The following is a 108,925-nucleotide window of genomic DNA, read 5'->3' as shown; positions in this document are numbered from 1 at the left end:
TCAAAACCATCGCGATGGAAGATGGTCTGCGTTTCGCTATCCGTGAAGGCGGTCGTACCGTCGGCGCTGGCGTCGTAGCCAAAGTCATCGAGTAATCGGCGACTCATGAAAAAGCCCCCGCTTGCGGGGGCTTTTTTATTGGGTTGACACTCTGTGGGGCCGTCTATAGAATTGCGCCTCCTTTTAACGGGCGTATTGCGCCCGGTGGGAATAGCAGCCTGGAGTCTGAAATCCAATGCAAAATCAGCAAATCCGTATCAGGTTGAAGGCTTTCGACCATCGCCTGATCGACCAATCCACCCAGGAAATCGTGGAAACCGCGAAACGTACTGGTGCTCAAGTGCGTGGTCCTATTCCACTGCCTACCCGTAAAGAGCGGTTCACCGTTCTGGTCTCCCCGCACGTCAACAAAGACGCGCGTGACCAGTACGAGATCCGTACTCATAAGCGCGTTCTGGACATCGTCCAGCCAACGGATAAAACCGTTGATGCACTTATGAAGCTTGATCTTGCGGCAGGTGTGGAAGTGCAGATCAGCCTCGGCTAAGACTCGGTCTTAGTCGTGTAACGCTCTGAAATGGGCGGCCATAGCGGGTGAAAGCCCCGTACACTCATGAGGTTTACAACATGACTATTGGTGTAGTCGGTCGTAAATGCGGTATGACCCGTATTTTCACCGAAGAAGGTGTCTCCATTCCGGTCACGGTCATTGAGATCGAGCCGAATCGCGTCACCCAGTTCAAAACTGAAGAAACCGATGGCTATCGTGCAGTGCAAGTCACTGTAGGTGAGCGTCGTGCTTCGCGTGTGACTGCTGCTCAGGCAGGTCACTTCGCTAAAGCGAACGTTGCTGCCGGTCGTGGCGTTTGGGAATTCCGTCTTGAAGAAGGCGAGTACCAAGCTGGCGATCTGATCAATGCAGAAATCTTCGCAGCTGGCCAACTGGTAGATGTTACCGGTCAGTCGAAAGGTAAAGGCTTCGCCGGTACCATCAAGCGTTGGAATTTCCGCGGTCAAGATAACACCCACGGTAACTCCGTTTCCCACCGCGTCCCGGGCTCTATTGGCCAGTGCCAGACTCCTGGTCGTGTATTCAAGGGCAAAAAAATGTCCGGTCATATGGGCGCTGAGCGCGTGACCGTGCAGTCCCTGGAAGTAGTGCGCGTCGACGCTGAACGCAATCTGTTGTTGGTCAAGGGTGCTGTTCCTGGCGCTACTGGCGGCAACCTGGTTGTACGTCCGGCGGCCAAGGCTCGCGGTTAAGGGGAAGCTGACATGCAATTAAATGTAAATGACGCTCAAGCGATCGAAGTTTCCGAACTGACATTTGGCGGCGAATTCAACGAGACGCTGGTTCACCAAGCAGTCGTGGCCTACATGGCTGGCGGCCGTCAAGGTAGCAAGCAGCAAAAGACCCGTTCCGACGTTTCTGGTGGCGGCAAGCGCCCATGGCGTCAGAAAGGTACTGGCCGTGCTCGTGCCGGTACTATCCGTAGCCCAATCTGGCGTGGCGGCGGTACCACTTTCGCAGCTCGTCCACAGGATCACTCCCAGAAGCTGAACAAGAAGATGTATCGCGCAGCAATGCGTTCCATCCTTGCTGAGCTGGTGCGTACTGATCGTCTGGTCGTGGTTCAGGATTTCGCTGTTGAAACTCCGAAAACCAAAGATCTGCTGGGCAAGCTGAACAACATGAGTCTGACCGACGTTCTGATCGTGTCTGACGCTGTTGATCAGAACCTGTACCTGGCTGCTCGTAACCTGCCACACGTTGATGTACGTGACGTGCAAGGTTCCGATCCAGTTAGTCTGATCGCATACGACAAAGTGTTGATCACTGTGTCGGCCGTGAAGAAATTCGAGGAGCTGCTGGGATGAACCAGGAACGCGTATTTAAAGTTCTGCTTGGCCCGCACGTTTCCGAGAAGGCTACGGTTCTGGCAGACAAGAAAGGCCAGTTCGTTTTCAAGGTTGCTACTGACGCAACCAAGCTGGAAATCAAGAAGGCCGTCGAAAGCCTGTTCAGCGTGAAAGTGGAGCGCGTTACTACCCTGAATGTTCTGGGTAAGAGCAAGCGTACCGCTCGCGGTCTGGGCAAGCGTAATGACTGGAAGAAGGCAGTTATCTCCCTTCAGCCAGGCCAAGATCTCGATTTCAGCAGCAGTGCTGAGTAAGGAAGGGGTGCATCATGGCAATCGTTAAATGCAAACCGACTTCCCCTGGCCGCCGTTTTGTGGTCAAGGTGGTCAACCAGGAGCTGCATAAAGGCGCTCCTCACGCACCGCTGCTCGAGAAGAAGTCGAAGTCTGGTGGTCGTAACAACAATGGCCGCATTACCACTCGTCACGTTGGTGGCGGTCATAAGCAGCACTACCGTCTGGTCGACTTCCGTCGCAACGACAAAGATGGCATCGCTGCCACTGTCGAGCGTATCGAATACGATCCAAACCGTACTGCTCACATCGCTTTGCTGCTGTACGCAGACGGCGAGCGTCGCTACATCATCGCCCCTAAAGGCGTGAGCGCTGGCGACCAGCTGATCGCAGGTGCTCTGGCACCGATCAAGCCGGGCAACGCTCTGCAACTGCGTAACATTCCAGTTGGTAGCACCGTACACGGCATCGAACTGAAGCCAGGTAAAGGCGCACAAATCGCTCGTTCCGCTGGTGCTTCGGCTCAGCTGATCGCTCGTGAAGGTGTCTATGTGACCCTGCGTCTGCGTTCTGGTGAGATGCGTAAAGTCCTGGCTGAATGCCGTGCGACCCTGGGCGAAGTCTCGAACTCCGAGCACAGCCTGCGTTCGCTGGGTAAAGCTGGTGCCAAACGCTGGCGTGGCGTTCGCCCAACCGTTCGTGGTGTTGCCATGAACCCGGTTGACCACCCACATGGTGGTGGTGAAGGTCGTACCTCTGGTGGTCGTCATCCGGTATCGCCATGGGGCTTCCCGACTAAGGGCGCGAAGACTCGTGGTAATAAGCGTACCGACAAAATGATCGTCCGTCGTCGCAAGTAAATAGAGGGATACGACAGTGCCACGTTCTCTGAAAAAAGGTCCTTTTATTGATCTTCACCTACTGAAGAAGATCGAAGTGGCGGCGGAAAAGAACGATCGCAAACCAGTTAAGACCTGGTCGCGCCGTTCCATGATCCTGCCACAAATGGTCGGTCTGACCATTGCTGTGCATAACGGTCGTCAACATGTTCCAGTTCTCGTGAACGAAGACATGGTCGGCCACAAACTGGGCGAGTTCGCCGGTACCCGTACATATCGCGGGCACGTGGCTGACAAGAAAGCCAAGCGTTAAGGGGTAAGGAACGATGGAAGTAGCCGCTAAGTTGTCGGGCGCTCGAATCTCCGCCCAGAAAGCCCGCTTGGTCGCCGACCAGATCCGCGGGAAGAAGGTGGGCGAAGCGCTCAACCTGTTGGCTTTCAGCAGTAAGAAAGCCGCCGAGATCATGAAGAAAGTGCTGGAGTCGGCCGTAGCCAACGCCGAGCATAACGAAGGCGCAGACGTTGATGACCTGAAGGTCAGCACCGTTTTCGTCAACGAAGGGCGTTCGCTGAAGCGCATCATGCCACGTGCCAAAGGCCGTGCTGATCGCATCGTCAAGCGGTCTTGCCATATCACTGTCAAGGTTGCTGACAAGTAACGGAGTCGAAGAGATGGGTCAGAAAGTACATCCCATTGGCATTCGCCTGGGAATCGTCAAGGAGCACACCTCCGTCTGGTACGCAGACGGTCGGACTTATGCGGACTATTTGCTCGCAGATCTGAATGTGCGTGAGTACCTCCAAGACAAACTAAAAAGCGCGTCCGTAAGCCGTATCGATATCCATCGTCCGGCTCAAACTGCACGCATCACCATCCACACCGCTCGTCCCGGCATCGTGATCGGCAAGAAAGGTGAAGATGTTGAGAAACTGCGTCAGGACCTGACCAAGCAAATGGGTGTGCCTGTGCACATCAATATCGAAGAGATCCGCAAGCCGGAGCTCGACGGTATGCTGGTTGCCCAGAGCGTAGCTCAGCAGCTGGAGCGTCGTGTAATGTTCCGTCGCGCTATGAAGCGCGCAGTACAGAACGCCATGCGCATTGGTGCCAAAGGCATCAAAATCCAAGTGAGCGGTCGTCTCGGCGGTGCTGAAATCGCACGTACTGAATGGTATCGCGAAGGTCGTGTGCCACTGCACACCCTGCGTGCCGATATCGACTATGCCACCTACGAAGCTCACACCACTTACGGTGTGATCGGTGTGAAGGTTTGGATCTTCAAAGGCGAAGTAATTGGTGGTCGCCAAGAAGAGCTGAAGCCACAAGCACCTGCGCCTCGTAAAAAAGCTGCTAAGTAAGGGGTACGCCAAATGTTGCAACCAAAGCGTACGAAGTTCCGCAAGCAAATGACCGGCCACAACCGTGGTCTGGCATTGCGCGGTAGCAAAGTCAGCTTCGGCGAGTTCGCGCTGAAGTCTGTTGCTCGTGGTCGTCTCACCGCTCGTCAGATCGAGTCAGCGCGTCGTGCTCTGACCCGTCACGTAAAACGTGGTGGCAAGATCTGGATCCGTGTATTCCCGGACAAGCCTATTTCCAAGAAGCCACTCGAAGTTCGGATGGGTAAAGGTAAGGGTAACGTCGAATACTGGGTTGCCCAGATTCAGCCAGGCAAAGTCCTGTATGAAATCGAGGGTGTTTCTGAAGAGTTGGCGCGTGAGGCTTTCGCCCTGGCTGCTGCAAAGCTGCCGCTCGCCACCTCCTTTGTTAAGCGGACGGTGATGTGATGAAAGCGAATGAACTTCGTGAAAAATCCGCACAGCAGCTGAACGAGCAACTGCTCGGCCTGCTGCGCGACCAGTTCAATCTGCGTATGCAGAAGGCAACTGGCCAGTTGGGGCAGTCTCATCTGCTCTCGCAAGTTAAGCGTGACATCGCTCGCGTGAAGACTGTGCTCAACCAGCAGGCAGGTAAGTAATCATGGCTGAAGCCGAAAAAACTGTCCGTACGCTGACTGGCCGTGTTGTCAGCGACAAGATGGACAAGACCATCACCGTTCTGATCGAGCGTCGCGTTAAGCACCCTATCTACGGTAAATACGTTAAGCGTTCGACTAAGCTGCACGCGCACGACGAAACCAATCAGTGCCACATCGGCGACAAAGTCACTATTCGTGAAACTCGTCCGATGGCCAAGACCAAGTCTTGGGCTCTGGTTGATGTTCTCGAACGCGCTGTGGAAGTCTAAGGGCTAAGGGTCGGAGAAATTATATGATTCAGACTCAATCCATGCTCGATGTGGCCGATAACAGCGGCGCTCGCCGCGTTATGTGCATCAAGGTGCTGGGTGGCTCCCATCGTCGTTACGCTGGTATCGGTGACATCATCAAGGTTACCGTCAAGGAAGCAATTCCTCGCGGTAAGGTGAAGAAAGGCCAAGTGATGACTGCTGTTGTAGTTCGCACTCGCCACGGTGTCCGTCGTGCTGACGGCTCCATCATCCGCTTTGATGGCAACGCTGCTGTTCTGCTGAACAACAAGCAAGAGCCGATCGGCACCCGTATCTTTGGGCCAGTGACCCGTGAACTTCGTACTGAGAAGTTCATGAAGATCGTCTCGCTCGCCCCAGAAGTGCTGTAAGGAGATCCGACATGCAAAAGATTCGTCGTGACGACGAGATCATCGTGATCGCCGGCAAAGACAAGGGCAAGCGCGGTAAGGTGCTTAAGGTTCTCGCTGACAACCGTCTGGTTGTTGGTGGTCTGAACCTGGTTAAGCGTCATACCAAGCCTAACCCGATGTCGGGCGTACAGGGCGGTATCGTCGAGAAAGAAGCGCCACTGCACGCTTCCAACGTCGCCATTTTCAACGGCGAAACCAACAAGGCTGACCGCGTTGGTTTCAAAGTAGAAGACGGCAAGAAAATTCGTGTCTTCAAGTCGACCCAAAAAGCGGTTGATGCTTGAACACTGCTAGGTAGAAGACCATGGCACGACTACAAGAGATTTACCGGAAGGAAATCGCCCCGAAACTTAAGGATGAACTTAAGCTTTCGAACGTGATGGAAGTTCCGCGCGTTACCAAAATCACCCTGAACATGGGTCTGGGCGAAGCGATCGGCGACAAAAAAGTCATCGAGCACGCTGTTGCTGACCTGGAAAAGATCACCGGCCAGAAAGTCGTTGTGACTTACGCTCGGAAATCCATCGCTGGCTTTAAGGTCCGTGAAGGTTGGCCGATCGGCGTCAAAGTGACCCTGCGCCGTGAGCGTATGTATGAATTCCTGGATCGTCTGCTGTCGATCTCCCTGCCTCGGGTTCGCGACTTCCGCGGCCTGAATGCCAAGTCCTTCGATGGTCGTGGTAACTACAGCATGGGCGTGAAAGAGCAGATCATCTTCCCGGAAATCGACTACGACAAGATCGATGCTCTCCGCGGTCTGGACATTACCCTGACCACCACTGCCAAGAACGATGATGAAGGCCGCGCTCTGCTGCGTGCTTTCAAATTCCCGTTCCGCAACTGATTGGAGTAGGAAAATGGCCAAGAAGAGCATGAAAAACCGTGAGCTGAAGCGTCAGCTCACCGTTGCCAAGTACGCCACCAAGCGTGCAGCGCTGAAAGCTATCATCGTCGATCTGAACGCAAGTCCAGAAGCGCGTTGGGAAGCTACCGTAGCTCTGCAGAAGCAGCCGCGTGACGCAAGCGCTTCGCGCATGCGTAACCGCTGCCGCCTGACTGGTCGTCCGCACGGCGTTTACCGCAAGTTCGGCCTCGGCCGTAACAAGCTGCGTGAAGCTGCAATGCGTGGTGACGTACCAGGTCTGGTTAAAGCCAGCTGGTAATAGCTATCAAAGTCGCGGTGTTCAGGGTTGAAAGATCCTGACCGCCGGTGGCCTTGAAGTTGAATCAAGCCCCTTTTTGGGGCTTGATTCATTTCTGGGGTGTGTCTAGAATGACCGGCTCGCCTGAGCCCGTGTTTTTTGCCCGGAATTTCTCGGCGACAAGCTGTAGCCGCAAGGCTCATTTTTTTTGTATCAGGAGCGTCTAGCCCATGAGTATGCAGGACCCGTTAGCGGACATGCTAACTCGAATCCGTAATGCCCAGATGGCTGAAAAGTCCGTCGTAAGCATGCCGTCTTCCACGCTGAAGGTGGCTGTAGCAAAAGTCCTGAAGGACGAAGGTTACATCGCGGGTTATCAGATCAGCAGCGAAACCAAGCCACTGCTGTCCATCGAGCTGAAATACTTCGAAGGCCGTCCGGTCATCGAGGAAGTGAAGCGCGTTAGCCGTCCAGGCCTGCGTCAGTACAAGTCCGTTGAGGATCTGCCGAAAGTTCGTGGCGGTCTCGGCGTGTCTATCGTCTCCACCAACAAAGGTGTGATGACTGATCGTGCTGCGCGCGCTGCCGGTGTCGGCGGCGAAGTTCTTTGCACTGTGTTCTAAGGGGGGATAAGCATGTCTCGCGTCGCTAAGAACCCCGTTAAGCTGCCAGCTGGTGTTGAAGTTAAATTCGCCGGCCAACAGCTTTCGGTGAAGGGTGCCAAGGGCACTCTCGAACTGAACGTACACTCGTCCGTTGAAATTGTTCAGGAAGCTGGTGAGCTGCGTTTCGCTGCTCGCAACGGCGACCAACAAACTCGCGCAATGGCCGGTACCACTCGTGCGTTGGTAAACAACATGGTCCAAGGCGTAAGCCAAGGCTTCGAGCGCAAGCTCCAGCTGGTCGGTGTTGGTTACAAAGCGCAAGCAAAAGGCACAGTGCTGAACTTGGCCCTTGGCTTCTCGCATCCAGTGGACTACGAGCTGCCGGAAGGCATCACCGCTGAGACTCCTAGCCAGACCGATATCCTGATCAAGGGCATCGATAAGCAGCTGGTAGGTCAAGTGGCCGCTGAGATCCGCGACTTCCGTCCACCAGAGCCTTACAAAGGTAAAGGTGTGCGCTACGCGGACGAAGTCGTCCGTCGTAAAGAAGCCAAGAAGAAGTAGGGCATAGCAAATGACCGACAAAAAAGTTACTCGACTGCGTCGCGCTCGCAAAGCACGCCTGAAAATGCACGAACTCGAAGTCGTGCGTCTCTGCGTGTTCCGCTCTTCGCAGCACATCTACGCCCAGGTCATTTCGGCCGACGGCAACAAAGTCCTGGCGAGCGCCTCGACTTTGGATAAAGAACTGCGTGATGGCGCCACTGGCAACATCGACGCGGCCACTAAGGTTGGCCAGCTGGTCGCTACGCGTGCAAAAGCCGCTGGCGTCTCGCAGGTGGCTTTCGACCGCTCTGGCTTCAAGTACCACGGCCGCGTCAAGGCGCTGGCTGATGCTGCTCGTGAAGCTGGGCTGGAGTTCTAAGTTATGTCAAATAACGACCAAAAGCGCGACGAAGGCTACATCGAGAAGCTGGTTCAAGTTAACCGCGTAGCCAAAACCGTAAAAGGCGGCCGTATCTTCACTTTCACCGCGTTGACCGTGGTTGGTGATGGTAAAGGTCGCGTTGGCTTCGGCCGTGGCAAGTCGCGTGAAGTGCCTGCTGCGATCCAGAAGGCAATGGAAGCTGCTCGCCGCAACATGATCCAAGTTGATCTGAACGGCACCACTCTGCAGTACGCAATGAAGTCCGCTCACGGCGCTTCGAAGGTGTACATGCAGCCTGCTTCTGAAGGTACCGGTATCATCGCTGGCGGCGCTATGCGTGCTGTCCTCGAAGTTGCTGGCGTTCAGAACGTTCTGGCCAAGTGCTACGGCTCGACTAACCCAGTAAACGTGGTTCACGCCACTTTCAAGGGTTTGAAAGCAATGCAGTCCCCTGAATCCATTGCCGCCAAGCGTGGCAAAAGCGTCCAGGAGATCATCTGATCATGGCTACCGTTAAAGTAACGCTGATCAAAAGCATGACCGGCCGTATCCCTAACCACAAACTGTGCGTTAAGGGTCTGGGTCTGCGTCGCATCGGTCACACTGTAGAAGTCCAGGATACTCCCGAGAACCGCGGGATGATCAACAAGGCTTACTACATGCTGCGTGTCGAGGGTTAATCGATGAAACTCAATGATCTGAGTCCAGCGCCGGGTTCCCGTCGCGAAAAGCATCGTCCGGGCCGTGGTATCGGTAGTGGTTTGGGTAAGACTGGTGGCCGTGGTCACAAAGGTCAGACTTCCCGCTCCGGTGGCACCATTGCTCCAGGCTTTGAAGGCGGTCAACAGCCGCTGCATCGTCGCCTGCCAAAGTTCGGTTTCGTATCCCTGAAGGCCATGGACCGCGCAGAAGTGCGTCTGTCCGAGCTGGCTAAAGTGGAAGGCGACATCGTCACCGTGCAGTCCCTGAAAGATGCCAACGTGATTAACCAAAACGTACAGCGTGTAAAAATCATGCTGTCCGGCGAAGTTACTCGCGCTGTGACTATCAAGGGCATCGCAGCCACCAAAGGTGCGCGTGCGGCTATCGAAGCAGCTGGCGGCAAGTTCGAGGAATAAATGGCTAAGCAAGGTGCTCTCTCTGCGCTCGGCAAAGGCGGTATGTCTGAACTCTGGGCTCGTCTGCGTTTTCTGTTCTTGGCGATTATCGTCTACCGAATAGGCGCACACATCCCGGTTCCAGGTATCAACCCTGACCGACTCGCAGACCTGTTTCGACAGAATGAGGGGACCATTCTTAGCTTGTTCAACATGTTTTCCGGCGGCGCGCTGGAGCGGATGAGCATCTTTGCATTGGGGATCATGCCGTACATCTCGGCATCGATCATCATGCAACTGATGACAGCCGTCAGCCCGCAGCTGGAGCAGTTGAAGAAGGAAGGTGAAGCTGGCCGTCGCAAGATCAGCCAGTACACCCGCTACGGCACTGTCGTCCTAGCTCTTGTTCAGGCCATCGGCATGTCCGTTGGCCTGGCGGGGCAGGGCGTTGCGTTCACTGGTGACTTTGGCTTCCATTTCGTCGCGGTATCCACCTTTGTGGCTGGTGCGATGTTCATGATGTGGCTGGGTGAGCAGATTACTGAGCGTGGTGTTGGCAACGGTATCTCGATGTTGATTTTCGCAGGTATCGTCGCCGGTCTTCCGAGAGCGATCGGGCAGTCTTTCGAGTCTGCGCGTCAGGGTGATATCAACATTTTTGCCCTGGTTGCCATCGGTTTGCTGGCAGTAGCGATTATCGGTTTTGTGGTGTTCATTGAGCGTGGCCAGCGTCGTATTGCTGTTCACTATGCCAAGCGTCAGCAGGGCCGCAAGGTATTTGCTGCGCAGACTAGCCACTTGCCGCTGAAAGTGAATATGGCAGGCGTTATTCCTGCTATTTTCGCGAGCAGCATTTTGCTGTTCCCGGCTTCGTTGGGTGCCTGGTTCGGTCAGTCTGAAGGTATGGGCTGGTTGCAGGACATCTCGCAGTCGATCGCTCCTGGTCAGCCGTTGAATATTCTGCTGTTTAGTGCAGGGATTATTTTCTTCTGCTTCTTCTATACGGCGTTGATGTTCAATCCGAAAGACGTAGCGGAAAACCTGAAGAAGTCCGGTGCCTTTATTCCGGGCATCCGTCCAGGTGAGCAGTCCGCGCGCTACATTGATGGCGTTCTGACTCGCTTGACCATGTTCGGTGCTCTATATATGACGGCCGTCTGCCTGTTGCCCCAGTTCCTGGTGGTTGCAGCAAACGTTCCGTTCTACCTTGGCGGGACCTCGTTGCTGATCGTGGTCGTGGTTGTTATGGACTTTATGTCGCAAGTACAATCGCACCTCGTTTCGCACCAGTACGAATCCCTGATGAAGAAAGCCAACCTGAAGGGTTACGGCAGCGGCATGCTGCGCTGACCCATAAGGTTCGAGGAGTTGGTGATGAAAGTTCGTGCATCGGTGAAAAAGCTGTGCCGTAACTGCAAGATTATTCGCCGCGAAGGTGTTGTTCGAGTAATTTGCAGCGCGGAACCGCGTCACAAACAGCGCCAAGGCTGAGTGTGATTGTGCTTCAAGCCCAGCAGCTAGTGCGCTGCTGGGTTGATTATTTGTTATTACAGCGATATTATCTCGCGCCCTATTTCTTGGCTTCCGGGGCGTAGGTAGCTGTCAATTGGAGTCCCACTGAATGGCCCGTATTGCAGGCGTTAACATTCCAGATAACAAGCATACTGTTATCTCGCTGACCTACATCTATGGTGTTGGTCGCACGACTGCACAGAAAATCTGTGCAGAGACTGGGGTCAACCCAGCCGCAAAGATCAAGGATCTGAGCGACGAGCAAATTGAACAGCTGCGTGGCGAAGTGGCGAAGTTCACCACTGAAGGTGACCTGCGTCGCGAAATCAACATGAAAATCAAACGCTTGATGGATCTGGGCTGCTACCGCGGTCTGCGCCATCGTCGTGGTCTTCCAGTGCGCGGTCAGCGTACCAAGACCAACGCGCGTACTCGCAAAGGTCCGCGTAAGCCGATCCGCAAGTAATCGCACCAGCGAATCGACAGGAATTTAGTCATGGCAAAACCTGCTGCTCGTCCTCGTAAAAAGATTAAAAAGACAGTGGTTGATGGCATCGCCCACATCCACGCGTCTTTCAACAACACCATCGTGACCATCACCGACCGTCAAGGTAACGCTCTTTCCTGGGCAACCTCCGGTGGTTCGGGTTTCCGCGGTTCCCGCAAGTCCACCCCGTTCGCTGCTCAAGTAGCTGCTGAGCGTGCTGGTCAAGCTGCGCTGGAATATGGCCTGAAAAACCTCGACGTAAACGTCAAGGGCCCAGGTCCAGGTCGTGAATCCGCAGTCCGCGCTTTGAACGGCTGTGGCTACAAGATCGCCAGCATCACCGACGTGACGCCAATCCCGCATAACGGGTGCCGTCCGCCGAAGAAGCGCCGCGTGTAATCCAGGAGATTGTAAAGAATGGCTCGTTACATTGGTCCAAAATGCAAACTGGCTCGTCGCGAAGGCACCGATCTCTTCCTGAAGAGCGGCGTGCGCGCTATCGAATCCAAGTGCAACATCGAAGCAGCACCTGGTATCCACGGCCAGCGCCGCGGTCGCCAGTCCGACTACGGCACCCAACTGCGTGAAAAGCAGAAGGTCCGTCGTATCTACGGCGTTCTCGAGCGTCAATTCAGCGGCTACTACAAAGAAGCTGCTGGCAAGAAAGGTGCAACCGGTGAGAACCTGCTGCAACTGCTCGAATGCCGTCTGGACAACGTTGTATACCGTATGGGCTTCGGTTCGACTCGTGCCGAATCCCGTCAGCTGGTATCGCACAAGTCGATCAGCGTGAACGGTCAAACCGTTAACGTACCGTCCTACCAGGTTCGTGCTGGTGACGTGGTTGCTGTTCGCGAGAAAGCAAAAAACCAACTTCGCATTGTCCAAGCTCTCGATCTGTGTGCCCAACGTGGCCGCGTAGAATGGGTAGAAGTAGACACTGAGAAGAAGTCGGGCGTTTTCAAGAACGTTCCAGCTCGCAGTGATCTGTCCGCCGACATCAACGAAAGCCTGATTGTCGAGCTCTACTCCAAGTAAGGGCTAGAAAATAGGTGCATCCATGCAGATTTCGGTAAATGAGTTCCTGACACCCCGCCATATTGATGTGCAGGTTGTCAGTCCAACCCGCGCCAAGATCACCCTCGAGCCTCTCGAGCGTGGTTTTGGCCACACCCTGGGCAACGCGCTGCGCCGCATCCTGTTGTCCTCAATGCCCGGCTGTGCAGTAGTCGAGGCCGAGATTGACGGTGTGCTCCACGAGTACAGCGCCATCGAAGGTGTACAGGAAGACGTAATTGAAATCCTGTTGAACCTTAAAGGTCTGGCTATCAAGCTGCACGGCCGTGACGAAGTTACGCTGACCTTGTCGAAGAAGGGTTCGGGGGTGGTTACCGCTGCCGATATTCAGCTGGATCATGATGTCGAGATCGTTAACCCCGATCACGTAATCGCTAACCTGGCGTCTAACGGCGCCCTGAACATGAAGCTCGTAGTAGCTCGTGGTCGTGGTTATGAACCGGCAGACTCGCGTCAGAGCGATGAAGACGAAAGCCGCAGCATCGGTCGCTTGCAGCTTGACTCTTCGTTCAGCCCAGTTCGCCGTATCGCATACGTGGTGGAAAACGCCCGTGTCGAGCAGCGTACCAACCTGGACAAGCTGGTTATTGATCTGGAAACCAACGGTACTCTGGATCCTGAAGAGGCTATCCGCCGTGCTGCAACCATCCTGCAACAGCAGTTGGCTGCGTTCGTCGACCTCAAAGGTGACAGTGAGCCAGTGGTAATCGAGCAGGAAGACGAGATCGATCCGATCCTGCTTCGCCCGGTTGACGATCTGGAACTGACTGTACGTTCGGCTAACTGCCTTAAGGCGGAAAACATTTACTACATCGGCGACCTGATTCAGCGTACCGAAGTAGAACTGTTGAAGACTCCGAACCTTGGCAAGAAATCCTTGACCGAAATCAAGGACGTTCTGGCCTCCCGCGGTCTGTCCCTCGGCATGCGCCTCGACAACTGGCCGCCTGCAAGTCTTAAGAAGGACGACAAGGCGACTGCCTGATCGTCGTAATCACCGAACGTTGTGTTTGGTAAGGAATGAACCATGCGTCATCGTAAAAGTGGTCGTCACCTGAGCCGCACCAGCTCGCACCGCAAGGCCATGTTCCAAAACATGGCGGTGTCGCTGTTCGAGCACGAGCTGATCAAAACTACACTGCCGAAAGCTAAAGAACTGCGCCGCGTTGCTGAGCCGCTGATCACTTTGGCTAAGACAGACAGCCTGGCTAACCGCCGTCTGGCTTTCGACCGTACTCGTTCGAAAGCTATCGTTGGTAAGCTCTTCAACGACCTGGGCAAGCGTTACGCTACCCGTGAGGGTGGCTACCTGCGCATCCTCAAGTGCGGTTTCCGCGCTGGCGACAACGCGCCTATGGCGTACGTCGAGTTGGTTGATCGTGCTGTCGGCGGTGAAGCTGTATCCGCTGAGTAAGACGTCAAATACAAAGAACCGGGCCTAGTGCCCGGTTTTTTGTGCCTGCTTGATTAGAAAATATCTATCGATTGTAATTATTTAATGCATTTGATGCTGTCATCTTGATGGTCAATACTCCTCGTCAGCCGATTAGCCGGCAGTTCCAAGACTGACAGAGGAAGATTGAGCATGAGCCAAAACAAAACGCTTACCACCGCAAGTGGCGCTCCAGTCGCCGATAACCAGAATTCCCGCTCCGCCGGCCCACGCGGCCCGTTGCTGCTCGATGATTTTCACCTGATCGAGAAGCTTGCCCACTTCAACCGTGAAAACATTCCAGAGCGTCGCGTACACGCCAAGGGCTCGGGTGCTTACGGTACTTTTACCGTGACCCGGGATATCACCGAATACACCAGCGCCAAGCTTTTCGAGTCCGTGGGTAAGCAGACTCCTACCTTCCTGCGGTTCTCCACCGTAGGTGGCGAGCGTGGTTCGGCTGATACCGAACGCGACCCGCGCGGTTTCGCCCTGAAGTTCTATACCGAAGAAGGTAACTGGGACATCGTCGGCAACAACACGCCTGTGTTCTTCATTCGTGATCCGTTGAAGTTTCCCGACTTTATCCACACCCAGAAACGTCTGCCGCAGAGCAACCTGAAAAGCGCCCAGGCGATGTGGGACTTCTGGTCTCACTCTCCCGAGGCGCTGCATCAGGTCACCATTCTGTTTTCGGATCGCGGGATTCCCGACGGCTACCGGCATATGCACGGTTTCGGCAGCCACACCTACAGCTTGATCAACGCCAAGGGCGAGCGTCACTGGGTGAAGTGGCATTACAAGACCAAGCAAGGCATCAAGAACCTGGCACCGGCCGAGGCGGCGCGCCTGGCGGGTACAGATCCGGATTACGCCCAGCGTGACCTGTTCAACGCGATCGAGCGCGGCGACTTCCCGAAATGGAGCGTGTGCATTCAGATCATGACCGAGGCTGAGGCTGCCGCTCACTACGAGAACCCGTTCGACGTGACCAAGACCTGGTCGCAGAAGGAGTTCCCATTGATCGAGGTCGGCGAGCTGGAGTTGAACCGCAACCCGCTGAATTACTTTGCAGAGGTCGAGCAGGCTGCCTTTGGTCCTAGCAATATGGTTCCTGGTGTGGGCCTGTCGCCTGACCGCATGCTGCAAGGCCGCGTATTCGCGTACGCCGACGCTCATCGCTATCGTGTTGGCACCAACCACCAGCAACTGCCGGTCAATGCCCCACGAAGCCCGGTGAACAGCTACCAGCGCGACGGCTCCATGGCATTTGGCAGCAATGGTGGCGCGGCACCGAACTACGAGCCGAACAGCTACGCCGATGCGCCTAAGCAGGCTCCTCGCTACGCGGAACCGGCGCTGGCCCTCAGCGGTGCGGCGGATCGTTACGATCACCGTGAAGACACCGATTACTACAGCCATGCGGGCGCTCTGTTCCGCCTGATGAATGATCAGCAGCAAGCCCTGTTGATCAGCAACATCGCCGGCGCAATGACGGGTGTCAGTTCGGATGTGGTCCAGCGTCAGTTGCAGCATTTCTTCAAGGCTGACCCGGCTTATGGAGAAGGAATCGCAAAGGCGTTGGGCGTACAGCTTAACTAAGTCTAAACGAGAAGCAGAACCGCCCTCATTTGGGCGGTTTTTGCGTTTTTTCGGCTACTTTTCTCTGAAAATCTTCACTTTGTTAGCGTTTATCCAGTGACCTGCAAGTCAGCTTGGTTCAAAATACAGACTTTCAAGCAGGGAGATGTAGGGCGATGCAAGGTCACCCGGACGTAATCGATTACCTCAACACGTTGCTGACGGGCGAACTGGCAGCACGTGATCAATATTTCATCCACTCGCGTATGTACGAGGACTGGGGCTTCAGCAAGCTCTACGAGCGTATCAACCACGAAATGGAAGAAGAGGCTCAACACGCCGATGCGTTGATGCGCCGCATCCTGATGCTCGAAGGCACGCCGCGCATGCGTCCAGACGATCTGGACATCGGCACTACGGTTCCAGACATGTTCGCTGCCGACCTGCGCCTGGAATACAAGGTGCGTGCTGCGCTGTGCAAGGGCATTGAGCTTTGCGAGAAGCACAAGGACTACGTCAGTCGCGACATCCTGCGTGTGCAACTGGCTGATACCGAAGAAGACCATACCTACTGGCTGGAAAAGCAGTTGGGGCTGATCAAGTCGATCGGCCTGGAAAACTACCTGCAGTCGCAGTTCTGATACGTGAGTCGGGTCGCCGCTACCTATAGCGATCCGAGCGACACAAAAAAGCCCCTGCCATTGTGAATGGCAGGGGCTTTTTCGTTGGGCTCAGCCCCGGTCGCGGGTCAGCAATGGCTTGAGATAGTAGCCGGTATGGGACTGCGGCATTTCTGCCAACTGTTCCGGCGTACCCACGGCGATGATCTGCCCGCCCTTGGAGCCGCCTTCCGGCCCCAGGTCCACCAGCCAGTCGGCGGTCTTGATCACATCCAGGTTGTGCTCGATCACCACCACGGTGTTGCCGTGGTCACGCAGGCGATGCAAAACATCCAGCAATTGCTGGATATCGGCGAAGTGCAGGCCGGTGGTTGGCTCGTCGAGGATGTAGAGGGTCTTGCCGGTATCGCGCTTGGACAACTCGCGAGATAGCTTGACCCGCTGCGCCTCACCGCCGGACAAGGTCGTCGCCGACTGCCCCAGCTTGATATAGGACAGCCCCACGTCCATCAGCGTCTGCAGCTTGCGCGCCAGCGCCGGCACCGGGTCGAAGAACTCCCGCGCTTCCTCGATGGTCATTTCCAGGACCTCGTGGATGCTCTTGCCCTTGTATTTGATCTCAAGGGTTTCACGGTTGTAGCGCTTGCTCTTGCACACGTCGCACGGCACGTAGATGTCCGGCAGGAAGTGCATTTCCACCTTGATCAGGCCGTCGCCCTGGCAGGCTTCGCAGCGTCCGCCCTTGACATTGAAAGAGAAGCGGCCCGGGCCATAACCGCGTGAGCGCGATTCGGGTACCCCGGCAAACAGTTCGCGGATCGGCGTGAACAGCCCGGTATAGGTCGCCGGGTTGGAACGCGGTGTGCGACCGATCGGGCTTTGATCGATATCTACTACCTTGTCCAGGTGCTGCAGGCCGTTGATGCTATCGTGCGCAGCCGCTTCCAGCGTGGTGGCGCCATTCAAGGCCGTGGCGCTGAGGGGGAACAGGGTGTTGTTGATCAGCGTCGATTTGCCCGAACCCGAAACACCGGTTACGCAGGTCAGCAAGCCAATCGGGATGTCCAGGTCGACGTTGCGCAAGTTGTTGCCCCGTGCCCCCTTGAGGGACAGCGAGAGCTTCTTGTTGCGCGGTGTGCGCTTGGCCGGCACAGCAATCTTCACCCGACCGGAGAGGTACTTGCCGGTGAGTGAGTCGGGATGAGACATCACCTCTTCGGGACTGCCCTCGGCGACGATCTGCCCACCATGCACGCCGGCGCCAGGGCCGATGTCCACCACATAGTCGGCCAGGCGAATGGCATCCTCGTCGTGTTCGACCACGATCACCGTGTTGCCGATATCCCGCAGGTGCTTGAGGGTGCCCAGCAGGCGGTCATTGTCGCGTTGGTGCAGGCCGATGGAGGGTTCGTCGAGAATGTACATCACCCCCACCAGGCCGGCGCCGATCTGGCTGGCCAGACGAATACGCTGCGCCTCGCCGCCGGACAGGGTATCGGCGCTGCGATCCAGGGTCAGGTAGTCCAGGCCGACATTGACCAGGAACTGCAGGCGCTCGCGGATTTCCTTGAGGATCTTGTCGGCAATCTCGCCACGGCGCCCAGTCAGCGACAAAGTGCCGAAATAGTCGGTGGCATCGCCGATCGGCAGGCTGGTCACGGCCGGCAGGGTTTTCTCGCCGACCCACACGTGGCGGGCTTCGCGACGCAGGCGGGTGCCGCGGCAATCCGGGCACGGCTGGGTGCTGAGGAACTTGGCCAGCTCCTCGCGCACGGTGGCCGATTCGGTCTCGCGGTAGCGACGTTCCAGGTTCGGCACTATGCCTTCGAACGGGTGGGAGCGTTTGACGATATCGCCACGATCGTTGAGGTACTTGAAGTCGACGTTCTGCGTGCCGCTGCCGTTGAGAATGACCTTCTGCTGGTCGGCCGGCAGCTGGTTGAACGGCACTTCCAGGCTGAAGCCGTAATGCGAGGCCAGCGAGCCAAGCATCTGGAAGTAATAGACGTTACGCCTGTCCCAGCCGCGAATCGCCCCCTCGGCCAGGGTCAGCTCGCCATTGACCAGGCGCTTGATGTCGAAGAATTGCTTGACCCCCAGGCCATCGCAGGTCGGGCAGGCACCGGCCGGGTTGTTGAAGGAGAACAGCTTGGGTTCCAGTTCGCTGATGGCGTGGCCACAGATCGGGCAGGCGAAGCGCGCGGAAAAGATGATTTCTTCACCGGGTTCGTCGTCCATCGGCGCCACCAGGGCGATACCGTCGGCCAGCTTCAGCGCGGTCTCGAAGGACTCGGCCAGACGCTGCTGCAGGTCGGCGCGGACCTTGAAGCGGTCGACCACCACATCGATCGAGTGCTTCTTCTGTTTATCCAGCTTCGGCAGCTCATCCAGCTCGTAGAGCTTGCCGTTGACCCGGGCGCGGACGAAGCCCTGGGCGCGCAGTTCCTCGAAGACCGACAGGTGCTCGCCCTTGCGCTCGCGAATAACCGGCGCCAGCAGCATCAGCTTGCTGCCTTCCGGCTGGGCCAGCACCAGGTCGACCATCTGGCTGACGGTCTGGGCTTCCAGCGGGATGTCGTGATCCGGGCAGCGTGGCGTACCCACCCGCGCATACAGCAGACGCAGGTAGTCGTAGATCTCGGTGATGGTGCCCACGGTGGAGCGCGGGTTGTGCGAGGTGGATTTCTGCTCGATGGAAATGGCCGGCGACAAACCTTCGATGGTGTCGACGTCGGGTTTTTCCATCATCGACAGGAATTGCCGGGCATAGGCCGACAGCGACTCGACATAACGGCGCTGGCCTTCGGCGTACAGCGTGTCGAACGCCAGGGACGATTTGCCGGATCCGGACAGGCCGGTGATGACGATCAGTTTGTCCCGTGGCAGGGTCAGGTCGATATTCTTCAGGTTGTGGGTTCGGGCCCCACGAATCAGGATCTTGTCCAAAGTGGCCTCGCTCGGCGGGCGTCGAAAACGTAGGAGTATAAGGGTAAATACTGGATGGATGCACACTATCAAACGAGGTCTGCGCGGTCGTAGATGAAACCTGCGCGGCAAAGCGTCGCCATATACCCCGTCAATCGATCGGACTGGTAGAATCGCCGCCGGTTCACACGAGGTTTTTCCATGCATGATCCCCACAGCGAACGCATGAGTGGTGCTGAGACCCGCGCGGCAAGCGGTCTGGCCCTGGTGTTCGCCTTCCGTATGCTTGGCATGTTCATGGTGTTGCCGGTCCTGGCGACCTATGGGATGGACCTGGCGGGAGCGACCCCGGCCCTGATCGGGTTGGCGATTGGCGCTTACGGCCTGACCCAGGCGATTTTCCAGATCCCGTTCGGGATCATTTCCGACCGTATCGGCCGTCGTCCGGTGATTTACCTGGGGCTGATCGTCTTTGCCCTGGGCAGCGTGCTGGCGGCCAATGCCGACTCGATCTGGGGCGTGATCGCCGGGCGCATCCTGCAGGGCGCCGGGGCGATTTCCGCGGCGGTCATGGCACTGCTGTCGGACCTGACTCGCGAGCAACACCGCACCAAAGCCATGGCCATGATCGGCATGACCATCGGCCTGTCGTTTGCCGTGGCCATGGTGGTGGGGCCGTTGCTGACCCGTGGTTTCGGCTTGTCCGGCTTGTTTTTCGCTACCGGCGGCATGGCGCTGCTGGGCATTTTCATCGTCGCCTTCATGGTGCCGCGCTCGACCGGGCCCTTGCAGCACCGGGAGTCCGGCGTGGCACGCCAGGCATTGTTGCCGACGCTCAAGCATCCGGACCTGCTGCGCCTGGATCTTGGTATCTTCGTGTTGCACGCGATGCTGATGTCGAGCTTCGTGGCCTTGCCGCTGGCCCTGGTGGAAAAAGCCGGCCTGCCCAAGGAACAGCACTGGTGGGTCTACCTCACCGCGCTGTTGATCTCCTTCTTCGCCATGATCCCGTTCATCATCTACGGCGAGAAGCGACGCAAAATGAAACGAGTTCTGCTGGGCGCGGTCACTACGCTGCTGCTCACCGAGCTATTCTTCTGGGAGTTCGGCGACAGCCTGCGGGCCCTGGTGATTGGCACGGTGGTGTTCTTCACCGCGTTCAACCTGCTGGAAGCTTCGCTGCCGTCGTTGATCAGCAAGGTTTCGCCGGCGGGTGGCAAGGGCACGGCCATGGGGGTTTACTCCACCAGTCAGTTCCTCGGTTCGGCACTGGGCGGCATTCTCGGCGGCTGGCTGTTCCAGCATGGCGGTCTGTCGGTTGTGTTCCTGGGTTGTGCAGGACTTGCTGCACTGTGGTTGGCCTTTGCTGTTACCATGCGCGAACCCCCGTATGTGACGAGCCTGCGCTTGCCGTTATCGCCCGAAGCGATCCGCGAAGCCGGTCTGGTCGAGCGCCTGAAGGCCGTTGTTGGGGTAACAGATGCAGTGATGGTGGCCGAAGAGGCCGCCATTTACATCAAATTGGACACCGAATTATTGGATCGCGCGACCCTCGAGCAGCTGGTCAACCCAGCCCGATCGGCGTGCGAAGCTTAGGAGAACGTTATGGCCCGTGGGGTTAACAAAGTCATATTGGTCGGCACTTGCGGCCAGGATCCTGAAGTTCGCTACCTGCCTAACGGTAACGCCGTGACCAACCTGAGTCTGGCCACCAGCGAACAGTGGACCGACAAGCAGACCGGTCAGAAGGTCGAGAAGACCGAGTGGCACCGTGTATCGATGTTCGGCAAGGTCGCTGAAATCGCTGGCGAGTACCTGCGCAAAGGTTCGCAGGTCTACATCGAAGGCAAGCTGCAGACCCGCGAGTGGGAAAAAGACGGCATCAAGCGTTACACCACTGAAATCATCGTCGACATGCAGGGCACCATGCAGCTGCTGGGCGGCCGTCCACAGGGCGACCAGGGCCAGGGCATGGGCAACTCCGCTCCACGTCCACAGCAGTCGCGTCCACAGCCTTCGCAGGCACCACAACGCGAATCGCGTCCAGCGCCTCAGCAGTCTTCGCCGCAGCCGGCGCAGAACTTCGATGACAGCTTCGATGACGATATTCCGTTCTGATCCCTCGGAACGCAGGTCATGAGTGAAAAACGGAGCCCTTGATGGGCTCCGTTTTTTTTGGCCGCTTGAAACACCGGCATGGTGTCGCCGCTTTAGAGTTCGACTCGCCGCAACCTCCCGGTCAAGGGGGCGGGCGGGCCGTCGGGGGTGGGCAAGGGGCGGCCACTCAAGCCCATGCCTTCGCTGATCAGTACGGCCCCCGATACCAGGCACAGGTTGGACGGGGTATCCAGCCCCTGGGCGAGGATACTCACTTCTCTTGTCTGCAGGTTGCAGCACAGCAGGCGGCCGCTGAAGCGGGCGAAGCCGCCGTGCTGGCATTCGCCGTCCCAGTCCGTGAGCAGCGGTTGCATCAGACGGTCGCAGAGTTCCAGCACCAGCAGTTGTCCCGTCGGGGTCAGTGCCAGGCCGGTGGGCAGTTGTAGGCCTTCGATCAGGACTTCGCTGTGACCGCTTTCCGGCCAGGCCCGGATCACTTGGCCGGCTTGGTCGGCGAAGTCGATGCCCCGGCGGCTCGGGTCCTGGTGCAACTCGCCGGAGAACAGGCTGATCAACATGGCGCCGGTGCTCGGTTCGTAGACCAGGGTAACGGGCACCGCATCCTGACCCTGGCCCAGGTCGGGCAGCTCGAGCAGGACCCGCTCCTCGCCGGTGCCGCTGAACTCCACCAGTTGGTTGCTATCGGGTTTGACTGCCAGCCAGCGATGGCGCGTGGGGTGATAGCACAGGGCGTTGAGGTTGCCGCGGCTGTGAAACACAGGCTCGGGAGGGCTACAGGCCAGGTCCAGGACTTTCGAGCCTTCGACGTAGTCGGTCAGGCTGGCCAGGCAGCGCCCCGCGCCGCAGGCGATATCCGACAGCCCCAGGATTTCATCGCGCAGCATGCGTGCCTGCATGTTCATGGAGCGAAAGCCATGGGCCAGCGTTTCGGGCATCAGGTAGGCACCCGTCCGGCGTGGGTCGGGGCGCAGCCGGCTGATACGCCCACTGAACGGCTGGTCCGGCCGCCCGGAGCCGGCTTCGGCCAGCAGCAGGCTGCCATCGGCTTGCAGACAGAGGCCCCGGGGGTTGAGCAGGTTCTCGCGAATGACCGTGTGCGCACGCAAGTCTTCACGGGGCCGGGGGGGAATCCGTAGGGGAGCTGTCATCGGTTCTCTCCAGTTGGCGTTGGGTCGGTTCATAGCGGCGGCTGCCAGGGCGCGCCGGTGAGATAGGCCCTGAGTAGGGCGCGCCGGCTGGGCGACATCGAGCGCATCACGGGCATGAACAGCGTGGTGCCTTTGTCGCGGTTGCTGGGCGCAAGAGACGGACGTTCATGGCGGCACTCCTGTGAAGTACCGGGTGACGCTGTGTCACCCGGTGTTCCCGGTACGGGGTTCCTGTCAGCTGGGGGGAAAGTCCTTCATGCTCAGGGGCATCGGCGGGTAATTGTGCTTCACCAGGGCGTTGGCCCAAAGCTCCAGCACGGCCCGTCGGCTTTGCGACATGTCACGGGTGATGGGCATCGAGAGCGTGCTTTCTTCCTGGTACTCCTTGCTGATCAGCACGATCAACTGGTCGATGGCGCCTTCCACGCGCTGCTGGGAGTTGAGCGGCATGAACTTGTTCATGATCGGGTACAGGTAATAGAAGGGTTGCAGGATCTGCGGGTAGATGAAGTTGTTCCACATCAGCTGGCTGGCGTTCAGGTCCCGGTAGATGGTGTTCCAGTAGTCGATGAAGTCCTGCTGCAGCTTCGGCTCCAGCGGCAGCACCCGCAAAGGCGCGAGGCAGTCGGTGTAGGCCTCGGAGTAGTTGAAGCTGAAGGGCACGGCGGGCATCTTGCCGCCTTCGGGCAGGAAGAAACGCAGGGTAGGGAAACCCGGTGCCTCTGCCCTGATTCCCAGTCGGGCGACACCGCTGGCGTCGGTGCGGATCCTGGCGATGCTGTAGTTGATGTTGCTGGTAGCCGTTTCGTCGCGCAGGGTGCCGGTCTGGGCGATGGCACTGTCGAAAACCAGGCAGGGGCGCAGGTCGACGGTAATGGGTTGGTCGAGGAACTGCTGATAACCGACCGGTTCTCCCTCCGGCACGGTATTGGAGGTGACGACCGTGCGCCTGTCCGTGAGCCGCCGGCCGCTGCCAGTGGCCAGATAGCTGACAGCCACCGGCGTGTCGATGAACTGCGGCCGGTTGGAGCGGTTCAGCGTAGGTTCTTCCGGGTAATCGTAGAACAGGGTGAAGTCGGCTTCGTTGCTGAACGCCAGGTAATAGTCGCTGGTGGTCACCATATAGGCGTTGCCGTATTCGGCGACCAGCAGCTCGGTGCCCTCCGGCGCGGGCTTGCCGTCCTTCTGTACCATGATCGTCAGCGTCTTGTGGTCGCCTACGTCGATGAAGCCTCCACTCTCGACCACTTCGGCGGTCCACTCTCGCTGGGTGGCGGCGATCACCGGCGTGACGCCTGGCTGCTGTCTTTGCAGTTCCAGGGGGCCGCTCTCGAGCAGGTTCTTCTGCAGGTCGTTCAGGGGCAGGTCGAGAATGCCCGAGCGCTGGTTGAAAGCCGACTGCCGGTACTGGTTATAGTCGATGGTGATAACGGAGACGAACTGACCACTCTGGCGCGTTCCCAGGTGGAGGATGCCGGCATTGAATTTCTCGGCCACCGCGATGGGCGCGTCGGGATCGACCGGGTAGAACGGAAAACCGTTGGACAGGTCCAGCGACAGGGTGTCGTCGGTGATCTGGACAGGGATCACGCCCAGCGTGGCCTTGGTGTCTTGCATATCGCCAGGCGTGGTCTTGTAGACCGGCACCGGCTCCGCCGGGACCAGGCGCCGGCCAGCCGGGGCGGTGGGGAATTCGTCGTCGAACCACAGGCCCAGGGTGCCCGCCGTGCTGCTGTAGGCCGGGTTGTAGAAAATATCGGCGACGTTGTTCAGCCCCTGCTCATACATCCGCTGCACCCGGGCTGCGTCCACGGGGTCGCCGGAGTGAGTATTGACCGGAGGGAAGTCGTTGAACACGCCGTTCTTGTCGTAGTAGGTCAGGTAGGTGGAGAAGCGGAACATCAGCCCCTTGGCGCCTTGCTCGATCATCTGCTGCTGGAGCTGTTGCAGCAGGAGCGAATCGCCGACGACCCAGTCCAGGTTTTCCCTCGCAAAGCAGCTCTGCCAGGTGGTCGTCACATAGTTCAGGCCGCCGAAGGTGGAGGCCCAGTTGAAGTTCAGGAAGCGGTCGAGCATCCGGTACTGGCGGTTGAGGGTCAGGCCGCACTGGGCGTCGCCCAGCACCAGCTTGTCGAAATACAGCGCAGTGAAGGTGTTCTGCCAGGGGCTGATATCGACGAAGCGTGCGGGCGTGGGCGCCTTGCTGCCAAAGGGGTTGCCGAGCAACTGAAAGCTCTTGCTGACCAGCGGGTCCCGGTCGATGTAGGTATTGGCCTGGAACTCGCCACCAATGATCGTTGACTGGGTGTCCTTGTAGCTCACGGTACCGCAGGCATTGTCGCCGAACAGGTCCCATTCGGCGGGCATGAACGGATTGCGGAAGGCCCCGGCATTGGTCGGCACCTGCAATACATAGCGAGGTACCTGGGTGCTGGACAACGGCTGGATGGTCCAGGGCATCAGCGCTTCGGGGGCGTTCTGGGGATTGATGTCGTAGTACTTCAGGAACTGCCAGTTGAGGTCCATCCTGACCGCGTCATAGAGCGGCAGTGCATCGTTGTTGTTGGCCGTTGGCGGGTTCCAGAACATATGGCCGTTGAGGTAGATGCGGGGGAAGTTCAATACGCTCATGTCAGGCTCCTTAGCGTTGCCACTGGGCGCGTTTAAGCGACCAGACAAAGTCCAGTTTGTTGTAATCGGCGAAGTCCGAAGCCGGCAGCGGGGTGGTGGGGTAGACGATCCCGCCGTCCTCTTTCATCGCGAAATTGAAGTAACCCTTCTGTTTCGAGTAGGCCGCGGTACCGTGGCAGGCCAGGCACGATGAGGTGTCCTGGAAGGCCGACTCCAGTTGCGAATTGGCCAGCACCTGAGTCACGGGTTTGAATTCGACCCCGATCAACTCGTACTTCGAGAGGTCGGGGTAGTTGCCCTGGAAGCTGCTGTTGACTGGTATGGAGGGGGGCGTCGGCCCGGTGGTGTTGGTCATCGGGGTGGCCGGCACGGCGTTGGTCACGGTGTACTTGTGGTTGTTGACGTTCTCGAAGGTGGTCCAGATCCACTCGGGACTCAGCTTGTTGATCACATGCATGCCGCTGAGCGCGGCATAGCCGACCTGATACTGGTTCTGGTGAGGGTAGTAGGCCTGGATGACGTAGTAACCGTCGTTTTCCAGCTGTTGCTTGAACGTCGCATCGGTGCCGATCCAGATCCAGGAGGTTTTTACCTCCCAGGAGGTCTCGGGAAATTTCAGGTCGCTGGTCAGCGCGTACTGACCGTTCATGTTGTAGACCTGTTTTTGCACGATGTAGTCGAAGGTGCCCTGGCCCATTTGCAAGAGAAAACGCACCGGCTGGCCCCGTTGCGCTTCCGGTACCTGGCCGCCCATCAGCAGGGGCAGCCCGTCCACCTGTAGCGTGCTGTCCAGGTCATGGAAGGTCCGGTCGAGGTTCATCCCCAGTTGTCGGGCCTGTTCCAGGACTGCGTCGGGCGCGGGCTGCTCCGGCAGGTAGGGCTGGGGCGGGGCACCATTGGGCAGGAACACCTGACTCGAGGGCTTGAGCCCTTCCCAGACCCGGTTGGGGCTGCCCTGGGCGGTTGGCTGGTTGAGGCAGACGAACCAGTTCCAGGCCTGGGTCTCGGGACTGGCGTGGAAGTCGCTGCGGGTCTTCTCGACGCTGGTCCCGTAGGTGAGGAAATTGCTGCAGTCGTAAGGGCTGGCGCTCTGGGCCTGGGCCAAACCGGCCACGGCACTCAGAACTGTTATAGAGATGGCTCGCCGCATGGAAGCTCCTTGGCATTGGCCGGGTCGTGGTGGGGGCGCTCCAGGAAGTACTGCAGGAGCAGTTGCTTGACTGCCGTGGCCGGAAGCTGGTCCGGCAACGACAGACCGCAATTGGTGATCAGCAGCGGAGCGGTCGCGCGGCTGGCGGGCAAGCGTCCATGGCTGCCGCGGACCAGCCGGGTATCCAGGGGGATCAGGTCCATGTAGTAGCGAAAGCCGAGTTTTTTCTGCAGCAGGCGTCGCACCGCTCGCAGTTTCGGAAAGCGGATGGCCGGATCGATGAACAGTTCCAGCGGGTCGTAGCCCGGCTTGCGGTGGATGTCCACGGTGCGGGCGAAGTCGGGGGCCAGGCGGTCGTCGAGCCAGTAGCGGTAATCGAACCAGTAGCCGGCCGCGGCCACCGCCACCAGTTCGCCGCTGCGCTCGTGGTCCAGTTGCCAGTCCCGTTGCCCGGGCTTGTCCAGCACCTGCTCGATGCCCGGCTGGCGCTGCAACAGCGCCTTGACCCGGGCCACGTCCTCGGCGCGTTTCACGTAGACATGGGCGACCTGATGGTCCACCACGGCGAAGGCGGCGCTGGCGCCAGGGTCGAGCAACTCCCAGCTCAGCGACTGGCGGACCTGCAGCAATCCTTCACGGCGCAGCAGGCGGTTGATCGACACCGATTGCCGGACCGTCTCGATGCCGTATTCGGAGAGCAGCATCACCCTGGCGCCCTGGGCTTGGGCGAAGCTCAGCAGGCGCCCCACCTGCTGGTCGATGGCGCGGACCTCGTCGGCAATCGACGGGTCTTGGGGGCCTAGGCGTTGCAGGCTGTAATCCAGGTGCGGCAGGTAGATCAATTGCAGGTCGGGTCGGTTGAGCTGGAACTCGGCCATGGCGCAATCGACGATCCAACGGCTGGAGGCGATGCCCGCCGCGGGCCCCCAGAAACCGGGGAAGGGAAACTCGCCGATCTGCCGTTCGAGGGTCTGATGCAGGCTGGCGGGCGTCGAATAGAGCCCGAACACCTTGCGCCCATCGGCCGGGTAATGGGGGCGTGGAGTGATGGCCGCATCCACCTCTGCGTGCATGTTGAACCACCAGAACAACTGGCTGCAGCGAAAGTCGGGGCGCTGGCGCTTGAGGGTCTGCCAGACTTTTTCCCCCTGGACCAGGGCGTTGGATTGCAGCCAGAAGCGCACTTCGGCCTGGTCGCGAAAGTACCAGCCGTTGCCGACGATACCGTGTTCCGCGGGCGTCAGGCCGGTCAGCAGCGAGGCCTGCACGGTCGAGGTCACGGCCGGGAACACCGGTTGCAGGCTGGTCATCGCGGCGTTGCGCAGCAGGGCATTGATCCGTGGCGTGGCCTCGCCCAGCAGGCTCGGCGTCAACCCGACCACATTGATCAGCAACAGCGGTGGGCAGCTCGTTTCAGACACCATGGGGGCAGGCCTCCTGCGCGGGGGATGGTTCGCTCAGCAGTTGCCGCTCGCATAATTGCCCTTCGACCCAGCGCAACTCGGCAATGATGCCCTGGAGCAGCGCCTGTTCGGTCTGTGGCCGCAGCGGAGCGGGCAGCACATTCCAGCTGTAGGTCTCCACCTCCAGTACCGGGTGCACTTCCGGGTGCTCCGCCAGGTAATCGAAGGTCTGCAACAGCGCGCTCTGGCTGCCGCTGAGTTCGGGCAGCAACAACTGCTCGCTGAATAGCGGCACATGGAAATGGATGCGCAGCTCGGGGCAGGACGCCAGCTCCCCGGCCTGCAGCGCGGCGGGCAGGTCCGGCCAGGCCAGCAGGCGGCCCTGGTGGTCCCGGGCTTTGACCTGATGCAGGTAGGTGGCCTCGACAAAGTCCCCCAGGGCCGTCAGCACCTGCTGGCGCCGCAGCGGGCCCGCTTCCGGCAGGCGGCAGATCAGGGCATTGGAGAGCTGGATCTTGCCCACCGGCACACCGGCCTGGCGCAGCCGCTCCAGGGCGTCATGGCAATGCTCGAAGACCACGGCTTGATGGCAGACATCGAAGCACAGGGCCAGATGCTCATGATGGGGATCCGTGGCTTGCCAGCGGCGGAAGAATTCGATGGCCTGGTCGGTGTGCTCCAGCACGCAGTCGGGCTCCATTTCCAGGCAGAACAGGATCTGCTTGCCGGTCTCCCGGCGTAGCCTGGCCAGGGCCTGGGTCAGCTGGCGCAGCTGCTGCTCGGCCCGTTGCCGGTGGGCCCGGCTCCAGGTGGCGGCATACCCCAGCGGCACGCTGGAAATCACCCCTTTGGGGCAATCCTGCGGCAGGGCCGCGGCCAGGATCCGCGCCAGTTGCAGGCTGTACTCCAGGCGCTGCGGGTCGGCCCAGTTGGGCAGATAGACTTCGGCTTTCACCGCACCCTGGTGGAATTGGCCGTAGGGAAAACCATTGAGCGAAGTCAGGCGCAGCCCGCTGTGCCGCAATAGCCTGAGAAATCCCATGAGGGCCTGCGGCTGTTGCAGCTCGGCCGCGGCCTGGGCGCTGATCCACAACCCGCTGTCCTGTTCGGGCAGGCCGCGTTGCTGGCGCACGCCCTGGAAGTGCGTCTCGATCGAGGCGCACAGCGTGGTCAGGTCGGGGGCCGGGTGCACGTTGCTGCAATAGCCGATCCGGGCGGCGCTCCAGCCCCGACGAGCGCTCATTTGACCACCGGTTCCTGGCCGCGCAGGGCGGAGTTGTCCTGCCACTGACGACGCTGGTCGATGGGCAGCGGGGCACTTACCCACTGCTTGTCCAGCTGCCCGCTCTGGGCGAAGAAATCCACCGGGTTGTGGAACAGCACCTGTTCCACCTGGGCTTCGCTGAAGCCGGCGGCGAGCATGGCCTGTCCGGTCTTGGGCACCTTGAGCGGATCGCTGATGCCCCAGTCGGCGGCGCTGTTGACCACCATTTTCTCGGTGCCGTACTCCTTGAGCAGGGCCACCATGCGCTGCTCCGACATCTTGGTGTTGGGGTAGATGGAGTGCCCGCGCCAGCAGTCACTGTCGAGCACCAGGGGCAGGGTCAGTTCGTTGAGGTGATCGATGATCACCAGATGTTCGGCGATGCCCACTTCGCGGATCACCGCCAGGGTGCGCTTGGTGCCGCCGATCTTGTCGCGGTGCGGGGTGTGCACCAGCACCGGCAGGTTGAACTGCTTGGCCAGTTCCAGTTGCGCGGCGAGAAAGCGGTCTTCCTCCGGGGTGATGTCGTCGTAGCCGACTTCGCCTACCGCCACGACGCCGTCCTTGACCAGATAGCGCGGCAGGATCTCCAGCACCTCGTTGGCCAGCGACAGGTCATTGGCCTCCTTGGGGTTGAGGCCGATGGTGCAAAAGTGGTGGATGCCGAACATGCTGGCGCGAAAGCGTTCCCAGCCCAGCAGGGTATCGAAGTAGTCGATGAAGCTGCCGACGCTGGTGCGCGCCTGGCCTTGCCAGAAAGCCGGCTCGATCACCCCGGTGATGCCAGCGGCGGCCATGTTCTGATAGTCGTCGGTGGTGCGGCTGACCATATGAATATGCGGGTCGAAGTATTTCAGCATGGTGAGTTCCTGATGTGGTTGTAGAAAACGTGGTGGCGCCTGGCTTGTTCAGGCGTCGACCGGGAGGTGTTCGAGCCAGTGCGGCGGCAGTCGTCGCTGCTGGCACAGGTCGCGCAGACGCAGACGCTGGGCCGGGCTCAACAACTCGAAGGCGATGACCTGGGGCAGCCCGTCGGAAACGTTGCGCTGCGCCGCCAATTGCTCCTCCATCAGGTCCAGCGCCAGCTGGTTGAGATCGACGCTGCGCCGCTGGGCCAGGCCGTTGATCCGGCGGCTATCCAGGCCCATGCCCAGGCTCTTGAGCACCAGTTGATTGAAGGCCCGGTCGTTGTAGTGGCGGGCCGGGAAGGGGTTGTCCAGGGCGATGGCGGCGAACACCTCGCGGTTGTTGGTGCGCCCCGCCTGCAACGCCAGGTCGAGGCTGTGGCCTTGGCTATCGAGGTCGTCCAGGGCCTTGAGCAGGGCGCTCTTTTCCGAGTCGTCGGCCCAAAGGAACAGCTGGCGCAACAAGGGCAACCGATCGGCGCTGGCCTGCTGTTGCAGAAGCTGCGCCAGCAACAGCGCGCGGGCCAGCTGGCTCCGGGTCCAGCCTTGGCTGTCGGGCACCAGGCTGTCACCGAGGCGGCGTTTGCACTGGCTGCTGAGCTGCACCAGGGTATTGGCCGAAGGCTTCCGGGCCAGTTGTTCCAGGGCCTCTTGCCACCAGCGGCGGGTGTCGGGGGCGAGCTGTCCGTCGAGCTGCCGGCGCCGTTCGGCGAAGGCGGCATGGCGGGGGGCGAGCGCATTCGAGGATGGGGCAATGACGTCCATGCTCATGTCGGCTTGATCCAGCGTTGAAGGTGGGGAAGCAGGAAAAACACCAGTACGCACAGCAGGCTGCCCAGGGGGTGGTTGGCCAGCGCCAGCACCAGGGCATCGAACAGTGGCAGGGCGGCCAGGCCGGCACCGATAAAGGCACGGATGTTCCGCTGTCGCGGGTTGGCCAGATGGCGCCGGTAGTGCCAGCCCAGCCAGCCCAGCCACAGCAGCAGTACCAGCCAGAACACGCCGTTGTCGGCATAAGCGACCAGGGCCAGCGGGCTGAGCATCAGCAGCAGCGGCAGGCGGCTGAGCAACTGGTTCTTATGTTCCAGCCGGGCCAGGTAAGTCAGGCCGGCGATGTAGGCGCCCAGCAACGCGGCGCACAACCACAACGGTTGCGGGGGCATGGCCAGGCTGGCGGCGGCGGTCAGGTACAGGGCCGAGCGGCAGCCGCCCATGAGCCAGACGCTGTGGGGGTGTTTTTTGTGCAGCAGGTTGTAGGCCAGGATGAACAGCAGCAGCAACCCGGCGCTGGCCAGCAGCCAGCGAGGCTGGGCGATCAACTGGCTGAGTCCCAGCAGCGACAGCAACGCCAACAGCAGCAGGGCGGTGGTGGCCAGACTCACCTGAGTGCGACTGACCAGGCCGAGGACAATGGGGCGCGGGTTCTGGTGCCGCTGATCCCAGTCGGCATCCAGCAGGTCGTTGAGCAGCATGCCCGCCAGGTAGAGCGCCGAGAGCCCCACCAGCAGCAGGGTCCAGACCAGCGACGAGGGCGGCGCCAGGGCGGTGGCGCTGCTGGCCAGCAAGGCGGCGGCCAGGGCGTTGGTCCACACCGTCGGCAGGTTGGAGACCCGCCCCAGGGTCAGCCAGGTGCTCAGCGCTGAAGGCGTCATTGCGCGCAGCCCTCGCTCCAGGCGAAGTCCGCTCTGCCAAGGCTGGCCAGGCGCAACAGGGCTTGTTCCATCACTGGCAGTTCGATGTGGTGCACATCGATGGACTGGCCCAGGCGGTTGAGCATCGGGATCGACAACTGCCCCCCCAGGTGCTGGCGGAACTCTTCCAGCCCTTGCAGCACCACAGAGCCACCCTGGGCGTCTTTAAGGCGCAGTTCCGCGGGGCACAGGTTGAAGCCGAGCTTGTCGAGCACGTGCAGCAGGCGCTGGGTTTCCCCATCGGACAGCAGGCCGATGGCGTTGGCGTAGAGCGCATCCAGAGCCATGCCCACGGCCACCGCCTCACCATGGCGCAAGCGGTGCCGACTGAGGTTTTCCAGCTTGTGGGCGGCCCAGTGGCCGTAATCCAGAGGCCGGCCGTTGCCCTGTTCAAAGGGGTCGCCGGCACCATTGATATGGCCCAGGTGCAGCTCGGCGCAGCGGCGGATGGCATAACGGCTGGCGCTGTGCTCGAAGCTGGCCAGGGCCTCGACCTGCTGCTCCATCCACTGGAAGAACGCATGATCCTTGATCACCGCGACTTTCACCGCCTCGGCGAGGCCGGCGATCTGGTCCCGGTGCGACAGGCTGAGCAGCAGCTGGAAGTCGTTGATCACTGCCGTGGCGGGGTAGAACGCCCCCAGCAGGTTCTTCTGGGCGAAGGCGTTGATGCCGTTTTTCACCCCGATGCCCGCGTCGTTCTGGGCCAGCACCGTGGTCGGAATGCGGATCAGGCGCATGCCCCGGTGGAAGGTCGCGCAGGCGTAGCCCACGGCGTCCAGTACCGCTCCGCCGCCCAGGGCCAGCACATAGCAGTGCCGGTCCAGGCCATGTTGCAGCATGTGCGCATACAACTGCTGGAGCACTTCCGGGGTTTTGCTCAGTTCCCCCGCCGGCACCGCGATCGGCGCGGCCTGCAGATGCAGGTCGGCGGTGTGGGCGCTGAAGTAATCGCTGATCTGCTGTGGCAATTGCGCGGAGCACTGCAGCAGTTGCTCGTCGACAAACACCAGCACGGTGGTCCGCCCCGGATGCTGCCGGGTGAGTTGCTGGTGCAGGCAGGCATTGTCCGCCTGGAAGATGTGGTCGGTGAACAGTACCGGATAGTGGTAGCTCACCTCGAAGCGACCCTCCAGGGAGCGCGCTCGATCACCCTGCGGCTGCGCGACGCGTGACTTGAGCAGGCTGCGGCCGCCCAGGAACAGACCCGGCAGGACCATGCTGGCGAGAATGGTCGCCAGCAGGGCATTCTGCTCTACCAGCAGACTGCCGATGGCGCTGTAGGCCAGGGCCAGTCCGGCGTTGGCCAGGGTGGTGACCAGCAGGAACTGGCGTAGCGGGTAGCGCTGCATGCCGGCCGCCAGCACCGAGGTCTCGGCCAGCACTGGCACACCACGCAGGCAGACCAGCGACAAGGTACTGAGGCGATAGGCCAGTTGCCCGGGTTGCCAGCTTCTGAGACCGAGCCAGTTGGAGAGCAGGCGAAAGTAGCCCGCCCCCAGCCAGTAGCCCAGGCAGGCTCCCAGGCACAGACCGATAAAGATCACCAGATAGCCGCCGATGGCACCCAGGGCTGCCACGGCCAGCAGCGCCACCAGGCTTGAAGGTACTGGCAGCAGCACATCCAGCGTCAGCAGGGCTACCAGCAGCAGGGCCAGGCCTAAACGTTGCGTGGGGTCGGTGGGTAGCAAGCTGTCCAGATGATTCAGCAACTGTTGGATCTGCTGTTCGAACAGCAGGAAGCTGGCGACCACCAGGGTCGAGAACAGGAATAACGAGAGCCAGTAATTCTCAGTCGTACCCTTCAGCGAGAAGGCACGAGGCAACGAGCTGCGCGTCATCAAGCATCCCTCTTGATTGATATGACTTATTCCGTGTCAGTTCAGCTTGTAAGGCAGGGGAGATGTTCGGTTATTGAGTTCCTCGAAAGGTTCTTATTGGTCTTTGCCCCGTTGGAGAGCACTTGGATGGCGATTAGTCATCAACTTAGCCAAGGCCTAGAGTTTTGCAAGTAAACCGAGCGAGCTGGCTGCAATACACTTTTCTGGTTCGTTGGGAAAACCTGGGAATAATGTGTTTGTACTGTTGCGAACAGTCTTGTGAATTGACTGTGATGACCTGTTAGTCAATGGATTCGGGGCGGTGCAAGATTTTTTTGGTGTAGTGTTTGGGTATAAAATTTATTGCTATTTTTCATATGCAAGAGAAGTAACAAAAAGAAATAAACGCGGCAATTTATAAAGGGAATACTTTGGGAAGGTAGGAGGAAATAAGGCAGAATTTGAAATAACTATTTTAGGCTGGCTATTAGTTGGCTATTGAGTAGGTGGCTTGTTGGTTTGGCTTTATTGAGTTGTGTGGGCGGATTTATTTGGGAGCTTGTTTAAGGAGGTGGTTATTTTTGGTAGTAAGAATCATTCGTGAAGCTATTCGGTTAAGTTGCCTTGCTTGAAACAATATGTATTGCCGTGTGCCATGGACCTGGCTGTTTCTGCATCGGTTGTCCGTGAAGATCGGGCTCCACGGCGGCTGCGGTGAGGGAGAACTCACCGCAGCCGTGGGCTCAGGCCGGAGTGACGCGTTCGGCGGCAAGGAACTCATCGGTGGACAGCACGCTGGCATAGGCAAAGCCCAGCGACGACATGAACGCAGCGTGCACCTGGGCGGCAGGCACTACGGTGCCGTTGAACTCCAGGTCGCGGGTGGCGCAGGCGTCATGAATCACCGTGACGCCATAGCCCAGGTCGGCAGCAGCGCGGCTGACGCCGTCGATGCACATGTGGCTCATGCTGCCGACGATCACCAAGTGTTCGATGCCATGCTGGTCGAGAATGGCTTCGAGTTCGGTTTCCCGAAACGAATTGACGAAATGCTTGAGCACCACCGGCTCGTCGGCCCGGTTGGCGACCTTGGCGTGCAGTTGCGCGCCGCTGGAGCCGGGGGTGAAGAACGGCGCGCTGTCGGAGGTGAATTCGTGGCGGATGTGCACCACTTGCTGGCCGCTGTCACGGAACGCCTGGAGCAGCCGCGCGGCGTTGTCGGCGGCAGCTTCGGCGCCGACCAGGGGCCACTTGCCGTTGGGGAAGTAGTCGTTCTGGATATCGACTACGATGAGCGCTTGCTTGGCCATGGGTGTTTCCTCTGAAGTAGTGGTTGGCTGTGGAGTCCAGTATTGGCTCCGGCAGGCCGGTCGAGGATTGGCCGCACCGACAATAGCAGGGGGAAAACTGACAATGGGTGTGGAAAGCGCAGTCGCCGAGCTGGGCGTGCTGATCTATCCCGGCGCGCAGATGGCCGCGGTGCATGGCTTGACCGACCTGTTCGGGGTCGCCAACCGCATCGCCGCCGAACAGCGCAGTGCGCAGTTGCCGCTGTTGCGCATCAGCCACTGGCAGGCGCAGGACGACCAGGCGCCCAGCCGGGTGTATGACAGCCATCCCGGTGCTGACAGTGCGCTGCTCGCGGTGCTGATTCCACCCTCGGTGGCAGGCTTCTCCCAGGCACAGGCGCCGCTGGCGCTGACCCAGTGGCTACGCCAGCAACACGCCAATGGCACGACCCTGGGCGGCGTGTGTGTCGGTTCGATCCTGCTGGCCGAAAGCGGTCTGCTCGACGGTCGCAGCGCCACCACGCACTGGACCTCGGCAAAGCAGTTCGCCGAGCGTTATCCGAATGTCCGGCTCAACGCCGACAAGCCGATCGTCGACGATGGCGACCTGATCACCACCGCCGGCCTGATGGCCTGGTCCGAGCTCGGGCTGCGCATGGTCAACCGCCTGCTCGGCCCGAGCATCGCCAGCGGCACCGCGCGTTTCCTGGTGATCGAACACAGCGACAGCGCCAGCCAGTGCGGCAGCAACTTCGCACCGATCCTCGGCCATGGCGATGGGGCGATCCTCAAGGTGCAGCACTGGCTGCAGGCCAACGGCGCGGTGGATGTTTCCCTGGCCGTGATGGCGCAGCAGGCCGGGCTGGAAGAGCGCACTTTCCTGCGGCGCTTTCGGGCCGCCACCGGGCTCAAGCCCACCGAATACTGCCAGCACGTGCGTGTGGGCAAGGCCCGGGAAATGCTCGAATTCACCAACGGCACCATCGACCATATCGCCTGGACGGTCGGCTATCAGGACCCGGGCGCGTTTCGGGCCACCTTCAAGAAAATCACCGGCCTTGCTCCCAGCGAATACCGCGCGCGCTTCGGCGTGACGGCGCCGACGCCGCAGGCGCGGGTGGAGCAGCTCTGAGCTTCAGGTCGTGCAAAATACCGGGCGACCCTGCTCGATCGTGCAAAATAAGACGGGCCCAATGCCAGCAGCGATGACCTGGACCGCTTATCCGTGGGCAATTGATTGCTTTGGCGTGATCCCTGCACCCTTCCTTGTACATTCATCACGCCTAGGCCGAAGGGGGACGCATGACCCCGACGCAACGCAAGAAACGGGTGGTCGCCCACTCGGTTGACCCAGACGTCTCGCAGCATGTAATCGAGACCCATCGCATGCTGGCTCGTTGGCTGGCGCAGATCCTCGGGCTGGAATTCGCCGGCGACTATGACCCGCAGGTGCATGGGCAGGACGAGCTGTACTTGCTGCCGACGCAGACCATCGTCGGCCCCGACGCGGCCCGGCAGTTGCGGATTGCGGGGCCGGATGACCTGTGGGGCGGCTATGTCGAGCATGACTTTATCGCCACCAAGGCCATCACGCATGGCCTGTTGAACAAGAATGCCGTGGCCCCGCCGGGCTGGGCGCCGCTGTTCTCCAAGCGGGTGCGCAATGTGGTGCTGGATGGCCTGAGCGTGTTTTCCCTGAATGACGCCCGGCCTGCGGCCGCTCATTTGCTCTACAGCGGGCCGATCCGCATGAAGCCGATCCACGCCTGCGCCGGTCGCGGCCAGCAAGTGATCGAGAGCCTGGAGCACTTCGATGAAGTCCTCGCGCAACCGGACGTCGCCAGGCAGTTCAATACAGGCGTGGTACTGGAGCAGGATTTGCAACAGGTGGTCACCCACAGCGCTGGCCAGTCCTTTATCGCCGGTCATGTCCTGAGCTATTGCGGCCAGCAATACCTGACCGAGGACTCCTGCGGCGAGAAGGTCTACGGCGGCTCCGAACTGTTGGTGGTGCAGGGCGGCTACCCCCAATTGCTGGCGTTGCAATTGCCCCAGGAGGTGCGCCTGGCGGTGCAGCAGGCCCAGGTTTTCGATGCCGCGGCCGATGAGGCCTACCCGCGCTTTTTCGCCTCCCGGCGCAACTACGACATCGCCCAGGGCCTGGACGCCGAAGGCCGGCAGCGCAGCGGCGTACTCGAGCAATCGTGGCGCATGGGCGGCGCCAGCAGCGCTGAAGTGGCGGCGTTGCAGGCCTTCGTCAACGATCCGGGCATACGCGCGATCCGCGTGTGCGCGATGGAAACCTACGTCGACCAGCCTTTGCCGGCCGATGCCATTGAGGTCTATAGCGGGCCTGCGGAAAACGGTGATTTTCTTCTCAAATATGTAACGGTCAAATCCTATGACGGCTAGAAGCGAAAGCATTCAAATCGACATTGATGACGAGCAGATGAGCGGGACCTTTCTCAGTCCCAAGGCGAAAGTCCCCGGCGTGTTGTTTGTCCACGGCTGGGGTGGCAGCCAGGAGCGCGACCTGGAGCGCGCCCGGGGCATTGCCGGGCTGGGGTGCGTGTGCCTGACCTTCGACCTGCGCGGCCACGCCGGCAGCGGCATCCCGCTGAACCGCGTGACCCGCGAAGACAACCTGCGCGACCTGCTGGCGGCCTACGACCGCCTGCTGGCCCATCCGGCCCTCGATACCTCGGCGATTGCGGTCGTGGGCACCAGTTACGGTGGCTACCTGGCGAGCATCCTGACCTCGCTGCGCCCCGTGCGCTGGCTGGCGCTGCGGGTGCCGGCGCTGTATCGGGACGAAGCCTGGCACAGTCCCAAGCGTGACCTGGACAAGGCCGACCTGCTGGATTACCGCAGCAGCCTGGTGCGCGCCGATAGCAACCGGGCGTTGCATGCCTGTTCGACATTCACTGGCGATGTGCTGCTGGTGGAATCGGAAAGTGACGAATATGTCCCCCACGCCACGTTCATGAGCTATCGCGCCGCCTGCCAGCAGACTCATTCCATGACCCACCGGATCATCGACGGTGCCGACCATGCCCTGAGCGATCCAGTGTCGCAGCAGGCCTACACCTCGATCCTGGTGGACTGGATCACCGAAATGGTGGTGGGCGAACGCTTGAGCATCACCCACTCGCGATAGCTCGCAGGCAAGGGCGCAAGGTGGGGCGAATATCGGTGAGTTCAGCGCGGGCAGCCTGGGTCCTGCCAGGGAGGCGCTGGCCTCAGCCGCCGCGCCGCTTCTTCTCCACCCGCAGCGCCTTGGCCCTGGCTTCCACCACCAGGTACATCAGCAGCGCGATCAGCAACGGCAGGATGAAATAGATCGCCCGGTAGGCGATCAAGCCGGCCAGCAGGCTGCCGCGGGACACTTCATGTTGCAGCAGGGCGATAAACACCGCCTCCAGCACCCCGAGCCCCGCCGGAATGTGGGTGATGACCCCGGCGATGCTGCTGATCAGCAGCACGCCGAGCACCACCGGATAATCGAGCTTGCTGGGCAGCAGGGTCAGGATCACCGCCGCCATCAGTGACCAGTTGAGCGCGCCCAAGACCAGTTGCAGCAGGGCCATGTGCAGCGAGGGCAAATTGATCTCGACCCCGCGTATCGTCCAGGCGCGCCGTCGGGAAAACCGGCAGGCCGCCAGGTAACCCATGCACACCACCAGCAGCAGGACTCCCACCCCCTGCAGCGCACCGTCGCTGAGTTTCCAGCCGGGCGGCAATTTCATCAGGCCGCTGGCGAATATCGTGCCGGCCAGGGCCATGTAGCCGAACCAGTTGGTGGCCAGGCTCAGGCCGAGGATCTTGGCGATATTGCCGGTGCTCACCCCGAGCCTGGAATACAGCCGATAGCGCATGGCGATCCCGCCGACCCAGGCGCTGAGGTTGAGGTTGAAGGCGTAGCTGATAAACCCCACCGGCAGGATCTGGCGCCAGCCGAGGTCCTGGCGGATATAGGTGCGGCCGATCAGGTCGAAGCAGGCGTAAACCAGGAAGCTGCCCAGGGTCAGGCCCGCCGCGGTGAGCAGCGTGCGCACCTTGAAGTCGGCCAGGGTAGTGAGCACTTCGCTCCAGTCGATGCGCCGCGCCAGCAAGGTAAACAGCACGATCAACAGCAGAAAGAAGGCAACGGTCAGCGGTTTTTTCCAGCGCTGCCAGCGCGACCGGGCATGGGTTGCCGCGGACCTCGTGCCGTGAGCGTCAGTGCGGCTCATGAGGCGATTCCTGCACGATGCCGACCGGGCGGCCGAAGGTTTTCAGGCGCGGCTTGTGGGCAGGCAGCAAGCCGGCCCAGGCCGGGAAGTGACGCAGTATGTGGAACACCAGGAAACCCACGGTCAGGCGCCACAAGCGGCCACGACTGGCTTTCTTGGCCGGCATGACCTGGCAGTGGTCGCGGGCGAGCCGGTCGAGGCGCTCGAACAGGTCGCGATTGAAGGCGCGGTCGCGGATCAGCACGTTGGCTTCCAGGTTCAGCGACAGGCTCAGCGGGTCGAGGTTGCTCGAGCCCACGGTGCTCCAGTCCTCGTCCACCAGCGCCACCTTGCCGTGCAGCGGCCGTTCGCAATATTCGTAGATGATCACGCCGTCCCTGAGCAGGTAGTCATAGAGCATGCGCGCCGCCAGCTTGGCCACCACCATGTCCGGCTCGCCTTGCAGGATCAGCCGCACCTCGACGCCACGGCGCGCGGCGTTGCGGATCTCGCGCAGCAGCCGATAGCCAGGGAAGAAGTAGGCGTTGGCGATCACCACCCGTTGCCGGGCCCCGCGCAATACCTGGCGGTAGGCCTCTTCGATATCGCTGCGGTGGTCATGATTGTCGCGGTAGACCAGGCGCACCTGGCCGTCATGGTCGGGCAGGGCCAGTTCCGCCCGACGCTGCCGCCGGCGTTGCCACCAGTAGCGGGCGCGAGCCGGCCGGTCACCCTGCGCCAGGGCGAAGTGATGGATGTCCACCACGGCCGGCCCCTGGATTTCCACCGAGTAATCCTGCTTGGCCTGGGGACCGAAATCGGCCAGGTGGTCGGCGGAAAAGTTGATCCCGCCGACAAAGGCAATGCTGCCGTCGACCACCACTATCTTGCGATGCAGGCGGCGGAACCAGTTGGTGCGTACCCCGAGAATCGGTTGCGCCGGGTCGAATATCTGCAGGTGCACCCCGGCGTTGCTCATGGCGCCGAGGAACTCGGAGCTCAATTCGCCGCAGCCGAAGCCGTCCAGGCTGACGATTACCCGCACCCCGCGTTGCGCGGCATCGATCAGGATATGGTGCAGCTCATGGCCGACCTTGTCCTCGAAGAAGATGAAAGTCTCCAGCAAGATTTCATGCTGCGCCTGGCGCAGGACTTCGAATACCCGGGGAAAAAACGCTTCGCCATTTTCCAGCAGCACGACCCGGTTGTTGCTGTGCCAGCCGTATTGGAGATCCATCCGGGGCGGTTCGTGGATCTGCCCGGTATCGGCCAGATGGTCCACGGTGGTTTTTTCCAGGGGCATGTCGTTCATAGTTCGACCTCGACCGACAGTGGCGCGTGATCGGAGAGATGGGACCAGGGATGCGAGGCCAGCACCTGTGGTCGATGGATCTTCAGGTTACGCACATAAATCCGGTCCAGCCGCAGCAGTGGCAGGCGCGCGGGAAAGCTGCGCGCCGGCTTGCCGTGCAGGCTGACAAAGACCTCCTGCAAGCCGCTGGGAGCGAGCTGCGCGTCGGCGCGCAACCGCCAGTCGTTGAAGTCCCCGGCGACAATCAAGGGCGCGTCGGCGGGGAGTTCGGCGACCAGTTGCAGCAGCAGCTCCAACTGTTGCTGGCGATGGCTTTGGAGCAGCCCCAGATGCACACAAACCGCATGCACCTCCTGGGCATTGCCGGGCAGGCGCAGCACGCAATGCAGAAGGCCGCGGCTCTCGTGCCCGGAGAGCGAGACGTCGAGGTTGTCGTAGCGAATAATCTGGAATTTCGACAGCAGCGCGTTGCCGTGGTCGCCCGCCGGGTACACCGCATTGCGGCCATAGGCGAACTGCGGCCAGATGGTGTCGGCGAGGAACTCGTACTGCGGCATGCTCGGCCAGTTGTTGTAGCGCTGCGGATGTTGGTCGTGGGTGCCATGCACCTCTTGCAAAAACACCACGTCGGCGGCCACGGTGCGCACTGCCTCGCGCAGCTCGGGCAGGATGAAGCGCCGGTTCAGGGCGGTAAAACCCTTGTGGGTGTTAACCGTCAGCACGGTGAAGCGGTCCACGGTGGCAAGCTCGATCGAAGGTGGCATGGGGCTGTTGGGCGATTCGTCGCGGCTCATGGCAATACTCCCGGCGCGGCGGGTTCGCCGGGCGTGGTCGCCAGCGCCTGGTCGAGCCCGAAGCGCTGCAGCAACTGGCGGGCGTCGTAGGGCGCGCGGACCTTGAGGTCGTTGTCGAAATAGCAGAACACTTCCCGGCTCTTGCGCGCTCGGGGGGTGTGCCGGGTATCGATCAGCCGGGCATCGGCCGGTTGTTTGCCGGTATGCCAGGCCTCGATCCGGTCGCCCCAGCGCTTCAGGGCCTGGGCCGTATAGCCGCTGGCGTACAGCTCCTTGTCGCCGTGCAGCCGCAGGTAGACGAAATCGCCGGTCAGGTCTTCGCAGTAGGGCCATTTGCCGGCCGTGTCCGCCACCACCAGCGCCACGCCATAGTGGCGCAGCAGGTGGGGGAATTCAGGCACGGTAAAGCTCGCATGGCGGATTTCCACGGCATGGCGCATGGCTCTTTTGCCGTAGGCCTCGGTGCTGGCATGGCCATTCAAGCGGGGTTCGTGCTGGCGGGCGAGGGCGGCGGCCTGTTGGGTATTGGTGGGCAATTGTTGAAGAAAAGCGCCGAACAGCTCGGCGTCGAAGGAAAAGTTCGGCGGAAACTGCCAGAGAATCGGCCCCAGCTTGTCCTTGAGCTCCAGCACGCCCGAGGCGAAGAAATTGGCGATTGGCTTGTGCACGTCCCGCAGCCGCCGGATATGGGTGATGTAGCGCGGCGCCTTGACGCTGAAAATAAAGCCCTTGGGCGTGTCGTCATACCATTGGGCATAGCGCTGCGGAGTCTGCAGCGCATAGAACGAACCGTTGATTTCGATGCTGTTGACCGCGCGCGAGGCGAACTGCAGCTCGCGCTTTTGCGCCAGCCCCTCGGGGTAGAAGTCTCCACGCCAGGGCTTGTAGCGCCAGCCGGAAATACCGATATGAATCGCCGCCATGTCCTCTCCCGTCTGATGCTCTCCGACCGGACTCTGTCTTTTGATGACTGCCTGGCCGGCGGGAAAGTTTCGAACTTCCTACGGACGGCATTTTCGATCCTCTGGGCGCCGACCCTGTAGGAGCGCAGCTTGCGCGCGAAGAACGATAACGCGGTGGAACAGGCATTGCGCGGCGCGGCCTTCGCGGGCAAGCCTCGCTCCTACAGAGGAGCCGGCATTAGCCGGCTGGCGGGCTTAATGCCCGACCACCACCCGGCTCGAGCCTTGCGCCGGCTCGGCGTACACCGGGCCGAGGCGGTCCAGGCGCCCGCTCCAGGCGGTCAGGGCCAGGGCGCCCAATACCACCAGGCCGCCAATCCAGGCGGTGTGGATCAGCCCCAGGTGAGCGACGATCAGGCCGCCGCCCCAGGCGCCGCCGGCGATGCCGAGGTTGAAGGCGGCGATATTCAGGCCCGAGGCCACATCCACCGCCTGCGGGGTGTGGTGTTCGGCCTGGCGTACCACATAGACCTGCAGGCCCGGCACGTTGCCGAAGGCCACGGCGCCCCATACCAGCACGGTGGCCAGCGCCAGCCATGGGTTGCCGGCGGTGAAGGTGAGCAGGAACAGCACGCCGGCCAGCAGGGCGAAGATGATTTTCAGTGCGCTGATCGGGCCGCGCTTGTCCGCCAGCTTGCCGCCCCAGATGTTGCCCACGGCCACCGAGATGCCGTAGACCAGCAGCACCAGGCTGACGGTGCTGGCGCTGAAGCCGGAAATGTCCTGGAGAATCGGCGCGAGGAAGGTGAAGGCGATGAACGAGCCGCCGTAGCCCACCGCGGTCATGGCGTACACCAGCAGCAGGCGCGGCTGCTTCAGCACTTGCAGCTGTTGCAGCAGCGACGCCGGTTTGCTGTGGGCGATGTTTTTCGGCACGTAGGCCAGGCTGCCGATAAAGGCGATCACTCCCAGGGCGGACACCGCGAGAAAGGTTTCGCGCCAGCCGAAATGCTGGCCGATAAAGGTTCCCAGCGGCACGCCGGTGACCAGGGCCACGGTCAGGCCGGTGAACATGATGGCAATCGCGCTGGCGGCTTTTTCCTTGGGCACCAGGCTGGTGGCGATGGTCGAGCCGATGGAAAAGAACACGCCATGGGCCAGGCCGGTGACGATGCGCGCCAGGACCAGCGATTCATAGCTCGGCGCCTGCCAGGCCAGCAGGTTGCCGAGGGTGAACAGCACCATCAGCGACAGCAGCAAGAGCTTGCGCGGGACCTTGCCGGTCAGCGCGGTGAGCACCGGCGCGCCGACGGCGACACCCAGGGCGTAGAGGCTGACCAGCAGCCCGGCGGACGGCAAGCTGACGCCGAGATCGGCGCCGATGGTGGGTAACAGGCCAACGATGACGAACTCAGTCGTCCCGATGGCGAAAGCGCTCAGCGTCAGCGCGAGCAAGGCAATGGGCATGGCTGCAACTCCGGTGGATTTGATAATGGAGCGCAGTGTCCGGATTTGACTCATGCGGAAAAATAGCGGTTTCGGTATTTGATATTTGACCTGCGGGCAAATATCGAATGACGGCAGGCTTCTGTAGGAGCGAAGCTTGCTCGCGATAAGGCCGACGCGATGCACCAGGCCGCCCACGACCCGATATCAGTGGCGAATCAACCGGGTCCGCAGCTCCAGGCTGGCCTGCGGCTCGAGGTCCAGCCAGAAGTGCTGCTTGCCGGCGATCTCGGCAGCAGCGGGCAGGCCATCGCGATACACCAGGCGGTTGCCGGCCAGGGCCGGGACCTTCTGCCCGGGCAGCAAGGTGCCGGCGAGGTTCAGCGGATCGACCCCGCACACCGCGACCAGGCTGCCGTCCAGCGGGCGGCGGCGAACTTCGCGCAGCAGGGCGATGGCCTCGGGCAGGGCGAACTGCTCGCCAGCCAGGCCGCTGACAAAACGCCCGCCGCGAATTTCGCCGCGGGCCTCCAGCCGGTGGAAGGTGCGCAACAGTTCGCGCCAGCTTGGCAGCCAGTCGGCTTCGCGCTCCAGCAGGCGCCAGAACACCACGCCATAACGCCGCAGCAGGGTCATGGCGATGTGTTCCAGCGTTGCCGGTGGCGTGGCCTGGGCATGGGGGCCGGGGCTTTGCTGCAGCGACGAGGGGCGCCGCAGCAGGGCCCAGCGTCCCGCATCGTCCATGCCGCCGACCACGGCCCCGCGTCCGCGTCGTCCGCTACGGGCCTGACGCTTGCTGGCCGGGGTGATCAGCGCGCGCAGGCCGGCAAAGCTGTCGGCATTCACCAGCCCGGCGGCTACCAGCTCCTGCAGGGCTATTTCCAGCTCGGTGCGCAGGACGTGGGCTTCGTGCTGCAATTCATCGAAGAACAAGGCGCCGTGCCGGCTCAGGGCTTCATGGACCTTCTGCGCCTTGGGCGACAGCTCGCTGCTCTCGGGCTGCGCGCCCAGAGCGCTCCACAGCGCCACCTGGCTGCGCGGCAGCAGCACGATCGGCGTGTTGCGCAGGGTCGCGCCGACGGTCTTGTGTGGCGCGCTAAGGCGGCTCCAGACCACCTTGCCGTTGCGGCACAGCTCGTCCAGCCAGGCGGCGGAGTAATCCTTGACCCGCGCCGGCAGCAGGTCGCTGTCCCAGGCGCTGGCTGCGGCGGCATAGCCCTCGAACTGGGCGACCGTCTGCGCCAGCATGGCGCTGCCCTGGCCACGGGTGGCGCTGGACAGGTGCTGCCAGTCGAACAGAAAACGCATCAGGTCCTGCAACGACACCGGTTCGATTTCCCGGCGCAGGCGTTTGACCGTGTAGCGATGAATGCGCGCCAGCAGGTGCCGCTCGCACCATTGCTCGCGGGTTTCGCCGGGGCTGAAGCGGCCGCGCAGCACATAACCTTCGCCTTCCAGCTGGGCCAGCGCCTGGGCGACCTCGCCGGTGCCCAGGCCCAGGGGCGCGGCGATGGCTTCCAGCGGCAAGGGGCCGAAGCCGCCGAGCCGCGCTCGAATCAGCTCCAGCACCGCCTCATCGCGCTGCCAGCGCTCATCGAAGCCGGGCGGAGCCTCGAGGGGCGGCTGCAGCGGCGCCTGTGGATAAATCGCCCGCAGGCAGCCCAGGCGCTCGACGGCCAGCCACAGGGCCTGCGCGGCGCCGATCAGCAAACGGCTGGCGCGCCCACTGTCCGCCAGGGCTTGCAGCCAGCCTGTCCACTGCGGGTTGGCCAGGGCTTCGTCCTCGGCGATACAGCCCAGGCTCATCAGCGCTTCATGCATTTCGTCCGGGTTGCCGGGGGCGGGCCAGGCTTGCTCGCGCACCGATTCAATGGCCTCGGCATCCAGGGCGCCCAGGTCGTCGCTGGACTCGGGGTCGCTCCAGCGGCGACTGAGCACGGCCTGGGTGCGGCGCTCTTCCAGCGGTGCGTCGTCGAGGAAGGTGTAAGGCCGGGCGCTGAGGATTTCCGCGGCCAGCGGCGAGGGCGCCGGCAGGTCGCGGCTGATCAGGCGCAGCTCGCCGCGCTCCATGCGCCGCAACAGCTTCAGCCAGCCCTCGCTGTCCATGGCTTCGTGCAGGCAATCGTCGAGGGTCTGCTCCACCAGCGGGTGATCGGGAATCTGCCGTTCGCCGGCGAGGTTTTCCAGGCAGGCGATCTGGTCGGGAAATACGCTGGCGATCAGGTCTTCGCTTTTCATCCGCTGGATCTGCGGCGCCACCTTGCGCCCGCCGACAAAGCGCGGCAGCGCCAGGGCCACGCCGGCATTCCAGCGCCAGCGCACGCCGAACAGCGGCGCTTCCAGTACGGCCTGGATCAGGATATGTTCGGCGCTGTTGCTGTGCAGGTAACGCCAGACTTCGTCCAGCTCGAAACTGTGGCCGGTGGACAGCGACAGCACGATGGCGTCTTCGCTGGCGGCGGCTTGCAACTCGAAATTGAAGGTGCGGCAGAAGCGCTTGCGCAGCGCCAGGCCCCAGGCGCGATTGATCCGGCTGCCGAACGGCGTGTGGATGATCAGTTGGGTGCCGCCGGACTCGTCGAAGAAACGCTCCATGATCAGCGTGTCCTGGGACGGCAGCGCGCCCAGGGCCTGGCGTGCGCGCGCCAGGTAATCGACCAGTTGCTCGGCGCTGGCGGCGTCCAGGCCGAGGCTGCCGCCCAGCCAGTCGAGGGCCGGCTGCAAATGGCCGGGCGTGGCGCCGAGCAACGTGTCGAGCCGCGCCAGCAGGCGCGCCACGGCAAACGACAGTTCGGCGCTGCGCCCGGGGGCTTCGCCGAGCCAGAACGGAATGGTCGGCGGCTGGCCGTGGGCGTCCTCGACTCGCACCCTGCCGGTCTCGACCCGCAGGATGCGGTACGAGGTATTGCCCAGCTGGAACACATCGCCGGCGATGCTTTCCACGGCGAAGTCTTCGTTGACGCTGCCGATATTCAGCGCCTGGGGTTCCAGCAGCACGCTGTAATCGGCGTTGTCGGGGATGGTGCCGCCGCTGGTCACCGCCGTCAGTTGGCTGCCCCGCCGGCCCCGCAGGCTGCGGTTGACGGCGTCACGGTGCAGATAGGCGCTGCGAATGCCCTGGCGGCCGTTGTAGCCCTCGGCGAGCATGCGCAGCAGCGCCTGGAAATGCCCTTCGTCGAGTTCGCTGTAGGGCGAGGCGCGGCGGATCATTTCCAGCAGCGGCTGTTCCTGCCATTCCTGGTTGCTGACTTCGGCGACGATCTGCTGCGCCAGCACATCCAGCGGCGCCTTGGGGATCTGCAGGGTGTCGAGTTCGCCCCGGTGCACGCAGTCGAGCAGGGCGGTGCATTCGATCAGGTCGTCGCGGCTCAGGGCAAACAGGCGGCCCTTGGGCGTGCCGCCGACCTGGTGCCCGGAGCGCCCGACCCTTTGCAAAAATGCGGAAATCGAACGCGGCGAGCCGATCTGGCACACCAGGTCGACATCGCCGATATCGATGCCCAGCTCAAGGGACGCGGTGGCGATCAGCACTTGCAGGTCGCCGCGCTTGAGGCGCTGCTCGGCGTCCAGGCGAAACTCCTTGGCCAGGCTGCCATGGTGGGCGGCCACCGCATCCTTGCCCAGGCGCTCGCTGAGGTGGCGGCTCAGGCGCTCGGCCAGGCGCCGGGTATTGACGAACACCAGGGTGGTGCGGTGTTCCCGCGCCAGTTCGGCGATGCGTTCGTAGACCAGCTCCCAGACGTCGTTGGCCATGACCGCCGACAGCGGCACGGGCGGTACCTCGATGGCCAGGTCCCGGGGCCGGGCATGGCCGATATCGACGATCTCGCAGGGGCGTTCATGGCCCACCAGGAAACGCGACACCGCTTCGATGGGTTTCTGCGTGGCCGACAGGCCGATGCGCGTCAGCGGCTCGCCGCACAACGCTTGCAGACGCTCCAGGCTCAACGCCAGGTGGCTGCCGCGTTTGCTGGCGGCAATGGCATGGATCTCGTCGACTATCACCGTGCGCGTGCTGGCCAGCATCTGCCGGCCGGAAGTCGAGCCCAGCAGCACATACAGCGATTCGGGGGTGGTCACCAGAATGTGCGGTGCGCTCTTGCGCATGGCGCTGCGGTCTTTCTGCGGGGTGTCGCCGGTGCGTACCGCGGTGCTGATGCGCAATTGCGGCAGGCCCATGCGTTCGAGCTGCGCGGTGATGCCGGCCAGCGGGTCCTGCAGGTTGATCTGGATATCGTTGCTCAGGGCCTTGAGCGGCGAGACGTACACCACCAGGGTCTGCTCCGGCAGCGTGCCGCCGTTTTCCAGGCCGCGATGAACCAGCTCGTCGATCACCGCGAGGAAGGCGGTCAGGGTCTTGCCGGAGCCGGTAGGGGCGGCGATCAGGGTCGAGCGGCGCTGGCGGATCAGCGGCCAGGCCCGGGCCTGGGCAGCGGTCGCTGCCGAGAAACAGCTGTAAAACCAGGCACTGACCGCCGGATGGAAGCCCGGCAAGGCGCTGGCGGGGATCTGGGGAAGGTTCATGCACAACGTTATGCGACCGCCGGGGCCAAGTTGCAAGCCTGCCTCGTCAGTGGCTACACGGACAGCACGTACTCTGTAGCCGCTGCCGCAGGCTGCGATCGAGCTGGGCGGCATTCCGACGTAGCGCTCGTAAAACCAGGCAATGCGATCTTCCAGACAGATCGCGGACTCAGGGTTTGCGGCAACTGCATTGCCGATCGCAGCCTCGCGGGGCTCGGTAGCGGCTACAGAGGGACGGTATGACCGACGGCGCTGCACTTTCTCAGTGACGGTTGCGCCGGAAACCCGCAAAATGCAACGATTCTGAGCAATATTCATGGCCAAACCCGCGGGTCTGGCCGATTCAAACCATCGTTCCGAACAGATTGGGCCTGCTGACTCTATGCGAATGCGCCTTATGTTACTGGGCGGCGGAAATGCCCTTGGGCAGGCGCTGATTCGCCTCGGTGCGGAGGAGGACATCGGTTTCCTCGCCCCCCGTCCGCCGCAAGACGGTTGGGATGCCGCGAGCCTGACGCAACTGCTCGACGACACCCGGCCGGATGCCTTGATCAACCTTGCGTACTACTTCGACTGGTTCCAGGCGGAGAGTGTCCCCGAGGCGCGCCTGGCTAGCCAGGAACGGGCGGTCGAGCGGCTTTCCGAGCTGTGCCAGCATCACAACATCATTCTCTTGCAACCTTCCAGCTACCGCGTGTTCGACGGTTCGCGGGCTACCGCCTATAGCGAGAAAGACGAACCGGTACCGCTGGGCTTGCGCGGCCAGGCCTTGTGGCGGATCGAACAGAATGTGCGTGCCACTTGCCCGCAGCATGTGCTGCTGCGTTTTGGCTGGCTGCTGGACGATAGCGCCGATGGCATCCTGGGGCGTTTCCTGGCCCGCGCCGAGCAAGCGGAAGAGCTGCTGCTGGCCGACGACCGCCGAGGCAACCCGACACCGGTGGACGACGCCGCCCGGGTGATCATTTCCGTGCTCAAGCAACTCGATTGCGCCGCGCCGCTGTGGGGCACTTATCACTACGCCGGCCATGAGGCGACCACGCCGCTGGCGCTGGGCCAGGCGATCCTCACCGAGGCCCGCAGCCTGCACCCGCTGGCCATCGAGGCGCCGACTCCCCAGGCCCACGCCGCCCGGCCGGACGCCGCCGAAGAGCCGCAACACGCGGTGCTGGCCTGCAAGAAAATCCTGCACACCTTCGGGATCAAGCCGCGTGCCTGGCGCGCGGCACTCCCGACTCTATTGGATAGGTTTTATCGTCATGGCTGATGGCCCTGTTTTGATCACCGGCGGTGCCGGTTTTATCGGTTCGCACCTGACCGACGCTTTGCTCGCCAAGGGCTACTCGGTGCGGATCCTCGATGATCTGTCCACGGGTAAACCGAGCAACCTGCCGCTGGATAATCCGCGGGTCGAACTGATCGAAGGCGACGTCGCCGACGCAGCCCTGGTGGCGCGGGCGATGGCCGGCTGCCGCGCCGTGGCGCACCTGGCGGCGGTCGCTTCGGTGCAAGCCTCGGTGGACGACCCTGTACGCACCCACCAGAGCAACTTCATCGGCACTCTTAATGTGTGCGAGGCCATGCGCCAGGCAGGCGTCAAGCGCGTGCTGTTCGCCTCCAGCGCGGCGGTCTATGGCAACAACGGCGAGGGTGAGTCGATCGATGAAGACACGCCCAAGGCCCCACTGACACCTTATGCGTCGGACAAGCTGGCCAGCGAGTACTACCTGGATTTCTACCGCCGCCAGCATGGCCTGGAACCGGCGATCTTCCGTTTCTTCAATATCTTCGGGCCGCGCCAGGATCCGTCCTCGCCGTACTCCGGGGTCATCAGCATCTTTTGCGAGCGCGTACAGAAAGGCCTGCCGATCACCGTATTCGGCGATGGCGAGCAAACGCGCGATTTCATGTATGTCGAAGACCTGGTGGACGTGCTGGTGCAGTCCCTGGAAGCACCGCAACTGGAAGTGGGCGCGGTGAATGTCGGCTTGAACCAGGCCACCACCCTCAACCAACTGCTCGAGGCCTTGGGCGAGGTGGTGGGGCAGTTGCCTGCGATCAGCTATGGCCCGGCACGCTCGGGGGATATTCGCCATTCACGGGCGAACAATCAGCGCCTGTTGCAGCGTTTCAAGTTTCCCGAACCAACGCCGATGAGCGTCGGGCTGAAGCGCTTGCTGGGCCTCTGAGTTTTTCCAGCCCATGAAAAAGGCGCCTTTTGAAGGCGCCTTTTTTTTGTACGGCCGATTTAGAACTTGTAGCCCAGGCCGACCATGTAGACCCATGGATCGACGTCCACGTCGACCTTGGCCCGGGTGCCGCCGGCAACCGCGTTGTTGTCCACGTAGGCGGTGGTGTCGATGTCGACGTAGCGCACCTGGGCGTTGATCATCACGTTGTCGGTCAACATGTAGTCGGCGCCGACCTGCCAGGCCAGGCCCCAGGAGTTCTTCGCGCGGAAGTTGTCGAAACCGGCGGCGCTGGCGCGGCTGCCGACGTGCTCGTCATAGATCCAGGTGTAGTTGATACCGGCACCGACGTAAGGCTGGAAGGCGGCCTTGTGGTCCAGTGGGTAGTAGACCAGGCTCAGGGTCGGCGGCAGGTGCTTGAGGGTACCGAGCTTGCCGTTGGCGGCGTCCAGTGAGGTGCCCTTGAGCTTCACGTCATGCTCGAACGGAGTGGCCGCGAGCAGTTCGAGCCCCAGGTTGTTGGTCAGCATGTAGGCGAAGTTCAAGCCCAGCTGGGTGTCGCTGCTCATGGTCGCCTTGCCGCCGAGATTGGCCCCGGCCAGCGGGCCGCGGTCGACCTTGACGTCGCCGCTGTCGGCTTTCGGGTTAACGGTGATGGCGCCGGCGCGAATGATGATATCGCCCGCTTCGTGGGCGTGGGCGAGCGGGGCGGCGAGCGCGAGCGCGAACAGGGGGGCGCTGAGCAGGGACTTGTGCATGGGAGCTCCAAAGGACGATTCGAGTTGGCTAGGTCCAATGGTAGGGATCGTCAAGGAACGAGCTTTGACTCAGCTCAATGAAAACCGGATCAGTGCGTAAACAGGCTAGACGACAGGCAACTGTACTGTTTCGCAAGAACCGGATTGCGTGCGCCGAGGCCATGCGCGGTGCTGCAAAAAGCGCCGCTTCACTCCTGCAATTCGTACACGTAAATCTTCTCGGCCTCCATCTGGTAGCCCGCGTCGGCGATTTCGCTGGTGGACGCCTTGACCTGCATCGGCCCTTCAATCCAGTACGGCTGATACAGCTCGTCGAGCTTTACCCCGACTGCGCTTTTGACATGCACGATCTGGTTCGACGGCGGTGGCGGCACGTGGATGCAGGCGCCGAAATACGGCACCAGCAGAAACTCCGTGGTACGCCCTTCCTCGCTGACTTCCAGCGGCACGATGTAGCCGGGCAGGCGCACCGACAAGCCGTCCAGGCTTTGCACCACCGGTGCGTTGGGCATGTCCTGCTTGGCCGCCGGGGCAGATTCGGCGGCCAGTGCATCGCTCATCTGCGACAGGTCATGCAGCGGCTTCATGTTCGGCACTTCCGCCGGCGCATCCGGCGGGATCATTTCCGACCAGGCCAGGTCCCGGGGTTCGGCGGCCCACAGCGGCAGGGCGACCAGCATCAACAGCGCAAGCAGGGCACGGGGCATGCCGGAGCTCCTCATACTAGAGTTCCTCATAAACGGACGGACAGGCCATCGGCCAGGGATTGTCGGTAGGCGCGCCAGGCCGGCACGCTGCCCATCAGCAGGGCGGCGATCAGGATACCGCCGAGCAGCGTCCACTCATACTCGCTCGGCCAGGACAGCGGCAGGTACAAGCCGTAGGTCGACTGCACGTAACCCTGGGCCAGGGCGATGCCCAGGTACAGCAGGCCCAGCCCGGCGAGCACCCCGAACAGCGCCAGGGCGAAGGCTTCCAGCACCAGCAGCGTGGCGATATGCCAGGGCCGCGCGCCGACCGAACGCAGGATCGCCATTTCCCGGCGACGCTCGTTGAGGCTGGTGAGAATCGCCGTGAGCATGCCGATCAGGCCGGTCAGCACCACGAACAACGACACCACGAACAAGGCCTTTTCCGCGGTGCCCATCAGGCTCCACAGTTCCTGCAGGGCGACCCCGGGCAGGATCGCCAGCATCGGTTCGCCACGGTATTCGTTGATCTCGCGCTGCACGGCGAAGGTGGCGATCTTATTGTTCAGGCCGAGCATGAAGGCGGTGATCGCCTGGGGTGTCAGGTCCATGTTGCGTGCCTGGTCGGCACTGATGCGTCCATTGCCCCGGGCCGGCACGCCGTTGTGCCAGTCGACATGGATCGCCTCCATGCCGCCGAGGCTGATGTGCAGCGTGCGGTCTACCGGGGTGCCAGTGCGCTTGAGAATGCCGACCACGGTGAAGGGTTTGTCGTCGTGCTTGACCAGGCTGATGGCCGCCACGCCATGGGCCAGCACCAGCTTGTCGCCAAGCTGGTAATGCAGGGCCTCGGCAACTTCGGCACCGAGCACCACCTCGAAGGGGTCGCTGGCGAATTCGCGGCCGCTGGCCAGTTGCAGGCTCTGCTGGTGGCCGTACTGGTAATGCTTGAAATAGGCCTCGGTGGTGCCCATCACCCGGTAGCCACGGTGGGAGTCGCCGAGGGAAATCGGGATCGCCCATTTGACTTTCGGGTTGCTGGCGAAGTGTTCGAAGCTGTCCCAGCGGATGTTGTTGGTGGCGTTGCCGATGCGGAACACCGAATACAACAGCAGGTTCACCGAGCCGGAGCGGGCGCCGACGATCAGGTCGGTGCCGCTGATGGTGCTGGCGAAGCTGGCGCGGGCTTCGGTGCGCACCCGTTCCACCGCCAGCAGCAGGCAGACCGAAAGCGCGATGGCGAAGGCGGTGAGGATCGCCGTGAAGCGGCGGTTAGCCAGGCTGGCCATGGCTAGACGGAACAGATACATCTCAGACCTCTGCGGGCGTGGCGGCGCGATTGAGTTCGGCCAGCGACAGGTTGCGATCGAACAACGGCGCCAGGCTCTGATCGTGACTGACGAACAGCAGGCTGGCCCCGGCCTCGCGGCATTCGGCGAACAGCAGGCGGATAAAGGCTTCGCGGGCGTCGTAGTCCAGCGCCGAGGTCGGCTCGTCGGCGATCACCAGTTCCGGCTGGCCGATTAGTGCGCGGGCGGCGGCGACCCGTTGCTGCTGGCCGATGGACAGCGAATCGGCGCGGCGACCGAGCAGCGCGGGATCTTTCAAGCCCAGGTGGGCGAGTAGCGTGGCGGCGGCCTGGTCGACGCTGCCGTGGCGTTGCACGGCGCGGCTGGCGCGCAATTTGGAGAAATGGCAGGGCAGTTCGACGTTCTCGCGTACCGAGAGAAACGGCAGCAGGTTGAACTGCTGGAAAATGTAGCCGGTGTGATCGACCCGGAAGCGGTCGCGGGCGCCGGCGGAAAGTTCGGTCAACTCCTGGCCCAGCAGGCGGATGCTGCCGCGGTCGGGTTTCTGCACGCCGCCGAGCAGGCCGAGCAGGGTGGTCTTGCCGCTGCCGCTGGGACCCTTGAGGAACAGCGTTTCACCCGCCTCCAGGCGAAAGGCCGGGATATCCAGCAACTGTGGATGGCCGGGCCAGCTGAAGCCCAGGTCGGACAGTTCGATAAGTGCTTGGGTCATGGGCATGGGGTCATGAGTGGGTGCTTAATGTAGGAGCGAAGCTTGCTCGCGATGGCGGTTGTCCGGCTTGCATGATTTGTTGGCCGTAATATCGCTATCGCGAGCAAGCTTCGCTCCTACAGGATGGGTGGCTCAGAACTTCAGGCTGGCGGCCTTGGCGGTCGCTTCCACGCCTTGCTGGCCACTTGGCGAGATGAGTTGTACCTGAATTTTCTGGGTGGCGGGGAAGGTCTTGAACACGCCGGCCAGGTCCAGGTTCTTCAGCGCACCCGGCGTGGCGCAGGTGAATTGGTAGTGGGCGTGGATCTCGCTGTGTTCATGGTGATGTTCGTGGCCGCCGGCATCCTTCGCTTGGCCATGGTCTTCGTCGTGGTCGTGAGCATCCGGCTTGTCGCCGAACAGCGGGCTTTCCAGCTCCTGTTGCGCCACCACGCAACCGGCGGCTGGCGGCAGGCTGAACAGCGCCAGCGGTTTTTCCAGCTGGGCGCGCACGGCGGCGACCTTGGCCTTGTCCGCGTCGGTGCTGGCGGCATGTTCGAACCCCACCAGGTTCATCGCCGGGCTTTCCAGTTCCAGCTCCAGGGTCTGGCCGTCCAGTGCCGCGTTCAGGCGCGCCACGCCATGCTCATGCGCGTCGAGGCTGGCGTGCTCATGGTCGTGGTCATGGTCGTGTTTTTCGGCCGCCTGAGCGATGGCCAGGGGCAACAGGGCGAACGGCAGGGCGAGCAGCAGACGACGCATGGCAAGTCTCCGGGGCGAACATGAAATTAATGTTATGTAATCTTATAACAAATGTGCCGGGAGTTTGACCGCCTGCTTGGCGTTGCGCAAGACGCGTGGGAGCATGCTCGTCAGAAACTTTCGGGAGCAGAGCGATGGTGCGGATTCGTGGAAGCATCGGCGAGTGGCCGGTGGATTTGACCCTGGAGCTGGACGAGGGCGATTGGGACCAGTTGAGCGCCCGGTTGGGCACGTCGTTGCAGGCGCCCAAGCCTGAAGGCGGCGCACCGGCGGCCAAGCCGGCCAGCCAGGACGATGCGCTGTGGCAGATCGCCAAGGACCTGCTGCGCAAGGCCGGGCAATTGAGCGGTCCGGATCTGCTGGAGCAATTGGAAGGCCTGACCGGCAGCGCGGCGGCGGGCAAGCGCCTGTTGGTGCGTTTGCGCCATAGCGCCCAGGTCAAGGTGGCGAGCGGCGGTGATACGCCGTTGTACAGCTGGATCGAGTAGCCCAAGACTAAACAGGCCCGCCCTTTGTGGGGCGAGCCTGTTTGCGATAACGCCGGCGCGGCGGTGAGTCAGTACAGCGCGGCGAACAGCTTGCGGCGGTAGCTGGTCACCAGCGGGTGATCGTTGCCCAGCAGCTCGAACACTTGCAGCAAGGTCTTGTGCGGCAGGCCTTCGTTGTAGCTGCGATTGCGGATGAACAGCTTGAGCAGCGCCTCCAGCGCCGCGTCGTACTGCTGGCGCGCCAGTTGCTGGATGGCCAGCTGATACACCGCTTCGTCGTCCTGCGGGTTCTGCGCCAGGCGGCTTTTCAGCTCGGCGCTGTCCGGCAGGTCGGCGGCCTGCTTGAGGAAAGTGATCTGCGCCTTGGCCCCGGCCAGCGCGGCCTTGTGCTCATCGCCGGTGACGGCGTCGAGCACGGTCTGGGCTTCGCCCAGTTCACCGCGTTCGGCCAGGCAGCGGGCATAGAGGATCAGCGCCTTGGCGTTGCTGTTGTCTTCGCCCAGCAGCACTTTCAGCGTGGCTTCGGCATCGGCGATGCGCCCTTCGACGAACAGCGCTTCGGCCAGTTCCAGCGGATCGGCGGCCTTGGGTGGCGGCATCTGCACATGGGGTTCGAGCATGGCCCGCACCGCGGACTCCGGTTGCGCCCCGGCAAAACCGTCCACCGGCTGGCCGTCCTTGAACAGCACCACGGTCGGCAGGCTGCGAATGCCGAAACGGGCGACGATGTCCTGCTCGATATCGCAGTTGACCTTGGCCAGCAGCAGCTCGCCCTGATAGCTCTCGGCGATCTGTTGCAGCATTGGCATCAGCGCCTTGCAGGGCGCGCACCATTCGGCCCAGAAATCCACCAGCACCGGTTTGTGAAACGAGTTCTCGATCACCGACTGGTCGAAGTCGGCGGTGCTGGCGTCGAAAATGTACGGCGTGTCCTGACTCATGGGAGATCTCGAAAAACGTGAATGGGCCAACTATAAGGCTTGGCGAGGGGCCGCTGAAAGCGGGGCATGGGGGGCGCTAGATTGTTTCGCGGGCAAGCCTCGCTCCTACAGGTGCAGCGTGATCTGTCCTTCATCGATCGCGCTGCGCGTGATACAGGCTCACTTCGCGAAATTCCCAGGGCTCGGCCAGATCCGGCAGGGTCAGGGCGTGGAGCATTTCCAGGCGTCGGTACAACGGATGCTGGAAGTCCTTGACCCGGGAGTCCGCCACCAGCGCCTGGCGTCCGCGGCTGAGGAATGCATCCAGCAGCGGCAGGTTGGCGCGGTCGTAGAGCACGTCGGCGACCAGGATCAGATCGAAGCGGTCGGCTTGCTCGAAAAAGTCCGTGGAGTAATTCAATTCAACGCCATTGAGCTCGGCATTTGCCCGGCAGGCGGCAATGGCCAGCGGGTCGAGGTCGCAGGCCACCACTTCCAGCGCGCCGGCCTTCATTGCCGCGATGCCGGCCACGCCGGAGCCAGCGCCGAAGTCCAGCACCCGCTTGCCTTGCACCCACTGCGGCTGCTCGGCGAGGTAGCGCGCCAGCGCCAGGCCGCTGGCCCAGCAGAAACACCAGTACGGCGGTTCGTGGAGAATTCGCCGGGTTTCTTCCGGGGTGAAGGCGCGGTCCATGTTGTCGGCATCGATCAACCACAGCTTCAGCTCGGTTTCCGGCAATGGGCAGGCCACCAACTGGGCATCGCCCAGCAGTTTGCTCAGGGCGTGCTGCAGGTCGAGCGGCGGGGTCATGGCGCCTTGATAAATTGCAGTTGGCCCACGGCCTGGGTGGTTGGCTGAGTGATGCGTTGCGCCGGCAGGTGCAGGATCAACTGGCCGGACTGGCTGGCGCGGCCGCGCAGTTCGACGCGCGCGCCGACCGGGAACACATCGGGATTGAAGCGCAGGCGAAACGGCAGGACCTTGTTGTTGCCGATCAGGTTGCTGCTGGCCAGCAAACGTTGCGGACGGCCGCGTTCGTCGATCACCAGCAGCGCCAATTCCACTTCGGCGCCGCTCGGCACGCCTTGCAAGGTACCGCTCAGTTCCCGCTGGTGGGCGGGCAGAGGGCCGAGGTCGGTGGCTTCCTGGGCTTTTTTCACACTCTGTTGAGGCGGGACAGTGGACTGGACAGGTTTCGGTGCGTCGCTGCTGCAAGCGACCAGCAGGCCGAAAAGGCTGAACAAAACAAGCGATCGTAGTGGCATATGCAGCTCCAACAAGGCGAAATTCCATGTGAAAAACATAATAGTCGGTCTGTATACCGTAAAGGCTATGGCTTGTCTTGCCAGTGGGATGCGCTACCATGGCCCTCCCTTTTTTTGTTGCCTGCCACCATGCACTGTCCCTTCTGCGGTGCCAACGACACCAAGGTCATCGACTCGCGTCTGGTCGCCGAAGGCGAACAGGTGCGCCGCCGGCGTGAATGCCTGGCCTGCGGTGAACGTTTCACCACCTTCGAAACCGCCGAACTGGTGTTGCCGCGCCTGATCAAGACTGACGGCAGCCGCCAGCCCTTCGACGAAGAAAAACTTCGCGCTGGCATGCAGCGCGCCCTGGAAAAACGCCCGGTCAGCGTCGAGCGCCTGGAAGCCGCGCTGGTGCATATCAAGCACAAGCTGCGCGCCACCGGCGAGCGCGAGGTCAAGTCCCTGGTCGTCGGCGAACTGGTGATGGCCGAGCTGCAAAAGCTCGATGAAGTGGCCTATATCCGCTTCGCCTCGGTCTATCGGCGTTTCCAGGATCTCAACGAATTCCGCGAAGAGATCGACCGTCTCGCCCGCGAGCCGGGCAAAGAATGAACCTCTGCGACGAACAGGCGGTGCTCGACGCCCACTACATGGCGCGTGCTCTGGAGCTGGCGGCCAAGGGCCGCTTCAGCACTCACCCCAACCCCCGGGTCGGTTGCGTGATCGTGTGCGACGGCCAGGTTGTCGGCGAAGGCTGGCATGTGCGGGCCGGCGAGCCCCATGCCGAAGTCCACGCCCTGCGTGCCGCCGGGGCCAAGGCCCGGGGCGCCACCGCTTACGTGACGCTTGAACCCTGCAGCCATCACGGACGTACGCCGCCCTGTGCCGATGCCCTGGTGGATGCCGGGGTGGCACGGGTCGTGGCGGCGATGCAGGACCCCAACCCGGAAGTCGCCGGCCGTGGCTTGCAGCGCCTGGCCCAGGCGGGCATCGCCACTTCCAGTGGCGTGATGGAGCAGCAGGCCCGGGCGCTCAACCAGGGTTTTCTCAAGCGCATGGAACATGGCCTGCCGTTCGTGCGGGTCAAGCTGGCCATGAGCCTGGACGGCCGCACTGCCATGGCCAGCGGCGAGAGCCAGTGGATTACCGGCCCGGCCGCGCGCTCGGCGGTGCAGCGCCTGCGGGCCCAGGCCAGCGTGGTGCTGACCGGCGCCGACACGGTGCTGGCCGATAATGCGCGGCTGACGGTGCGTGCCGAAGAGCTGGGGCTGGATGCCGAGCAGACCGCCCTGGCCATGAGCCGTCCACCGTTGCGGGTATTGATCGACGGCCGCTTGCGAGTGCCGCTCGATGCGCCGTTCTTCAAGGCGGGGCCGGCACTGGTCGCCACTTGCGCCGCGGTGGAGGAGCAGTACGCCAATGGCCCGGAATGCCTGATCGTGCCGGGTGCCGATGGCCAGGTGGACCTGCGGCGGCTGCTGAGCGAACTGGCCGGCCGAGGCATCAACGAGGTGCTGGTGGAAGCCGGGCCGCGCCTGGCGGGAGCGTTCGCCCAGCAAGGCTTGGTGGACGAATACCAGATCTTTGTCGCCGGCAAGTTCCTCGGCTCCTCGGCGCGCCCGCTGCTCGACTGGCCGCTGGCGCAGATGAGCGAGGCGCCGCAGCTGAAAATCATTGAAATGCGCGCCGTAGGCGATGACTGGCGAGTCATTGCCATTCCTCTGCCAGCAGCGAGCGTATAATTTCGGGCTTTCGCCACGCGGCGGCCCTGTTCTCGAGGAGGACTCCATGTTTACAGGCATCATCGAATCCATCGGCAGCATCCGCGCCTTGACCCCCAAGGGCGGCGATGTGCGGGTGTATGTGGAAACCGGCAAGCTCGACCTGGGCGACGTGAAGCTGGGCGACAGCATCGCGGTGAACGGCGTCTGCCTGACTGCGGTGGAATTGCCGGGCGACGGCTTCTGGGCCGACGTCAGCCGCGAGACCCTGGACTGCACCGCTTTCCATCAGCTGAAGGCCGGCAGCCGGGTCAACCTGGAGAAAGCCCTGACCCCGACCACCCGCCTGGGCGGGCACCTGGTCAGCGGCCACGTCGACGGCGTCGGCGAAGTGGTGGCCCGGGACGAAAATGCCCGCGCCATCCAGTTCCGCATCCGCGCGCCCAAGGACCTGGCCAAGTACATCGCCCACAAAGGCTCGATCACCGTCGACGGCACCAGCCTGACGGTCAACGCGGTCAATGGCGCCGAATTCGAGCTGACCATCGTCCCGCACACGCTGGCCGAAACCATCATGGCCGACTACCGGCCGGGGCGGCAGGTCAACCTCGAAGTCGACCTGCTGGCGCGTTACCTGGAGCGCCTGCTGCTGGGCGACAAGGCCGCGGAGCCTTCGAGCGGTGGCATTACCGAAAGTTTTCTGGCCGCTAACGGCTACCTCAAATCCTGACTCAAGGGGGTGCCGCGTGGCGCTCAACAGCATCGAAGAACTGGTTGAAGACATCCGCCAAGGCAAGATGGTCATCCTCATGGATGACGAAGACCGCGAGAACGAAGGCGACCTGATCATGGCCGCCGAGTGCTGCAAGGCCGAGCACATCAACTTCATGGCCAAGCACGCCCGCGGCCTGATCTGCATGCCGATGAGCCGCGAGCGTTGCGAGCTGCTCAAGCTGCCTTTGATGGCGCCGCGCAACGGTTCCGGGTTCGGCACCAAGTTCACCGTGTCCATCGAGGCCACCACCGGCGTGACCACCGGCATTTCCGCCGCCGACCGTGCACGCACGGTGCAGGCTGCCGCCGCCAAGGACGCCAAGGCCGAAGACATCGTCAGCCCGGGCCACATCTTCCCGCTGATGGCCCAGCCGGGCGGCACCCTGGCCCGCGCCGGCCACACCGAAGCGGCTTGCGACCTGGCGCGCATGGCCGGTTTCGAGCCGAGCGGGGTGATCTGCGAAGTGATGAATGACGACGGCACCATGTCCCGTCGCGCCGAACTGGAAGCCTTCGCCGCCGAGCACAACATCAAGATCGGCACCATCGCCGACCTGATTCACTACCGGATGATCCACGAACGTACCGTTCAGCGGATTGCCGAGCAGCCGCTGGACAGCGAATTGGGCCAGTTCAACCTGGTGACTTACCGTGATTCGGTGGAAGGCGACGTGCACATGGCGCTGACCCTGGGCAATATCTGCGCCGAAGAACCGACCCTGGTTCGCGTGCACAACATGGACCCGCTGCGCGACCTGCTGATGGTCAAGCAGCCTGGCCGCTGGAGCCTGCGGGCCGCCATGGCCACGGTGGCCGAGGCCGGCAGCGGCGTGGTGCTGTTGCTGGGCCACCCGCTGGATGGCGACGTGCTGCTGGCGCATATCCGCGAAACGGCCGAGCATCAACCAGTGAAAAAGCCGACCACCTACAGCATCGTTGGTGCCGGCTCGCAGATCCTGCGTGACCTGGGCGTGCGCAAAATGCGCCTGATGAGTGCGCCGATGAAATTTAATGCGATATCCGGTTTCGACCTGGAAGTTGTAGAATACGTGCCCTCTGAATAAAAGCCGGCTGTTGCGGGCTTGAAATTCGCGGTTCAAATATCATCAGTGAGCGCGTAGTGAACGCGCTCCGGCTCTTTAAGAGATTTGTCGAATGACCCTGAAGACCATCGAAGGTACCTTCATCGCCCCCAAAGGCCGCTATGCCCTGGTGGTCGGCCGTTTCAACAGCTTCGTCGTCGAAAGCCTGGTCAGCGGCGCCGTTGACGCCCTGGTCCGTCACGGCGTGAGCGAAAGCGACATCACCGTGATTCGTGCCCCTGGCGCCTTCGAGATTCCGCTGGTTGCGCAGAAAGTCGCGCAGAAAGGCGAGTTCGCAGCGATCATCGCTCTGGGCGCGGTCATTCGTGGCGGCACTCCGCACTTCGAATACGTGGCTGGCGAATGCACCAAGGGCCTGGCCCAGGTGTCCATGGAGTTCGGCGTACCGGTGGCCTTCGGCGTACTGACCGTCGACTCGATCGAGCAAGCCATCGAACGTTCCGGCACCAAGGCCGGCAACAAAGGTGCTGAAGCTGCCTTGTCCGCTCTGGAAATGGTCAGCCTGCTGGCGCAGTTGGAGGCCAAGTGATTAGCGACGAAAGCGATCGTTTCAACCCGCGCGATCCGAAACCTGCGGACGCTGGCAAGCCATCCAAGAGCGCCAAGCGTCGCGAAGCCCGTCAGCTCGCGACCCAGGCGCTGTATCAATGGCACATGGCCAAGCACTCGCTGAACGAGATCGAAGCGCAGTTCCGGGTCGACAACGATTTCACCGACATCGACGGTGCTTACTTCCGTGAGATCCTGCACGGCGTACCGGCCAACAAGAACGAGATCGACAAAGCTCTCGCCCCTTGCCTGGACCTCACCATCGAAGAGCTGGACCCGGTCGAACTGGCGGTTTTGCGCCTGTCCACCTGGGAGCTGCTCAAGCGCGTCGACGTGCCATACCGCGTTGTGATCAACGAAGGTATCGAACTGGCCAAGGTCTTCGGTTCCACCGACGGCCACAAGTTCGTCAACGGTGTACTCGACAAGCTGGCCCCGCGTCTGCGTGAAGCTGAAGTGAAGGCCTTCAAGCGCTGATCAGCGCTTGCAGCTGCCATGGGCGAGTTTGAGCTGATCCGTAACTTCTTCGCTGCCGCGCCTTGTGCGCAGGGCGGCGAGGGCGTTGCGCTGGGGATTGGCGACGACTGCGCCTTGCTGGCTGTTCCTTCTGGCGAACAGTTGGCGATTTCCACCGACACCCTGGTGGCCGGTGTGCATTTCGCAGATCCCTGCGACCCTTTCCTGCTCGGCCAGCGTTCGCTGGCGGTGGCGGTCAGCGACCTGGCGGCCATGGGCGCCGCGCCTGTCGCCTTTACCCTTGCCTTGACCCTGCCGACGGTTGCAACCGATTGGCTGCAAGCCTATGCCAACGGCCTGAGCGCCATGGCGCAGAGCTGCGGCGTGCGCCTGGTGGGCGGCGACACCACGCGCGGCCCGTTGACCCTGACCATGACCGTGTTCGGTCGCGTGCCCGGCGGCCAGGCCCTGACCCGCAGCGGTGCCCGTCCGGGCGACCTGCTGTGCGTCGGCGGCGAGCTGGGGAATGCTGCCGGCGCCTTGCCCCTGGTGCTCGGGCAGCGCAGCGCCGACGCAGAAGTCGCCGACGTCTTGCTCGGCCACTACTGGTCGCCGCAACCACAACTGGCCTTGGGCCAGGCGCTGCGCGGCAAGGCCACCGCGGCCCTGGATATCTCCGATGGCCTGCTGGCCGACTGTGGGCACATCGCCACCGCTTCAGCTGTCGGCTTGCTGATCGAAAGTGAAAAAGTGCCGATGTCCCAGGCGCTGCTGAGCTTTCTCGGTGAGAATGGCGCCCGCTCGGCGGCGCTCAGCGGCGGCGACGATTACGTGCTGGCCTTCACCTTGCCCCAGGCCGAGCTGGCGCCGTTGCTCGCCGCCGGCTGGCCGGTGCATGTGCTGGGCCGGGTTGTGGCCGGGCAGGGCGTGACGCTGCTGGATGCCGAGGGGCGGGACATCACCCCGAGCACTCGGGGCTATCAACATTTTCGGGAGACACCGTGACAGATCACCCCAAACAGGTTCCGGCAGAGTTCGTGCCGCCTTCCGTCTGGCGTAACCCCTGGCATTTTCTGGCATTCGGCTTTGGCTCGGGCACCTTGCCCAAGGCCCCGGGTACCTGGGGCTCGTTGGTGGCGCTGCCTTTTATTCCGTTGTGGCAGATGTTGCCGGACTGGGGCTACTGGCTGATGCTCGGCATCACCATGCTGTTCGGCTTCTGGCTGTGCGGCAAGGTGGCCGACGACCTGCGGGTGCATGACCACGAAGGCATCGTCTGGGACGAGATGGTCGGCATGTGGATCACCCTGTGGCTGGTGCCGGAAGGCTGGCAGTGGCTGCTGGCAGGGTTCCTGATGTTCCGTTTCTTCGACATTCTCAAGCCCTGGCCGATTCGCTGGGTCGACCGGCATGTGCACGGCGGAATCGGCATCATGCTCGACGATGTGCTGGCCGGTGTCTTCGCCTGGTTGGCGATGCAGGGCCTGGTCTGGTGCTTTGCCTGAGGAATCAGCCATGCCGGTTGCTCGCGCTCTGCTGGTAGTGTTTTGCGTCTTGGCCGCAGGACTGGCCCGGGCCAGCGAGCCGGCGGCGCTGCCCGAGGAAATCCGGGTAGCCAGCGAGGAATGGAACAGCTACACCCAGGCCGATGGTCAGGGCCTGGCCTGGGATATCCTGCGCGAGGTGTTCCAGACCCAGGGCGTGAAGCTCGACATGCGCAGCGTGCCTTACACCCGTTCGGTCGGGCTGGTGCAGCGGCGTGAAGTCGATGCTCTGGTCGGCTCCTATCAGGACGAAACCGACGGCGCCCTGTATCCGCGCTGGAATTACGACACCGACCATATCTACTCCCTGGGGCTGGCGACGAGTCCGCCGCTGTCCCTGGACACGCTCGGCAATCATCGCCTGGTCTGGGTGCGCGGCTACCGCTACCAGGACTATTTGCCCAATATCCAGCGCTTCAATGAAATCCGCCGGCGGGTCGGCATCTTGCCGATGCTCCAGCAAGGCCGTGCCGACTTCTATATCGATGCGCTGACCGAGGTCGAGTTTGTACTGGCCCAGGCCGAGGACCGCACGCAGTTCCGCCGCACCCACTTGGCTGAGTTGCCGCTGTTCTTGGCCTTTGCCAACAATGAACGGGGCCGGGTGCTGTGCGCGCTGTTTGATCGCCGGATGGACGAATTGGTCAAAGACGGCCGGCTGCGGCCGATTTTCCAGCGCTGGCAGCAACCCTATCCGTTTGACGCCAAGCGCCCTCCTGCCGATCGGTGATCTAACTTCTTGATCTTTATGCTCAATAATTCAGCCTAAGCGTCTGTCGAAAGCTGCTGTTACAATGCCGCCTCTGCGAATCTCCAGTCCCATACAGATCAGGAGCACAACGGTGCCCGTCGTTTTTGTTGCCGCTTCCAAGCTGCCCACCCCTTTTGCGCAATTCACCATGCACGGTTTTCTCGATGAAGCCACCGGCCGTGAGCACGTCGTGCTCAGCCTGGGTGATATTGCCGATGGCGCTCCGGTGCTCGGCCGCTTGCACTCCGAATGCCTGACCGGCGACGCTCTGTTCAGCCAGCGCTGCGACTGCGGTTCGCAACTGGAAGCCGCCTTGCAGGCGATCGCCCGCGAAGGTCGTGGCGTGCTCCTGTATCTGCGCCAGGAAGGCCGCGGCATCGGCTTGCTCAACAAAATCCGCGCCTATGAGTTGCAGGACGGCGGCGCCGACACCGTGGAAGCCAACGAACGCCTGGGCTTTGCCGCCGACCAGCGTGACTACGCCATGTGCCTGCCGATGCTCGAGCACCTGGGCGTGAAATCCCTGCGCCTGATGACCAACAACCCGCGCAAGGTCAAGGCCCTGACCGAGATGGGCATCGTCGTTGCCGAGCGCGTGCCGCTGCACACCGGCCACAACCCGCACAACAAACTCTACCTGGCCACCAAGGCCAGCAAGCTCGACCACATGATGGGCAACGAGCATCAGGGCGAGGTAGATCGGGCGTGACCCGCGCTCAGGTTCGGCGGCGACTGGCCGTCAGCTGGTGGCAATACTTGGCGCTGGCGCTGCTGCCGCTGTTCGTGATCAACCTGGTGTTCGGCCAGGGCGAGCCGCTGCTGCCGATCCTGGCGATGCCGTTTTTCATTGCCGGTGTAGCTTCGATGTTTGTCAGCCTGCGATTCTTCGGTGGCTACAAACGGGCCTTGATCGCCACCCATAAAGCCCTCGATACCCCCGCAGAGCCAGCGGCCTGGATCGAGCTGGCGGCCAGTCGCCGCGCGGCATTTCTGGCGGCGGCCCTGCCGGCCTGGGTCGGCGCCCTGGCGGTATTCGTCGGTCTGGAAGCGGTGCCGCTGATCCTCTTGGCACTGTCCACCGCAGTGCTGTTCTACCTCTACCGCATCCCGCGTCAGCTCGGTTGATGCGGCGCTGGCTGGCAGTCCTGCTGCTGGCCCTCGGTGGCCCGGCGCTGGCGGTGGAACGCGTGGTCAGCCTGGCGCCTTCGCTGTCGGAAATCGTCGTCGAACTGGGCGCCGCCGACTTGCTGGTCGGCGTGCTTGATGCCGGCGAACGTCCCGTCCAATTAAAAGACCTGCCGTCGGTGGGCCGCTACGGCCAACTGGACATGGAGCGGCTGCTCAGCCTCAAGCCGGACCTGCTCCTGCTCTGGCCCGGCAGCGTTGGCCCGGCGCAGCGCGAACAGCTGGGTCGCCTGGGGATCCCGACGCTGGTGGCCGAACCCCGCAGCCTCGACCAGCTCGTCGCCCAGATCGAAACCATCGCCGCCCGGCTGGGGCGTCCACAGCGTGGCCTGGCGCGTGCCTCCGAGCTGCGGCAGCAGTTGGCAGAGCTGCGCCAACGTTATGCCCGTAGCGAGCCTTTGCAGGTGTTTTATCAAGTCTGGGACCAGCCGTTGTACACCGTGGGCGGCGGACAAATCATCAGTGATGCCCTGAGTGTGTGCGGCGCGCGCAATGTGTTTGCCGACCTGCCGCTGCCGGCGCCTCAAGTCAGTCTCGAGTCGGTGTTGCAGCGCAACCCTGAAGTGATCCTGGCCAGCACCCAGGCGCAACTTGACGCCTGGAAAGCCTGGCCGCAACTGAAGGCCGTGGCGCAAGGCAGGTTGTTGCTGATCGGCGATAAAGGCCTGGAGCGGCCGAGTGGGCAGATGATCGCGGCGACGGCCAAGCTCTGTGAGTTGCTTGATTCCGAGTAGCTGCGGCTAGTGCATCGCGGGCAAGCCTCGATGCTACAGAAAAATATGCAATTCCCCTGTAGGAGCGAGGCTTGCCCGCGATAGCGTTCTTACAACCCCCGGCCTGCCTAAAGCTCCGGCGCCCAGGTCACCCCGAACATCCAGGCCCGGCCTGCCTCCCGATACCCGTACTGCGCGCCGTCATGGCTGTACAGCACCCGGCTGTAGGATTTGTCGAGCAGGTTGTCGACCTTCAATTCCAGCCGGATCTCGCGGTCCAGCGCCCAGCTGCCGCGCAAGCCCAGCAGGGCATAGCCACCGAGGCGCTGCTGGTTGGCCAAGTCGTCATAACTGCTGCTCACCGCCTGCCAACTGGCACCGAGGCCCAGGCGGTCGAACTGTCGATCCAGATCCAGGCTCAGGGTGCGCCGGGCGCGGCGGGCCAGGGTGTGGCCGGTGTCGCGGTCGCGGGGATCGATGATGGCCAGCCCCAGATTGCTCTGCCAGCCGAACAGCTCCTGTCGCAGCGCCGCCTCGAAGCCGTTGATCCGCGCCGAGGCGACGTTCTGCGGGCGCGAGTTGCTGCCGAAAATGATCGCGTCTTCCAGGTCAGTGCGGTACAGCGAAGTCTCCAGGCGCGTGCTTTCGCTCAACTGGCTGCGCCATTGCAGCTCGTAGCTTTTCGAGGTCTCGGGCTTGAGGTCGGGGTTGCTGAAGTCGGGGTAATACAGGTCGTTGAAGGTCGGCGCGCGAAAGCCCTCGCTGTAGGTCAGCAGGACATCGTTGTCGGCATTCAACGGCAGGGTGAGGGTGCCGCTCCAGCTGTTCTGGCCGCCAAACTGCTGGTTCTGGTCGCGACGCAGGCCCAATTCGGTGGAGAAACTGTCGGCCCTGAAACGATGCTGGACAAAGGCCGCGCGGTTCCAGCGACTGTCCTCGGCGAAGGCGGTGCTGCTGTTGACCCGGTCTTGGTACCAGTCGCCGCCGACGATCAGGCTGTTGCGTTCGTCGAGGCGTAGGTCGTTCTGCCAGTTGAGCGAGTCGCGGTAAGTGTTGAACACCGTGCGCTCATCGCTGAGCTTGTCGAAGGTTTTCTCGCGGTTCTCGCTGTGGCCCAGTTCCAGGCGCGACTTCCAGGCTTCGTTGATACGTCCGTCGACATAACTGCTGAAACTGCTGACCGCGAATTCGCTGTAGGGTTTTTGCGGCAGGCTCTCGAAGGTGTTGCTGTCGAAGCGCCCGAAGGGGTTGTCGAACTCGCTCTTGCCACGGTTATCCAGCAGGTTCAGGCCCGCTTCCCAGTCGTCGTTGAAGGCGTGGCTCAGGCTCAGGCTGAGGGACTGGTTGCGGTAGGCGTCATCGTCACGGTCGCTGGCATAGGACTCATGCGTGCGGTTGCTCCCGGCCGTGTCGTCGAGGCTGGCGCCCAGGCTGAAGCGGGTCTGCTGGTCGCCGCCGGACAAGCCGATGCTGCGCTCCCAGGTCTGGTGGCTGCCGACCCCCAGGTGCAAACGGGGCTGCAGGCCCTGTTCGGCACCGCGCCGGGTGAAGATCTGGATCACCCCGCCGATGGCGTCGCTGCCGTAAATCACCGAGCGGGAACCGCGCAGCACTTCCACCCGCTCGATCTGATCGATATTCAGGTGTTGCAGGTTGCTGTCGCCGGAGCTCGAACTGCCGATGCGTTGGCCGTCCACCAACACCAGGGTCTGCGCCGACGAAGTGCCGCGGATGTAGATTCCCGGCACGCTGCCCCGGCCGCCGCTTTGCGCCACTTGCACGCCAGGCACCCGTTGCAGCAGGTCAGTGACGCTGGAAGGTTGCAGGCGGTCGATGTCGTCACGGGTGAAGATGGTGTTGGCGGCGCTGCTGTCGTTGCGGGCTTGCACCTGGCGGTTGGCGCTGATCAGCACGTCCGGCAGCTTGAGCGCTTGTTCGCGGTCGAGATTGTCGGCCAGCAGTGGGCCGGCGGGCAGCAGGCAAAGGGTCAGGGTGAGGTGCGAGGGTTTCATCGGCAATCTGTTGCGAATGGAGCATGCGAGGAAAAACCGCAGGCTGCGATAAGGTCCGTAGGACCTTCCAGGGACCTCAAAAGCAACGCCCCCTTTCGGGGGCGATCGCAGCCTGCGGCAGCGGCTACAGGTTACAGGCCGAGCCGTTGCAGGCGTGCCCGTACGGCGGCTTCGATACCGGCTTCGTCCAGGCCGCATTCGGCGAGCATCTGCGCTGGCTTGGCGTGCTCGACGTAGAGGTCCGGCAGGCCCAGGTGCAGGATCGGCTTGAGGATCGCTTCACGCGCCAGCAACTCGCCGACCGCGCCACCGGCGCCGCCCATGATGGCGTTCTCTTCAATCGTCACCAGCAGCTCGTGGCTGGCGGCGATCACGCACACCAGGGTTTCATCCAGCGGTTTGACGAAACGCATGTCGACCACCGTCGCATCCAGCTTTTCGGCGACTTTCAGCGCCTCGGCCAGTTGCACGCCAAACACCAGCAGGGCGACCTTGTTGCCCTGGCGGCGAACCACGCCCTTGCCGATCTCGATCGGTTGCAGGTCTTTCTCGATGCTGGTGTTCGGGCCGGTACCGCGCGGGTAACGCACGGCGGCCGGGCCGTTGTACAGGTAGCCGGTGCTGAGCATCTTGCGCAGTTCGTTCTCGTCGCTCGGGGTCATCACCAGCATGCCGGGGATGCAGCGCAGGAACGACAGGTCGAAGCTGCCGGCGTGGGTCGGACCGTCTTCGCCCACCAGGCCGGCACGGTCGATGGCGAACAGCACGTCGAGGTTCTGCACCGCCACGTCGTGGACCAACTGGTCGTAGCCGCGCTGCAGGAAGGTCGAATAGATCGCCACCACCGGCTTGGCGCCTTCGCAGGCCATGCCGGCCGCCAGGGTCACGGCGTGCTGCTCGGCAATCGCCACATCGAAATAGCGCAGCGGGAAGCGTTCGCTGAAGGCCACCAGGTCCGAGCCTTCCTTCATCGCCGGGGTAATACCCACCAGGCGCGGGTCTTCGGCGGCCATGTCGCACAGCCATTCGCCGAATACACCGGAGTACTTCGGCCCGCCGGCTTTTTTCGGCGCGGCGGCAGGGCTGTCCAGGGGATCGAGCTTGGTGATGGCGTGGTAGCCGATCGGGTCGACTTCGGCTGGGGCGAAGCCTTTGCCTTTCTTGGTCACCACATGCAGGAACTGCGGGCCCTTGAGATCGCGCATGTTGCGCAGGGTGGCGATCAGGGTCGGCAGGTCGTGGCCGTCGATCGGGCCGATGTAGTTCCAGCCCAGCTCTTCGAACAGGGTGCCGGGAACCAGCATGCCCTTGGCGTATTCTTCGGTGCGGCGGGCGATTTCCCAGGCGCCGGGCAGGCGCGACAGCACCTTCTTGCTGCCTTCGCGCATGCTGGCGTAAGTGCGGCTGGAGAGGATCTTGGCCAGGTAGTTGGACAGGCCGCCGACATTGCGCGAGATCGACATGTCGTTGTCGTTGAGGATCACCAGCATGTTGGCGTCCACTTCCGGCGCGTGGTTCAGCGCCTCGAAGGCCATGCCTGCGGTCAGGGCGCCGTCGCCGATCACGGCAATGGCCTTGCGATCGCTGTTTTGCAGGCGGGCGGCGATCGCCATGCCCAGCGCGGCGCTGATCGAGGTGCTGGAATGGCCGACGCCAAAGGTGTCGTACTCGCTCTCGGAGCGCCGCGGGAAGGCGGCCAGGCCGTCCTTCTGGCGCAGGCTGGCCATGCGCTCGCGGCGACCGGTGAGGATCTTGTGCGGATAAGCCTGATGACCCACGTCCCACACCAGGCGGTCGTCCGGCGTGTCGAAGACGTAATGCAGCGCGATGGTCAGCTCGATGACGCCCAGGCCGGCACCGAAATGCCCACCGGTCTGGCCGACCGTGTAGAGCAATTCCAGGCGCAACTCATCGGCCAGGGTTTCCAGCTCGGCTTCGCCTAACCGGCGCAGGCCGTCCGGCGTGTTGGCACGGTCGAGCAGGGGCGTGGTCGGGCGCTTGCGGGGAATCTCATGAAACGTCGTGGGCATCAGGCGAATCGTTATAGGTATAAAAGAGGCGGCAGTTTACCTTATGCATCGCAAGCTGCCCACGCAGAGCGCGGAACTTGGCCGATATGCGGTCTGCCGCGCCGGGGGCGATCAGCTGCGTCGATCGACGATATAACGCGCCAGCTCCCGCAGGGGCTCGGCGGCAGCGTCAAAGGGTCGCAGCGCGTGCAGGGCCTGATCGCGCAACTCCAGGGCATAAACCTTGGCCGCTTCCAGGCCGAGCAGGGCCGGGTAGGTCGGTTTGTCCCGGGCGATGTCGGCACCCTGGCGCTTGCCAAGGGTCGCGGTATCGCTTTCCACGTCGAGAATGTCGTCCTGCACCTGGAACGCCAGGCCGATGGCCTGGGCATAGCTTTGCAAGGATTTGAGCTCGTCTTTCTCGGCCCGGCCGCTGGCCAGGGCGCCGAGCTTGACGCTGGCTTCGATCAGCGCGCCGGTCTTGTGCCGATGCATGTATTCCAGGGCTTTCTGGTCGAGCTTGACGCCGACCGAGCCAAGGTCGATGGCCTGGCCGCCGACCATGCCCGCCGGGCCCGCCGCCAGCGCCAGGGCGCTGACCATCTGCAGGCGGATCTCGGCGCTCGAATCGCTCAGGCGCGGGTCGAGCAGGGCGCTGAAGGCCAGGCTCTGCAAACCGTCGCCGGCAAGAATCGCGCAGGCTTCATCGAAGGCTTTGTGGGTGGTCGGCTGGCCGCGACGCAGATCGTCGTCGTCCATCGCCGGCAAATCGTCGTGCACCAGGGAATAAGCGTGGATCAGTTCCACCGCGCAAGCCGCGCCGTTGGCCTGTTCCGGGTGAGCACCGAGGGCTTCGCAGGCGGCGTAGGCCAGCAACGGGCGCACACGCTTGCCGCCGTTCATCACGCTGTAGCGCATGGCCTCGTAAAGACGGGCCAGCTCCGGGCTCGGCGCGAGGAACAGGGTTTCCAGTGCAGCATTGACCCGGGCCTGACTGCTGGCCTGATAGGCCGCGATCATTCTGGCTGTTCCGCGTCGAAGGGTTCTTCGGCCAGTTCGCCATCGCGCTCCAGCAGGATCTGCACCTTCTGCTCGGCCTGGGCCAGCGCCGCCTGGCAATCGCGGGTCAGGCCAATGCCTTGCTCGAAGGCGGTCAACGAGTCTTCCAGCGACAGCTCGCCGTTCTCCAGACGCTCGACCAGCGTTTGCAGGTCGGCGAGGGATTGTTCGAAATCTAAGGCAGCTTTTTTGCGGGCCATGGCGGCTATCCCGGTTGACGTTAAACCGGCGCGACACTAGCAGACATGGGGGTTTGGGGCAAATGAGCGGCGGTCGCCAAGCGGTCCGGAGGTCGATTTTCTGCTCTGGATCAGGGGCCGGTCGTGTGGCCGACCTTCTGTCGCCATTTCTTGCTTTACGACAAGGAAAATTGCGTGCACTTGCCTTGCAATGCCCCATCGTTGATTGGCAAGGAGAAGCTGCAATGAGTGTTTTTCGAAGTGTATTGGGGGCCTGGGTGCTGCTTGCCAGCAGCCTGGCGCTGGCCGGTGGGGCAGAAGGTTTGCAGCGGGTGAGGGTCGACCTGGTCGCACCGCCGCTGGTTCATCCTCATGAGCAGGCAGTCAGCGGGCCGCCCAAGGTGGTGCAGTTCCGCATGAGTATCGAAGAGAAAAAAATGGTCGTCGACGACCAGGGCACCACGCTGCAGGCCATGACCTTCAATGGCTCCATGCCTGGCCCGACCCTGGTGGTGCACGAAGGGGATTATGTGGAGCTGACGCTGGTGAATCCGGCGACCAACAGCATGCCCCACAACGTCGACTTCCACGCGGCCACCGGCGCCCTGGGTGGGGCGGAGCTGACCCAGGTGGTGCCGGGGCAGGAAGTGGTGCTGCGCTTCAAGGCCGACCGCAGCGGCACCTTTGTCTATCACTGCGCGCCGCAAGGCATGGTGCCGTGGCACGTGGTGTCGGGCATGAACGGCGCGCTGATGGTCCTGCCGCGTGACGGCCTGCGCGATCCTCAGGGCAAGCCCCTGCATTACGACCGCGTCTACACCATTGGCGAGTCTGACCTGTATATCCCCAAGGACAAGGACGGCCGCTACAAGGATTACCCGGACCTGGCGTCCAGCTACCAGGACACCCGCGCGGTCATGCGCACCCTGACCCCGAGCCATGTGGTGTTCAACGGCCGTGTCGGGGCCCTGACCGGAGCCAATGCGCTGACCTCCAAGGTCGGTGAAAGCGTGCTGTTCATCCACTCCCAGGCCAACCGCGACAGCCGTCCGCACCTGATCGGCGGCCATGGCGACTGGGTCTGGACCACCGGCAAATTCGCCAACCCACCGCAACGCAACATGGAAACCTGGTTTATCCCCGGTGGTTCCGCGGTGGCGGCGCTGTACACCTTCAAGCAGCCGGGAACCTACGTTTATCTCAGCCACAACCTGATCGAAGCCATGGAGCTGGGGGCCCTGGCCCAGGTCAAGGTGCAGGGGCAGTGGAACGATGACCTGATGACCCAGGAGAAAGCGCCGGGGCCGATCGTCGAGAGCAAGTAATAGGAGGGCGGGTGGGGATATTGCTCGGATCTTGAACATTTCGTAAAAGTCCGTAATATCCTCGCCATGCTCATCGACCAAATCAAAGCGTTGGCCAGCGACATCCGTATGCAGATGCTCGAATGGCTGAAGGACCCGGAAGGCAACTTTCCGCCCCAGGGGCATGATGCGCCGAAAGAAATCGGTATCTGCATGACTCATCTGCAGCACAAGGCCGGGCTTTCGGCGTCCAGCACCTCCAGCCATCTGGCGATCCTGCAGCAGGCCGGCCTGGTCGAGGCCACGCGCATTGGCAAATGGACCTATTTTCGCCGTAACGAAGCGGCCCTTGCGGCCTTTGCCGAGCAACTGAAGCGCGAACTCTGAGTTTTTTTACTTGAACATTTCGTTATTTTTCGAAATGAAAGGCAACCCAGGAGGATCTGTTCATGAAAGCAATCTACGTACAACCCGGTGGTGGCTACGACAAAGTAGTGGTCGGCGAGGCTCCGGCCGCGGCGCCACAGGCGGGCGAAATCACCGTGCGCCTGCGCGCCAGCTCCCTCAACTACCACGATTTCGCGGTGGTCAGCGGCATGTGGGGCCCGACTGAGTCGCGCATCCCCATGGCCGATGGCGCCGGTGAAGTGGTAGCGGTGGGCGAGGGTGTCAGTGAATTCGCCGTCGGCGACTCGGTGGTCAGCACCTTCTTCCCAGAATGGCTGGACGGCCGGCCCAATGTCGTGGGCTTTGCCACGGTGCCGGGCGATGGTGTGGATGGTTACGCCCGGGAAGTCGTCACCGCCCGCGCCACCTCCTTCACCCGCGCGCCCAAGGGCTGGAGCCACGCCGAAGCGGCGACCCTGACCACCGCCGGTCTCACTGCCTGGCGCGCGCTGGTGGATGACGGCCGCGTGACCGCCGGCGATACCGTGCTGGTGCAAGGCACCGGCGGTGTGTCGATCTTCGCCCTGCAATTCGCCAAGATGCTCGGCGCCACCGTGATCGCCACCTCGTCCAGCGATGCCAAGCTGGAGCGCCTGAAGGCCCTCGGCGCCGACCACCTGATCAACTACCGCCAGGACCCGACCTGGGGTGAAACCGTGCAGAAGCTCACCGCCGGCCGTGGTGTCGACCACGTGATCGAAGTGGGTGGCCCGTCGACTCTCGAGCAGTCGATGATTGCCGCGCGGGCCGGTGGCCACATCTCGGTGATCGGTATCCTGACCGGGGTTGCCGGCGAGTTCCCGATCGTCACCGCGCTGGTCAAGCAACTGCGCCTGCAAGGCGTGCTGGTGGGCAGCCGCCGGCAGCAGCAGGACATGATCCGCGCGATCGACGCCAACGGCATGCATCCGATTCTCGACAAGCACTTCGCCCTGGACGCGATGGCCGATGCCTTCGGCTACCAGGAAAGCAACCAGCACTTCGGCAAGATCATTCTCGATATCTGATTTTGCCTCGCCGGTCGCCGCGGATCACTCGCTCTGATCCGTGGTGGCCAGCACCTCGTTGATCTTCCAGCAGCCTTTATCCTTGACCAGCAGCAGGTCGACGATCTGCGTGGTATCCGGCGTATCGCCCAGGGTCACCGACTCGCGCGCCGAGGTGCCTTGCACCTGCGGTTCACTGACCTTGATCTGGGTCAGCCACTCATCCATGTAGTCCTGGGTCTTGAGGAAATAATCCTCTTCCAGGCCCTCGGGGCTGCTCATCTGCTTCTTGATCCGTTCGATCAGCGCTTGCGTGACGTACTGCTGCAGGTGCGGCAGGTCATCGGTGATCGGGTCTTTTTCGTTGCTGAAACTCTGCAGGTACCAGCTATAGAAAGCCTCGGCCACCGGTTTGGGCGAGCTGGCACAGTCGGCGAGGGCGAGGGGTTGATGGAAAGCCGCGGCGAGGAGCAGCAGGGGGAACAGCTTTCTCATGGGGACGTCCTTACAGAAGTTAAGACATTGAGCCGTTGAGACATCAGGTTGATGGCCGAGTGCTCGATTTCAACACGCTGTGGCCCGGATCGCTATCCGCCTGTGCGTTGGCAGTGCTTTGCAATACAAATACGCTTTCAAATGCTGTAGTCTTGAAACTACAGTTGCGGAATGATCGAGATCAAACAGACCGCGACCTTTATGGAGTGGGAAAACAGGCTCAAGGATTCCAGAGCCAGGGCGTTGATTGCTGCGCGGATTTTTCGCCTGGCCAATGGCCTTGCCGGGGACGTGTCACCGGTGGGCGAAGGCGTCAGTGAGCTGCGCATCCATTACGGGCCGGGCTACCGGGTTTACTTCCAGCAGCGCGGCTTGCAACTCGTCATCCTGTTGTGCGGCGGCGACAAAACTCGTCAGAGCCGCGATATCGAACTGGCCAAACACCTGGCCCGTCGTTGGAGCCGATCATGACTGAACCGCTATTTGACTATGACCCCGCCGCGGCCTTGCGTGACCCGCAAGCGATTGCCCTGTTCATGGCGGATGCCTTCGAGACCGGCGATGCCGGCTACATCGCCAAAGCCCTGGGGGTGGTGGCGCGGGCCAAGGGCATGACTGAGCTGGCCCATGAAACCGGGCTGTCCCGCGAGCAGCTGTACCGCTCGTTCAGCGAAAAGGGCAACCCGACCCTGAAGACCCTGCTGGCGGTAATGCGTGCACTGGGGCTGGACATGACGGCGCGGGTACATGGGGCGTCTTGATTGATGGCCCTGCCTAGCGCCTGGTGGGCATTCATGGAAATCGGGGCGAATGAGCTTCGCCCCGTTCCGCTGTTTGCCGATTTTTAACGCCCCGCGCCAGCCTCGGCTGGCCGGTTGGCGTCGAGCAACGCGCTCACTACGGCATTGGCCATCTCCACCGAGTGGATCATCGACCAGATCAGCCCGCGCTCCACGCCGCTGGCGCGTTCGCTGATCTCGTCGCTGACCTGTACCGCGCAATCCAGTAGCAGCGACACATGCACCAAGGCCTCTTCGGCGCTGACGTCGGGGCGGACGCTGAACAGGGCGTCACGGCCCACGGCTGTCGGGACGGTGGCTTTCAGGCTGTCGAGGATTGAGGTTTCAGCGGTGTTCGCGGCCAGGGCCAGGCGGATGCGCTGGGTGGCGAGGTCGTGTTCGGGGGTTCTGAATTGCCCGGGCAGGGGCGGATCGGGGACAAGCTTTTTCATGGTGCATCTCCAACGTGAGTGGAGCTGCCAGATGTCGCTGCTAAACGATGGGGTGGCAGCTGTACGCAGGTTAGCAGGCCGGTCACATTGGAAAACCGGCGCATCCGAAGATGCCCTGCGCACAGCCACCATGACAGGCAGAATAAAAAGTCTACCGACCGGTGACATCGATGCGCCCAATGTGATGTTTCGAGCTGCTAAACCCGATCACTGAATAAGCAGTGACAGGCCGAGCCTAGACAGCAGGTTTCACAGGCGCAAGCGGCTGGGAGTTTCTAGGAAAAGTCGCTCAATAGAAAGAGAAGAACCTTACATTTGTATGGCAAGAAATGGAGAGTGGATAACATGGGAAATGATTGCCCTCGCCAAAATTGGCTCAATTCAGGTGAGTGTAAAGAACTTGAGGTTGACTGTTATCTATATAAGAACTGAGAGGTATGATGCGATAGCTTGATCGAAACATATTATTAGCTGCATCGTGCTGCGAGATGTATTTTCCCAAAAACATACAGGTTTCTATTAAGTGAAAAGGAGAGCAGTCGCTCTCCTTTTGAGCTATCTAGTAACTTAAGGTGAGTTTTGCGATTTGAGTTGCTGCCAAGTATTTCTTTCCGTTCTGAGACTCACGTAGTTCCCCAAAGATCAATGCATATGCGCCGGCGAACTCTTCGATGTCTTCAAATGGGAATCGCTCAAGGAACTCATTTGATTGTTCGTCTCCAACTACAATGCTGACGTCATCTCTTCCACCGCTATTGAGCCAAAGACTAGGTGGATCAAATCGCGATAGTGCAGCATCGGCGATCATTCCCCAGTAGCCTCGGTACTCTCCTATATTGGTGTCCTCTATATCGGGAAACTCTACGAAGAAATCTCGTACGCGAAACTGTCCCTCGGGCAAAGCTATGAGCTGATTCGATTGTCGGAAGTCTTCGCTATGTATTAAGTTGCGTAAGAGAGTGCTAAGTCGACGATGAATGACTGCGTTTCTTGCTCCACCTCTTCCCACATATCTACCTCCTCGTCCTTGAGGGTTGTTGGGCTCATCGGGGTCAGGATTTACGTTTGGGTCTGCTCCGTAGTTAAAATCAACCTCGATCCGTTCTCCCAAATTTATGCGCTCATCTTGGCCGGGGCCTAGGCCACCACTACGTCTAGGTTCTGTTGCGGCGAGGGAACATTGATCTCTATGTGGGCGGGCGCCAAAGCATGCTGCTTGGCCACTTGTAGATTCTCTTCTGTAGAAACCAGGCCCTCCACATTCTGGACATACTAGCCGCCTCCTGTAGCGCTCGATGATCCTATCTCCAAGCGCCTCAAAGGAGGGGATGTCATAGTTGTGGTTATCGAGGGTGCAGCGAGCAATATCCATAAAGACTCCTTGTCTATAACAGTTTTTATGGTGGCATGACGCCACTGTCTTTGGCTAGTGGGCCTTTTTTTGACTGATTCTTTGACTTTTAAATCTGTGATCTAGCAAGCGATCAAGTGCATGACTACTCAATGTACTTGCTGAAGAGAGAGGGGAATCTGGAGGACATTAAAAAGCCGGCTTGTGGCCGGCTTCTCGGGGACTGGCTTGGTTCATTTTTGGTAAACCGCACCAGCCTGCAAAACGTACACCCAGCTCTTGCGGCTGGCTGTGGGACTTGGCGAGAAAATCATCTGCCGCGTCGGGCGGATCTGACCGGTTGAACAGGTCGATGCGCAAAGGTGGGGCGCAGCATACTGATATTCGAAGAGAATTCCCAGCGCAATGCGTTAGCCAGGGCCGGTGACGGGGCAAAAACTGGGGCGTTTTGTATCTGGGGATGTTGTTGGGCTGGGAGTGGGGCGTTGTTCTGGAAGGGTTATCGCGGGCAAGCCTCGCTCCTACGGGAGGGGCATTTGATGGGCATAAAAAAGCCCCGGGTTAGCGGGGCTTTTTATTGAAGGGTGCTTAGCCTTTGTAGGCGGCAACCGACTTGGTGATCGCTTCGCGGGCGGCGTCGGCGCCGTCCCAGCCTTCGATCTTCACCCACTTGCCTTTTTCGAGATCTTTGTAGTTCGCGAAGAAGTGCTCGATCTGCTGAATCAGCAGCGGCGGCAGGTCGGTGTATTCCTTCACGTCGACGTACAGCTGGGACAGCTTGTCGTGTGGAACAGCGATGACTTTGGCATCGCCGCCGCCGTCGTCGGTCATGTTCAGGATGCCGACCGGACGGGCGCGGATAACCGAGCCTGGAGCCACCGGGTAAGGGGTCACGACCAGCACGTCGAGGGGGTCGCCGTCGTCGGCCAGGGTGTTCGGGATGTAACCGTAGTTGGCCGGGTAGAACATCGGGGTGGCCATGAAACGGTCAACGAACAGGCAGTCGCTGTCTTTGTCGATTTCGTATTTGATCGGCGCGTGGTTGGCCGGGATCTCGATTGCGACGTAGATGTCGTTCGGCAGGTCTTTGCCAGCCGGAATCTTGCTGTAGCTCATTGGGCGATGCCCCCGTTAGTTGACCAAAATGTCTTGGCCGGATTGACCAAAAAGTGGCGGCGATTATAGGCACATTCGCCGGGCTATGCCACGTGCCGCAGGACGTGTGGAAGCCTTGGGCGACCGCCGAAAGCCCGGTGCCGGAGCTGCCGGTCGATGCTCGAAAGCCCGCGAAAAGAGAGTCGCCATGACGCGTTTAGTTCAGTGGTTTGCGTCTTCGTCGGCGATTGTTTCGCGAGCTCGCCTCTGCAGGAAGCGTCAGTGCTGCTGGTAGTTCGGGTCGCTGGCTTGCAGTTGCTGGAGCCGGGCGAGGGGATTCTGCCGGTAAAACAGCTGCAATTGCTCATAGACCTTCGGATAAGCCTCGTGCAGCAGGTCCGGGGCGCTGAAGAAGTATTCGCTGGTGACGGCGAAGAACTCCGCGGGGTTTTCCGCGGCATAGGGGTCGATGGCGGTTTCGGCATCGGGGTTATGGTCGAGCTGGCGGTTGAGGTCGTCGTAGGCCGCCTGCATCACCTGCGCCCAGTCGCTGATGCGCATGTCGCTGTGCAGCGGCGGCAGGCCGTTGGCATCGCCGTTGAGCATGTCCAGCTTGTGCGCCAGCTCATGGATCACCAGGTTGTAGGCTTCCCAGCCGCCACTGGCGAGCACGCCGGGCCAGGCCAGGATGACCGGGCCCTGTTGCCAGGCCTCGCCGCTGTGTTCACCGTCCCATTCATGCTCCACGCCGCTGGCATCGCGATGACGTTGGGGGCTGAGGAAGTCGTCGGGGTAGAGGACGATTTCATGGAAACCCTGGTACCAGTTCAGATCTCCCAGGTGCAGCAGCGGCAACTGGGCCTGGGCGGCCAACAGCAGGCGCTCGAACTGGTGCAGCTCGACGCCGGGCAGGGCGCTCAGGTGCTTGTCGTCGAGAAACAGTACGCTGGTTTCCCGCAGCCATTGGTCCTCGGCATCGCTCAGGCCGTCGAGAAAGGGCAGGTGCTGGCGCACCCGTTGCCACATTTCATCGGCAACCGGGTGCTTGGCCAGCCGGCGCCGGCGGCGCCAGGTGCTGAGGGGCCACATACCGATCAGTGGCTTTCAGCCTTTGCCGCCGAGCGGCCCAGGCGGCTGCGCACCACGCCGATGATCATCGGCACCAGCGACAGCAGGATGATGCCCACCACCAGCAGCGACAGGTTTTTCTTGATGAACGGCACGTTGCCGAAGAAGTAGCCCAGGGTCACCAGGCCGCCGACCCACAGGATGGTGCCGGCCACGCTGAAGGCGAAGAAACGCGGGTAAGGCATTTTTGCCACGCCGGCGACGAAGGGGGCAAAGGTACGGATGATCGGCAGGAAACGCGCCAGGGTCACGGTTTTGCCGCCGTGGCGGTCGTAGAAGTCGTGGGTCTTTTGCAGGTAGTCGCGGCGGAAGATCTTCGAGTAGGGATTGCTGAACAACCGCTCGCCGGCCGTTCGCCCGATGATGTAGTTGGTGCTGTCGCCGAGGATCGCCGCCAGCATCAGCAAGCCGCCGAGCAATACTGGGTCCATGCTGCCCCCGGCGGCAACCGCGCCGGCAATGAACAACAGGGAATCGCCGGGCAGGAACGGCGTCACCACCAGGCCTGTCTCGCAGAAAATCACCAGGAACAGGATGGCGTAGATCCATGGCCCGTAGTTGGTCACCAACATATCGAGGTAAACGTCGAGATGGAGGATGAGGTCGATCGGGTTGAAATCCATTGAAGCACCTGTGGTGACGGCCCGACTCGGCGGGCCTGTGCGATGACTGGGGCAAAAACTTACAGCTGGCGCAGATTCATCTTACGCCCCGAAAAGGTCGGCATTATAAGACCTGATAGGTGAAATGGGCGTTGAGTTTGTAGCGGGGAGTGTCTTGGCGGCGATAGCTGGCTTGTGGCGAAAGCGGTACAGCCTTCGACAGTGCCTGTGCCAGGAACTGCCGAAGGTGGTGATAGCGAAAATGGATGAGCGGTCGCGGTGAAAGCTTATTCGTCGCTGATCGGCAATATGTAGTTCTTGAACTCGGTATCTTCGCGAAAACCGATGGATTCGTAGGTTTTCTGCGCCACTTCGTTGTCGCTGCTGGTGGAGACGCGCATGCGCACGGCATGGGTGTCCTTGGCCATTTTCTTCGCCGTGCGGATCAGGTTGTCGGCCACCAACTGGCGGCGGGCGTCTTCGGCGACATAGATGTCGTTGAGGATCCACACGCGCTTCAGGGACAGGGAAGAGAAGCTGGGGTAAAGCTGGCAGAAACCGAGGAGCTTCTTGTCGTCATCGTCAGGCAGGGCCAGGTAGATCACCGATTCCTTGCGGCGCAGGCGCTTTTCCAGAAACGCCCGGGACGAGTCCGGAAACGGTAGCGCACCATAGAATTCGCGGTATTTGACGAACAGCGGTGTCAACAGATCCAGGTGTTCGAGGGTCGCTTGAGTAATCCGCATGAGTTGTCCTCAACTTCGAATGGATACGACGGCAAACGGTTCATTACTCGGGCAGCCGTGTTTCGATGCTGCCTAAAGCGTGGAAAAAGCGCAATCGTCTCGAAAACTCATGGCTTTGCGGGCCCCAGCAGGAAATTGCCCCTGAGGGTGTCGGGCGAGTCGCTGTCCAGGGTATTTACCTGGGCCTCGTCCTTCAGGTTGACCCCCGAGAGCTGCCGCCTGCAGGCCTCGCGCATCAGGTACAGCAAGCGGTGGGCGGCCATGCCGTAGCTCAGGCCTTCCAGGCGCACGTTGGAGATGCAGTTGCGATAGGCATCGGTGAGCCCGACCTTCGGGTTGTAGGTGAAATACAGCCCCAGGCTGTCCGGCGAGCTGAGCCCCGGGCGTTCGCCAATCAGGATCACGGTCATTTTCGCGCCGAGCAGTTCGCCGATTTCGTCGGCCACCGCCACCCGGCCCTGTTCCACCAGGATCACCGGCGACAGCGACCAGCCTTCGGCCGCGGTCTGTTCTTCAAAACGGGCGAGAAACGGCAGGGTATGCCGATGCACCGCCAGCGCCGACAAACCGTCCGCCACCACCACCGCCAAGTCCACCCCGCCCGGGTTGGCGGATGCGTGATCGCGCAGGGCCTGGGCCGACTCGTCGCTGAGCTTGCGCCCCAGGTCCGGGCGTTGCAGGTAGCTGTGGCGATCGCTGGCGGCGCTGTGCAGCAGCAGACTGTCGCGGCCGCGTTCGGCCAGCTGGCTGCTCAGTTCGGCATGGTCGAAGGGTAGGTGCACCGCGTCGCGGGCCTGGGCGTGGGCGAACTGGAAATCCAGCTGGGCGCCGGTGGGCAGGCTGGTGCCGGTGCGGCCCAGGGCAATGCGCGCCGGGGTCAGGCGGCGCAGTTCCAGCCAGGGGTTCTGGTTATCGGTCGGGTGTTTGTCCATGGGTAAGTCACTCATCCCAGTTGCGCCAGCGCCTGGCGGAAGGCCGGCGGCAGGTTGTGGCCGAACTGCACCTTGCCGTCGGGCTGGGTGAAGATGCCGGTTTTCGCCAGCCACTGCTCGAACTCCGGCGCCGGTTTCAGGCCCAGGGTCTGGCGGGCGTAGAGCGCGTCGTGGAAGGAGGTGGTCTGGTAGTTAAGCATGATGTCGTCGGAGCCGGGGATGCCCATGATGAAGTTGATCCCGGCCACGCCCAGTAGGGTCAGCAGGGTGTCCATGTCGTCCTGGTCGGCTTCGGCGTGGTTGGTGTAGCAGATGTCGCAACCCATGGGCACGCCCAGCAGCTTGCCGCAGAAATGGTCTTCCAGGCCGGCGCGGATGATCTGCTTGCCGTTGTACAAGTATTCCGGGCCGATGAAGCCGACCACGGTGTTCACCAGGAACGGCTTGAAGTGCCGGGCCACGGCATAGGCGCGGGTTTCGCAGGTCTGCTGGTCGATACCGAAGTGGGCGTTGGCCGACAGCGCGCTGCCCTGGCCGGTCTCGAAATACATCAGGTTCTGCCCCAGGGTGCCGCGCTTGAGGCTCAGGCCGGCTTCGTAGCCTTCCTGCAATACATTGAGGTTGATGCCGAAACTGGCGTTGGCCGCCTCGGTGCCGGCGATCGACTGGAACACCAGGTCCAGCGGCACGCCACGGTTGATCGCTTCGATGGAGGTGGTGACGTGGGTCAGCACGCAGGACTGGGTGGGAATTTCATAGCGCTGGATGATCGCGTCGAGCATTTCCAGCAGGGCGCAGATCGAGGCGATGCTGTCGGTGGCCGGGTTGATGCCGATCATGGCATCGCCGTTGCCGTAGAGCAGGCCGTCGAGAATGCTCGCGGCAATGCCTGCCGGTTCGTCGGTCGGGTGGTTGGGCTGCAGGCGGGTCGACAGGCGCCCGCGCAGGCCCAGGGTGCCGCGGAACTGGGTGACCACGCGGATCTTTTGCGCCACCAGCACCAAGTCCTGGACGCGCATGATCTTCGACACGGCAGCGGCCATTTCCGGGGTCAGCCCAGGCGCCAGGGCGCGCAGGCTCTGCTCGTCGGCGGCGTCGCTGAGCAGCCAGTCGCGAAAACCGCCGACCGTGAGATGGCTGACGGCGGCGAAGGCGGCCTTGTCGTGGGTATCGATGATCAGCCGGGTGACTTCATCGGTTTCGTAGGGAATCAGCACTTCATCGAGGAAATGCTTGAGCGGAATGTCCGCCAGGGTCATTTGCGCGGCGACCCGCTCGCCGTCGTTGAGGGCGGCGACGCCGGCCAGGAAGTCCCCGGAGCGCGCCGGGCTGGCCTTGGCCATGACTTCCTTGAGGCTGTCGAAGCGGTAGGTCTGGGCGCCGACGGTGTGGGCGAAACTTGCCATACAGGTTCTCCGTGACGACGCAGGGAGGTGGCCCTGCGTCGAGGTTTTCGGCGGTTAGTGCAGGGCTTCTTCAGCTTTCTGAATGGCCGCGAATTCTTCTTCGGGCGTGCCTGCTACCAAGTGATGCCGACTGTAGAAAGCAAAGTAAGCAATTAATACTCCATAGATGATCGCGGCGCCAATGACCACCCGTGGATCCACCAGGAAGCCCGCCACCACGGCGATGCAGGCCAGCACCAGGGCCACGCCGGAGGTGAAGATGCCGCCTGGGGTGCGGTATGGGCGATCCATTTTGGGGCGCCGGATGCGCAGGGTGATGTGCGCGGCCATCATCAGCACGTAGGAGATGGTTGCGCCGAACACCGCCACCAGGATCAGCAGGTCGCCCTGGCCGGTCAGCGACAGGCCGAAACCGATGATGCCGGGGATCACCAGCGCCAGGACCGGCGCCTTGCTCTTATTGGTTTCCGACAGTTTGCGCGGCAGGTAGCCGGCGCGGGACAGGGCGAAAATCTGCCGCGAGTAGGCGTAGATGATCGAGAAGAAGCTGGCGATCAGGCCAGCCAGGCCCACCAGGTTGACGAAGCTGCCCATCCAGGTCGAACCGCCGTAGGCCTTGGCCAGCGCCTCCACCAGCGGGTTGCCGGAGGTCAGCAGGGCGTTGGCCCCCGCGCCGCCCGGGCCGATCACCAGGATCAGCAAGGCGAAGCTGAGCAACACCAGCATGGCGCCGATCAGGCCGCGCGGCAGGTCGCGCTTGGGGTTCTTGGTTTCTTCCGCGGCCAGCGGCACGCCTTCGACCGCCAGGAAGAACCAGATGGCGTAGGGAATCGCTGCCCACACGCCGACATAGCCGAACGGCAGGAAACTGCTGGCGCCCGCGGCCTCGGTGACGGGGATGTCCAGCAGGTTGGCGACCGAGAAGTGCGGCACCATCGCCACCAGGAACACGCCCAGGGCGATGGCGGCCACGGCGGTGATGATGAACATCAGCTTCAGTGCCTCGCCGACCCCGAAGATATGGATGGCGATGAACACGATGTAGAACGCCAGGTAGATCATCCAGCCGCCGATGCCGAACAGCGATTGGCAATAGGCGCCGATAAACACCGCGATCGCCGCCGGGGCGATCGCGTATTCGATGAGGATTGCGGTGCCGGTGAGGAAGCCACCCCAGGGGCCGAAGGCGCTGCGGGCGAAGCCGTAGCCACCGCCGGCGGTGGGGATCATCGAAGACAGTTCGGCCAGGGAGAAGCACATGCACAGGTACATGGTGGCCATCAGCAGGGTGGCGAGGAACATACCGCCCCAGCCGCCTTGGGCCAGGCCGAAGTTCCAGCCGGCGTAGTCGCCGGAAATGACGTAGGCCACGCCCAGGCCCACCAGCAGGACCCAGCCTGCCGCGCCTTTTTTCAGTTCGCGTTGTTGGAAGTAGTCGGAACCGACTTTTTCAAAGTCGACGGAAGAGCCAGCCGACTGCACGCCGGTATGTTCGCTAGGCATAAGGGTTCACCTGTTTTTATTGTTGTGCCCGGCCGACAGGCCGGATCGGTGTTGCGAGGCGATGTGTTTCGTCGTGAGGCCGTCATCGCGAGCAAGCGTGCTGGCGATGGCGTCCTCAAGGGCGACGCAGCAGCCGCTGCGTCGCCCATCTCTTCCTTTAGAAGAAGCCCAGCGGGTTGATGTCGTAGCTCACCAGCAGGTTCTTGGTCTGCTGGTAATGGTCGAGCATCATCTTGTGGGTTTCACGGCCGACGCCGGACTTCTTGTAACCGCCGAACGCCGCGTGGGCGGGGTACAGGTGGTAGCAGTTGGTCCATACGCGACCGGCCTTGATCGCCCGGCCCATGCGGTAGGCGCGGTTGATGTCGCGGGTCCACAGGCCGGCACCGAGGCCGAACTCGGTGTCGTTGGCAATCGCCAGGGCTTCGGCTTCGTCCTTGAACGTGGCGATGCTCACCACTGGGCCGAAGATCTCTTCCTGGAACACGCGCATCTTGTTGTGGCCCTTGAGCAGGGTTGGCTGGATGTAATAACCGCTGGCCAGGTTGCCTTCGAGTTTTTCCACCTTGCCGCCGGTCAGCAGTTGCGCGCCTTCGCCCTTGGCGATTTCCAGGTAGGAGAGGATTTTGTCGAACTGCTGCTCGGATGCCTGGGCGCCGACCATGGTGTCGGTGTCCAGCGGGTCGCCGCGCTTGATCTGCTCGACCTTCTTCATCACCACTTGCATGAACTCGTCGTAGATCGACTCCTGCACCAGCGCCCGGGACGGGCAGGTGCAGACTTCGCCCTGGTTGAAGAACGCCAGGACCAGGCCTTCGGCGGCTTTTTCGATGAAGGTCGGTTCGGCGTGCATGATGTCTTCGAAGAAGATGTTCGGCGACTTGCCGCCCAGTTCCACGGTGGACGGGATGATGTTCTCGGCGGCGCATTTCATGATGTGCGAGCCCACCGGGGTCGAGCCGGTGAAGGCGATCTTGGCGATGCGCTTGCTGGTGGCCAGGGCTTCGCCCGCTTCCTTGCCGAAACCTTGCACCACGTTGAGCACGCCCGGCGGCAGCAGGTCGCCGATCAGTTCCATCAGCACGCAGATGCCCAACGGGGTCTGCTCGGCCGGCTTGAGCACGATGCAGTTGCCGGCGGCCAGGGCCGGGGCGAGTTTCCAGGCGGCCATCAGCAGCGGGAAGTTCCACGGGATGATCTGCCCGACCACGCCCAGCGGTTCGTGAATGTGATAGGCCACGGTGTTGCCGTCGATTTCCGCGGCGCTGCCTTCCTGGGCGCGGATGCAGCCAGCGAAGTAGCGGAAGTGGTCGGCGGCCAGGGGAATGTCGGCGTTGAGCGTTTCCCGCACGGCCTTGCCGTTGTCCCAGGTTTCGGTGATGGCCAGCAGTTCGAGGTTCTGCTCGATACGGTCGGCGATTTTCAGCAGGATCAGCGAGCGCGCCTGTGGCGAAGTGGCACCCCAGGCATCGGCAGCGGCATGGGCGGCGTCCAGGGCTTTCTCGATGTCTTCGGCGGTGGAGCGCGGGAACTCGGCGATCGGTTGGCCGTTTACTGGTGAGGTATTGGTGAAGTACTGACCTTTGACAGGCGCGACGAATTCGCCTCCGATGTAGTTACCGTATTTGCTCTTGAACGAAACGATAGCGCCTTCAGTACCGGGGTGTGCGTAACGCATGGTGGGTATCTCCTGGCTTTTGTGCTTATAGGGGAGGACGCGCTGTTGCGCTTGTAAAAGCTTAGAGCAAAGCCCGGGCCACTGCGTTGCAGGCCATGTAAATCAAGGGCTTGCAAATGTTTCAGCGGCTGCGTGCCAGGCGTATGTGGCAGTTGTGGCACAGGCTGGGTGACACTTTGTACCGCTTGTGGCACAGCCTGTGACTCATTGGTCGAGGCGGCATTGCAATGCGTCCATGGCTGGAGGATGCTGGTGGGCCGCGAGGATCTGAAGAACTCTTCTGTAGTCGCTGCCGCAGGCTGCGAACGACCGCGAAGCGGGCGCTGCTCTTCAGATCGCGGAAGCCCCTGCGGGGCTTGGCGCAGCCTGCGGCAGCGGCTACAGGTGGGTGCCTTCTGAGCAGTCAGCGCAGCAGGAGAACAATAAGAAATGCACAGCAATCACCTCACCCGGCACGCCCAGCAAGTGCTCACCGTGACCCAGGGCAAGGCCCATTTGCAGGGGCCTGGCAGCGATCCTTCCATCGCCCGTTCCTGGCTGCGGTGCCTGGAGGACTATCACCTCGACCCGGCCTTGAGCATGGCGCCCACGGTGCTCGAGCATGGTCGCCTGCTGGAAAGCCGCGAACGCCTGCAGCAAGTGCTGCAGATTGCCGGCAGCGAGATGACCAGCCTGCACCAGCAGTTGTCCGGCGCCGGCCATGCGGTGCTGCTGACCGACGCCCGCGGGGTGATCCTCAACTGCGTTACCGCGCCCACCGAGCGCAAGATTTTCGAGCGCGCCGGGCTCTGGCTCGGCGCTGACTGGAGCGAGGCCTGCGAAGGCACCAACGGCATTGGCACCTGCCTGGTGGAGCGCCAGTCGTTGACCATCCACCAGGACGAACATTTCCGTGGCCGGCATACCGGCCTGACCTGCTCGGCCAGCCCGGTGTTCGACCCGCACGGCGAGCTGCTGGCGGTGCTCGACGTTTCCTCGGCGCGCCCGGACGTGTCGCGCCAGAGCCAGTTCCACACCATGGCCTTGGTCAATCTCTCGGCGAAGATGATCGAGAGCTGCTATTTCCTGCGCTATTTCGACAATCAGTGGCTGCTGCGCTTTCACCTGCAGGCCGAGTCCGTCGGCTTGTTCAGCGAAGGCCTGCTGGCGTTCGACGGGGAAGGGCGGATCAGCGCGGTCAACCAGAGCGCCCTGAACCTGCTGGGGCACATTCGCGGCGGCTTGCTGGGCAAACCGGTGGAGGCGTTTTTCGACTGCTCGCTGGACGAGTTGCTGGGCCGCGCCAGTATCAATGCCAGCGCCAGCTGGCCGCTGCGCACCCGCGATGGCCGGCATCTGTTCGCCGTGTTGCGTGGCCAGCCGCGCAGTGTGCCAAAGCCAGCGCAGCCAAGCGCGCTGGTGCTGGAACGGCCGCGGCTGCCCGGCATCTGCCTGGGCGACGCGGCCCTGCAAAACGATTTCCGCAAATCCTTGCGTGTGTTCGAGCGCGATGTGCCATTGCTGATCAACGGCGAAACTGGCTCCGGCAAGGAGGCGTTCGCCAAGGCCGTGCACCATGCCAGCCAGCGCGCGGAGAAAGCCTTCGTTGCCTTGAACTGCGCGGCAATCCCGGAAAGCCTGATTGAAAGCGAGCTGTTCGGTTATCGCGGCGGCACCTTTACCGGGGCGCGCAAGGAAGGCATGCGCGGCAAGTTGCAGCAGGCCGATGGCGGCACGCTGTTCCTCGATGAAATCGGCGACATGCCGCTGGCCTTGCAGACCCGCCTGTTGCGGGTGCTGGAAGACCGCATGGTGGTGCCTATCGGCGGCGAGCCGCAGGCGGTCAATGTGCGCATTATCAGCGCGACCCACCGCGACCTGCTGGAGCGGGTGCGGGATGGCAGCTTCCGCGAGGATCTGTATTACCGTCTCAACGGCCTGGAAATCGCTTTGCCGGCGCTGCGCGAGCGCAGCGACAAATCCCAGTTGCTGGATTTTCTCCTGGCGGAGGAAGCCGGCGATCAACACGTGGTGCTCGACGGCCCGGCGCGCCAGGCGCTGCTGGATTTCCATTGGCCCGGCAACGTACGGCAACTGCGCAACGTGTTGCGCACCCTGGCGGCGCTTTGCGACGACGGGCGAATCGGCCTGGAGGATATACCGGCGATGATTCGCCAGGGCCGTCCGGCGCCGGTGCCGGCGCCTGTCGAGGAAGCGGGCGGATACCCGCTGGACGACGCCGAACGCCTGGCCTTGCTCAATGCCCTGGAGCAACAGCGCTGGCACATGACCCACACCGCCGAGCAGCTGGGGGTGAGCCGCAACACCCTCTATAGAAAGCTGCGCAAGCATGGGATCGCTCGCTAGGCGCGGTACCGCGTTATCGTTCATCGCGAGCAAGCTTCGCTCCTACAGGTGCGCATTGCTTTGTAGGAGCGAAGCTTGCTCGCGAAAGGCGGCGCAGCCGCCGGTATGTCGGTAATCGCGGTCCAACGCACCAGCCGCGTTCGAGCGATTCCCCGTCAAAAGCTCCACAGAACTCGTCCCAGCCTCCGGGCAGTGACCACAGCGTGCTTGCCCATCAGCTAAAGAGTGCGATTTGCAGCCCTCTACGCTAACCTGCCTCGATGTTTTACGAGGTCGACTATGCACATTCATATTCTCGGTATTTGCGGCACCTTCATGGGCTCGATGGCAGTTCTGGCCAAAGAGCTGGGCCATCATGTCACCGGCTCCGATGCCAACGTCTACCCGCCCATGAGCACCCAGCTCGAAGCCCAGGGCATCGAGTTGACCCAGGGTTACGACCCGGCCCAGCTTGACCCGGCGCCGGACCTGGTAGTGATCGGCAACGCCATGTCCCGCGGCAACCCGGCGGTGGAATATGTACTGAACAAGGGCCTGCCCTATGTTTCCGGCCCGCAATGGCTGGCCGACCATGTGTTGCAAGGCCGCTGGGTACTGGCGGTGGCCGGTACGCATGGCAAGACCACCACCAGCAGCATGCTGGCCTGGGTGCTGGAGCATGCGGGCATGAGCCCGGGCTTCCTGATCGGTGGCGTGCCACAGAACTTCTCGGTGTCGGCCCGCCTGGGCGGCACGCCGTTTTTCGTGATCGAGGCCGACGAATACGACAGTGCCTTCTTCGACAAGCGCTCGAAGTTCGTGCATTACCGTCCGCGCACGGCGATCCTGAACAATCTCGAATTCGATCATGCGGACATCTTCCCCGATCTGCCGGCTATCGAGCGGCAGTTCCACCACTTGGTGCGGACCATTCCGAGCGAAGGCCTGGTCATCCACCCGACCACCGAGCCGGCCCTGCAGCGGGTGATTGAAATGGGTTGCTGGACCCCGGTGCAAACCACCGGCGCCGGCGGCCAGTGGCAGGCGAAGCTGCTGAGCGAAGACGGCTCGGCTTTCGAAGTGATCTTCGAAGGCGAGGCCCAAGGCGTGGTCGAATGGGACCTGACCGGCCAGCACAACGTCGCCAACGCCCTGGCCACCCTGGCCGCGGCGCGCCATGTCGGCGTGGTGCCGGCCATGGGCGTCGCTGCGCTGAGTGCCTTCAAAAGCGTCAAGCGGCGGATGGAGAAGGTGGCCGAAGTCCATGGCATCACCATCTACGACGACTTCGCTCACCACCCGACGGCCATCGCCACCACCCTGGATGGCTTGCGCAAGCGCATCGGCGATGCGCCGTTGATCGCGATCATCGAGCCGCGTTCCAACTCCATGAAGCTCGGCGCCCACCGCGCCGGGCTGCCGGAAAGCGTCAACCAGGCCGACCAGGTGGTCTGGTACGCGCCAGCCAACCTCGGCTGGGATTTGGGCGCCACCGCCGCGCTGTGCAGCGTGCCGTCGATTGTCAGCGATTCCCTGGAAGGCATCATCGAGCGGGTAAAAAGCCAGGCCAAGCCGGGCACCCACGTGGTGATCATGAGCAACGGCGGCTTCGGCGGCCTGCACGGCAAGCTGGCCGAGGCGCTGCGATGAACAACGGCCCGGAACGCATCACCCTGGCGATGACTGGCGCCTCGGGCGCCCAGTACGGCCTGCGCCTGCTCGATTGCCTGGTGCGCGAAGATCGCGAAGTGCACTTCCTGATCTCCAAGGCCGCGCAATTGGTGATGGCGACCGAGACCGACGTGACCCTGCCGGCCAAGCCGCAGACGATGCAGGCCTTCCTTACCGAATACACCGGTGCGGCGGCCGGGCAGATTCGCGTGTATGGCAAGGAAGACTGGATGTCGCCAGTGGCCTCGGGCTCCGGTTCGCCGGCGGCGATGGTGGTGGTGCCATGCTCGACCGGCACCCTGTCGGCCATCGCCACGGGGGCTTGCAACAACCTGATCGAGCGGGCGGCGGACGTGACCCTGAAGGAGCGTCGCCAGTTGATCCTGGTGCCGCGCGAGGCGCCTTATTCCAGCATTCATCTGGAGAACATGCTCAAGCTGTCGAACATGGGCGTGACCATCCTGCCGGCCTCTCCGGGTTTTTATCACCAGCCACAGACCATCGACGACCTGGTGGATTTTGTCGTGGCGCGGATTCTCAACCTGTTGAACATTCCGCAGGACATGCTGCCGCGTTGGGGCGAGCATCATTTGAGCAGCGATGAGTAAGCCGCTGCTGCTCCTGCTGGTCGCCCTGCAACTGGGCGGCTGCGCCACCGCACGCACGCTGAACGCGGCCAAGCCGGGGGCGCCGGTGGTGTATTCCGGGACGCGTCTGGATTGGTATGTGATGCAGGGCGGTTGTTGCCCGATGGACCGTTTCGGCGCCGAAGCGCCGAGCTATCCGGGCGTCGATCTACCGGCCAGTGCCTTGCTCGACACGTTGCTGTTGCCGCTGTCGGTGCTGACGGTATTGGGGGTTGGGTTTCAGGCTACGGGCGGGTTGTAGCGACCTTGTAGCCGCTGCCGAAGGCTGCGATCGGTCGCGTCGGCCGTAGAGGCGGGCGGCGCGGTGGTGCGGCAAATCGCGTCGTCAGGATTGCGCCTGCTGCGCAGTCGATCGCAGCCTGCGGCAGCGGCTACAGGCGCGATCCATGGCGTTTATTTACCCAGCTTGCGCAACTCGTCGGACTCGACGATGCGCACGCCATCCTGCTCTTCCAGGGCCAGGCGCCACATGGCCCGGGCCAGTTGGCAGGCTTCGATGCCGTGGTATTTGCCGGGAATCAGTTTGGACAGTGGCCCGGCCAGCTGTTCGGCAAGGCGCGGCTCGATGCGCTCACCGAGCAGCAGCGACGGCCGGCAAATGGTCAGTTGTGGCCAATCCTGGGCCTTCAGCGCCTGCTCCATTTCACCTTTGACCCGGTTGTAGAAAATCGACGATTTCGGGTCCGCGCCCAGGGCGCTGATCACCACCAGGTGCCGCGCACCCATCTCCCGCGCACGCTTGGCGAAGGCCAGCACCAGGTCCAGGTCGACGGCGCGGAACGCTTGTTCGGAGCCAGCCTTCTTGAGGGTGGTGCCCAGACAGCAGAACGCCAGGTCTACCCGGCCACTGAGCTGCGGCAGGAGCTGCGCCGGTTCGCCGACGGGGTTTTCCAGGCGTGGATGTTCGCTAAGAGGGCGCCGGCTGGGCGCCAGTACACGGGTTACCGTGGGTTCGTTGAGCAGGCGGTCGAGCAAGTGCTCGCCAGTCAGGCCGGTCGCGCCGGCGAGCAAGATATGCTGAGGCGTCAAGTACATAGTGTTTCCCCCTTGATACTGTTTCAGCTTAGTTGCTCTTTGCTTCCTTGCTGTCGTTGGCGGCGCTTTGCAGCGCCTTTCGTGCTTGTTGCTTGCGTAGATGCTGCCAGTGCGCCAAGACCCCCTTGGGCGCCCAGATCTGCGGCTCGGAAGCTTCGAAATTGTCTGTCTGTTCGCGTTCGGCCACGGTTGCGCTGGCCAGTTTGAAAGCCTGCTCCAAGTCGTCGGTCTGGTTCAGGGCCCGGGCGAACAGGGCGTCGCCGAAGTAGGTGAAGTCGGCTTCTTCCGAGCAGCCAAACGATACGCGATCGGCCTGTGAGGCGGTCATGATCAGGGTCCGCTGATCCTTGAGCGCGGGAATGAACCCGCCGGAATAGCAGGCCGAGATCACGATGATCTTGTCGCGGTCTTTGAGGGGCGCCAGCACTGCGGCCAACTCGTCGGCCGGCAGGTCGGCCAGCTCCAGGCGTGGCTGGTCGAGCACCAGTTCGTGTTCGCTGGTGCCGTGGCTGGTCAGGTAGATGAACAACACGTCTTCCGGGCCGCTGCGTTCGGCCAGGACCTGCACTGCGCGCCGCAGGTTTTCCCGGGTGGCCATGGGGCGGCTGTCGAGGCGGTCGCGGTGGTTGACCAGGCGGACCTGCCCGTAGGCGCCAAAACGGGTGGCGAGCATGTTGCTGACATAGTCGGCTTCACGCAGGAAGACGCTTTGCTTGCCGTCACCGGCCAGCGTCAGGCTGTAGAGCTCGATGGCGGGCGTCGATGCCGGCACTGCGGCAAAGGCCTCGTCAAGCAGGCGGCCCTGGGCCAGCAGGCCGGTTTCCAGCGGGTCAGGCAGCAGCCGGCCGTCGGCATCGCGCACCCGCAGGCCATTGATCCAGTCGCCGCTTTGTACGGTGCCGTCGCGCAGCACCAGGACGCCATGGCCCTGGTAGTTGTCGCCTTCGAACCCGCCGATGTAGAAGCTGCCGTCGCTGAGGTTCAGGCGGCCCTGGCCGCTGAAGCGCCAGTCACTGAAGCGGCCGATGTAATGGCTGCCGTCGACGCCGATCAGCTCGCCCTTGCCACTGAGGGCGCCTTCCTTGAACTGGCCGATCCAGACATCGCCGTCGGCGTTTTCATAGCGGCCCTTGCCGCTGAGCTGGTTCTGTTTGAAGCCACCGACGTAGAGGTCGCCGTCGGCGCTGCTGAAGGTGCCGTTGCCTTCCAGCTGGCCGTCGACGAAGCGGCCGCTGAACTGGTTGCCGCTGGCGTCGCTGCGCTGGCCTTCGCCGTTGGGTTTGCCGCGCGAGAACTGGCCCTGGTATTGGCTGCCGTCTTCCAGTTCGAGGCGGCCCAGCCCGGAATACAGGTCGGCCTGGAATTCGCCGCGGTAGGTCATGCCGCGTTCCTTGAGGGTGCCTTCACCGTCGCGCCGGCCCAGTTTGAAGCCGCCGGTGTAGCTGCTGTCCTTGGTGGTCAGGTTGCCCTGGCCATGAAACAGACCCTGCTGGAATTGCCCGCGATAGACCTCGCCGTCGCTGCCATGCCATTCGCCCTGGCCGTGCCACTGGCCCTTCTCGAACTGGCCGGCATACCAGCTGCCGTTGGGGTAGTCGATGCGGCCCTGGCCCTGCAGCAACCCGTCGACCACATCGCCGCGGTAGCGGCCACCGTCCGGCAGACGGGCATCGGGAGGCAGCAGCGATTCGCCGTCTCCACATGCGGTGAGCAACAGGGTCAGAGCCAGGGGTACAAGTGGGCGCATAGCGGGATCCGGATAATTAGGGGACCGAGTATGCCGTAGCAACGAGGCTTATATATAGAGAGGCTGTGCGAAACAGCGTGAGCTGTTTCGCATCAGGAATGTTTCAGACAAAGCAGAGGGACAAAGGCTCGGCGACGTAGGCCGGCTTTTCCTGGCCTTCGATTTCCAGGGTGGCGGTGGCCTTGAGCAGCCACTGGCCGGGCTTCTTCTCGGTGACGTCCACCAGGTCGACCTTGAGGCGGACCCTGGAATCGACCTTGACCGGCTGGACGAAACGCACGCTGTCCAGGCCGTAGTTGACCACCATCTTCAGGCCCTCGGGCAGGATCAGGATGTCTTCCATCAATTTCGGGATCAGCGACAGCGACAGGAAACCGTGGGCAATGGTGCTGCCGAACGGCGTCTGGGCGGCTTTTACCGGGTCTACGTGGATGAACTGAAAGTCACCCGTGGCTTCAGCGAACAGGTTGATACGTTGTTGATCGATGGTGAGCCATTCGGAACGTCCGAGTTCCTTTCCGACATAATCTTTGAGCTCTGCAACAGGAACATACGGCATTGAGACTCTCCTTGGTTTCATCGGTTTTATAGTTCAGAAGGGGCGGGGGCAGCCCCCCTGACAACCCACTGTAGATCATCATGGGGGTTTGCTCCGGTCAACCTTCCATGCTTTTGGCGAATGCCGGTCCATAGCGCTCGCGTGCTTATAATGCCCAGCGTTTTTTCGGGGGGATGAAGGGATGTTGCTACGCGGTCTGACATGGCTGGTGCTGTTTCAATTGCTGGGCACGGCGATCAATCACCTGTTCCTGCCGATCCTGCCGGGACCGATTGTCGGCCTGCTGTTGCTGCTGATCTTCCTGGTGGCGCGCGGCGAGGTGGGCGAGCCGTTGAACCTGGCCGCTTCCAGCCTGCTGCGCTACCTGCCGCTGTTGCTGGTGCCGCCCGCGGTGGGCGTGATGGTGTATGCGGCGGATATCGCCGCGGATTTCTGGGCGATAGTCGGCGCATTGGTGCTGTCGCTGGTGATTTCCATGGCCTTCGTCGGTGTGCTGATGCAGCGGCTGGTCAAGCGTCACGGGCATCGGGGGGAGGGCCAATGATGTTCGACTGGCAGGGCGCCTGGGCCTCGGTGATCCACCATCCATTGTTCGGCATCGGCATTACCCTGGGCGCCTATCAACTGGTCCTGGCGGCCTTCGAGAAAACCCGCTGGATCTTTCTGCAGCCGGTGCTGGTCTCCATGTTGCTGGTGATCGGCGTGTTGCTGGGCTGTGGCCTGAGCTACGCCGAGTACCGCAAGAGCACGGAAATCCTCAGTATTCTCCTAGGGCCAGCGACAGTGGCACTGGCCGTGCCGCTGTATCTCAACCTGCGGCGGATTCGGCAGTTGTTCTGGCCGATATTTACTACGCTGGTGATTGGAGGGGTGATCGCCACTGGCCTGGGCGTATTGCTGGGGTGGTGGTTCGGTGCCGAGAACATGATCCTGATGACCATGGCGCCGAAATCGGTGACCTCGCCGATCGCCATGCTGGTGGCCGAGCAGATCGGCGGCGTTGCGGCGCTGGCGGCGGTATTCGTCTTGATCACCGGGGTGATCGGGGCGATTTTCGGCCCCGCCATCCTCAACCGCCTGCAGGTGCATAGCCCGGAAGCCCGCGGCATGGCGCTGGGCATGACGGCTCACGCAGTGGGCACCTCGGTGGCCCTGCAGGAAAGTGACGAATGCGGCGCTTTCGCGGCGCTGGCGATGAGTCTGATGGGTGTGGCCACGGCGGTGTTCCTGCCGTTGGCGGTGTCGTTGGTGGTTTAAGGAAACCTGTATGAGCCTGGCGCTTTTCCCCCTGAACACGGTGCTGTTCCCCGACTGCATCCTCGATTTGCAGATTTTCGAGGCGCGGTACCTGGACATGATCGGTCGCTGCATGAAACAGGGCAGCGGCTTCGGCGTGGTGTGCATCCTCGAGGGCGAAGAGGTGGGCATCGCCCCGGAAGGTTTTGCGCGGGTGGGTTGTGAAGCGCTGATCACCGATTTCCATCAGCAGGACAACGGCCTGTTGGGCATTCGAGTCAAGGGCGGAAGGCGCTTTCGGGTGCTGAGCAGCGAAGTGCAGCGCGACCAGCTGCGGGTGGCTGAAGTCGAATGGCTGGACGAAGCGCCGGAGCAGCCGCTGCAAGATGAAGACGGGGACCTGATTGCCTTGCTCAAGGCGCTGGCCGAACACCCGATGGTCGAAGCCCTGAACATGGGCACCGAAGCCACCGGCCAGCAGTCGCTGGCCAACCAACTGGCCTACCTGTTGCCGTTCTCGGAACTGGACAAGATCGACCTGCTGCAACTGGACGACCCGCAACAACGCCTGGACGCGATCCAGGCCCTGCTGGACGAATTGCAGGGCGAACTGTTCGCCTGATCCTGATCCTGATCCTGATCCTGATCCTGATCCTGATCCTAATCCTAATCCTGACCCTGGCTCTGGCTTGGCCCTGTAGCCGCTGCCGCAGGCTGCGATAAGGCCGAAGGCCTTCTGCGATCTGGAAACCGCAACGCCCCTGCGGGCCGATCGCAGCCTGCGGCAGCGGCTACAGCAGACGTTCGCTCTATCTAGTAGGCATAACGCAACATGGCGTGCGGCAAATGCCTGACGGCCTCGAAGCCGAACAGCGCGACCAGCGCCGGCAATACCAACCACCAGATCTTGGCTGGCATGGGCTCCAGCGGAGCCTGGCGCTGTGCAACCCACAGGCTGGCGGCGCACACGCAGGCGGCAAGCATGGCGCCGGCCAGGATGTCGGAAGGCCAGTGCGCTCCCAGGTAAATCCGCGACAAGGCAATCGCCGCCGCCGGCAAGCAACCCAGCAGCAGCCAGGTCAGGCGCATGCGCGGCGGCTGGCCGCGACCGGCGAGCACCGCCAGGGTCAGGAACAGCGCGAACGAGCCGGAGCTATGCCCGCTGGGCATGCTGTAGCTGGTCAGTGGGTCGGTCAGGACTTCCGGGCGTATACGGGCGAAAAACAGTTTGGTGCCAGTGTTGGCCAGTGCGGTGCACAACAGCGTGGCGCCCGCGAAAATCGCTTGTTTCCATTGCCGGGCGACCAGCAACAGCAAGGTGACCAGGGCGCTGGCGAACAGCATGGTGCGGAACTCGCCAAACTGGGTGAGCACCACCATCACCTCATCCAGCCCCCGGCTGCGGTGCTCCTGGACCAGCGCCATCAGGCCCTGGTCGAAATGGTCCAGGTAGGGATAGCCGATGAACAGCCCTGCGAGAATCGCCAGGCTGAGGCCGGCCACCAGCGGGCTGGCCTTGCGATGGCGACGCACTGTGCTGTTGATGCTCAAGCCCAGCAGCAGGGCGATGCTGGCGGCGACTATGCCCGCCTGCGGCCAGAAGCCTTCAGGCAAGGGCAGGCGAATGGCCGCGCCCGTGGCCCAGCCCGGCAGCAGGTAGGCCACGGTCCAGCCGGCGGCAGCCAGCAGGCTGACGGAGAAAAAGCGCGGGAACGACATGTCGAACATCCCGGCCACCATCGGCAGCATGGGCCGCAAGGGGCCGATAAAGCGCCCGACCAGCAGGCTGGCGATGCCATAACGCTGGAAATACGCCTCGGCGCCGTTGATCCACTCCGGATGATGGCGCAGGCCTGGCAGGCGGCGGATGTTCTGGTGAAAACGCCGGCCCAGCAGATAGGACACGACATCCCCAAGCAAGCCGCCAAAGAACCCCAGCACCAGGGTTTCGCCCAGGGACAGCGCGCCGCTGCCGGCCATGACGGCAATGGCGAACAGCAGCACCGTGCCGGGGACGATCAGGCCGGCGATCGCCAGGCATTCGACGCAGGCCACGATGAACACGGCTGCTGCCAGCCATTGGGGGTTCATTGTCAGCCAGCCGGTTATTCCATCGAGCCATTGGCCCATAGGTTTTCAACTCCGGTTATTCGGTTCAACGGTAGGAACGGGCGTGCTCGCGATAAGGCCATCCGCGGGCCCGCCGGTTCTGCGAAAGGGTTCAGCCGAGCAGCAGATAGTCGCGACCTTCGACCTGGCCGCGACGTAGCGGGTTCCGGGTGCAGTAAGGGGCATAGGCGGCATCGACAAAACGGTACATCAGGTGTTCGTCGCGGCCGTGGGGGATGCCCAGGCGGGTGGTCTGGATGATGCTGGTAACGGGGGTACCGACATCTTCGACGAACAGCACCTCATGGTCGAAGCGCTTGGCGTCCCATATCGGGACCTTCAGGCCCAGCGCCTTGCACAGCAGGGTCTGCCCGGCGCAGAGCTTCTGCGAGGGGCGTGGCCGGCCGCTGGCATCGGGATTGTTCAGGAGCATCTGCGCCAGGCTGGCCGGGCCCGAGACTTCGTCGACCCAGGGATAGGCCGATTTGATCAGTACCGCGTTACCCGGACCCTGGGCGCTGAAGTTCAGCGAGTCGCCACCGCGGGCGTAGTACATATAGATGTGTCCACCGTCCAGAAACAAAGCCTTACGCTTTTCTGTGTAGCCGAGGGAGGCGTGGCTGCCTTTTTCCTCGCAGTAATAGGCTTCTGTTTCGATAATGCGCGCCGACAACCAGAGATCGCCGACCCGGTGGCGGATGATTTTGCCGAGCAGTTCACGGGCCAGGACCTGGGCGTCTCGATCGAAAAAGCTGTCAGGCAGGGCCTTGGGCAGCGTCGGAATGGACAGAATGGACATGTTAGCCAGGAGCGATGACGGGAATTGGGTCGGAATGATATCAATTCCCGGCTTAATTCAGGCTGAACGAGAGGTATTTGCCGTCCATTTCGACCATCCGCCCGTGACCGCTGTCCGTGGGCCGGCGCGACAGCTATAATCAGCCGCTTTCCTCTTTGCCAAGACCACTGCAGACCATGACTGAGTCCGTTCTTGACTACATGACCCGTTTGGGTCGCGCTGCCCGCGAAGCTTCGCGGGTAATCGCCCGTGCCACCACTGCGCAGAAAAACCGCGCATTGCTGGCGGCTGCCGATGCATTGGACGCTGCTCGCCCCGAGCTGAGCGCGGCCAATGAGCAGGACCTGGCCAACGGCCGGGCCAATGGTCTGGAACCGGCATTGCTCGACCGTCTGGCGCTGACTCCGGTACGTATCGACGAAATGATCGAGGGCCTGCGTCAGGTGGCCAAGCTGCCTGACCCCATCGGTGAAATTCGCGATATGCGCTATCTGCCTTCGGGCATCCAGGTCGGCAAGATGCGCGTGCCGCTGGGCGTGATCGGCATCATCTACGAATCGCGTCCCAACGTGACCATCGATGCTGCCAGCCTGTGCCTGAAGTCCGGCAACGCCACCATCCTGCGGGGCGGCTCCGAGGCGATCAATTCCAACCGCGCCATTGCCGCCTGCATTCAGCAAGGGCTGGCGCAGGCCGGTCTGCCGGCGCAGGTGGTGCAGGTGGTGGAAACCACCGATCGCGCTGCCGTTGGCGCGCTGATCACTATGCCCGAGTTCGTCGATGTGATCGTGCCGCGTGGCGGCAAGAGCCTGATCGAGCGGGTCAGCCGCGATGCCAAGGTTCCAGTGATCAAGCACCTGGACGGCGTCTGTCATGTGTTCATCGACGTCGCGGCCGACCTGGACAAGGCGGTTCGCATCGCCGACAACGCCAAGACCCAGCGTTACGCACCTTGCAATACCATGGAGACCCTGCTGGTCCACGCTGGTATCGCCGAGCGCGTATTGCCGCCCTTGGCTGCGATCTATCGCGACAAGCAGGTCGAGCTGCGCGGTTGCCCGCGTACCCGCGCCTTGCTGGGCGACGATGTGATCGAAGCCACCGAAGAAGACTGGCGCACCGAATACACCGCGCCGATCCTGTCGATCCTGGTGGTCGACAGCCTGGATGCGGCCATCGAGCACATCAACACCTACGGTTCGCAGCACACCGATGCCATCGTCACCGAGAACTTCACCGATGCGCGGCGTTTCCTCAACGAGGTGGATTCCAGCTCGGTGATGGTCAATGCCTCGACCCGGTTTGCCGACGGTTTCGAATATGGCCTGGGCGCAGAGATCGGTATTTCCACCGACAAGCTGCACGCCCGTGGCCCGGTCGGCCTGGAAGGGCTGACCAGCGAGAAATATGTCGTCTTCGGCGACGGCCATGTGCGCACTTGATGGCCAAACGTATCGGTCTGCTGGGCGGTACCTTCGACCCCGTGCACATCGGTCATCTTCGCAGTGCGCTGGAGGTGGCCGATTCGCTGGGGCTCGATGAGCTGCGCCTGACGCCTAGCGCGCGGCCGCCGCATCGCGATACGCCGCAGGTGTCGGCGCTGGACCGCCTGGCGATGGTCAAGTGTGCGGTGGCGGGTGTTTCACCCCTGGTGGTGGATGACCGTGAGCTGAAACGCGACAAGCCGTCCTACACCATAGACACCCTGGAACAGATGCGGGCCGAGATGGCCGCGGATGACCAGTTGTTCCTGTTGCTGGGCTGGGACGCATTTTGCGGCCTGCCTACCTGGCATCGCTGGGAAGAGTTGCTCCAGCATTGCCACATCCTGGTGTTGCAACGCCCGGATGCCGACAGCGAGCCGCCGGATGCGTTGCGCAACCTGCTGGCGGCGCGCTCGGTAAGCGATCCCCTGGCCCTGCAAGGGCCGGGTGGACACATTGCATTCGTCTGGCAGACACCGCTCGCGGTGTCCGCCACCCAGATCCGTCAACTGCTGGCCAGCGGTAAGTCGGTACGTTTCCTGGTGCCTGATGCGGTCCTGGCCTATATCGATGCACACGGTCTTTACCGTGGGCCGAACTGAAGGCGCGCTGCCGGCCAATGCCGTGCAACGCTCCAAACATACGAGCTGAACGAGTTTTATATGACTAACCAAGTAATGAAAGGCGAAGATCTGGTCAAGGTGGCAGTCGCCGCGCTGGAAGACGTCAAGGCCCAGGACGTCCTGGTGATCGATGTTCGCGACAAGCAAAGCATCACCGACTACATGATCATCGCCACCGGTACTTCCAACCGCCAGATCGGCGCGATGCTGGAAAAGGTCCGCGAGATGGTCAAGGCCCAGGGCGTCAAGCCGCTGGGTGAAGAAGGCAAGGGCGACAGCGACTGGGTGCTGCTGGACCTGGACGACGTGATCGTGCACATGATGACGGCCTCCGCGCGCCAGTTCTACGACCTGGAGCGTCTGTGGCAGGGCGCCGAGCAAAGCCGTGCGGCCGATGGCAAGCATCACAGCCCGGAGCACACCCATGAGCACTTCACCAAGCTCAACAAAGACCAGCAATAAGGGACGGCTGTGCGCCTGCGTCTGATCGCTGTCGGTTCACGCATGCCCAAGTGGGTGGAAGAGGGTTGGCACGAATATGCCAAGCGTCTGCCATCCGAGCTGGCGCTGGAACTGGTGGAAATACCGCTCAATACCCGTGGCAAGAACGCCGATGTGGCTCGTTTCATCCGTCAGGAGGGCGAAGCCATGCTGGCCAAGGTCGGCCCGAACGAGCGGATCGTCACCCTCGAAGTGCACGGCAAGCCCTGGAGCACCGAGCAACTGGCGGTGGAACTGGACCGCTGGCGCCTCGACTCGCGTACCGTGAACTTCATGGTCGGCGGCCCCGAGGGGCTGGCGCCGGAAGTCTGTGCGCGGGCGGACCAGCGCTGGTCGCTGTCGCCGCTGACCTTGCCGCACCCGCTGGTACGGATCCTGATTGGTGAACAGCTGTATCGCGCCTGGACAGTCCTGTCCGGGCACCCTTACCACAAATAGTCCGCGCCTCTAATGTCCCAGCCGATCCGTATCAAGGACCACGAAAAAGACGCCCGTCTGGTGCGTGGCCGTGTCGTGTTCGGGGCTATTGCCGTGGTGTGCCTGATTGGGGTGCTGATCGCACGGCTGTATTACCTGCAGGTGATCCAGTACGACTATCACTCGACCCTGTCGGAAAACAACCGGGTTCACGTCCAGCCGATTCCGCCGACTCGCGGCCTGATCTTCGATCGTAATGGCGTGGTGGTGGCCGACAACCGGCCGAGTTTCAGCCTGAGCATGACCCGCGAGCGTTCCGGGAATTGGCGCCAGGTGCTCGACGTGATTGTCGAAGTGCTGGAGCTGACGCCGGAAGATCGGGCGCTGTTCGAGAAGCGCATGAAGCAGGGGCGCCGGCCATTCGAGCCGGTGCCGATTTTGTTCGAGCTCAACGAAGAACAGATCGCCCGGATCGCCGTGAACCAGTTCCGCTTGCCAGGGGTGGAAGTGGTGGCGCAGTTGGTCCGCCATTACCCGCAGGGCGCGCACTTTGCGCACTCGGTGGGCTACATGGGACGGATCAACGAGAAGGAACTGAAGACCCTCGACCCGGTGAACTACAGCGGCACCCACCATATCGGCAAGACCGGCATCGAGCGTTTCTACGAGCCCGAGCTGCACGGCCAGGTGGGTTATGAAGAAGTCGAGACCAACGCCCGGGGTCGCGTATTGCGGGTGCTCAAGCGTACCGACCCGATTCCTGGCAAGGACATCGTCCTGAGCCTGGACATCAAGCTGCAGGAAGCCGCCGAGGCCGCGTTGGGCGGCCGGCGTGGCGCGGTGGTGGCGCTGGATCCGGCCACCGGGGAAGTGCTGGCGATGGTCAGCCAGCCGAGCTTCGACCCGAACCTGTTCGTCACCGGCATCAGTTTCAAGGCCTATGCCGAACTGCGCGATTCCATCGACCGTCCGCTGTTCAACCGGGTGCTGCGCGGCCTGTATCCGCCGGGCTCGACCATCAAGCCAGCGGTGGCGATTGCCGGCCTGGACGCGGGAGTGGTGACAGCCGCCACGCGGGTCTATGACCCGGGCTACTACCAACTGCCCAACTACGATCACAAATACCGTAACTGGAACCGCAGCGGCGACGGTTATGTCGACCTCGACACCGCGATCATGCGGTCCAACGACACCTATTTCTATGACCTGGCCCACAAGCTGGGGATCGATCGGCTGTCGGCATACATGAACAAGTTCGGTATCGGCCAGAAGGTCTCGCTGGACATGTTCGAGGAGTCGCCGGGCCTGATGCCGTCGCGGGAATGGAAGCGCGCCACCCGTCGCCAGGCCTGGTTCCCGGGCGAGACGCTGATTCTGGGGATTGGCCAGGGCTATATGCAGTCCACTCCGCTGCAACTGGCCCAGGCCACGGCGCTGGTGGCAAACAAGGGCAAATGGAACCGTCCGCACCTGGCCAAGACCATCGAAGGCGAAAAACCGGTGGATGAAAACCCGATGCCGGACATCGTCCTGCGCGATCCGTCGGACTGGACGAAGGTCAACCACGGCATGCAGCAGGTCATGCACGGTGCTCGTGGCACGGCGCGCAAGGCGGCCATCGGCTCGCAGTACCGGATCGCCGGCAAGAGTGGTACGGCCCAGGTGGTCGCGATCAAGCAGGGCGAGAAGTACGACCGCTCCAAGGTTCAGGAACGCCATCGCGACCACGCCCTGTTCGTCGGCTTCGCGCCGGCGGAAAACCCGAAAATCGTGGTCTCGGTCATGGTCGAGAACGGCGAGTCCGGCTCCGGCGTGGCAGCCCCCGTGGTGCGCCAGGTGATGGACGCCTGGCTCCTCGGCCCGGATGGCCTGCTCAAGCCTGAGTTCGGCGGCCCTATCAGTGCGGAGGCTACGGCCCGTGAAGAGTAATTTCGATCGCATCCTCTCCAGCGAGGATGTGATGCGTCGTCGCGCGACGCTGTTGCAGCGCATGCATATCGACGGTCCATTGCTGATCCTGCTGCTGACCCTGGCGGCCGGCAGCCTGTTCGTCCTGTATTCGGCCAGCGGCAAGAGCTGGGACCTGCTGGGCAAGCAGGCCACGTCGTTCGGCATCGGCCTGGTGTCGATGATCGTCATTGCCCAGCTCGAGCCCCGCTTCATGGCGCGCTGGGTGCCACTGGCCTATGTGTTCGGCGTGGTATTGCTGGTGGTGGTGGATGTCATGGGGCACAACGCCATGGGCGCCACCCGCTGGATCAACATTCCGGGGGTGATTCGCTTCCAGCCCTCGGAGTTCATGAAGATCATCATGCCGGCGACCATCGCCTGGTACCTGGCCAAGCGCAGCTTGCCGCCGCAGCTCAAGCATGTGGGCATCAGCCTGGTCCTGATCGGCATCCCGTTCATTTTGATCGTGCGCCAGCCGGACCTCGGGACTTCGCTGCTGATCCTTGCCGGTGGCGCCTTCGTATTGTTCATGGGGGGGCTGCGCTGGCGCTGGATCCTCAGCGTGCTGGCTGCCGCGGTGCCGGTGGCGATCGCCATGTGGTTCTTCATCATGCATGACTACCAGAAACAGCGGATTTTGACCTTCCTCGACCCGGAGAGCGATCCGCTGGGCACCGGCTGGAACATCATCCAGTCCAAGGCAGCCATCGGTTCCGGCGGCGTCTTCGGCAAGGGCTGGTTGCTGGGCACTCAGTCCCACCTGGACTTTTTGCCCGAGAGCCACACCGACTTTATTATCGCGGTCATGGGCGAAGAGTTCGGCCTGGTGGGCATTTGCGCCTTGCTGCTGATCTATCTGCTGCTGATCGGTCGTGGTCTGGTGATTACCGCCCAGGCGCAGACGCTGTTCGGCAAATTGCTTGCCGGCGCCCTGACCATGACGTTTTTTGTTTACGTTTTCGTCAACATCGGTATGGTCAGTGGCCTGTTGCCGGTCGTGGGGGTGCCGTTGCCGTTCATTAGCTACGGAGGAACTTCGCTGGTGACGCTGCTGTCAGCGTTTGGGGTTTTGATGTCGATCCATACCCATCGTAAGTGGATCGCGCAGGTTTGAATAAGGTGAAGAATTCAATGCAAGCAATGCGTGGCTGGACCGCTCGGTATGCGCCGTGGGTCGGTCTGGTAGGCATCCTTGGCGCGGCGCAGGAAGCGCTGGCCGGCGGCGAATACGAAGGCTCACCTCAGGTGGCCGAGTTCGTGGGCGAAATGACTCGCGACTATGGCTTCGCGGGCGAACAGTTGATGGGTGTGTTCCGTGAGGCCGAGCGCAAGCAGTCGATCCTCGACGCCATTTCCCGTCCCGCCGAACGGGTCAAACAGTGGAAAGAATACCGGCCGATGTTCATTACCGACGCGCGTATTGCCCGCGGTGTGGACTTCTGGCGCCAGCACGAGGCGGTGCTGGCTCGCGCCGAGCAGGAATACGGCGTACCGGCCCAGGTAATCGTGTCGATCATCGGCGTCGAAACCTTCTTTGGACGCAACACCGGCAACTATCGGGTGATCGACGCTCTGTCGACCCTGGGCTTCGATTACCCGCCACGTGCCGATTTCTTCCGCAAGGAGTTGCGTGAATTCCTGCTGTTGGCTCGTGAAGAACAGGTCGACCCGTTGACCCTGAAAGGCTCCTACGCCGGCGCCATGGGCTTGCCGCAGTTCATGCCGAGCAGTTTTCGCGCCTATGCTGTGGACTTCGATGGTGATGGCCATATCAATATCTGGACCAATCCGGACGATGCCATCGGCAGCGTCGCCAGCTACTTCAAGCGTCATGGCTGGGAAACCGGGCAGCCGGTGGTCAGCCGGGCCGAGGTGCGCGGCGAGCAGGTCGATGAGGGCCTGACCACGGGTATCGAGCCGACGAAAACCGTCGGGGAGTTGCGGGCGCTGGGCTGGTCGAGTCATGATGCGCTGCGCGATGATATGCCGGTCACGGCTTTCCGCCTGGAAGGCGACAATGGCCCCGAATACTGGATGGGCCTGAAGAATTTCTACGCGATCACGCGTTATAACCGCAGCGTGATGTACGCCATGGCCGTACATCAGCTCTCTGAACAGCTGGTCCAAGCACGGGGCGTCAAGTAATGCTGGCATCGCCAATCCGCAAACCCCTGAAGCTGGTGGCTCTTGCCGCGTTGTCCTTGCTGGTGGTCAGTTGTTCGTCAACCAAGGCGCCGAAACAGAAGGCCCCGACGACGGCTGTACGTGCGACGCCGGGCCTGGACATCAACCGTGCCCACAAAGATGGCGCACCGTGGTGGGACGTCGATGTATCGCGTATTCCCGACGCCACGCCGACCCTGCACACCGGTCCGTACAAGGCCAATCCTTATACGGTGCTGGGCAAGACCTATTTCCCGATGGCCGAATCCAAGCGTTATGTCGCTTCGGGCACGGCCTCCTGGTATGGCACCAAGTTCCATGGGCAAAACACCGCCAATGGCGAGGTGTATGACCTGTACGGCATGAGTGCGGCGCACAAGACCCTGCCTTTGCCAAGCTATGTCCGGGTGACCAACCTGGACAACCACAAGAGCGTGATCCTGCGGGTCAACGACCGTGGGCCGTTCTATTCGGACCGGATCATCGATTTGTCCTATGCCGCGGCCAAGAAGCTCGGTTACGCCGAGACCGGCACCGCCCGGGTCAAGGTCGAGGGCATCGACCCGCAGGAATGGTGGGCCCAACGCGGCCGGCCGGCCCCCTTGATGCTCAACGAGCCGAAAGCCGCGCCAGTGGTGACGGCGTCCACAGGGACTGTAGAGCAGTGGACTCCGCCTCCGCAGCAGCACGCCGCGGCCGTTGTGCCGGTGCAGCTGGATGCAAAAAAAAACGCTTCTGCGCAAGCCTCTGGCCAGTATCTGCAGGTGGGCGCCTTCGCCAACCCGGACGCTGCCGAGCTCCTGCGCTCGAAGCTGAGCGGGATGGTGAGCGCTCCGGTGTTCATCAGCTCGATCGTGCGCAATCAACAGACGCTGCACCGAGTACGCCTGGGGCCGATCGGCTCGCCGGGTGAGATCCAGCAAGTGCAGAACAGTGTCCGGCTGGCTAATCTTGGGCAGCCGAGCCTGGTAACTGCCGAGTAATCGGATTCTGATTCATGGTTCGCCCGCAATTTGCGGGGTGAACCCAGGTTGTTGGCTCGTCGTACAACAAAAGCCCGGCAAGGGTCAGTGAGTGAACAACTGAACACGCGACAGCCCTTTAGAAGGCTGTCTGAATAGTTTTGTCCGCAAGGACAAGTTTCCATTAGCAATTTCGAGAGACGGATGAACATCACCACCTTTGCCAAACGCCTGTGCCTGCTTGTCCCGCTGATCATCACGCCTGCCGCCTGGGCGGTAGAAGTGATGCCGTCGCCACCGCAGCTGGCCGCCAAGTCCTATGTGCTCATGGATGCCAGCAGCGGTAACGTGCTGGTGGAGAACAACGGTGACCAGCGTCTGCCGCCCGCCAGCCTGACCAAGCTGATGACAGCCTACATCGCGACCCTGGAAATCCGTCGCGGCCAGATCGGTGAGAACGACCCGGTGACCGTCAGCGAGAACGCCTGGCGTACCGGCGGTTCGCGGATGTTCATCAAGGTCGGCTCGCAGGTCACTGTCAGCGATCTGTTGCACGGCATCATCATTCAGTCGGGCAACGACGCCAGCGTCGCGGTTGCCGAGCACATCGCCGGCAGCGAAGACGCCTTTGCCGACATGATGAACAAGACGGCCGGCGACCTGGGCATGACCAACAGCCACTTCATGAACCCGACCGGCCTGCCGAACCCCGAGCACTACTCGTCGGCGCACGACATGGCGGTGCTGGCTCGCGCCATCATTCACGAAGACCCGGCTCACTACGCGATCTACTCGCAGAAAGAGTTCTTCTGGAACGGCATCAAGCAACCTAACCGCAACCTGTTGCTGTGGCGCGACAAGACCGTTGACGGCCTGAAAACCGGTCACACCGACGAAGCCGGCTATTGCATGGTGTCTTCCGCCGTACGTGACGGCATGCGCCTGATCGCTGTGGTGTTCGGTACCAACAGCGAGCAGGCTCGCGCGGCCGAGACCCAGAAGCTGCTGACCTACGGTTTCCGCTTCTTCGAAACCCAGACCTTCTACCAGAAGGGCACCGAGCTGGCTCAGGCCCCTGTCTGGAAAGGCACTACCTCCCAGATCAAGGCCGGTCTGGCCCAGGACCTGACCATGACCATGCCAAAAGGCCAGCTGAAGAAGCTCGCTGCCAGCATGACCATGAATCCACAATTGATCGCGCCTATCGCCAAGGGCGATGTGATCGGTAAAGTCGAAGTGAAACTGGACGACAAGGTGGTGCACAGCGCCGATCTGATCGCTCTGGACGCGGTCGACGAAGGTGGTATCTTCCGCCGCATGTGGGATAGCATCCGTCTATTCTTCTACGGCTTGTTCAACTGATATTGTCGACCCGCGTGGCCTCCCTCTGAAGCAGAGTGGGGGCCGCGTCCGTCGCCACGGCTTACGAGGCCGTTACGCCATGACAGACACCGAAGTAAAGGCGCCAAAGATCGAATTCCCCTGCGCGGATTACCCGATTAAGGTGATCGGCGACACCGGCGTGGGTTTCAAGGACAAGATCATCGCGATCCTTGAAAAACACGCGACCGTTGACCACAAGACCCTGGCCGAGCGCCAGAGCACCAACGGCAAGTACACGACCATCCAGTTGCACATTACCGCCACCGGTCAAGAACAGCTGTACGACATCAACAGCGAGTTGCGGGCCACCGGTTTCGTGCACATGGTGCTGTGATGCCACAAACGCTGGGCTTTCGCGAGCTCGGCCAGATGGCCTACGAGCCGGTCTGGCAGGCCATGCAACGCTTTACCAACGAACGCGGCACCGATGCTCCCGATGAAGTCTGGCTGGTGCAGCACCCGCCGGTCTTTACCCAGGGCCAGGCGGGCAAGGCCGAACATCTGTTGCTTCCGGGGGATATCCCGGTGGTGCAGGTCGACCGCGGTGGCCAGGTGACCTACCACGGCCCAGGCCAACTGGTGGCCTATCTGCTGCTGGACGTGCGTCGCCTGGGCTTTGGCGTACGCGACCTGGTCAGCCGCATGGAGCAGTGCCTGATCGAGCTGCTGGCCAGCTACGGCGTGGCTGCGGCGGCCAAGCCGGATGCTCCGGGCGTTTACGTCGATGGCGCGAAAATCGCCTCCCTGGGCCTGCGGATCCGTCACGGTTGTTCCTTTCATGGACTGGCCTTGAACGTGGACATGGATCTGCAGCCGTTTCGACGGATTAACCCCTGTGGCTATGCCGGGCTGGCAATGACCCAGCTGAGCGACCACACAGGACCGATTGAATTTGCCGAGGTAAGTGCCCGGCTGCGTGCGCAGCTCGTCAAACACCTCGACTATGCTGAGCAGACGACCCTAACGGGCGGAATCGACTGATATGACTACTGCGCAAGACGCTGTGCAAACCCTGATCCCGACGCTGGATGTTTCCGAGCGTCCGGCCCGTGCGAAAGTTGAAACCGGCGTTAAATTGCGCGGTGCCGAGAAAGTCGCACGTATCCCGGTGAAGATCATCCCGACCACCGAACTGCCGAAGAAACCTGACTGGATTCGCGTGCGTATTCCGGTTTCCCCGGAAGTCGACCGGATCAAGCAATTGCTGCGCAAGCACAAACTGCACAGCGTCTGCGAAGAGGCATCCTGCCCGAACCTGGGCGAATGCTTCTCCGGCGGTACCGCGACCTTCATGATCATGGGCGACATCTGCACCCGTCGTTGCCCGTTCTGCGACGTCGGTCACGGCCGTCCGAAGCCTCTGGATGTCGATGAGCCGATGAACCTGGCGGTAGCAATCGCCGACCTGCGCCTGAAGTATGTGGTGATCACCTCGGTCGACCGTGACGACCTGCGCGACGGCGGTGCCCAGCACTTTGCCGACTGCATCCGTGAAATCCGCAAGCTGTCGCCGAACGTGCAGCTGGAAACCCTGGTCCCGGACTACCGTGGCCGCATGGACGTGGCGCTGGAAATTACCGCGGCCGAGCCGCCGGATGTGTTCAACCACAACCTG

General features: G+C 62.2%; 119 protein-coding genes and 1 pseudogene. 75 read left to right on the top strand and 45 right to left on the bottom strand.

Annotation, left to right across the window (positions count from 1 at the left end):
• From BLV20_RS27645 to bfr, 31 genes and pseudogenes are all read left to right on the top strand, one after another.
• Positions 1-95, top strand: a pseudogene (locus BLV20_RS27645) (elongation factor Tu); the annotation flags it as partial.
• Between the two features lie 140 nt (positions 96-235).
• On the top strand, positions 236-547 hold the full coding sequence (gene rpsJ, locus BLV20_RS27640; protein ID WP_003186070.1) for a 30S ribosomal protein S10: 312 nt from the start codon (positions 236-238) through the stop codon (positions 545-547).
• Between the two features lie 80 nt (positions 548-627).
• Positions 628-1,263, top strand: coding sequence for a 50S ribosomal protein L3 (gene rplC, locus BLV20_RS27635; RefSeq protein ID WP_007924205.1), 636 nt, complete (start codon positions 628-630; stop codon positions 1,261-1,263).
• Positions 1,264-1,275: 12 nt separating this feature from the next.
• On the top strand, positions 1,276-1,878 hold the full coding sequence (gene rplD, locus BLV20_RS27630) for a 50S ribosomal protein L4 (RefSeq protein WP_007924200.1): 603 nt from the start codon (positions 1,276-1,278) through the stop codon (positions 1,876-1,878).
• Positions 1,875-2,174 carry a 50S ribosomal protein L23 gene (gene rplW / locus BLV20_RS27625; RefSeq protein WP_002555488.1) on the top strand — a complete coding sequence of 100 codons (300 nt, stop codon included), beginning with the start codon at positions 1,875-1,877 and terminating at the stop codon, positions 2,172-2,174. The genes rplD and rplW overlap by 4 nt, the downstream gene beginning before the upstream one ends.
• A gap of 14 nt (positions 2,175-2,188) precedes the next feature.
• On the top strand, positions 2,189-3,013 hold the full coding sequence (gene rplB, locus BLV20_RS27620) for a 50S ribosomal protein L2 (protein WP_007924198.1): 825 nt from the start codon (positions 2,189-2,191) through the stop codon (positions 3,011-3,013).
• 16 nt (positions 3,014-3,029) lie between these two features.
• Complete coding sequence (gene rpsS, locus BLV20_RS27615; protein ID WP_002555486.1) at positions 3,030-3,305, top strand: 30S ribosomal protein S19; 276 nt, start codon at positions 3,030-3,032, stop codon at positions 3,303-3,305.
• A 13-nt stretch (positions 3,306-3,318) separates the two neighbouring features.
• Positions 3,319-3,651 carry a 50S ribosomal protein L22 gene (rplV, locus tag BLV20_RS27610; protein WP_003103908.1) on the top strand — a complete coding sequence of 111 codons (333 nt, stop codon included), beginning with the start codon at positions 3,319-3,321 and terminating at the stop codon, positions 3,649-3,651.
• Positions 3,652-3,664: 13 nt separating this feature from the next.
• Positions 3,665-4,351 carry a 30S ribosomal protein S3 gene (gene rpsC, locus BLV20_RS27605; protein ID WP_007924192.1) on the top strand — a complete coding sequence of 229 codons (687 nt, stop codon included), beginning with the start codon at positions 3,665-3,667 and terminating at the stop codon, positions 4,349-4,351.
• 12 nt (positions 4,352-4,363) lie between these two features.
• A complete protein-coding gene (rplP, locus tag BLV20_RS27600) occupies positions 4,364-4,777 on the top strand; it encodes a 50S ribosomal protein L16 (RefSeq protein WP_003228729.1) in 414 nt (137 codons plus the stop codon).
• Positions 4,777-4,968 carry a 50S ribosomal protein L29 gene (rpmC, locus tag BLV20_RS27595; RefSeq protein WP_002555481.1) on the top strand — a complete coding sequence of 64 codons (192 nt, stop codon included), beginning with the start codon at positions 4,777-4,779 and terminating at the stop codon, positions 4,966-4,968. The genes rplP and rpmC overlap by 1 nt, the downstream gene beginning before the upstream one ends.
• A 2-nt stretch (positions 4,969-4,970) precedes the next feature.
• Positions 4,971-5,237, top strand: a complete 267-nt coding sequence (rpsQ, locus tag BLV20_RS27590) for a 30S ribosomal protein S17 (protein WP_003194644.1) — start codon at positions 4,971-4,973, stop codon at positions 5,235-5,237.
• A 23-nt stretch (positions 5,238-5,260) separates the two neighbouring features.
• A complete protein-coding gene (rplN, locus tag BLV20_RS27585) occupies positions 5,261-5,629 on the top strand; it encodes a 50S ribosomal protein L14 (protein ID WP_002555479.1) in 369 nt (122 codons plus the stop codon).
• An 11-nt stretch (positions 5,630-5,640) separates the two neighbouring features.
• Positions 5,641-5,955, top strand: a complete 315-nt coding sequence (gene rplX, locus BLV20_RS27580) for a 50S ribosomal protein L24 (RefSeq protein WP_003186046.1) — start codon at positions 5,641-5,643, stop codon at positions 5,953-5,955.
• 20 nt (positions 5,956-5,975) lie between these two features.
• The gene (gene rplE / locus BLV20_RS27575) at positions 5,976-6,515 is read left to right on the top strand and encodes a 50S ribosomal protein L5 (protein WP_007924186.1); all 540 of its coding nucleotides are present in this window, start codon (positions 5,976-5,978) and stop codon (positions 6,513-6,515) included.
• A 13-nt stretch (positions 6,516-6,528) separates the two neighbouring features.
• Positions 6,529-6,834, top strand: coding sequence for a 30S ribosomal protein S14 (gene rpsN / locus BLV20_RS27570; RefSeq protein WP_003228726.1), 306 nt, complete (start codon positions 6,529-6,531; stop codon positions 6,832-6,834).
• Between the two features lie 209 nt (positions 6,835-7,043).
• Complete coding sequence (rpsH, locus tag BLV20_RS27565) at positions 7,044-7,436, top strand: 30S ribosomal protein S8 (RefSeq protein WP_003228724.1); 393 nt, start codon at positions 7,044-7,046, stop codon at positions 7,434-7,436.
• Positions 7,437-7,448: 12 nt separating this feature from the next.
• Positions 7,449-7,982: a 50S ribosomal protein L6 gene (gene rplF / locus BLV20_RS27560; protein ID WP_007924185.1), complete on the top strand. Its 534-nt coding sequence runs from the start codon at positions 7,449-7,451 to the stop codon at positions 7,980-7,982.
• A gap of 10 nt (positions 7,983-7,992) precedes the next feature.
• Positions 7,993-8,343, top strand: coding sequence for a 50S ribosomal protein L18 (gene rplR / locus BLV20_RS27555; RefSeq protein ID WP_003186037.1), 351 nt, complete (start codon positions 7,993-7,995; stop codon positions 8,341-8,343).
• 3 nt (positions 8,344-8,346) lie between these two features.
• The gene (gene rpsE, locus BLV20_RS27550) at positions 8,347-8,847 is read left to right on the top strand and encodes a 30S ribosomal protein S5 (protein ID WP_007924184.1); all 501 of its coding nucleotides are present in this window, start codon (positions 8,347-8,349) and stop codon (positions 8,845-8,847) included.
• A 2-nt stretch (positions 8,848-8,849) separates the two neighbouring features.
• A complete protein-coding gene (gene rpmD / locus BLV20_RS27545; RefSeq protein ID WP_003176408.1) occupies positions 8,850-9,026 on the top strand; it encodes a 50S ribosomal protein L30 in 177 nt (58 codons plus the stop codon).
• A gap of 3 nt (positions 9,027-9,029) precedes the next feature.
• Complete coding sequence (gene rplO / locus BLV20_RS27540; protein ID WP_007924183.1) at positions 9,030-9,464, top strand: 50S ribosomal protein L15; 435 nt, start codon at positions 9,030-9,032, stop codon at positions 9,462-9,464.
• The gene (gene secY, locus BLV20_RS27535; protein ID WP_007924182.1) at positions 9,465-10,793 is read left to right on the top strand and encodes a preprotein translocase subunit SecY; all 1,329 of its coding nucleotides are present in this window, start codon (positions 9,465-9,467) and stop codon (positions 10,791-10,793) included.
• A gap of 24 nt (positions 10,794-10,817) precedes the next feature.
• The gene (gene rpmJ / locus BLV20_RS27530) at positions 10,818-10,934 is read left to right on the top strand and encodes a 50S ribosomal protein L36 (protein ID WP_002555468.1); all 117 of its coding nucleotides are present in this window, start codon (positions 10,818-10,820) and stop codon (positions 10,932-10,934) included.
• Between the two features lie 130 nt (positions 10,935-11,064).
• Entirely contained in the window at positions 11,065-11,421 is a 357-nt protein-coding gene (rpsM, locus tag BLV20_RS27525) for a 30S ribosomal protein S13 (RefSeq protein ID WP_009045849.1), read from the top strand.
• Between the two features lie 30 nt (positions 11,422-11,451).
• Positions 11,452-11,841, top strand: coding sequence for a 30S ribosomal protein S11 (gene rpsK / locus BLV20_RS27520; protein WP_007924177.1), 390 nt, complete (start codon positions 11,452-11,454; stop codon positions 11,839-11,841).
• A gap of 18 nt (positions 11,842-11,859) precedes the next feature.
• Positions 11,860-12,480, top strand: a complete 621-nt coding sequence (rpsD, locus tag BLV20_RS27515) for a 30S ribosomal protein S4 (RefSeq protein ID WP_003176404.1) — start codon at positions 11,860-11,862, stop codon at positions 12,478-12,480.
• Positions 12,481-12,502: 22 nt separating this feature from the next.
• The gene (gene rpoA, locus BLV20_RS27510) at positions 12,503-13,504 is read left to right on the top strand and encodes a DNA-directed RNA polymerase subunit alpha (protein WP_007924176.1); all 1,002 of its coding nucleotides are present in this window, start codon (positions 12,503-12,505) and stop codon (positions 13,502-13,504) included.
• 42 nt (positions 13,505-13,546) lie between these two features.
• Positions 13,547-13,933 carry a 50S ribosomal protein L17 gene (gene rplQ, locus BLV20_RS27505; RefSeq protein WP_007924175.1) on the top strand — a complete coding sequence of 129 codons (387 nt, stop codon included), beginning with the start codon at positions 13,547-13,549 and terminating at the stop codon, positions 13,931-13,933.
• 171 nt (positions 13,934-14,104) lie between these two features.
• Positions 14,105-15,553: a catalase gene (locus BLV20_RS27500; RefSeq protein WP_092305552.1), complete on the top strand. Its 1,449-nt coding sequence runs from the start codon at positions 14,105-14,107 to the stop codon at positions 15,551-15,553.
• A 155-nt stretch (positions 15,554-15,708) separates the two neighbouring features.
• Complete coding sequence (gene bfr / locus BLV20_RS27495) at positions 15,709-16,173, top strand: bacterioferritin (RefSeq protein ID WP_044465323.1); 465 nt, start codon at positions 15,709-15,711, stop codon at positions 16,171-16,173.
• 90 nt (positions 16,174-16,263) lie between these two features.
• On the opposite strand, the gene uvrA is transcribed toward bfr, so the two are convergent.
• On the bottom strand, positions 16,264-19,098 hold the full coding sequence (uvrA, locus tag BLV20_RS27490) for an excinuclease ABC subunit UvrA (protein WP_092305551.1): 2,835 nt from the start codon (positions 19,096-19,098) through the stop codon (positions 16,264-16,266).
• Between the two features lie 180 nt (positions 19,099-19,278).
• Here uvrA and BLV20_RS27485 point away from each other — a divergent pair, with 180 nt between their 5' ends.
• Together BLV20_RS27485 and BLV20_RS27480 are read left to right on the top strand one after the other, a co-directional pair.
• The gene (locus BLV20_RS27485; protein ID WP_092305550.1) at positions 19,279-20,673 is read left to right on the top strand and encodes an MFS transporter; all 1,395 of its coding nucleotides are present in this window, start codon (positions 19,279-19,281) and stop codon (positions 20,671-20,673) included.
• 9 nt (positions 20,674-20,682) lie between these two features.
• Complete coding sequence (locus tag BLV20_RS27480; protein WP_009045846.1) at positions 20,683-21,195, top strand: single-stranded DNA-binding protein; 513 nt, start codon at positions 20,683-20,685, stop codon at positions 21,193-21,195.
• 92 nt (positions 21,196-21,287) lie between these two features.
• Here BLV20_RS27480 and BLV20_RS27475 read toward each other — a convergent pair whose 3' ends face one another.
• The 10 genes from BLV20_RS27475 to BLV20_RS27430 all read right to left on the bottom strand — a co-directional run bounded on the left by BLV20_RS27475 (position 21,288) and on the right by BLV20_RS27430 (position 34,517).
• A complete protein-coding gene (locus tag BLV20_RS27475) occupies positions 21,288-22,343 on the bottom strand; it encodes a hypothetical protein (RefSeq protein WP_092305549.1) in 1,056 nt (351 codons plus the stop codon).
• A gap of 234 nt (positions 22,344-22,577) precedes the next feature.
• Positions 22,578-24,974, bottom strand: coding sequence for a hypothetical protein (locus BLV20_RS27470; protein ID WP_092305548.1), 2,397 nt, complete (start codon positions 24,972-24,974; stop codon positions 22,578-22,580).
• Positions 24,975-24,984: 10 nt separating this feature from the next.
• Positions 24,985-26,124, bottom strand: a complete 1,140-nt coding sequence (locus BLV20_RS27465; protein ID WP_092305547.1) for a hypothetical protein — start codon at positions 26,122-26,124, stop codon at positions 24,985-24,987.
• Positions 26,103-27,548: an alkaline phosphatase family protein gene (locus BLV20_RS27460; RefSeq protein WP_092305546.1), complete on the bottom strand. Its 1,446-nt coding sequence runs from the start codon at positions 27,546-27,548 to the stop codon at positions 26,103-26,105. Before BLV20_RS27460 ends, BLV20_RS27465 begins: the two co-directional genes overlap by 22 nt.
• On the bottom strand, positions 27,538-28,770 hold the full coding sequence (eboE, locus tag BLV20_RS27455; protein WP_092305545.1) for a metabolite traffic protein EboE: 1,233 nt from the start codon (positions 28,768-28,770) through the stop codon (positions 27,538-27,540). Before eboE ends, BLV20_RS27460 begins: the two co-directional genes overlap by 11 nt.
• Positions 28,767-29,651 carry a TatD family hydrolase gene (locus tag BLV20_RS27450; protein ID WP_092305544.1) on the bottom strand — a complete coding sequence of 295 codons (885 nt, stop codon included), beginning with the start codon at positions 29,649-29,651 and terminating at the stop codon, positions 28,767-28,769. Before BLV20_RS27450 ends, eboE begins: the two co-directional genes overlap by 4 nt.
• A gap of 48 nt (positions 29,652-29,699) precedes the next feature.
• Positions 29,700-30,467 carry an EboA domain-containing protein gene (locus BLV20_RS27445; protein ID WP_092305543.1) on the bottom strand — a complete coding sequence of 256 codons (768 nt, stop codon included), beginning with the start codon at positions 30,465-30,467 and terminating at the stop codon, positions 29,700-29,702.
• The gene (locus tag BLV20_RS27440) at positions 30,464-31,348 is read right to left on the bottom strand and encodes a UbiA family prenyltransferase (protein WP_092305542.1); all 885 of its coding nucleotides are present in this window, start codon (positions 31,346-31,348) and stop codon (positions 30,464-30,466) included. Before BLV20_RS27440 ends, BLV20_RS27445 begins: the two co-directional genes overlap by 4 nt.
• The gene (locus BLV20_RS27435) at positions 31,345-33,228 is read right to left on the bottom strand and encodes a 3-dehydroquinate synthase (protein ID WP_092305541.1); all 1,884 of its coding nucleotides are present in this window, start codon (positions 33,226-33,228) and stop codon (positions 31,345-31,347) included. The genes BLV20_RS27440 and BLV20_RS27435 overlap by 4 nt, the downstream gene beginning before the upstream one ends.
• Positions 33,229-33,950: 722 nt before the next feature.
• Positions 33,951-34,517: a cysteine hydrolase family protein gene (locus BLV20_RS27430; protein WP_092305540.1), complete on the bottom strand. Its 567-nt coding sequence runs from the start codon at positions 34,515-34,517 to the stop codon at positions 33,951-33,953.
• A 103-nt stretch (positions 34,518-34,620) separates the two neighbouring features.
• Between BLV20_RS27430 and BLV20_RS27425 the strand changes: the two genes are divergently transcribed.
• From BLV20_RS27425 to BLV20_RS27415, 3 genes are all read left to right on the top strand, one after another.
• Entirely contained in the window at positions 34,621-35,628 is a 1,008-nt protein-coding gene (locus BLV20_RS27425; RefSeq protein WP_092305539.1) for a GlxA family transcriptional regulator, read from the top strand.
• A 170-nt stretch (positions 35,629-35,798) separates the two neighbouring features.
• Positions 35,799-36,908 carry a DUF3182 family protein gene (locus BLV20_RS27420; RefSeq protein ID WP_092305538.1) on the top strand — a complete coding sequence of 370 codons (1,110 nt, stop codon included), beginning with the start codon at positions 35,799-35,801 and terminating at the stop codon, positions 36,906-36,908.
• Positions 36,898-37,653 (top strand): alpha/beta hydrolase family protein, encoded by a 756-nt coding sequence (locus BLV20_RS27415; RefSeq protein ID WP_092305537.1) that lies wholly within the window; start codon positions 36,898-36,900, stop codon positions 37,651-37,653. Before BLV20_RS27420 ends, BLV20_RS27415 begins: the two co-directional genes overlap by 11 nt.
• An 82-nt stretch (positions 37,654-37,735) precedes the next feature.
• Here the strand turns inward: BLV20_RS27415 and BLV20_RS27410 are convergent, their stop codons facing one another.
• From BLV20_RS27410 to BLV20_RS27385, 6 genes are all read right to left on the bottom strand, one after another.
• Positions 37,736-38,728, bottom strand: a complete 993-nt coding sequence (locus BLV20_RS27410; protein WP_092305536.1) for a lysylphosphatidylglycerol synthase domain-containing protein — start codon at positions 38,726-38,728, stop codon at positions 37,736-37,738.
• The gene (gene clsB, locus BLV20_RS27405; protein WP_092305535.1) at positions 38,715-40,019 is read right to left on the bottom strand and encodes a cardiolipin synthase ClsB; all 1,305 of its coding nucleotides are present in this window, start codon (positions 40,017-40,019) and stop codon (positions 38,715-38,717) included. The genes BLV20_RS27410 and clsB overlap by 14 nt, the downstream gene beginning before the upstream one ends.
• Positions 40,016-40,783, bottom strand: coding sequence for an endonuclease/exonuclease/phosphatase family protein (locus tag BLV20_RS27400; protein ID WP_256577893.1), 768 nt, complete (start codon positions 40,781-40,783; stop codon positions 40,016-40,018). Before BLV20_RS27400 ends, clsB begins: the two co-directional genes overlap by 4 nt.
• Before the next feature lie 26 nt (positions 40,784-40,809).
• Complete coding sequence (locus tag BLV20_RS27395) at positions 40,810-41,736, bottom strand: DUF72 domain-containing protein (protein ID WP_092305533.1); 927 nt, start codon at positions 41,734-41,736, stop codon at positions 40,810-40,812.
• Positions 41,737-41,970: 234 nt separating this feature from the next.
• A complete protein-coding gene (locus tag BLV20_RS27390) occupies positions 41,971-43,182 on the bottom strand; it encodes an MFS transporter (RefSeq protein WP_092305532.1) in 1,212 nt (403 codons plus the stop codon).
• Positions 43,183-43,368: 186 nt separating this feature from the next.
• Positions 43,369-47,685, bottom strand: a complete 4,317-nt coding sequence (locus BLV20_RS27385; RefSeq protein WP_092305531.1) for a DEAD/DEAH box helicase — start codon at positions 47,683-47,685, stop codon at positions 43,369-43,371.
• 382 nt (positions 47,686-48,067) lie between these two features.
• On the opposite strand from BLV20_RS27385, the gene BLV20_RS27380 reads away from it, so the two are divergent.
• Together BLV20_RS27380 and BLV20_RS27375 are read left to right on the top strand one after the other, a co-directional pair.
• Complete coding sequence (locus BLV20_RS27380) at positions 48,068-48,952, top strand: sugar nucleotide-binding protein (protein WP_092305554.1); 885 nt, start codon at positions 48,068-48,070, stop codon at positions 48,950-48,952.
• Positions 48,945-49,874, top strand: coding sequence for an NAD-dependent epimerase/dehydratase family protein (locus BLV20_RS27375; protein WP_092305530.1), 930 nt, complete (start codon positions 48,945-48,947; stop codon positions 49,872-49,874). The genes BLV20_RS27380 and BLV20_RS27375 overlap by 8 nt, the downstream gene beginning before the upstream one ends.
• 59 nt (positions 49,875-49,933) lie before the next feature.
• Here the strand turns inward: BLV20_RS27375 and BLV20_RS27370 are convergent, their stop codons facing one another.
• The 5 genes from BLV20_RS27370 to BLV20_RS27350 form a co-directional block, all read right to left on the bottom strand.
• Positions 49,934-50,632, bottom strand: a complete 699-nt coding sequence (locus BLV20_RS27370; protein ID WP_092305529.1) for an OmpW/AlkL family protein — start codon at positions 50,630-50,632, stop codon at positions 49,934-49,936.
• Between the two features lie 188 nt (positions 50,633-50,820).
• Positions 50,821-51,339 carry a DUF3299 domain-containing protein gene (locus tag BLV20_RS27365; protein WP_092305528.1) on the bottom strand — a complete coding sequence of 173 codons (519 nt, stop codon included), beginning with the start codon at positions 51,337-51,339 and terminating at the stop codon, positions 50,821-50,823.
• Positions 51,340-51,365: 26 nt separating this feature from the next.
• Complete coding sequence (locus BLV20_RS27360; protein WP_092305527.1) at positions 51,366-52,631, bottom strand: ABC transporter permease; 1,266 nt, start codon at positions 52,629-52,631, stop codon at positions 51,366-51,368.
• A 1-nt stretch (position 52,632) separates the two neighbouring features.
• A complete protein-coding gene (locus BLV20_RS27355; RefSeq protein ID WP_092305526.1) occupies positions 52,633-53,343 on the bottom strand; it encodes an ABC transporter ATP-binding protein in 711 nt (236 codons plus the stop codon).
• A gap of 132 nt (positions 53,344-53,475) precedes the next feature.
• The gene (locus BLV20_RS27350) at positions 53,476-54,084 is read right to left on the bottom strand and encodes a DUF2796 domain-containing protein (RefSeq protein ID WP_092305525.1); all 609 of its coding nucleotides are present in this window, start codon (positions 54,082-54,084) and stop codon (positions 53,476-53,478) included.
• Between the two features lie 134 nt (positions 54,085-54,218).
• On the opposite strand from BLV20_RS27350, the gene BLV20_RS27345 reads away from it, so the two are divergent.
• Positions 54,219-54,572, top strand: a complete 354-nt coding sequence (locus BLV20_RS27345; protein ID WP_092305524.1) for a hypothetical protein — start codon at positions 54,219-54,221, stop codon at positions 54,570-54,572.
• 68 nt (positions 54,573-54,640) lie between these two features.
• Here BLV20_RS27345 and trxA read toward each other — a convergent pair whose 3' ends face one another.
• From trxA to BLV20_RS27330, 3 genes are all read right to left on the bottom strand, one after another.
• Complete coding sequence (gene trxA, locus BLV20_RS27340) at positions 54,641-55,513, bottom strand: thioredoxin (RefSeq protein ID WP_092305523.1); 873 nt, start codon at positions 55,511-55,513, stop codon at positions 54,641-54,643.
• Between the two features lie 130 nt (positions 55,514-55,643).
• On the bottom strand, positions 55,644-56,303 hold the full coding sequence (locus tag BLV20_RS27335) for a class I SAM-dependent methyltransferase (protein ID WP_092305522.1): 660 nt from the start codon (positions 56,301-56,303) through the stop codon (positions 55,644-55,646).
• The gene (locus tag BLV20_RS27330; RefSeq protein WP_092305553.1) at positions 56,300-56,758 is read right to left on the bottom strand and encodes a hypothetical protein; all 459 of its coding nucleotides are present in this window, start codon (positions 56,756-56,758) and stop codon (positions 56,300-56,302) included. Before BLV20_RS27330 ends, BLV20_RS27335 begins: the two co-directional genes overlap by 4 nt.
• A gap of 129 nt (positions 56,759-56,887) precedes the next feature.
• On the opposite strand from BLV20_RS27330, the gene nrdR reads away from it, so the two are divergent.
• From nrdR to BLV20_RS27270, 12 genes are all read left to right on the top strand, one after another.
• Positions 56,888-57,352 carry a transcriptional regulator NrdR gene (gene nrdR / locus BLV20_RS27325; RefSeq protein WP_007924133.1) on the top strand — a complete coding sequence of 155 codons (465 nt, stop codon included), beginning with the start codon at positions 56,888-56,890 and terminating at the stop codon, positions 57,350-57,352.
• Positions 57,349-58,482: a bifunctional diaminohydroxyphosphoribosylaminopyrimidine deaminase/5-amino-6-(5-phosphoribosylamino)uracil reductase RibD gene (ribD, locus tag BLV20_RS27320; protein WP_092305521.1), complete on the top strand. Its 1,134-nt coding sequence runs from the start codon at positions 57,349-57,351 to the stop codon at positions 58,480-58,482. Before nrdR ends, ribD begins: the two co-directional genes overlap by 4 nt.
• A 46-nt stretch (positions 58,483-58,528) precedes the next feature.
• Positions 58,529-59,191, top strand: a complete 663-nt coding sequence (locus BLV20_RS27315) for a riboflavin synthase (protein WP_092305520.1) — start codon at positions 58,529-58,531, stop codon at positions 59,189-59,191.
• A 16-nt stretch (positions 59,192-59,207) separates the two neighbouring features.
• Positions 59,208-60,299, top strand: coding sequence for a bifunctional 3,4-dihydroxy-2-butanone-4-phosphate synthase/GTP cyclohydrolase II (ribBA, locus tag BLV20_RS27310; RefSeq protein ID WP_092305519.1), 1,092 nt, complete (start codon positions 59,208-59,210; stop codon positions 60,297-60,299).
• A gap of 91 nt (positions 60,300-60,390) precedes the next feature.
• Entirely contained in the window at positions 60,391-60,867 is a 477-nt protein-coding gene (gene ribE / locus BLV20_RS27305; protein WP_007924117.1) for a 6,7-dimethyl-8-ribityllumazine synthase, read from the top strand.
• Positions 60,864-61,364 (top strand): transcription antitermination factor NusB, encoded by a 501-nt coding sequence (gene nusB / locus BLV20_RS27300; protein ID WP_092305518.1) that lies wholly within the window; start codon positions 60,864-60,866, stop codon positions 61,362-61,364. Before ribE ends, nusB begins: the two co-directional genes overlap by 4 nt.
• An 18-nt stretch (positions 61,365-61,382) precedes the next feature.
• A complete protein-coding gene (thiL, locus tag BLV20_RS27295; protein ID WP_092305517.1) occupies positions 61,383-62,348 on the top strand; it encodes a thiamine-phosphate kinase in 966 nt (321 codons plus the stop codon).
• Entirely contained in the window at positions 62,345-62,848 is a 504-nt protein-coding gene (locus BLV20_RS27290) for a phosphatidylglycerophosphatase A family protein (protein ID WP_092305516.1), read from the top strand. The genes thiL and BLV20_RS27290 overlap by 4 nt, the downstream gene beginning before the upstream one ends.
• A gap of 10 nt (positions 62,849-62,858) precedes the next feature.
• Positions 62,859-63,617: a substrate-binding periplasmic protein gene (locus tag BLV20_RS27285; protein ID WP_092305515.1), complete on the top strand. Its 759-nt coding sequence runs from the start codon at positions 62,859-62,861 to the stop codon at positions 63,615-63,617.
• A 112-nt stretch (positions 63,618-63,729) separates the two neighbouring features.
• On the top strand, positions 63,730-64,347 hold the full coding sequence (gene ribA / locus BLV20_RS27280) for a GTP cyclohydrolase II (RefSeq protein ID WP_007924108.1): 618 nt from the start codon (positions 63,730-63,732) through the stop codon (positions 64,345-64,347).
• Positions 64,344-64,763 carry an MFS transporter gene (locus BLV20_RS27275; protein ID WP_092305514.1) on the top strand — a complete coding sequence of 140 codons (420 nt, stop codon included), beginning with the start codon at positions 64,344-64,346 and terminating at the stop codon, positions 64,761-64,763. The genes ribA and BLV20_RS27275 overlap by 4 nt, the downstream gene beginning before the upstream one ends.
• The gene (locus BLV20_RS27270) at positions 64,763-65,557 is read left to right on the top strand and encodes a cobalamin-binding protein (RefSeq protein WP_092305513.1); all 795 of its coding nucleotides are present in this window, start codon (positions 64,763-64,765) and stop codon (positions 65,555-65,557) included. Before BLV20_RS27275 ends, BLV20_RS27270 begins: the two co-directional genes overlap by 1 nt.
• 107 nt (positions 65,558-65,664) lie before the next feature.
• Here BLV20_RS27270 and BLV20_RS27265 read toward each other — a convergent pair whose 3' ends face one another.
• The 4 genes from BLV20_RS27265 to BLV20_RS27250 form a co-directional block, all read right to left on the bottom strand.
• Complete coding sequence (locus BLV20_RS27265) at positions 65,665-67,548, bottom strand: TonB-dependent receptor domain-containing protein (RefSeq protein ID WP_092305512.1); 1,884 nt, start codon at positions 67,546-67,548, stop codon at positions 65,665-65,667.
• Positions 67,549-67,679: 131 nt separating this feature from the next.
• On the bottom strand, positions 67,680-69,578 hold the full coding sequence (dxs, locus tag BLV20_RS27260; RefSeq protein ID WP_092305511.1) for a 1-deoxy-D-xylulose-5-phosphate synthase: 1,899 nt from the start codon (positions 69,576-69,578) through the stop codon (positions 67,680-67,682).
• Between the two features lie 111 nt (positions 69,579-69,689).
• Entirely contained in the window at positions 69,690-70,577 is an 888-nt protein-coding gene (gene ispA, locus BLV20_RS27255; protein ID WP_092305510.1) for a (2E,6E)-farnesyl diphosphate synthase, read from the bottom strand.
• Positions 70,574-70,816 (bottom strand): exodeoxyribonuclease VII small subunit, encoded by a 243-nt coding sequence (locus tag BLV20_RS27250; protein ID WP_007924102.1) that lies wholly within the window; start codon positions 70,814-70,816, stop codon positions 70,574-70,576. Before BLV20_RS27250 ends, ispA begins: the two co-directional genes overlap by 4 nt.
• Positions 70,817-71,040: 224 nt before the next feature.
• Between BLV20_RS27250 and nirK the strand changes: the two genes are divergently transcribed.
• The 3 genes from nirK to BLV20_RS27235 all read left to right on the top strand — a co-directional run bounded on the left by nirK (position 71,041) and on the right by BLV20_RS27235 (position 73,553).
• Positions 71,041-72,120: a copper-containing nitrite reductase gene (gene nirK / locus BLV20_RS27245; protein ID WP_092305509.1), complete on the top strand. Its 1,080-nt coding sequence runs from the start codon at positions 71,041-71,043 to the stop codon at positions 72,118-72,120.
• 66 nt (positions 72,121-72,186) lie between these two features.
• Positions 72,187-72,486 (top strand): ArsR/SmtB family transcription factor, encoded by a 300-nt coding sequence (locus BLV20_RS27240; protein ID WP_092305508.1) that lies wholly within the window; start codon positions 72,187-72,189, stop codon positions 72,484-72,486.
• A 62-nt stretch (positions 72,487-72,548) separates the two neighbouring features.
• Entirely contained in the window at positions 72,549-73,553 is a 1,005-nt protein-coding gene (locus BLV20_RS27235) for a zinc-dependent alcohol dehydrogenase family protein (RefSeq protein WP_092305507.1), read from the top strand.
• A 24-nt stretch (positions 73,554-73,577) separates the two neighbouring features.
• Here the strand turns inward: BLV20_RS27235 and BLV20_RS27230 are convergent, their stop codons facing one another.
• Positions 73,578-74,027: a DUF3828 domain-containing protein gene (locus BLV20_RS27230; protein WP_092305506.1), complete on the bottom strand. Its 450-nt coding sequence runs from the start codon at positions 74,025-74,027 to the stop codon at positions 73,578-73,580.
• Positions 74,028-74,198: 171 nt separating this feature from the next.
• Here BLV20_RS27230 and BLV20_RS27225 point away from each other — a divergent pair, with 171 nt between their 5' ends.
• Entirely contained in the window at positions 74,199-74,498 is a 300-nt protein-coding gene (locus BLV20_RS27225; protein WP_092305505.1) for a type II toxin-antitoxin system RelE/ParE family toxin, read from the top strand.
• The gene (locus BLV20_RS27220) at positions 74,495-74,788 is read left to right on the top strand and encodes an addiction module antidote protein (protein WP_092305504.1); all 294 of its coding nucleotides are present in this window, start codon (positions 74,495-74,497) and stop codon (positions 74,786-74,788) included. Before BLV20_RS27225 ends, BLV20_RS27220 begins: the two co-directional genes overlap by 4 nt.
• A gap of 83 nt (positions 74,789-74,871) precedes the next feature.
• Here BLV20_RS27220 and BLV20_RS27215 read toward each other — a convergent pair whose 3' ends face one another.
• The 10 genes from BLV20_RS27215 to BLV20_RS27175 form a co-directional block, all read right to left on the bottom strand.
• Entirely contained in the window at positions 74,872-75,258 is a 387-nt protein-coding gene (locus BLV20_RS27215) for a DUF6124 family protein (RefSeq protein WP_092305503.1), read from the bottom strand.
• Between the two features lie 559 nt (positions 75,259-75,817).
• Complete coding sequence (locus BLV20_RS31185; protein ID WP_139192752.1) at positions 75,818-76,630, bottom strand: hypothetical protein; 813 nt, start codon at positions 76,628-76,630, stop codon at positions 75,818-75,820.
• Between the two features lie 567 nt (positions 76,631-77,197).
• Positions 77,198-77,725: an inorganic diphosphatase gene (gene ppa / locus BLV20_RS27210; RefSeq protein WP_092305502.1), complete on the bottom strand. Its 528-nt coding sequence runs from the start codon at positions 77,723-77,725 to the stop codon at positions 77,198-77,200.
• Between the two features lie 258 nt (positions 77,726-77,983).
• Positions 77,984-78,793: a M90 family metallopeptidase gene (locus BLV20_RS27205; protein WP_092305501.1), complete on the bottom strand. Its 810-nt coding sequence runs from the start codon at positions 78,791-78,793 to the stop codon at positions 77,984-77,986.
• A gap of 5 nt (positions 78,794-78,798) precedes the next feature.
• Entirely contained in the window at positions 78,799-79,455 is a 657-nt protein-coding gene (locus BLV20_RS27200) for a DedA family protein (protein WP_092305500.1), read from the bottom strand.
• 266 nt (positions 79,456-79,721) lie between these two features.
• Complete coding sequence (locus tag BLV20_RS27195; protein ID WP_023969300.1) at positions 79,722-80,180, bottom strand: GNAT family N-acetyltransferase; 459 nt, start codon at positions 80,178-80,180, stop codon at positions 79,722-79,724.
• A gap of 107 nt (positions 80,181-80,287) precedes the next feature.
• Positions 80,288-81,112: an ethanolamine ammonia-lyase subunit EutC gene (gene eutC, locus BLV20_RS27190; protein WP_092305499.1), complete on the bottom strand. Its 825-nt coding sequence runs from the start codon at positions 81,110-81,112 to the stop codon at positions 80,288-80,290.
• Between the two features lie 11 nt (positions 81,113-81,123).
• Positions 81,124-82,518 (bottom strand): ethanolamine ammonia-lyase subunit EutB, encoded by a 1,395-nt coding sequence (locus BLV20_RS27185; RefSeq protein WP_092305498.1) that lies wholly within the window; start codon positions 82,516-82,518, stop codon positions 81,124-81,126.
• A gap of 54 nt (positions 82,519-82,572) precedes the next feature.
• Positions 82,573-84,021 carry an ethanolamine permease gene (gene eat, locus BLV20_RS27180; protein ID WP_092305497.1) on the bottom strand — a complete coding sequence of 483 codons (1,449 nt, stop codon included), beginning with the start codon at positions 84,019-84,021 and terminating at the stop codon, positions 82,573-82,575.
• A gap of 157 nt (positions 84,022-84,178) precedes the next feature.
• Positions 84,179-85,699 carry an acetaldehyde dehydrogenase ExaC gene (locus BLV20_RS27175; RefSeq protein ID WP_092305496.1) on the bottom strand — a complete coding sequence of 507 codons (1,521 nt, stop codon included), beginning with the start codon at positions 85,697-85,699 and terminating at the stop codon, positions 84,179-84,181.
• 429 nt (positions 85,700-86,128) lie between these two features.
• On the opposite strand from BLV20_RS27175, the gene BLV20_RS27170 reads away from it, so the two are divergent.
• From BLV20_RS27170 to BLV20_RS27155, 4 genes are all read left to right on the top strand, one after another.
• Positions 86,129-88,045, top strand: a complete 1,917-nt coding sequence (locus tag BLV20_RS27170; protein WP_092305495.1) for a sigma-54-dependent Fis family transcriptional regulator — start codon at positions 86,129-86,131, stop codon at positions 88,043-88,045.
• Positions 88,046-88,324: 279 nt separating this feature from the next.
• Positions 88,325-89,674 (top strand): UDP-N-acetylmuramate:L-alanyl-gamma-D-glutamyl-meso-diaminopimelate ligase, encoded by a 1,350-nt coding sequence (mpl, locus tag BLV20_RS27165; protein WP_092305494.1) that lies wholly within the window; start codon positions 88,325-88,327, stop codon positions 89,672-89,674.
• Positions 89,671-90,303: a flavin prenyltransferase UbiX gene (gene ubiX, locus BLV20_RS27160; RefSeq protein WP_092305493.1), complete on the top strand. Its 633-nt coding sequence runs from the start codon at positions 89,671-89,673 to the stop codon at positions 90,301-90,303. The genes mpl and ubiX overlap by 4 nt, the downstream gene beginning before the upstream one ends.
• Positions 90,296-90,583: a YceK/YidQ family lipoprotein gene (locus BLV20_RS27155; RefSeq protein ID WP_092305492.1), complete on the top strand. Its 288-nt coding sequence runs from the start codon at positions 90,296-90,298 to the stop codon at positions 90,581-90,583. Before ubiX ends, BLV20_RS27155 begins: the two co-directional genes overlap by 8 nt.
• A gap of 152 nt (positions 90,584-90,735) precedes the next feature.
• On the opposite strand, the gene BLV20_RS27150 is transcribed toward BLV20_RS27155, so the two are convergent.
• From BLV20_RS27150 to BLV20_RS27140, 3 genes are all read right to left on the bottom strand, one after another.
• On the bottom strand, positions 90,736-91,377 hold the full coding sequence (locus BLV20_RS27150) for an oxidoreductase (protein ID WP_092305491.1): 642 nt from the start codon (positions 91,375-91,377) through the stop codon (positions 90,736-90,738).
• Positions 91,378-91,405: 28 nt separating this feature from the next.
• Positions 91,406-93,124 carry a C13 family peptidase gene (locus BLV20_RS27145; protein ID WP_092305490.1) on the bottom strand — a complete coding sequence of 573 codons (1,719 nt, stop codon included), beginning with the start codon at positions 93,122-93,124 and terminating at the stop codon, positions 91,406-91,408.
• Between the two features lie 103 nt (positions 93,125-93,227).
• Positions 93,228-93,683 (bottom strand): MaoC family dehydratase, encoded by a 456-nt coding sequence (locus tag BLV20_RS27140; protein WP_092305489.1) that lies wholly within the window; start codon positions 93,681-93,683, stop codon positions 93,228-93,230.
• A 181-nt stretch (positions 93,684-93,864) separates the two neighbouring features.
• On the opposite strand from BLV20_RS27140, the gene BLV20_RS27135 reads away from it, so the two are divergent.
• From BLV20_RS27135 to BLV20_RS27125, 3 genes are read left to right on the top strand one after another with little or no spacing between them, the layout of a single operon-like run.
• Positions 93,865-94,227: a CidA/LrgA family protein gene (locus BLV20_RS27135; protein ID WP_092305488.1), complete on the top strand. Its 363-nt coding sequence runs from the start codon at positions 93,865-93,867 to the stop codon at positions 94,225-94,227.
• On the top strand, positions 94,224-94,940 hold the full coding sequence (locus BLV20_RS27130; RefSeq protein ID WP_092305487.1) for an LrgB family protein: 717 nt from the start codon (positions 94,224-94,226) through the stop codon (positions 94,938-94,940). The genes BLV20_RS27135 and BLV20_RS27130 overlap by 4 nt, the downstream gene beginning before the upstream one ends.
• Before the next feature lie 10 nt (positions 94,941-94,950).
• The gene (locus BLV20_RS27125; protein ID WP_092305486.1) at positions 94,951-95,541 is read left to right on the top strand and encodes an LON peptidase substrate-binding domain-containing protein; all 591 of its coding nucleotides are present in this window, start codon (positions 94,951-94,953) and stop codon (positions 95,539-95,541) included.
• Positions 95,542-95,732: 191 nt separating this feature from the next.
• Here BLV20_RS27125 and BLV20_RS27120 read toward each other — a convergent pair whose 3' ends face one another.
• Entirely contained in the window at positions 95,733-97,049 is a 1,317-nt protein-coding gene (locus BLV20_RS27120; RefSeq protein WP_092305485.1) for a bifunctional DedA family/phosphatase PAP2 family protein, read from the bottom strand.
• A 91-nt stretch (positions 97,050-97,140) separates the two neighbouring features.
• Positions 97,141-97,827, bottom strand: coding sequence for a DNA-3-methyladenine glycosylase (locus BLV20_RS27115; RefSeq protein ID WP_092305484.1), 687 nt, complete (start codon positions 97,825-97,827; stop codon positions 97,141-97,143).
• A gap of 176 nt (positions 97,828-98,003) precedes the next feature.
• Between BLV20_RS27115 and BLV20_RS27110 the strand changes: the two genes are divergently transcribed.
• The 12 genes from BLV20_RS27110 to BLV20_RS27055 all read left to right on the top strand — a co-directional run.
• A complete protein-coding gene (locus tag BLV20_RS27110; RefSeq protein WP_092305483.1) occupies positions 98,004-99,269 on the top strand; it encodes a glutamate-5-semialdehyde dehydrogenase in 1,266 nt (421 codons plus the stop codon).
• Positions 99,269-99,913 carry a nicotinate-nucleotide adenylyltransferase gene (nadD, locus tag BLV20_RS27105; protein WP_092305482.1) on the top strand — a complete coding sequence of 215 codons (645 nt, stop codon included), beginning with the start codon at positions 99,269-99,271 and terminating at the stop codon, positions 99,911-99,913. The genes BLV20_RS27110 and nadD overlap by 1 nt, the downstream gene beginning before the upstream one ends.
• A 60-nt stretch (positions 99,914-99,973) precedes the next feature.
• Positions 99,974-100,396: a ribosome silencing factor gene (rsfS, locus tag BLV20_RS27100; protein WP_009051039.1), complete on the top strand. Its 423-nt coding sequence runs from the start codon at positions 99,974-99,976 to the stop codon at positions 100,394-100,396.
• Positions 100,397-100,405: 9 nt separating this feature from the next.
• On the top strand, positions 100,406-100,873 hold the full coding sequence (gene rlmH / locus BLV20_RS27095) for a 23S rRNA (pseudouridine(1915)-N(3))-methyltransferase RlmH (protein ID WP_003185785.1): 468 nt from the start codon (positions 100,406-100,408) through the stop codon (positions 100,871-100,873).
• Positions 100,874-100,885: 12 nt separating this feature from the next.
• Positions 100,886-102,781 (top strand): penicillin-binding protein 2, encoded by a 1,896-nt coding sequence (gene mrdA / locus BLV20_RS27090; protein ID WP_092305481.1) that lies wholly within the window; start codon positions 100,886-100,888, stop codon positions 102,779-102,781.
• A 31-nt stretch (positions 102,782-102,812) separates the two neighbouring features.
• Positions 102,813-103,916, top strand: coding sequence for a rod shape-determining protein RodA (rodA, locus tag BLV20_RS27085; protein ID WP_175540273.1), 1,104 nt, complete (start codon positions 102,813-102,815; stop codon positions 103,914-103,916).
• 17 nt (positions 103,917-103,933) lie between these two features.
• On the top strand, positions 103,934-104,947 hold the full coding sequence (gene mltB, locus BLV20_RS27080) for a lytic murein transglycosylase B (protein ID WP_092305479.1): 1,014 nt from the start codon (positions 103,934-103,936) through the stop codon (positions 104,945-104,947).
• Positions 104,947-105,948, top strand: a complete 1,002-nt coding sequence (locus BLV20_RS27075; protein WP_092305478.1) for a septal ring lytic transglycosylase RlpA family protein — start codon at positions 104,947-104,949, stop codon at positions 105,946-105,948. Before mltB ends, BLV20_RS27075 begins: the two co-directional genes overlap by 1 nt.
• A gap of 183 nt (positions 105,949-106,131) precedes the next feature.
• Positions 106,132-107,289 (top strand): D-alanyl-D-alanine carboxypeptidase family protein, encoded by a 1,158-nt coding sequence (locus tag BLV20_RS27070; protein ID WP_092305477.1) that lies wholly within the window; start codon positions 106,132-106,134, stop codon positions 107,287-107,289.
• Positions 107,290-107,368: 79 nt separating this feature from the next.
• Positions 107,369-107,644 carry a DUF493 domain-containing protein gene (locus tag BLV20_RS27065; protein WP_092305476.1) on the top strand — a complete coding sequence of 92 codons (276 nt, stop codon included), beginning with the start codon at positions 107,369-107,371 and terminating at the stop codon, positions 107,642-107,644.
• Positions 107,644-108,291 carry a lipoyl(octanoyl) transferase LipB gene (gene lipB, locus BLV20_RS27060; protein ID WP_092305475.1) on the top strand — a complete coding sequence of 216 codons (648 nt, stop codon included), beginning with the start codon at positions 107,644-107,646 and terminating at the stop codon, positions 108,289-108,291. Before BLV20_RS27065 ends, lipB begins: the two co-directional genes overlap by 1 nt.
• 1 nt (position 108,292) lies before the next feature.
• The coding region (locus tag BLV20_RS27055; RefSeq protein ID WP_139192751.1) for a lipoyl synthase at positions 108,293-108,925 on the top strand (633 nt) is incomplete at its 3' end.

Source organism: Pseudomonas sp. NFIX28 (assembly GCF_900107395.1).
GTDB lineage: Bacteria > Pseudomonadota > Gammaproteobacteria > Pseudomonadales > Pseudomonadaceae > Aquipseudomonas.
The sequence above is the reverse complement of the archived record's forward strand: the minus strand, read 5'-3'. Positions and strand labels throughout refer to the sequence as shown.

Excerpts from the sequence above, each read along its gene's own strand:
- rpsJ (WP_003186070.1), top strand. The coding sequence starts at position 236 with ATGCAAAATCAGCAAATCCGTATCAGGTTGAAGGCTTTCGACCATCGC.
- rplC (WP_007924205.1), top strand. The coding sequence starts at position 628 with ATGACTATTGGTGTAGTCGGTCGTAAATGCGGTATGACCCGTATTTTC.
- rplD (WP_007924200.1), top strand. The coding sequence starts at position 1,276 with ATGCAATTAAATGTAAATGACGCTCAAGCGATCGAAGTTTCCGAACTG.
- rplW (WP_002555488.1), top strand. The coding sequence starts at position 1,875 with ATGAACCAGGAACGCGTATTTAAAGTTCTGCTTGGCCCGCACGTTTCC.
- rplB (WP_007924198.1), top strand. The coding sequence starts at position 2,189 with ATGGCAATCGTTAAATGCAAACCGACTTCCCCTGGCCGCCGTTTTGTG.
- rplV (WP_003103908.1), top strand. The coding sequence starts at position 3,319 with ATGGAAGTAGCCGCTAAGTTGTCGGGCGCTCGAATCTCCGCCCAGAAA.
- rpsC (WP_007924192.1), top strand. The coding sequence starts at position 3,665 with ATGGGTCAGAAAGTACATCCCATTGGCATTCGCCTGGGAATCGTCAAG.
- rplP (WP_003228729.1), top strand. The coding sequence starts at position 4,364 with ATGTTGCAACCAAAGCGTACGAAGTTCCGCAAGCAAATGACCGGCCAC.
- rpmC (WP_002555481.1), top strand. The coding sequence starts at position 4,777 with ATGAAAGCGAATGAACTTCGTGAAAAATCCGCACAGCAGCTGAACGAG.
- rpsQ (WP_003194644.1), top strand. The coding sequence starts at position 4,971 with ATGGCTGAAGCCGAAAAAACTGTCCGTACGCTGACTGGCCGTGTTGTC.
- rplN (WP_002555479.1), top strand. The coding sequence starts at position 5,261 with ATGATTCAGACTCAATCCATGCTCGATGTGGCCGATAACAGCGGCGCT.
- rplX (WP_003186046.1), top strand. The coding sequence starts at position 5,641 with ATGCAAAAGATTCGTCGTGACGACGAGATCATCGTGATCGCCGGCAAA.
- rplE (WP_007924186.1), top strand. The coding sequence starts at position 5,976 with ATGGCACGACTACAAGAGATTTACCGGAAGGAAATCGCCCCGAAACTT.
- rpsN (WP_003228726.1), top strand. The coding sequence starts at position 6,529 with ATGGCCAAGAAGAGCATGAAAAACCGTGAGCTGAAGCGTCAGCTCACC.
- rpsH (WP_003228724.1), top strand. The coding sequence starts at position 7,044 with ATGAGTATGCAGGACCCGTTAGCGGACATGCTAACTCGAATCCGTAAT.
- rplF (WP_007924185.1), top strand. The coding sequence starts at position 7,449 with ATGTCTCGCGTCGCTAAGAACCCCGTTAAGCTGCCAGCTGGTGTTGAA.
- rplR (WP_003186037.1), top strand. The coding sequence starts at position 7,993 with ATGACCGACAAAAAAGTTACTCGACTGCGTCGCGCTCGCAAAGCACGC.
- rpsE (WP_007924184.1), top strand. The coding sequence starts at position 8,347 with ATGTCAAATAACGACCAAAAGCGCGACGAAGGCTACATCGAGAAGCTG.
- rpmD (WP_003176408.1), top strand. The coding sequence starts at position 8,850 with ATGGCTACCGTTAAAGTAACGCTGATCAAAAGCATGACCGGCCGTATC.
- rplO (WP_007924183.1), top strand. The coding sequence starts at position 9,030 with ATGAAACTCAATGATCTGAGTCCAGCGCCGGGTTCCCGTCGCGAAAAG.
- secY (WP_007924182.1), top strand. The coding sequence starts at position 9,465 with ATGGCTAAGCAAGGTGCTCTCTCTGCGCTCGGCAAAGGCGGTATGTCT.
- rpmJ (WP_002555468.1), top strand. The coding sequence starts at position 10,818 with ATGAAAGTTCGTGCATCGGTGAAAAAGCTGTGCCGTAACTGCAAGATT.
- rpsM (WP_009045849.1), top strand. The coding sequence starts at position 11,065 with ATGGCCCGTATTGCAGGCGTTAACATTCCAGATAACAAGCATACTGTT.
- rpsK (WP_007924177.1), top strand. The coding sequence starts at position 11,452 with ATGGCAAAACCTGCTGCTCGTCCTCGTAAAAAGATTAAAAAGACAGTG.
- rpsD (WP_003176404.1), top strand. The coding sequence starts at position 11,860 with ATGGCTCGTTACATTGGTCCAAAATGCAAACTGGCTCGTCGCGAAGGC.
- rpoA (WP_007924176.1), top strand. The coding sequence starts at position 12,503 with ATGCAGATTTCGGTAAATGAGTTCCTGACACCCCGCCATATTGATGTG.
- rplQ (WP_007924175.1), top strand. The coding sequence starts at position 13,547 with ATGCGTCATCGTAAAAGTGGTCGTCACCTGAGCCGCACCAGCTCGCAC.
- BLV20_RS27500 (WP_092305552.1), top strand. The coding sequence starts at position 14,105 with ATGAGCCAAAACAAAACGCTTACCACCGCAAGTGGCGCTCCAGTCGCC.
- bfr (WP_044465323.1), top strand. The coding sequence starts at position 15,709 with ATGCAAGGTCACCCGGACGTAATCGATTACCTCAACACGTTGCTGACG.
- BLV20_RS27485 (WP_092305550.1), top strand. The coding sequence starts at position 19,279 with ATGCATGATCCCCACAGCGAACGCATGAGTGGTGCTGAGACCCGCGCG.
- BLV20_RS27480 (WP_009045846.1), top strand. The coding sequence starts at position 20,683 with ATGGCCCGTGGGGTTAACAAAGTCATATTGGTCGGCACTTGCGGCCAG.
- BLV20_RS27475 (WP_092305549.1), bottom strand. The coding sequence starts at position 22,343 with ATGACAGCTCCCCTACGGATTCCCCCCCGGCCCCGTGAAGACTTGCGT.
- BLV20_RS27470 (WP_092305548.1), bottom strand. The coding sequence starts at position 24,974 with ATGAGCGTATTGAACTTCCCCCGCATCTACCTCAACGGCCATATGTTC.
- BLV20_RS27465 (WP_092305547.1), bottom strand. The coding sequence starts at position 26,124 with ATGCGGCGAGCCATCTCTATAACAGTTCTGAGTGCCGTGGCCGGTTTG.
- BLV20_RS27460 (WP_092305546.1), bottom strand. The coding sequence starts at position 27,548 with ATGGTGTCTGAAACGAGCTGCCCACCGCTGTTGCTGATCAATGTGGTC.
- eboE (WP_092305545.1), bottom strand. The coding sequence starts at position 28,770 with ATGAGCGCTCGTCGGGGCTGGAGCGCCGCCCGGATCGGCTATTGCAGC.
- BLV20_RS27450 (WP_092305544.1), bottom strand. The coding sequence starts at position 29,651 with ATGCTGAAATACTTCGACCCGCATATTCATATGGTCAGCCGCACCACC.
- BLV20_RS27445 (WP_092305543.1), bottom strand. The coding sequence starts at position 30,467 with ATGAGCATGGACGTCATTGCCCCATCCTCGAATGCGCTCGCCCCCCGC.
- BLV20_RS27440 (WP_092305542.1), bottom strand. The coding sequence starts at position 31,348 with ATGACGCCTTCAGCGCTGAGCACCTGGCTGACCCTGGGGCGGGTCTCC.
- BLV20_RS27435 (WP_092305541.1), bottom strand. The coding sequence starts at position 33,228 with ATGACGCGCAGCTCGTTGCCTCGTGCCTTCTCGCTGAAGGGTACGACT.
- BLV20_RS27430 (WP_092305540.1), bottom strand. The coding sequence starts at position 34,517 with ATGGCCAAGCAAGCGCTCATCGTAGTCGATATCCAGAACGACTACTTC.
- BLV20_RS27425 (WP_092305539.1), top strand. The coding sequence starts at position 34,621 with ATGGGTGTGGAAAGCGCAGTCGCCGAGCTGGGCGTGCTGATCTATCCC.
- BLV20_RS27420 (WP_092305538.1), top strand. The coding sequence starts at position 35,799 with ATGACCCCGACGCAACGCAAGAAACGGGTGGTCGCCCACTCGGTTGAC.
- BLV20_RS27415 (WP_092305537.1), top strand. The coding sequence starts at position 36,898 with ATGACGGCTAGAAGCGAAAGCATTCAAATCGACATTGATGACGAGCAG.
- BLV20_RS27410 (WP_092305536.1), bottom strand. The coding sequence starts at position 38,728 with ATGAGCCGCACTGACGCTCACGGCACGAGGTCCGCGGCAACCCATGCC.
- clsB (WP_092305535.1), bottom strand. The coding sequence starts at position 40,019 with ATGAACGACATGCCCCTGGAAAAAACCACCGTGGACCATCTGGCCGAT.
- BLV20_RS27400 (WP_256577893.1), bottom strand. The coding sequence starts at position 40,783 with ATGCCACCTTCGATCGAGCTTGCCACCGTGGACCGCTTCACCGTGCTG.
- BLV20_RS27395 (WP_092305533.1), bottom strand. The coding sequence starts at position 41,736 with ATGGCGGCGATTCATATCGGTATTTCCGGCTGGCGCTACAAGCCCTGG.
- BLV20_RS27390 (WP_092305532.1), bottom strand. The coding sequence starts at position 43,182 with ATGCCCATTGCCTTGCTCGCGCTGACGCTGAGCGCTTTCGCCATCGGG.
- BLV20_RS27385 (WP_092305531.1), bottom strand. The coding sequence starts at position 47,685 with ATGAACCTTCCCCAGATCCCCGCCAGCGCCTTGCCGGGCTTCCATCCG.
- BLV20_RS27380 (WP_092305554.1), top strand. The coding sequence starts at position 48,068 with ATGCGAATGCGCCTTATGTTACTGGGCGGCGGAAATGCCCTTGGGCAG.
- BLV20_RS27375 (WP_092305530.1), top strand. The coding sequence starts at position 48,945 with ATGGCTGATGGCCCTGTTTTGATCACCGGCGGTGCCGGTTTTATCGGT.
- BLV20_RS27370 (WP_092305529.1), bottom strand. The coding sequence starts at position 50,632 with ATGCACAAGTCCCTGCTCAGCGCCCCCCTGTTCGCGCTCGCGCTCGCC.
- BLV20_RS27365 (WP_092305528.1), bottom strand. The coding sequence starts at position 51,339 with ATGCCCCGTGCCCTGCTTGCGCTGTTGATGCTGGTCGCCCTGCCGCTG.
- BLV20_RS27360 (WP_092305527.1), bottom strand. The coding sequence starts at position 52,631 with ATGTATCTGTTCCGTCTAGCCATGGCCAGCCTGGCTAACCGCCGCTTC.
- BLV20_RS27355 (WP_092305526.1), bottom strand. The coding sequence starts at position 53,343 with ATGACCCAAGCACTTATCGAACTGTCCGACCTGGGCTTCAGCTGGCCC.
- BLV20_RS27350 (WP_092305525.1), bottom strand. The coding sequence starts at position 54,084 with ATGCGTCGTCTGCTGCTCGCCCTGCCGTTCGCCCTGTTGCCCCTGGCC.
- BLV20_RS27345 (WP_092305524.1), top strand. The coding sequence starts at position 54,219 with ATGGTGCGGATTCGTGGAAGCATCGGCGAGTGGCCGGTGGATTTGACC.
- trxA (WP_092305523.1), bottom strand. The coding sequence starts at position 55,513 with ATGAGTCAGGACACGCCGTACATTTTCGACGCCAGCACCGCCGACTTC.
- BLV20_RS27335 (WP_092305522.1), bottom strand. The coding sequence starts at position 56,303 with ATGACCCCGCCGCTCGACCTGCAGCACGCCCTGAGCAAACTGCTGGGC.
- BLV20_RS27330 (WP_092305553.1), bottom strand. The coding sequence starts at position 56,758 with ATGCCACTACGATCGCTTGTTTTGTTCAGCCTTTTCGGCCTGCTGGTC.
- nrdR (WP_007924133.1), top strand. The coding sequence starts at position 56,888 with ATGCACTGTCCCTTCTGCGGTGCCAACGACACCAAGGTCATCGACTCG.
- ribD (WP_092305521.1), top strand. The coding sequence starts at position 57,349 with ATGAACCTCTGCGACGAACAGGCGGTGCTCGACGCCCACTACATGGCG.
- BLV20_RS27315 (WP_092305520.1), top strand. The coding sequence starts at position 58,529 with ATGTTTACAGGCATCATCGAATCCATCGGCAGCATCCGCGCCTTGACC.
- ribE (WP_007924117.1), top strand. The coding sequence starts at position 60,391 with ATGACCCTGAAGACCATCGAAGGTACCTTCATCGCCCCCAAAGGCCGC.
- thiL (WP_092305517.1), top strand. The coding sequence starts at position 61,383 with ATGGGCGAGTTTGAGCTGATCCGTAACTTCTTCGCTGCCGCGCCTTGT.
- BLV20_RS27285 (WP_092305515.1), top strand. The coding sequence starts at position 62,859 with ATGCCGGTTGCTCGCGCTCTGCTGGTAGTGTTTTGCGTCTTGGCCGCA.
- BLV20_RS27270 (WP_092305513.1), top strand. The coding sequence starts at position 64,763 with ATGCGGCGCTGGCTGGCAGTCCTGCTGCTGGCCCTCGGTGGCCCGGCG.
- BLV20_RS27265 (WP_092305512.1), bottom strand. The coding sequence starts at position 67,548 with ATGAAACCCTCGCACCTCACCCTGACCCTTTGCCTGCTGCCCGCCGGC.
- dxs (WP_092305511.1), bottom strand. The coding sequence starts at position 69,578 with ATGCCCACGACGTTTCATGAGATTCCCCGCAAGCGCCCGACCACGCCC.
- ispA (WP_092305510.1), bottom strand. The coding sequence starts at position 70,577 with ATGATCGCGGCCTATCAGGCCAGCAGTCAGGCCCGGGTCAATGCTGCA.
- BLV20_RS27250 (WP_007924102.1), bottom strand. The coding sequence starts at position 70,816 with ATGGCCCGCAAAAAAGCTGCCTTAGATTTCGAACAATCCCTCGCCGAC.
- nirK (WP_092305509.1), top strand. The coding sequence starts at position 71,041 with ATGAGTGTTTTTCGAAGTGTATTGGGGGCCTGGGTGCTGCTTGCCAGC.
- BLV20_RS27240 (WP_092305508.1), top strand. The coding sequence starts at position 72,187 with ATGCTCATCGACCAAATCAAAGCGTTGGCCAGCGACATCCGTATGCAG.
- BLV20_RS27235 (WP_092305507.1), top strand. The coding sequence starts at position 72,549 with ATGAAAGCAATCTACGTACAACCCGGTGGTGGCTACGACAAAGTAGTG.
- BLV20_RS27230 (WP_092305506.1), bottom strand. The coding sequence starts at position 74,027 with ATGAGAAAGCTGTTCCCCCTGCTGCTCCTCGCCGCGGCTTTCCATCAA.
- BLV20_RS27225 (WP_092305505.1), top strand. The coding sequence starts at position 74,199 with ATGATCGAGATCAAACAGACCGCGACCTTTATGGAGTGGGAAAACAGG.
- BLV20_RS27220 (WP_092305504.1), top strand. The coding sequence starts at position 74,495 with ATGACTGAACCGCTATTTGACTATGACCCCGCCGCGGCCTTGCGTGAC.
- BLV20_RS27215 (WP_092305503.1), bottom strand. The coding sequence starts at position 75,258 with ATGAAAAAGCTTGTCCCCGATCCGCCCCTGCCCGGGCAATTCAGAACC.
- BLV20_RS31185 (WP_139192752.1), bottom strand. The coding sequence starts at position 76,630 with ATGGATATTGCTCGCTGCACCCTCGATAACCACAACTATGACATCCCC.
- ppa (WP_092305502.1), bottom strand. The coding sequence starts at position 77,725 with ATGAGCTACAGCAAGATTCCGGCTGGCAAAGACCTGCCGAACGACATC.
- BLV20_RS27205 (WP_092305501.1), bottom strand. The coding sequence starts at position 78,793 with ATGTGGCCCCTCAGCACCTGGCGCCGCCGGCGCCGGCTGGCCAAGCAC.
- BLV20_RS27200 (WP_092305500.1), bottom strand. The coding sequence starts at position 79,455 with ATGGATTTCAACCCGATCGACCTCATCCTCCATCTCGACGTTTACCTC.
- BLV20_RS27195 (WP_023969300.1), bottom strand. The coding sequence starts at position 80,180 with ATGCGGATTACTCAAGCGACCCTCGAACACCTGGATCTGTTGACACCG.
- eutC (WP_092305499.1), bottom strand. The coding sequence starts at position 81,112 with ATGGACAAACACCCGACCGATAACCAGAACCCCTGGCTGGAACTGCGC.
- BLV20_RS27185 (WP_092305498.1), bottom strand. The coding sequence starts at position 82,518 with ATGGCAAGTTTCGCCCACACCGTCGGCGCCCAGACCTACCGCTTCGAC.
- eat (WP_092305497.1), bottom strand. The coding sequence starts at position 84,021 with ATGCCTAGCGAACATACCGGCGTGCAGTCGGCTGGCTCTTCCGTCGAC.
- BLV20_RS27175 (WP_092305496.1), bottom strand. The coding sequence starts at position 85,699 with ATGCGTTACGCACACCCCGGTACTGAAGGCGCTATCGTTTCGTTCAAG.
- BLV20_RS27170 (WP_092305495.1), top strand. The coding sequence starts at position 86,129 with ATGCACAGCAATCACCTCACCCGGCACGCCCAGCAAGTGCTCACCGTG.
- mpl (WP_092305494.1), top strand. The coding sequence starts at position 88,325 with ATGCACATTCATATTCTCGGTATTTGCGGCACCTTCATGGGCTCGATG.
- ubiX (WP_092305493.1), top strand. The coding sequence starts at position 89,671 with ATGAACAACGGCCCGGAACGCATCACCCTGGCGATGACTGGCGCCTCG.
- BLV20_RS27155 (WP_092305492.1), top strand. The coding sequence starts at position 90,296 with ATGAGTAAGCCGCTGCTGCTCCTGCTGGTCGCCCTGCAACTGGGCGGC.
- BLV20_RS27150 (WP_092305491.1), bottom strand. The coding sequence starts at position 91,377 with ATGTACTTGACGCCTCAGCATATCTTGCTCGCCGGCGCGACCGGCCTG.
- BLV20_RS27145 (WP_092305490.1), bottom strand. The coding sequence starts at position 93,124 with ATGCGCCCACTTGTACCCCTGGCTCTGACCCTGTTGCTCACCGCATGT.
- BLV20_RS27140 (WP_092305489.1), bottom strand. The coding sequence starts at position 93,683 with ATGCCGTATGTTCCTGTTGCAGAGCTCAAAGATTATGTCGGAAAGGAA.
- BLV20_RS27135 (WP_092305488.1), top strand. The coding sequence starts at position 93,865 with ATGTTGCTACGCGGTCTGACATGGCTGGTGCTGTTTCAATTGCTGGGC.
- BLV20_RS27130 (WP_092305487.1), top strand. The coding sequence starts at position 94,224 with ATGATGTTCGACTGGCAGGGCGCCTGGGCCTCGGTGATCCACCATCCA.
- BLV20_RS27125 (WP_092305486.1), top strand. The coding sequence starts at position 94,951 with ATGAGCCTGGCGCTTTTCCCCCTGAACACGGTGCTGTTCCCCGACTGC.
- BLV20_RS27120 (WP_092305485.1), bottom strand. The coding sequence starts at position 97,049 with ATGGGCCAATGGCTCGATGGAATAACCGGCTGGCTGACAATGAACCCC.
- BLV20_RS27115 (WP_092305484.1), bottom strand. The coding sequence starts at position 97,827 with ATGTCCATTCTGTCCATTCCGACGCTGCCCAAGGCCCTGCCTGACAGC.
- BLV20_RS27110 (WP_092305483.1), top strand. The coding sequence starts at position 98,004 with ATGACTGAGTCCGTTCTTGACTACATGACCCGTTTGGGTCGCGCTGCC.
- nadD (WP_092305482.1), top strand. The coding sequence starts at position 99,269 with ATGGCCAAACGTATCGGTCTGCTGGGCGGTACCTTCGACCCCGTGCAC.
- rsfS (WP_009051039.1), top strand. The coding sequence starts at position 99,974 with ATGACTAACCAAGTAATGAAAGGCGAAGATCTGGTCAAGGTGGCAGTC.
- mrdA (WP_092305481.1), top strand. The coding sequence starts at position 100,886 with ATGTCCCAGCCGATCCGTATCAAGGACCACGAAAAAGACGCCCGTCTG.
- rodA (WP_175540273.1), top strand. The coding sequence starts at position 102,813 with ATGCGTCGTCGCGCGACGCTGTTGCAGCGCATGCATATCGACGGTCCA.
- mltB (WP_092305479.1), top strand. The coding sequence starts at position 103,934 with ATGCAAGCAATGCGTGGCTGGACCGCTCGGTATGCGCCGTGGGTCGGT.
- BLV20_RS27075 (WP_092305478.1), top strand. The coding sequence starts at position 104,947 with ATGCTGGCATCGCCAATCCGCAAACCCCTGAAGCTGGTGGCTCTTGCC.
- BLV20_RS27070 (WP_092305477.1), top strand. The coding sequence starts at position 106,132 with ATGAACATCACCACCTTTGCCAAACGCCTGTGCCTGCTTGTCCCGCTG.
- BLV20_RS27065 (WP_092305476.1), top strand. The coding sequence starts at position 107,369 with ATGACAGACACCGAAGTAAAGGCGCCAAAGATCGAATTCCCCTGCGCG.
- lipB (WP_092305475.1), top strand. The coding sequence starts at position 107,644 with ATGCCACAAACGCTGGGCTTTCGCGAGCTCGGCCAGATGGCCTACGAG.